At 59.0% G+C, this 85,269-nt stretch carries 78 protein-coding genes and 1 pseudogene; 40 read left to right on the top strand and 39 right to left on the bottom strand.

Going from position 1 to position 85,269, the window contains the following annotated elements; genetic code table 11:
• Nucleotides 1–160 precede the first annotated feature (160 nt).
• The 3 genes and pseudogenes from BSU04_RS31425 to BSU04_RS31435 form a co-directional block, all read right to left on the bottom strand.
• Nucleotides 161–1,162: pseudogene (locus BSU04_RS31425) on the bottom strand (chloride channel protein); the annotation flags it as partial.
• A gap of 200 nt (nt 1,163–1,362) precedes the next feature.
• The gene (locus BSU04_RS31430) at nt 1,363–2,136 is read right to left on the bottom strand and encodes a slipin family protein (RefSeq protein ID WP_089164187.1); all 774 of its coding nucleotides are present in this window, start codon (nt 2,134–2,136) and stop codon (nt 1,363–1,365) included.
• A complete protein-coding gene (locus BSU04_RS31435; RefSeq protein WP_089164188.1) occupies nt 2,136–3,581 on the bottom strand; it encodes an NfeD family protein in 1,446 nt (481 codons plus the stop codon). Before BSU04_RS31435 ends, BSU04_RS31430 begins: the two co-directional genes overlap by 1 nt.
• A gap of 202 nt (nt 3,582–3,783) precedes the next feature.
• Between BSU04_RS31435 and BSU04_RS31440 the strand changes: the two genes are divergently transcribed.
• Complete coding sequence (locus tag BSU04_RS31440) at nt 3,784–4,371, top strand: hypothetical protein (protein ID WP_373452895.1); 588 nt, start codon at nt 3,784–3,786, stop codon at nt 4,369–4,371.
• Between the two features lie 167 nt (nt 4,372–4,538).
• Here BSU04_RS31440 and BSU04_RS31445 read toward each other — a convergent pair whose 3' ends face one another.
• Nucleotides 4,539–5,093 (bottom strand): lysozyme inhibitor LprI family protein, encoded by a 555-nt coding sequence (locus tag BSU04_RS31445; protein WP_089164189.1) that lies wholly within the window; start codon nt 5,091–5,093, stop codon nt 4,539–4,541.
• Between the two features lie 719 nt (nt 5,094–5,812).
• Between BSU04_RS31445 and BSU04_RS31450 the strand changes: the two genes are divergently transcribed.
• Nucleotides 5,813–7,063, top strand: coding sequence for an HD-GYP domain-containing protein (locus BSU04_RS31450; RefSeq protein WP_089164190.1), 1,251 nt, complete (start codon nt 5,813–5,815; stop codon nt 7,061–7,063).
• A gap of 1,428 nt (nt 7,064–8,491) precedes the next feature.
• On the opposite strand, the gene BSU04_RS31465 is transcribed toward BSU04_RS31450, so the two are convergent.
• Nucleotides 8,492–8,752 carry a hypothetical protein gene (locus BSU04_RS31465; protein ID WP_089164193.1) on the bottom strand — a complete coding sequence of 87 codons (261 nt, stop codon included), beginning with the start codon at nt 8,750–8,752 and terminating at the stop codon, nt 8,492–8,494.
• A 478-nt stretch (nt 8,753–9,230) separates the two neighbouring features.
• On the opposite strand from BSU04_RS31465, the gene BSU04_RS31475 reads away from it, so the two are divergent.
• The 4 genes from BSU04_RS31475 (at nt 9,231) to BSU04_RS31490 (ending at nt 11,416) form a co-directional block, all read left to right on the top strand.
• Complete coding sequence (locus tag BSU04_RS31475) at nt 9,231–9,932, top strand: hypothetical protein (protein WP_144021413.1); 702 nt, start codon at nt 9,231–9,233, stop codon at nt 9,930–9,932.
• A 262-nt stretch (nt 9,933–10,194) separates the two neighbouring features.
• Nucleotides 10,195–10,386, top strand: a complete 192-nt coding sequence (locus tag BSU04_RS31480; protein ID WP_089164196.1) for a hypothetical protein — start codon at nt 10,195–10,197, stop codon at nt 10,384–10,386.
• A 19-nt stretch (nt 10,387–10,405) separates the two neighbouring features.
• Nucleotides 10,406–10,603 carry a DUF6726 family protein gene (locus BSU04_RS31485; protein WP_089164197.1) on the top strand — a complete coding sequence of 66 codons (198 nt, stop codon included), beginning with the start codon at nt 10,406–10,408 and terminating at the stop codon, nt 10,601–10,603.
• Nucleotides 10,604–10,744: 141 nt separating this feature from the next.
• Complete coding sequence (locus BSU04_RS31490) at nt 10,745–11,416, top strand: flagellar basal body L-ring protein FlgH (protein WP_089164198.1); 672 nt, start codon at nt 10,745–10,747, stop codon at nt 11,414–11,416.
• 177 nt (nt 11,417–11,593) lie between these two features.
• Here the strand turns inward: BSU04_RS31490 and BSU04_RS31495 are convergent, their stop codons facing one another.
• Nucleotides 11,594–11,974 carry a hypothetical protein gene (locus tag BSU04_RS31495; RefSeq protein WP_089164199.1) on the bottom strand — a complete coding sequence of 127 codons (381 nt, stop codon included), beginning with the start codon at nt 11,972–11,974 and terminating at the stop codon, nt 11,594–11,596.
• 854 nt (nt 11,975–12,828) lie between these two features.
• Between BSU04_RS31495 and flhC the strand changes: the two genes are divergently transcribed.
• A complete protein-coding gene (flhC, locus tag BSU04_RS31500) occupies nt 12,829–13,488 on the top strand; it encodes a flagellar transcriptional regulator FlhC (protein ID WP_089164200.1) in 660 nt (219 codons plus the stop codon).
• Between the two features lie 121 nt (nt 13,489–13,609).
• Here the strand turns inward: flhC and BSU04_RS31505 are convergent, their stop codons facing one another.
• From BSU04_RS31505 to BSU04_RS45860, 4 genes are all read right to left on the bottom strand, one after another.
• Nucleotides 13,610–14,260, bottom strand: a complete 651-nt coding sequence (locus BSU04_RS31505) for a hypothetical protein (protein WP_256983512.1) — start codon at nt 14,258–14,260, stop codon at nt 13,610–13,612.
• A gap of 363 nt (nt 14,261–14,623) precedes the next feature.
• Nucleotides 14,624–15,346, bottom strand: coding sequence for a hypothetical protein (locus BSU04_RS31510; RefSeq protein ID WP_089164201.1), 723 nt, complete (start codon nt 15,344–15,346; stop codon nt 14,624–14,626).
• A 417-nt stretch (nt 15,347–15,763) separates the two neighbouring features.
• Nucleotides 15,764–16,276, bottom strand: coding sequence for a nuclear transport factor 2 family protein (locus BSU04_RS31515; RefSeq protein ID WP_089164202.1), 513 nt, complete (start codon nt 16,274–16,276; stop codon nt 15,764–15,766).
• A 62-nt stretch (nt 16,277–16,338) separates the two neighbouring features.
• Nucleotides 16,339–17,226, bottom strand: coding sequence for a LysR substrate-binding domain-containing protein (locus tag BSU04_RS45860; RefSeq protein ID WP_179258506.1), 888 nt, complete (start codon nt 17,224–17,226; stop codon nt 16,339–16,341).
• A gap of 98 nt (nt 17,227–17,324) precedes the next feature.
• On the opposite strand from BSU04_RS45860, the gene BSU04_RS31530 reads away from it, so the two are divergent.
• From BSU04_RS31530 to BSU04_RS31560, 7 genes are all read left to right on the top strand, one after another.
• Complete coding sequence (locus BSU04_RS31530; protein ID WP_089164203.1) at nt 17,325–18,107, top strand: HpcH/HpaI aldolase family protein; 783 nt, start codon at nt 17,325–17,327, stop codon at nt 18,105–18,107.
• A 52-nt stretch (nt 18,108–18,159) separates the two neighbouring features.
• Nucleotides 18,160–19,038 (top strand): amidohydrolase family protein, encoded by an 879-nt coding sequence (locus BSU04_RS31535; RefSeq protein ID WP_218827372.1) that lies wholly within the window; start codon nt 18,160–18,162, stop codon nt 19,036–19,038.
• A 25-nt stretch (nt 19,039–19,063) separates the two neighbouring features.
• Nucleotides 19,064–20,215 (top strand): DUF5624 domain-containing protein, encoded by a 1,152-nt coding sequence (locus tag BSU04_RS31540; RefSeq protein ID WP_089164204.1) that lies wholly within the window; start codon nt 19,064–19,066, stop codon nt 20,213–20,215.
• A 273-nt stretch (nt 20,216–20,488) separates the two neighbouring features.
• Nucleotides 20,489–21,811 (top strand): MFS transporter, encoded by a 1,323-nt coding sequence (locus tag BSU04_RS31545; protein WP_089164205.1) that lies wholly within the window; start codon nt 20,489–20,491, stop codon nt 21,809–21,811.
• Nucleotides 21,798–22,910: a hypothetical protein gene (locus tag BSU04_RS31550; RefSeq protein WP_089164206.1), complete on the top strand. Its 1,113-nt coding sequence runs from the start codon at nt 21,798–21,800 to the stop codon at nt 22,908–22,910. The genes BSU04_RS31545 and BSU04_RS31550 overlap by 14 nt, the downstream gene beginning before the upstream one ends.
• 224 nt (nt 22,911–23,134) lie before the next feature.
• A complete protein-coding gene (locus BSU04_RS31555) occupies nt 23,135–24,721 on the top strand; it encodes a carboxylesterase/lipase family protein (RefSeq protein ID WP_089164207.1) in 1,587 nt (528 codons plus the stop codon).
• Between the two features lie 373 nt (nt 24,722–25,094).
• Nucleotides 25,095–25,859 carry a DUF4410 domain-containing protein gene (locus tag BSU04_RS31560; RefSeq protein ID WP_089164257.1) on the top strand — a complete coding sequence of 255 codons (765 nt, stop codon included), beginning with the start codon at nt 25,095–25,097 and terminating at the stop codon, nt 25,857–25,859.
• Nucleotides 25,860–25,884: 25 nt separating this feature from the next.
• On the opposite strand, the gene BSU04_RS31565 is transcribed toward BSU04_RS31560, so the two are convergent.
• Together BSU04_RS31565 and BSU04_RS31570 are read right to left on the bottom strand one after the other, a co-directional pair.
• Complete coding sequence (locus BSU04_RS31565) at nt 25,885–26,379, bottom strand: VOC family protein (RefSeq protein ID WP_256983513.1); 495 nt, start codon at nt 26,377–26,379, stop codon at nt 25,885–25,887.
• Nucleotides 26,376–27,284, bottom strand: coding sequence for a LysR family transcriptional regulator (locus BSU04_RS31570; protein WP_089164208.1), 909 nt, complete (start codon nt 27,282–27,284; stop codon nt 26,376–26,378). The genes BSU04_RS31565 and BSU04_RS31570 overlap by 4 nt, the downstream gene beginning before the upstream one ends.
• Nucleotides 27,285–27,948: 664 nt before the next feature.
• Between BSU04_RS31570 and BSU04_RS31575 the strand changes: the two genes are divergently transcribed.
• Complete coding sequence (locus BSU04_RS31575) at nt 27,949–28,959, top strand: urea transporter (protein WP_256983514.1); 1,011 nt, start codon at nt 27,949–27,951, stop codon at nt 28,957–28,959.
• 77 nt (nt 28,960–29,036) lie between these two features.
• On the opposite strand, the gene BSU04_RS31580 is transcribed toward BSU04_RS31575, so the two are convergent.
• The 3 genes from BSU04_RS31580 to BSU04_RS31590 all read right to left on the bottom strand — a co-directional run bounded on the left by BSU04_RS31580 (nt 29,037) and on the right by BSU04_RS31590 (nt 31,708).
• Entirely contained in the window at nt 29,037–29,714 is a 678-nt protein-coding gene (locus BSU04_RS31580) for a ferredoxin reductase (RefSeq protein WP_089164209.1), read from the bottom strand.
• A gap of 186 nt (nt 29,715–29,900) precedes the next feature.
• Nucleotides 29,901–31,232: a type II toxin-antitoxin system HipA family toxin gene (locus tag BSU04_RS31585; protein ID WP_089164210.1), complete on the bottom strand. Its 1,332-nt coding sequence runs from the start codon at nt 31,230–31,232 to the stop codon at nt 29,901–29,903.
• A 2-nt stretch (nt 31,233–31,234) separates the two neighbouring features.
• On the bottom strand, nt 31,235–31,708 hold the full coding sequence (locus tag BSU04_RS31590; protein WP_089164211.1) for a helix-turn-helix transcriptional regulator: 474 nt from the start codon (nt 31,706–31,708) through the stop codon (nt 31,235–31,237).
• Nucleotides 31,709–32,056: 348 nt separating this feature from the next.
• Between BSU04_RS31590 and mdlC the strand changes: the two genes are divergently transcribed.
• From mdlC to BSU04_RS31615, 5 genes are all read left to right on the top strand, one after another.
• Nucleotides 32,057–33,676, top strand: coding sequence for a benzoylformate decarboxylase (mdlC, locus tag BSU04_RS31595; RefSeq protein ID WP_089164212.1), 1,620 nt, complete (start codon nt 32,057–32,059; stop codon nt 33,674–33,676).
• A 50-nt stretch (nt 33,677–33,726) separates the two neighbouring features.
• The gene (locus tag BSU04_RS31600) at nt 33,727–35,178 is read left to right on the top strand and encodes an aldehyde dehydrogenase (protein WP_089164213.1); all 1,452 of its coding nucleotides are present in this window, start codon (nt 33,727–33,729) and stop codon (nt 35,176–35,178) included.
• Nucleotides 35,179–35,487: 309 nt separating this feature from the next.
• Complete coding sequence (locus BSU04_RS31605) at nt 35,488–36,828, top strand: MFS transporter (RefSeq protein ID WP_089164260.1); 1,341 nt, start codon at nt 35,488–35,490, stop codon at nt 36,826–36,828.
• Between the two features lie 266 nt (nt 36,829–37,094).
• Nucleotides 37,095–38,234, top strand: a complete 1,140-nt coding sequence (locus BSU04_RS31610) for a porin (RefSeq protein WP_089164214.1) — start codon at nt 37,095–37,097, stop codon at nt 38,232–38,234.
• 261 nt (nt 38,235–38,495) lie between these two features.
• A complete protein-coding gene (locus tag BSU04_RS31615; protein ID WP_089164215.1) occupies nt 38,496–39,632 on the top strand; it encodes an acyltransferase family protein in 1,137 nt (378 codons plus the stop codon).
• Between the two features lie 50 nt (nt 39,633–39,682).
• Here BSU04_RS31615 and BSU04_RS31620 read toward each other — a convergent pair whose 3' ends face one another.
• The 5 genes from BSU04_RS31620 to BSU04_RS31640 form a co-directional block, all read right to left on the bottom strand.
• Nucleotides 39,683–40,789, bottom strand: coding sequence for a nucleoside hydrolase (locus BSU04_RS31620; protein WP_089164216.1), 1,107 nt, complete (start codon nt 40,787–40,789; stop codon nt 39,683–39,685).
• 181 nt (nt 40,790–40,970) lie between these two features.
• Complete coding sequence (gene rbsK / locus BSU04_RS31625; protein WP_089164217.1) at nt 40,971–41,903, bottom strand: ribokinase; 933 nt, start codon at nt 41,901–41,903, stop codon at nt 40,971–40,973.
• A gap of 214 nt (nt 41,904–42,117) precedes the next feature.
• Nucleotides 42,118–43,119 carry an ABC transporter permease gene (locus BSU04_RS31630; protein WP_089164218.1) on the bottom strand — a complete coding sequence of 334 codons (1,002 nt, stop codon included), beginning with the start codon at nt 43,117–43,119 and terminating at the stop codon, nt 42,118–42,120.
• Entirely contained in the window at nt 43,116–44,729 is a 1,614-nt protein-coding gene (locus tag BSU04_RS31635) for a sugar ABC transporter ATP-binding protein (RefSeq protein ID WP_089164219.1), read from the bottom strand. The genes BSU04_RS31630 and BSU04_RS31635 overlap by 4 nt, the downstream gene beginning before the upstream one ends.
• A 211-nt stretch (nt 44,730–44,940) precedes the next feature.
• Complete coding sequence (locus BSU04_RS31640) at nt 44,941–45,915, bottom strand: sugar ABC transporter substrate-binding protein (RefSeq protein ID WP_089164220.1); 975 nt, start codon at nt 45,913–45,915, stop codon at nt 44,941–44,943.
• A 262-nt stretch (nt 45,916–46,177) separates the two neighbouring features.
• On the opposite strand from BSU04_RS31640, the gene BSU04_RS31645 reads away from it, so the two are divergent.
• Together BSU04_RS31645 and BSU04_RS31650 are read left to right on the top strand one after the other, a co-directional pair.
• Nucleotides 46,178–47,050, top strand: coding sequence for a LysR family transcriptional regulator (locus BSU04_RS31645; RefSeq protein WP_089164221.1), 873 nt, complete (start codon nt 46,178–46,180; stop codon nt 47,048–47,050).
• Between the two features lie 201 nt (nt 47,051–47,251).
• Entirely contained in the window at nt 47,252–47,995 is a 744-nt protein-coding gene (locus tag BSU04_RS31650) for a DUF2968 domain-containing protein (protein ID WP_089164261.1), read from the top strand.
• 121 nt (nt 47,996–48,116) lie between these two features.
• On the opposite strand, the gene BSU04_RS31655 is transcribed toward BSU04_RS31650, so the two are convergent.
• Complete coding sequence (locus BSU04_RS31655; RefSeq protein WP_089164222.1) at nt 48,117–49,271, bottom strand: MFS transporter; 1,155 nt, start codon at nt 49,269–49,271, stop codon at nt 48,117–48,119.
• A complete protein-coding gene (locus tag BSU04_RS31660; RefSeq protein WP_089164223.1) occupies nt 49,268–50,071 on the bottom strand; it encodes a DeoR/GlpR family DNA-binding transcription regulator in 804 nt (267 codons plus the stop codon). Before BSU04_RS31660 ends, BSU04_RS31655 begins: the two co-directional genes overlap by 4 nt.
• Nucleotides 50,072–50,394: 323 nt before the next feature.
• Between BSU04_RS31660 and BSU04_RS31665 the strand changes: the two genes are divergently transcribed.
• On the top strand, nt 50,395–51,315 hold the full coding sequence (locus BSU04_RS31665) for a LysR family transcriptional regulator (RefSeq protein WP_089164262.1): 921 nt from the start codon (nt 50,395–50,397) through the stop codon (nt 51,313–51,315).
• 48 nt (nt 51,316–51,363) lie between these two features.
• On the opposite strand, the gene BSU04_RS31670 is transcribed toward BSU04_RS31665, so the two are convergent.
• The 5 genes from BSU04_RS31670 to BSU04_RS31690 form a co-directional block, all read right to left on the bottom strand.
• On the bottom strand, nt 51,364–52,248 hold the full coding sequence (locus BSU04_RS31670) for an MBL fold metallo-hydrolase (RefSeq protein ID WP_089164224.1): 885 nt from the start codon (nt 52,246–52,248) through the stop codon (nt 51,364–51,366).
• Nucleotides 52,241–53,563: an MFS transporter gene (locus BSU04_RS31675; RefSeq protein ID WP_089164225.1), complete on the bottom strand. Its 1,323-nt coding sequence runs from the start codon at nt 53,561–53,563 to the stop codon at nt 52,241–52,243. The genes BSU04_RS31670 and BSU04_RS31675 overlap by 8 nt, the downstream gene beginning before the upstream one ends.
• A gap of 14 nt (nt 53,564–53,577) precedes the next feature.
• The gene (locus BSU04_RS31680; RefSeq protein WP_089164226.1) at nt 53,578–54,603 is read right to left on the bottom strand and encodes a succinylglutamate desuccinylase/aspartoacylase family protein; all 1,026 of its coding nucleotides are present in this window, start codon (nt 54,601–54,603) and stop codon (nt 53,578–53,580) included.
• Nucleotides 54,604–54,991: 388 nt separating this feature from the next.
• The gene (locus tag BSU04_RS31685) at nt 54,992–55,465 is read right to left on the bottom strand and encodes a VOC family protein (protein ID WP_089164227.1); all 474 of its coding nucleotides are present in this window, start codon (nt 55,463–55,465) and stop codon (nt 54,992–54,994) included.
• A 158-nt stretch (nt 55,466–55,623) separates the two neighbouring features.
• Entirely contained in the window at nt 55,624–57,525 is a 1,902-nt protein-coding gene (locus BSU04_RS31690; RefSeq protein ID WP_089164228.1) for a putative bifunctional diguanylate cyclase/phosphodiesterase, read from the bottom strand.
• A gap of 468 nt (nt 57,526–57,993) precedes the next feature.
• Between BSU04_RS31690 and BSU04_RS46760 the strand changes: the two genes are divergently transcribed.
• Nucleotides 57,994–58,164, top strand: a complete 171-nt coding sequence (locus BSU04_RS46760) for a hypothetical protein (RefSeq protein ID WP_179258507.1) — start codon at nt 57,994–57,996, stop codon at nt 58,162–58,164.
• 244 nt (nt 58,165–58,408) lie between these two features.
• Here BSU04_RS46760 and BSU04_RS31695 read toward each other — a convergent pair whose 3' ends face one another.
• From BSU04_RS31695 to BSU04_RS31740, 10 genes are all read right to left on the bottom strand, one after another.
• Nucleotides 58,409–59,620, bottom strand: coding sequence for a porin (locus BSU04_RS31695; RefSeq protein ID WP_089164229.1), 1,212 nt, complete (start codon nt 59,618–59,620; stop codon nt 58,409–58,411).
• 195 nt (nt 59,621–59,815) lie between these two features.
• Complete coding sequence (locus BSU04_RS31700; RefSeq protein ID WP_089164263.1) at nt 59,816–60,724, bottom strand: SMP-30/gluconolactonase/LRE family protein; 909 nt, start codon at nt 60,722–60,724, stop codon at nt 59,816–59,818.
• Between the two features lie 168 nt (nt 60,725–60,892).
• Nucleotides 60,893–62,188, bottom strand: a complete 1,296-nt coding sequence (locus tag BSU04_RS31705) for an MFS transporter (RefSeq protein WP_089164230.1) — start codon at nt 62,186–62,188, stop codon at nt 60,893–60,895.
• A 482-nt stretch (nt 62,189–62,670) separates the two neighbouring features.
• Nucleotides 62,671–63,462 carry a phytanoyl-CoA dioxygenase family protein gene (locus BSU04_RS31710; protein ID WP_089164231.1) on the bottom strand — a complete coding sequence of 264 codons (792 nt, stop codon included), beginning with the start codon at nt 63,460–63,462 and terminating at the stop codon, nt 62,671–62,673.
• Nucleotides 63,463–63,579: 117 nt separating this feature from the next.
• Nucleotides 63,580–64,407: an ABC transporter permease gene (locus BSU04_RS31715; protein WP_089164232.1), complete on the bottom strand. Its 828-nt coding sequence runs from the start codon at nt 64,405–64,407 to the stop codon at nt 63,580–63,582.
• Nucleotides 64,408–64,419: 12 nt separating this feature from the next.
• Complete coding sequence (locus BSU04_RS31720) at nt 64,420–65,676, bottom strand: ABC transporter permease (RefSeq protein WP_089164264.1); 1,257 nt, start codon at nt 65,674–65,676, stop codon at nt 64,420–64,422.
• A 32-nt stretch (nt 65,677–65,708) separates the two neighbouring features.
• Nucleotides 65,709–66,773, bottom strand: coding sequence for an ABC transporter substrate-binding protein (locus BSU04_RS31725; RefSeq protein WP_089164233.1), 1,065 nt, complete (start codon nt 66,771–66,773; stop codon nt 65,709–65,711).
• A gap of 1 nt (nt 66,774) precedes the next feature.
• Nucleotides 66,775–67,932 carry an ABC transporter ATP-binding protein gene (locus BSU04_RS31730; protein ID WP_089164234.1) on the bottom strand — a complete coding sequence of 386 codons (1,158 nt, stop codon included), beginning with the start codon at nt 67,930–67,932 and terminating at the stop codon, nt 66,775–66,777.
• A gap of 80 nt (nt 67,933–68,012) precedes the next feature.
• Nucleotides 68,013–69,155, bottom strand: a complete 1,143-nt coding sequence (locus BSU04_RS31735; RefSeq protein ID WP_089164265.1) for an SRPBCC family protein — start codon at nt 69,153–69,155, stop codon at nt 68,013–68,015.
• A 203-nt stretch (nt 69,156–69,358) separates the two neighbouring features.
• On the bottom strand, nt 69,359–70,282 hold the full coding sequence (locus BSU04_RS31740; RefSeq protein WP_089164235.1) for a LysR family transcriptional regulator: 924 nt from the start codon (nt 70,280–70,282) through the stop codon (nt 69,359–69,361).
• Nucleotides 70,283–70,439: 157 nt separating this feature from the next.
• Here BSU04_RS31740 and BSU04_RS31745 point away from each other — a divergent pair, with 157 nt between their 5' ends.
• From BSU04_RS31745 to BSU04_RS31795, 11 genes are all read left to right on the top strand, one after another.
• Nucleotides 70,440–71,006: a flavin reductase family protein gene (locus tag BSU04_RS31745; protein ID WP_089164236.1), complete on the top strand. Its 567-nt coding sequence runs from the start codon at nt 70,440–70,442 to the stop codon at nt 71,004–71,006.
• Nucleotides 71,007–71,061: 55 nt separating this feature from the next.
• Nucleotides 71,062–72,546, top strand: a complete 1,485-nt coding sequence (locus tag BSU04_RS31750) for a 4-hydroxyphenylacetate 3-hydroxylase family protein (protein WP_089164237.1) — start codon at nt 71,062–71,064, stop codon at nt 72,544–72,546.
• Nucleotides 72,547–72,553: 7 nt separating this feature from the next.
• Nucleotides 72,554–72,967 (top strand): RidA family protein, encoded by a 414-nt coding sequence (locus BSU04_RS31755; RefSeq protein WP_089164238.1) that lies wholly within the window; start codon nt 72,554–72,556, stop codon nt 72,965–72,967.
• A gap of 13 nt (nt 72,968–72,980) precedes the next feature.
• Nucleotides 72,981–73,652, top strand: coding sequence for a DUF1028 domain-containing protein (locus tag BSU04_RS31760; RefSeq protein ID WP_089164239.1), 672 nt, complete (start codon nt 72,981–72,983; stop codon nt 73,650–73,652).
• Nucleotides 73,653–74,528: 876 nt separating this feature from the next.
• Complete coding sequence (locus BSU04_RS31765; protein WP_089164240.1) at nt 74,529–75,203, top strand: response regulator; 675 nt, start codon at nt 74,529–74,531, stop codon at nt 75,201–75,203.
• 8 nt (nt 75,204–75,211) lie between these two features.
• On the top strand, nt 75,212–75,526 hold the full coding sequence (locus tag BSU04_RS45870) for a hypothetical protein (RefSeq protein WP_144021416.1): 315 nt from the start codon (nt 75,212–75,214) through the stop codon (nt 75,524–75,526).
• On the top strand, nt 75,456–75,827 hold the full coding sequence (locus BSU04_RS48970; RefSeq protein WP_089164241.1) for an ATP-binding protein: 372 nt from the start codon (nt 75,456–75,458) through the stop codon (nt 75,825–75,827). The genes BSU04_RS45870 and BSU04_RS48970 overlap by 71 nt, the downstream gene beginning before the upstream one ends.
• A 125-nt stretch (nt 75,828–75,952) precedes the next feature.
• Nucleotides 75,953–76,474 carry a transposase gene (locus BSU04_RS31775; protein WP_144021417.1) on the top strand — a complete coding sequence of 174 codons (522 nt, stop codon included), beginning with the start codon at nt 75,953–75,955 and terminating at the stop codon, nt 76,472–76,474.
• A gap of 1,261 nt (nt 76,475–77,735) precedes the next feature.
• Complete coding sequence (locus BSU04_RS31785; RefSeq protein WP_144021418.1) at nt 77,736–77,978, top strand: DUF4118 domain-containing protein; 243 nt, start codon at nt 77,736–77,738, stop codon at nt 77,976–77,978.
• A gap of 267 nt (nt 77,979–78,245) precedes the next feature.
• Nucleotides 78,246–78,743, top strand: a complete 498-nt coding sequence (locus BSU04_RS31790) for a hypothetical protein (RefSeq protein ID WP_144021419.1) — start codon at nt 78,246–78,248, stop codon at nt 78,741–78,743.
• Nucleotides 78,744–78,978: 235 nt separating this feature from the next.
• Nucleotides 78,979–80,106 (top strand): VIT1/CCC1 transporter family protein, encoded by a 1,128-nt coding sequence (locus tag BSU04_RS31795; protein WP_089164246.1) that lies wholly within the window; start codon nt 78,979–78,981, stop codon nt 80,104–80,106.
• Between the two features lie 133 nt (nt 80,107–80,239).
• On the opposite strand, the gene BSU04_RS31800 is transcribed toward BSU04_RS31795, so the two are convergent.
• Both BSU04_RS31800 and BSU04_RS31805 read right to left on the bottom strand, forming a co-directional pair.
• On the bottom strand, nt 80,240–80,641 hold the full coding sequence (locus BSU04_RS31800) for an ATP-binding protein (RefSeq protein ID WP_144021420.1): 402 nt from the start codon (nt 80,639–80,641) through the stop codon (nt 80,240–80,242).
• 256 nt (nt 80,642–80,897) lie between these two features.
• Complete coding sequence (locus BSU04_RS31805) at nt 80,898–81,524, bottom strand: pyridoxamine 5'-phosphate oxidase family protein (RefSeq protein WP_089164248.1); 627 nt, start codon at nt 81,522–81,524, stop codon at nt 80,898–80,900.
• A gap of 422 nt (nt 81,525–81,946) precedes the next feature.
• Here BSU04_RS31805 and BSU04_RS31810 point away from each other — a divergent pair, with 422 nt between their 5' ends.
• The 5 genes from BSU04_RS31810 to BSU04_RS31830 all read left to right on the top strand — a co-directional run.
• Complete coding sequence (locus tag BSU04_RS31810; protein ID WP_089164249.1) at nt 81,947–82,915, top strand: MerR family transcriptional regulator; 969 nt, start codon at nt 81,947–81,949, stop codon at nt 82,913–82,915.
• A gap of 10 nt (nt 82,916–82,925) precedes the next feature.
• On the top strand, nt 82,926–83,684 hold the full coding sequence (folE, locus tag BSU04_RS31815) for a GTP cyclohydrolase I (RefSeq protein ID WP_089164250.1): 759 nt from the start codon (nt 82,926–82,928) through the stop codon (nt 83,682–83,684).
• A 48-nt stretch (nt 83,685–83,732) separates the two neighbouring features.
• On the top strand, nt 83,733–84,482 hold the full coding sequence (locus BSU04_RS31820) for an SDR family NAD(P)-dependent oxidoreductase (RefSeq protein ID WP_089164251.1): 750 nt from the start codon (nt 83,733–83,735) through the stop codon (nt 84,480–84,482).
• Nucleotides 84,413–84,910, top strand: a complete 498-nt coding sequence (locus BSU04_RS48975) for a DUF3429 domain-containing protein (RefSeq protein WP_089164252.1) — start codon at nt 84,413–84,415, stop codon at nt 84,908–84,910. The genes BSU04_RS31820 and BSU04_RS48975 overlap by 70 nt, the downstream gene beginning before the upstream one ends.
• Before the next feature lie 78 nt (nt 84,911–84,988).
• Nucleotides 84,989–85,269 (top strand): FAD-dependent oxidoreductase (locus tag BSU04_RS31830; RefSeq protein WP_144021421.1); only part of this gene is annotated, 281 nt, incomplete at its 3' end.

Below are 85,269 nucleotides of genomic sequence, written 5' to 3' on the forward strand. Positions count from 1 at the left end.
GGGTGCGTCTGCACTCGCCCTTCGGGCTCCTTTCGACGCACCCGATACCGCCCATCGATGCCGTCGACAACAAGCACCGAACAGCTCTGCAGAACAGGAATCGTTTCGCATTTCTGATCGACGCCGCCATCTGGTGTCGGATTCTGACCGCCGTTCACACGCCTTGGGCTCCCGCGCGCAAGCTGCTGGTGGTGATGGCTACCTTGATCACAAGCAGCGTTGCAGCAAGGCCGATGGTCAGCTCATTGCTGAAGCCCAACTGCGCAGGGGTCTTGCCGTTGCCGAGGATCTGCGGGAACGACACCGCGAGCAAGCCGATGATCAGGAAGTTGACGAGCGAGAGAAGCGGCAGCGTCCATCCCTTCGGCGCGGCCGCGCGGGCTTTTGTCGTCAACTGGACGAACGCGAACGCGGCGACACCGAATACGGGACCGCTGACAATCGACCACGTCACGAGGTTCGCGCTCAAGCCGAAGTGCGGCACGACGTATTGCGATTCGTCGCCAAGGCCGAGCCACGCGACTACCGCCGCGATGACCGAGGTGACCAGCGCGGGAATCACGACCCGCAGTTCGAACGACCGGAGCAATACTTCAAGAACAAAGATCGCTCCGCCGAACGGAACGTTGTACACGGCGGCGAGCCCGGCGCCTGCCCCGCAAGCCACCATCAAACGGGTTTGCTCGACGGTCAAGCCGGCGTAGTGCGACAGCCATCCCGCAAGCAACGAGCCGATCTCTCGGGGGGCCACCTCGCGGCCTAGCGGCGAACCCAGCGCAACGGTGATGATCTGAAGCAGGGCATGCGCGGTCGTCGTGACGGGAGGCATGCGCGGATCGTCGGATGCAACGGCCTTCTTGATGCTCACCAGCGGCCTGCCATAGCGATAGATGACGAACCAGCCGCAGCCTGCAATGAGACCGCAGAACACGAGCACGGCGACCCGGCGCCCTGCCGATGCGGCCTCCACACCCTCATAGAAACTCTCGTGCCCCACCAGATGCGTGATGCTGTAGCCGTAAGCGACATGCTGAATAAAATGCAGGAGGAGCGCCAGCGTCATACCGCCCAACCCGGCACCAATCCCGGTAAGAACGGTGACCACGGCAAATCTGATCAGTGGGTTGCCGGGAACACCGGGGCGGAATGGTTGAGCGAGCATCGAAGAGTGTCAGCGATATGAAAGGGGCGTTCGATTGAGCATCCTTGCGCTCATCGGTCAAGCGTAATCAAAAAACTGCAATTAGCGTGAACCCGAATCTACCGCTTGGGCAATCAGGCGTCAAATTCATTTATTATTTTCATTAATGTAGTTTGTGCATGATTCCCATGGGGTCCCAGGCGTGAACCTATTGATCGCGATCAGCTTTGCGTCGGCCCCTTGAGCCTTTCAAGAAGCGAACTGATCAGATCGATGGGCATGGGGAAAACAATAGTCGAATTCTTATCGCCGGCTATGGTGGTCAATGTTTGCAGATAGCGCAGTTGCATGGCTTGCGGCGCTTTTGCGAGCATTTGCGCGGCTTGCAGCAGCTTTTCCGACGCCTGCAGTTCGCCCTCCGCGTGGATGATCTTCGCGCGCCGTTCGCGCTCGGCTTCAGCTTGCCGGGCAATGGCGCGCACCATGGTCTCGTTCAGGTCGACGTCCTTGATCTCGACATTCGACACCTTGATGCCCCATGCATCGGTCTGCGCATCGAGCACCTTTTGAATGTCCATGTTGAGTCGCTCGCGTTCCGCCAGCAACTCGTCGAGTTCATGCTTGCCGAGGATCGCGCGCAAGGTCGTCTGCGACAACTGGCTGGTTGCCTCGAAGAAACGGGCGACCTGAATCACAGCCTTCTCCGGATCGACCACGCGAAAGTAGACTACCGCATTCACCTTCACCGACACGTTGTCGCGGGTGATCACGTCTTGCGGCGGCACGTCGAAGACGACGGTGCGCAGGTCCATTCTCACGACTTGCTGTACTGCTGGAATGATGAGGACAAGGCCTGGCCCCTTGACCTTCCAGAATCGGCCGAGCATGAAGACGACACCGCGCTCATATTCGCGAAAGATGCGGATTGATGAGAACAGGATAAGGATGACCAGCGCCAGCAAGACGCCGCTGAAGCCAAACGTAAATCCGACCATCATTTTTCTCCTTGTTTTATTTCGTCCAGTCGCGCCACGCTCAGCATCAGGCCATGACGCCCGAGCACCCGCACTCGCTCCCCGCGCGCAAGCACTGCAGGCGCTTCATCGCAAGACACGCGCCATCGTTCGCCGTGCACGCGAGCCCAGCCGCTGTCGCTTGGCGCCACGTCTTCCAGCATCTCGCCGATGCTGCCGAGCATCGCTTCCGCTCCGCTTACCACGGGCCGTCGACGTGCTCGCAGCGCGATGCTCGACACGACGAACACGAACAGCGCGGTAGCGACAGTCAGGCCAACCACGAGTGCTACCGGAATGCCATAGCCGGGGGTATCGGTACGGAACAGCATGAGCGCGCCCATGGCAAACGCGACAATGCCGCCGAAGCCGAGCGTGCCGAACGTGGGCAGGAAAATCTCGGCAACGAGAAAGGTAATGCCGAGCAGGACCAGGCCCAGACCGGCCAGGTCGATGGGCAGCAACTGCAATGCAAACAGGCCCAGCATCAGGCTGATTGCGCCTGCAACACCGGGTAACGCAAGGCCAGGATTTGCGAACTCGAAGAACAGGCCGTACATGCCGATCGTAATGAGAATGAGCGCTACGCTTGGGTCGGTAATGGTCGCGAGAAAGCGGCTGCGCCAGTCGGGCTGGATCGTCATGACAATCGCGCCGGATGTGGCGAGGACATGATCGCCCGTGATCGTGTGCACATGCCGGCCGTTCAGCTTCGCGAGCAGGTCCGGCAGGTCGGACGCGTTCAGGTCGATCACGTTCTGCGCAAGCGCTTCGTTCGCCGACAGGCTGACCGCTTCGCGTACCGCGCGTTCGGCCCACTGCACATTGCGGCCGCGCAGTTGCGCGAGGCCACGTATATAGGCCGCCGCGTCCTGGACTTGCTTGGTGGTTTCCGTGGATGCCGGGTTCATGCCGGCGGACGCCGACGCATCCGGGGCTGTCTTTGCCTGGCCCGGCTCAGGCTCGGCGGAGGCGCCTGCGCCTATACGAATAGGCGTGGCGGCGCCGAGGTTGGTGCCTGGCGCCATCGCGGCAATGTGGCTTGCATAGACGATGTACGTGCCGGCGCTGGCCGCCCGCGCCCCGCCCGGTGCAATGAACGCTGCAACGGGAACGGGTGAAGCGAGGATGGCCTTGATGATCGAGCGCATCGACTGGTCGAGTCCGCCGGGGGTATCGATCTCGAGAACGGCAAGCTCAGCGTGTTCGTCAGCCGCCCGGGCAAGCGCGCGAACAACGAAGTCGGCGCTCGCCGGACCGACAGCGCCGTTGAGCGGAATGACCACTACAACCGGACTTGCGGCTGCTGCGCTGCAGAGCAGCAGCCCCGCGAAAAAGGCCAACGCTTTGCGCAACAGTAAGCCCGCTGTGCCGGAAAGCGCGCGCACGGCATCCGGATGAAACAAGCGAGACGGATAACGTTCCATCACGATAAGAGCCGCGTTCTGTGGACAGGGTGACGACGGCTCAACTAGGGTTGCCTGATATTAAGCTTATGCCAAATTAAGCACATACCAAATGAGTCCACCCTAAGGATTTCCACGATGAAGCTGCACCAGTCGCTTGAGCGGCAACAGGCGCAGGCAAAGGCTTCGCTTACCCCCACCCGATTGTTCCTGGTTGCGTGCAATGCCGGAATATTTTCACGGCTTCGATCGTTTAATCCCTATACCGCTTGCCATTCGGCACGAGCACGGTGAAATTGCCAGCGACGCCGATGCGTCCGGGTTCATGCAGGAGACGATGATGCGCCAGTTACTTCTGTTGGGAGTGATGCTTGCCGCGATGGGTTGTGCTGCGCCCGCGCTTGCGCAAACATACAACGATGCAGCCGCTACAGATATTGACTCAGGAGCCAATTGCCGTGCCGTAGCGGGGCAAGCGGACGTTGACGGATCGATGCAGCAAGTCGTGGGACGCGCGTGTCTGCAAAGCGATGGAACTTGGCAGATCGTCGAGAGCCCTGACGGCAGCATGCTTGTGTACCCGGTCGCGTACTATCCGTATCCCGATCCGTGGTACTGGGGGCCGCCGCTTTTCATTGGCGCGGGTGTGAGCTTTATTTTCGTCGATCGTTTCCATCACCGTTCGCATCTCGACCATTTTCATCAAATGGGTCATATGCATGTTGGCGCGCCAATGGGTTCCGGCTTTCGTGGCGGAGCATCGCGATTTGGCGGCGGCATGCACTCGTCCTGGGGAACGGGGCGGCACTAAGTCCACGCTCAGTCGACGCTCGGCTTGAGTTGAGTCAAGCAGATGCGTATTGAAATTTTTAAATAACACGTCCGGCGAGAACGCGACATTCGAATCACCCATTGCCTCTTGCCGGGTCAAAAGCTGGACGGCAGTCCGACTCGCTTCCGGCATGTCGATTTGCTCGCTCATTGCAGGGCGACCCCAGGCAATTTCGATTCATCCAGCACGGCGACTCCGCAGAACCAGTCGCCTCCGTGTGCGTCGTATTTCCAATGCATATTGGATTTCATCAGCGACCTGCAATTATCGAGCGAAATCATGCCGGGCTCGGCGACGGTGCATCGACCTATGGCAATCGTGGGCACCGGCAACACAGGCTCAGAGGCTGCGCGACCAGGCGAGGGCTTCGAGATGGATTGCAGGTCGTCGACCACTTGCTGGAGTTCTTCGATACGGCCTGAGTACCAGGTCGTGAGGCACGTTTCATCCGTGCAATGCGTTTCTCGCCAAGTCCATTTGGCATCGCTGTCGGCGCGGAATGAATGTTTATCCGCAACCGCGCGGCGCGCTTTCCAGTACAGCTTTCCAAGTTCATCGTCGAGCTTCGATAAATCCGGGTTGTGGCAAATCAGCTTTTCAGTCGCTGAGTGACCGAGGTTGCAATCGAAGCTGGTAGCGTGAGCCACGAGCGGACTGCCGAACAGAATCGCGGAGATCAGGGTGGTCTTGAAGAGGGTCATCGTTATCGCTGGAAGAATGGGCCTTTTACCCATACTCGGCTGGATTCGATACCGGGAATCCGAAGAATAGAACTGGGGTTCGGTCAGTAATTACCAAATATTTCCCGTAGACCAGACTGTTGTTCAAACAGCATGTGAACGGATGACTAGCGTATTTTTTTACGAGCGGTGTGAGGTACGCTAGGAACCGCAGGCCGGGGTGATAAGCGGGGCGGGTAAGCAGGTAAAGGAGGGCACGACCGGCGCTGGTTGAATACTTTACTGAACGCTTACGGTACTGCATGACCGCTAGCGGTGTGTCAGAAATGTGGGGTCACCACATTGATGTTCGGTAAGTCCGGGTAAGGAGTCCGGAAAATATTGCGGTCATTCTCTAATGATCACGGCGCGATACGCGAGATCATTCGAGATCGAAAGACACGTCTGTTTGGCAAATTATCAAGCATCTGCGGCGAGCGTTGGCGCTAGCGATGCAGCAGGGGTTTGCTGGCGTGGAGCGAGTCGCACAGATTGTCTTTATCATTGAGGGTACGGCGCTCAAGGCCAATGCCCCGGATTGAATCTGACGGCCTGAGCCGCTCGCCCGGGTAGTGGTGCCGGGTGAAAGAAATCAAGGATCTGATCAGTGCATTGGTGGAGCGCGTAAGTGTTGGCTGAAGCCGGCGGTGCTGTGGTTTCCCCCTCGCTAGTTCCAAAACATGGCTCATCGGAGTTGGCTTATGTTGAAAACGGTCGCAGTCTCTTCATTGCGTCCTGGCATGTTCCTGCACAGTGTGGATCGGCGCTGGCTCGATCACCCATTCTGGAAGAACTCGTTTTTGCTCACCGCTGTCGACATCGAGAAGATAGTCGCGGGCGGAATTACGTCCATTGTGATCGATACGGATCGAGGTCTGTCGTGCTCTGAGGACAGCCTGGACGAACCGGTCGACCCGTTCGATGCAGGCAGCTCGGCCGTGCAGGCGGAAGACGGCCAACTACTGGGTACGGCGGTTACGACGCGCGCGCAACTGCCGCGAAGACAAGTAGGTGAAGAAATTGAACACGCAAGGCGCTTGTTCGAATCGGCCTCCAATGAGATGAAAGGGGTGTTTCAGCAAGCCCGCATGGGACGCGCCGTATCAGGCGCCAGCATGATGCCGCTGGTGAAGAGCATTGCCGCGTCCGTCATACGCAACCCGTACGCATTGACCAGCGTGGCGCGCCTGAAGCACCACGACGGTTACACGTATATGCACTCCGTTGCCGTGTGTGCGTTGATGACCGCGCTGGCGCGCGAACTCGAACTTGACGAGCCAGGCGTGCTCGAGGCCGGCGTAGCCGGTTTGCTGCATGACCTCGGCAAGGCGCTCATGCCGCTCGCCGTGCTGAACAAGCCCGGGAAGCTGAGTGTGGAAGAGTTCGAGGTCGCCAAGAAACACTCCTACGACGGCTGGCACATGCTGCAGTCGGCCGATGTCAGTGTAGGGGTGCTGGAGGTCGCGCTACACCACCACGAAAAGATCAATGGCGGCGGGTATCCGCATGGGCTCAAGGACAAAGCCATTCCCCTGCTGGCCCGGATGGGTGCTGTCTGCGACGTGTACGACGCCGTTACATCCGAGCGGCCATACAAATCGTCCTGGCATCCGACTCAGGCACTTCGCAGCATGGCGTCGTGGGATGGGCAGTTCGACAAGACCATTCTCGCGGCCTTCATCAGCACGGTGGGCATCTATCCGGTCGGCTCGCTGGTTCGGCTGGAATCCGGTTTTCTTGCTGTCGTACTCGATCAGGGCAGCGGGTCAATTCTCGCGCCGACCGTCAAGACCTTCTTCTCATGCAAGTCGAATCAACCGGTCTTTCCTCAGATAGTAGACCTGAAGAAAGCAAAAGGTGCCGACCGGATAGTGGCCATTGAAGATCCCAAACAGTGGAATCTTCCGCAACTAAACGACCTTTGGTTGAATCAAACCGGCCCCTTTGCGTAGGCCACGCGGGGTGCGCCGTGGGTCTTTGCATCATCTCACCCGATATACCGGCGGGTGCCCCGGGTTAGCTCAAGCAGACAATTCAGTCGCCGCCGTCTCAGCTTGACTGTGTCCCGTCGACATTTCATTCCCATCAGGCTTTCAATCGCGCACGACAGATTGACCAAGGGTAGCGCGACAAGAGCGCAATCAGCCTTGCTGCGCTCGCACCCCCGTCCAGGTAATGCCCGGTAAGCAGATGTCATCTACCGCCCGTAATTGCCGAAATGCCCCTCTTCAAAGCACTCTAATCTCTCTATGCGTGCATGGAGTCCTCTGCGTTGATTCCTTCAAACGCACATCAGGTCCATGACGGGAAGCTGCGTCAGGGCCCTGGTGTTCAGGCCGGTCCAAATCGCAGCAACGACTGTTGAGGGAGAAAAATCTTGCGGCGCTGCATTTTCATCGCGATGCTCTTTTGCATACTCAATCTTCAGGCTTGCGCCAGTTCGGTAGAAACGTTTGCCTTGGGCGGAATCGTTGGTGCGGTGGCGGGCGTATCTGCCATCGTCTGCGCGGTCGGATGTAAATGACTCGTGCCCCCAAGCGTCCAAGTCTGCGTGACGTACCCCGCCAGAATGCCTCAATCGCGCGGCACAACGACCAACATGCGAGTCAGGTAATGGGGCATGTCACTCGCTTCCTCTCGATACCTGAACCCGCTGACTCGCTGGCGGATCACGGCACCATGCCAGTCATTCGGCAAGCAATGACGGCGGAACTTTCGCATGGGTTGAGCGAACCAATGATCGAGCGGCTTCTTAAGCGCAACGATGTGGTACTGCTAATGGAATGTGATCAAAGGGTATGTCGCATCCCTTATCGTGGCAAGCAACGCAGGGGCGACATATTGCGCTTCCTGAGAATAGCGGGGCCGCAGGTACGGGCGCTTGTCTATAGCCACCAAGCTGAAGAGGGTCCTGTGTGGATCGACGTCATGTCGGGCGAAGTCTCTGCCCGGTAAACAGGGTGCTAAACAGGGTGCCAGCATCTGCGTGCATTTCTTGTGTCTCGTGCCACTAGCGGGTCCGATGGAAAGTAGCGTCGATTGGCGCCGCTTTAACTGCGGTAAGGACACGTTGTTAATGATTCTGTATTTTATGAACCAACGAGACGCCATCAGGTATCTCGTGGAGGTCAGGCGTGACGCCTTAGCCAAGCCGAGCTCGAAAGTCATTGTTAAAACGCATTTGCATGAGAGTCCGGGTGTTGAGGGCGTTGAACGCGTTCTCCTCGACGTGAGGGCCGCCCGTACTGCCTATTTCGTGGAATGCAATTCAGCGGTGGGAGATCGGATCGTGTTTATTACCTGAGTCCCGTGCCCCGCTAGTCGCGGGGAACTCGTTGCGGGGAACTCGTTGCGGGGAAGCCGGCTGTCAGATACGCCCGTCATGCCGCTTCGAATCTCCACTCCTCAAAGCTTTTGAACTCCCCCGTCTGGATGTCGACCCATAACATTTCCCCGTCGGATGTGTGGCTAAAGACCAGCGCACGAACCTCGCGCTGACTATCCAGGAATCCCAACACGGCACGCAACGTGTGTTTCCCGCGATACCGAATTGCGCGGCTCGATACACCTTGACCGCTAACAAGCATGATGGGATTGATGCGCACTTTGCAAGCAATCTCGCCGGTTGTGGAAAAATTCATTTCATCCTCCAAGTACGTTCAATACTCAGTGATAACGTCAGCGGTGCGAACAACCTTAGACTACGAAAGACCCGGTAAGAGAATGAGCTAAACGACGCTACCTGCTTTGGAATACAGGCCATCAATTGGTGGATTGCCTGGTCGAATTGTTCGCCTTCAACCCTCGAAAAGAATATAAAAAATTGCACAGTTCGCAAGGGAACGCCTAAGCAGAAAGTATTGGCTGCATTACTGGATCTTTCATTGTCGCGCCGGTATCGCTTAGTCCATAAGACTGCCGGCATGCTAGCCGGCCTCGGCTTCTTACCCTGCCTTTCCAACACTACAGATTCCTGCTTTCTGGGTCGATATGACGTCTGGGCGAATGAATCCGTGCGCTCGCCATTCAGTCATATGCAGCACTGCGAACCTGCTCCAGGCAGCCGATTCGGCATCACGCAATAACCAACCGAGAGACACCATGGCACTCGATTCCAGCATGTCAATTTCATCTTCGGATTTTCCCAACAGCACGGCCAAGCCATCGTCCAACGTGCCGAGCAGTGCGCTTCCTGAGCGGCCGTCAACGACATCGTCGGGAAGCGGAGATGCCTTGATGGCGGCGCTCAAGCTTACGTTGCAACGTATGGGGCTCGACCCGAGCGGGTTTGCAGCGGCCAGTAACGGATCCACTGACACCGATTCTTCTTCGGGCAACTCGGGCACGACCGCCGAATCTCAAACGCGCGGGGAGGCCAACAAAAGCGCAGGCAAGCAGTTCCTGGTGGCGTTGTATCAGGCACTTGTCTTGCAGCACAGCCTTAATGCGCCCTCTCAGCAAGAGGGCGATGTTGCGCCAACGGACCAGGTGACATCAGCGTATGTCGATCTCGGCTCTTCCATAGAAGAGCTTGCGAAGACTGTCCGGTCGACTTCCGTGGAACCCGATAGTCCAGCCGACACCTGGGACTGGCAGCTCGACGACCCCCTTGGATCCACGTCCAGCGGTGCTGATAGTGCGAATGGCACCGTCACCATTGCTGGAGCTGTCAGCACGCTCGACAACGCATTGCAATCCTATGTAGCGCCTGATGGTAATGCGGGAGAGGTGTCGTTAGCGGATGTTCTGGATGGTTTGAGCGAAGAGACCAAGGGTATTAGATGGAATCCGATCGGACTGGTCGTCGACGTGAAGGTCTAGGTTTCACCATGCCGAATGTTCAGTGGCAACGCAATTTTCGCGCTCCCCTTGCGTTCCCCTTGCGTTCCCGTTAACTACGGCTGAGACAGCACGGTAAGTGCTCGTAAGGAGTCGAGAAAAAGCGGTGATCTTTCATTGATCAAAGCGAGCGGTTAAGCGTGATCATTCATTGTCGAAAGAGCGTTCCAGCGACCTGGCATGTATTCAAATCTGTCTTGAGGCTGCCTCGATCCCTTAACCTTTATTGAAAGCGAGCCTGATCATGAATGTCAACAACTATAGCCCTGCAGAACGTATTGCGCCGACGACCATGCGCCCGACCGGCGGCAGCTCAGGTAACGCAGCAGGCAATGCTGCTAAAACCGATTCGCCATCGCTGCCGATCGAGCAAGCGACTCCTCCAACTCTGCCGTCGAACGGCTTGGTCGGCACACGCATCAACACCAGCGCCTGAAAGGGTAGCGGCCTTATATATGCTCAATCTGCAGTCTTATAAACGCCACGTGCGGCTGGTGACATGCCTGATGACGGGCGTGTTCATATTGCCAATGGAGGGTTGCGCGGTGGCTGCATTGCCGTGCCGCCTGGTGTCGGCCACGCTTAAGATCGTGCCGGCCGTGGGTCATGCGGCCGCCGCCCCGTTCGATACATGCGCCGACGCAATCGATTGACCAAGACCGATTTTCCGCCCGACGTGATGAGCGGGCGAGCACGGCTTAGGACTTAGCCGCAGGTCATCAGCCCAGACGCTGGCCTTTATTTCGCCGTGCCGCGCGTGGCCAAAAACCTTGATCTGGTGAACCATTAAAAACATGAACTCGTTAAAGTTTGTGATTCTGGCTAGCGGTATAGCGTCGCTCGCTGGATGCTCAGGCGGCTCGAATTCTATCGTCGATATGCCGACGTTCGCGCCGGTCGTGGTCTCAAGTCCGTTGAATATTGAAACCGGGGGCGCAATCTACCAGGGTGGCAACACGCTGGCCTTGTACGAAACGCCCCATGCGCAACACGTGGGCGATGTATTGACGATTCGTCTCTCCGAGTCCTACTCGGCTAATAACAGCGGCGATGCGTCAGCTAACCGTGCGAGCGACATCAGCGCGGAAGCTGCCGATAAGTCTAGCGGAGCCGCGGCGCGACTGGCCAAGCTGTTTAACATTGGATCCGCCAGCACGACGTTCAAAGGGCAGGGAGCGGTGACGAACACGACCGGGATGACAGGGACGCTCGCGGTGTCGGTTATTGCCACGCTGCCGACAGGGAATCTTGTGGTTGCAGGGGACAAGATCATTGCGATGAACCAGAACCGCGATCGTCTGCGGTTGTCGGGTATCGTGAATCCCAAGGATATCGAGGTTGGAAACTACGTATCGTCCAGCAAAGTGGCCAATGCGCGTATTGAGCAGGCAGGTGTGGGTATGCTCGCCGACGCAACTACAGTGGGCTGGCTACAGCGAATGTTTCTTAGCGTGCTGACATTCTGATCTCGCGAGGGCAGCGGCCGGGGTCGGCGCCGGTTTGCTGCTATAAAGCGCATCGCCATCATCGCTGACCGTCTTGAGCCAGCGGCTTGCTCCAGAGTATTTCGGATGAAACGCGAGACCGCCGATTACCTTTTACGCTGGCTTAGCATTTTAGCGTGCGCTTCGTGGACGCACGCTTCACGGAGCGGACGGATGTTTCGCCAACGTGCCCAGATCTTCATCCAGGCTTGTGCGAATGGTCGTGATTGCTTGGTCGACATTGGTCGGGCGGAGCAGATTGCGCGCGAGTGCTTCGTATACATATTGGCGGATCGCCGGAACCTGAGTCTTTAGCAGGACGTCGTGGTAGATATCCCTCATCTCGCTTTCCCGGCCGTTCAGGTCATATAGCCTCTGCAAATGCTGTAGATCATTAACCACCGCAAAGCTCGGTCCGAACCCTTCGCGGTCAACGCGGTCGCCATTCGGGTTGGACGGCGAAGTGCTTTGAGCGAATACGCTGCCGGCACCGGTTGCCAGGACGCTTGCGAGAAGGAGAGTTTGGGTAAGTTGTTTCATGATTATCGAGTAGGACTTCCCTAAGCGGAAGTCGGGTAAGAAATACGGAGTACTCAAGCGACCTTCATCGCATCTGCATTGATTCCGACTTCGACACCAGCCGTCGGCCATGTGCAAGATCGATCCTGCGAAGAAAGCACACCGGACGATCCTACTAAGTAGATCTTCTACAGCGTTGTATCCATTGACGAAGAACGGTGCGGAGGATGACTGAGATACGGTCACTCGCCTACATTGATTCGTCAATGCGCAGGGTTATGATTGCGCACTTTCGCGAACGCTGAATCGCCGAGCAACATGCACGTTCGCCAAGTCCTTCCTGAATCTTATAAAAAATTTCATCGCGTTTATTCAAGTGCGGAAAGTAAGCGCATACGCCTCCGAAATGGCAGGCAATTAAAGGAAATATTGCGTAAGCCTTAAGACAAAGTCATGCCTTTTCCACGAAATTTACTTGAGAGAAAAGGAGGATCATTCGATTCAGGGAGGTTCGTTACCCATACAATGCGATGCTTCTCCTGGCGCCTTCGTCAAGCGATCAATTGATCAATTCATCGACGATCTATTTTTTAATTCTGTAAAATTCGCGGAGAGAGCATGTTGCTGATCGGCGGTGCAGTAGGTTTTATGTCCGGGGTTCTGCTTATGTTCTTCCTCCTTGGACTTCGGGTGCCTGAAGATCGGGTAGTCGATGTCACCAGCACGCCGACGACGCACAATCCGGCTAAAGCGCGGACTCGGAGCGCCGAGGCGTTCTTTCGAGTACGCGGTTCCCGCGCTTGAATCCCGCGGTCAGCGAATAGCGCTGGCCGATGCAACAGTCGAGCAGTTTGTATAAGAAGAGGATTACGCCAATGGCGAAGAAAAGCATTACTGAAGACGCTCAGGACGTGATGCGGGCGGCCATCCTGATCGAACTCGGTGCACGTATTCAAGTGCTGGAAAGCGAAGTCAACCTCTCTCGCGACCGCATGATCCGCCTTTATCAGGAAGTGAAGGGCGTGTCTCCGCCGAAGGGCATGTTGCCGTTCTCGGTCGACTGGTTCCTGACATGGGCACCGAATATTCACGCATCGCTCTTCTACAACATCTATAGATTCCTGACGGATCTTGCGGGTTGTTCGCATTTCGATGCATTGACTAAGGGCTATAAGCTTTATCTCGAGCACTGCGAGCGTCACGACAGCTACATCATGTTGAGCTTCACGCGCGCCTGGACGCTCGTGCGTTTCTTCGACGCCGGCATCCTCCAGCTGACCCGGTGCTGCACTTGCACGGGCAAGTTTGTTACGCGCAAGCAAGACGCGGCGCACGGCGCGGTGTGCGGAAGTTGCCAGCCGCCGTCGCGGGCGGGCAAGAGCGCCAAGCCCGTTTCTCGGGTCACGGAAGACGAAGCCGCCGCTGAATGCAGCCCCGGACAGTTCGACGCCATGGAGGAGTTGAATTCGACCCTGTCCAACTGCGCTGACTTGGAGCCGGCTCGGCACGAGGCATCCTGTGGGCAAGCTGCTTAAGCGAGCTACCTCGCGGGCCACATAAGCCACGCTATAGAGTCTCCGAGTCTCGGGTTCGTGTCACCGGAGACTCGTGACCATGTTGCGGCCTTTCTGGCCGCATCGGCGCTTCATTCTCTAATCAATCCGACGTTGCAACCACCATCTTGTCGATAAGCGCCGTGACCTTGGTCGCCGTGCTCGCGAAGCGATCGAGCTTGGCGCCGCTTGTAGCGTAGCTGGCAGCGATCACGATCTTCCCGTGCTGGATCAAGGTGAGGTTGATGGCAGAAATGTACTGGGTGTACCCGTCGGTGAATGTGCGATGGCCCCAATCGGTGGCCGCGCTGTACACGAGCGTCGCTTCGCAACTGGGCGATGAGGTCCCGGGCGCATACACAGTCGACTCCACCCCGCGTTTATGCAATGCGTACTGCAATGCCGGGACAAAGTCGCCAACCGGGACCATGGAATTCCACTCGATGCAAACAGTATGAAGGGACGCCTGATCACCATTGATGACGGTGGGTGAAGAGTGGTTCGATGCAATGCTCAATCCGGCTTGTACGACGGAGCCGGCTGCATCGACAGCGGATATCACGGTCAGTGCGCAGCCCGATAACAAGCATGGGCTGAGCGCGGCGCAGATGAGCGAAGCATTGCGCAGGGATCTTTTAATCCGGCGCGCGAGGAGCCCCACTGGTTCGGCGATGTCGGTCATGCCGGGGCGAATGGCGGGTTCGACAATGGCCGAGCCGTATCCTTCGGTCGTGCATTCGATCAAGCTATCCATGACGCCGCCACCCCTGGTTTGCGATCTTCAGCGAGTAGCGAGCGGATGCAATTCGTGTGAACCTTGCACGCTTGCAGTAAGACTGACTCGACCAGACACGCTCTTGACGATGAAATGACCGCGAAGACGACGGGTGATATTCCTGTTGACTTGCATGACTGATTTCCGAGGATGAACAGGGCGTTGGTTGTGATCCAACTAGTGGAAAGCAATGGATCGTCTGGCCGCAATTCGATAGTCGCGTACATCGGCAAGAGGTGAAGCGGCAAGCAACAGACAGCTCCCGCAAGGCCTTTCTCAACCTTTCCGCGTCGGCACGAAAAGTCATGCAGTTCGCAAGGGAGCGCCACTCGCCAACTTTCGCTAGCTCGCGTCAACGCTACTGGTCTTCCATTGCTGCACAACGGACTTCACCCAGGCGTCGGGCGCTTTGAGCAAATAAACAAGCGTGGCATTACGCGTAGCCGGCAAGAAACGCAAGGTGATCGAACTCACCGCGTTTTCCCATTCGTAGACCGGTAGCGCATTGCTTGCAGAGGTGGAGGCAGATGCATGCGCGCCAGCGCGCGGCACGCCATAGCGGTCCGCAAGAGCGTGGCGCAGATCGGCCGCCGTGCCTTCGTCTATGACGAACGACATTTCATACAACCTGAAGGTGGTTTGTCCGCTGACCCGTGCGAAGCGCAGCATGTGGTCCTGCGCCGGCGCGCCGTCGACCACTGCGCGCGATATCGCCCAGCCATTGGCTTGTTGATGCGCCCAGCGGCAAGCAACCGTCAGGCTTTCGCGCGTCTTAAGACTCATGCCCAGGGAGCCGGCGATCACATCGGTCTCGCACACCGGCACACTGTCGATCGGGGTCGCCCTGACGGTCGCGCCTGCCTGGAATGCGTCGAGGGTTATACCGAGAGGAATTCCGCGAAATTCGAAGGGCGTATCTTGAGGGTGCCTTTTCTGATCAGCGGCTTTGCTCTTGGAGCCACCCGCGTCGTGCGCGACCGGGTCCGCGTGAACGGTGACGAACGGAGTAAGCGACAGCACTCCGGTAACTAGCGCAAGTGCGCAGGCAAACAGGGTGGGTTTCATGGCTCAGTTGATCGCTAACGCACGCATGTCGAATACCATGCTTGCGGTTTGCTCCACGAACCTGACCCTGTGCAGCATCGCCGAAGGCCATTGACCGCATTGGGCCGTTGTTGTGGGAACATAAAGCCGGTTCGAGAAGCCAGAAAGTTCTGGTTTGCCGTGATGGGTCATGATGAGCCTCGCGTAGCGCATTGATTCCGAGCATCTATTCGACGCCACGCATCGAGGCACCAGGCTTGCGGGTGATCGATGCGCGGCAAAGCGTATTACGTGTCGAATCATCGCACCGGGTTTGGGCGTGCGATGTGAGAAGGAGTGCACGGTTTCCTGCAGTGCTTACGAGCTGTTTCCGCTGCTTACCATTTTTTAGCCGGAGATTCTTCGGGCTTAAGCAATCGGGAAAGGGGCGAGCCTGACTTAGAACATCGTGTTGTCGTTAGCCGCGTGCTCGGGCACTGGTTGGATCACATCCCAATGTTCGGCAATCTTGCCTTGATCGACGCGGAAGATATCGACGATAGCGTTGCCGCGGTCCTGCGGGTCGCGGGTCGAATGAACATGAAGAAACACGAGATCGCCATCGGCCGCGCTGCGCACGATCATGGAGCGTGCCTCGGGGTTTGCTTTGAAGCGTTCCGTAAAGAAGCTGATAAACGGCGCCGACCCGCTTGGCACGCGCGGATTGTGCTGAATGTAATTCGGCGCGAGCACCGTGCTTGCGATACTGAGGTCGTGTCGATTGAATACCGTGTCATAGAAGCGTACGACCAGCGCACGATTGCTTTCTTCCTGGGCGAGATTGCGCGTTGCCGTAGCGGCCGGCATGGCGCTATCTTGCGCGCAGGCGGCACGGCTCGCGACGACGGCAAGCAGTGCAGTAGCGGCGAGCGCACGGCGAAGGAGGGGTGTCTTGGGCAGCTTGATGATCATATGAAATCCGTTGGTTGGTCCGTTGCCAGTACTGCTTCAGTCATGATGTCCAGGCTTGGTCGTTATCTCAGCGCCAGCGCCAGTTCCACGAACTGCTGAACGCGTGAGTTCACATCGCCGTGGCGATGAGCAATATAAAGCGTCGTCTTGGTATCGTCGTCGTCGAGTTGCCTGAATACGACACCCGGTATGGCGATGGCCTTCAGCGTGGCCGGCACCAGCGCGATCCCCAGGCCGGTTGCTGTAAGGCCGATCAGCGTGGACGCCTGCTGTGCTTCCTGGACAACATAAGGCTCGAAGCCGCGCTTCGCGCATAACGCGACCGTTTGCTCGTGTACGGCGACACCCGCTTGCCGTGGATAGGCAATAAACGGTTCGTCGCGCAGGTCTGCGAGCTTGATGGACGCGGCCTTGGCGAGCGGATGGCTCGCATGTATCGCGAGCAGCAGCGGCTCTTCGAGCAACGGTGTAAATACCAGGTTCGACGGCGGCGTGGAGAGCGGCAGGCGCAAGAGTCCGACATCGAGTTCCCGGGCGTCGAGCTGTTCAATCTGCTGCGACGAAGACAACTCATGCAGGCCTATCTGCACGTTCGGCCGTTGTGTGCGGTACGCGTGGATCAACCGCGGAAAGAGTGGCGATAACGATGACGCATTCGTAAAGCCCAGCCGCAAACGCCCGACCTGACCGCTAACCGTTTGCCAGACATTTTCTTTAGCGAGGTCGATGCGCGCGAGGATGTGCTTCGCATCGTTCATCAGGGAAAACCCGGCCTCGGTCAATGCCACCGATCGACTCGTCCTATGAAAGAGCCGCGCGCCAAGCTCGGTTTCAAGCGCCTGGATCGCCAGGCTCAACGGGGCTTGTGTAATACCCAGCCGCTCAGCGCTGCGCCGGAAATGCAGTTCCTCGGCGAGCACAACGAAATATTCCAAATGCCTGACGTGCATTGATTGTCTCTGTGAATCAATAAGATTTTCTGAAGAATAAATCAGAATGGATTCTGAGGCGATACTTGTTCCGAAGCCAAATAACAGAGGGAGACAACATGAACGGTATCGAACTGACTGAGCGCTTGCGGGCGGGCCTTCCCGTCTACGCGCTCGGTATCCGCGCGTCGCGAACCACGGACGTGGTGCGTTGGGCGAAAGCGACTGGCTACGACACCATATGGATCGACATGGAACACAGCACGCTGCCCGTCGATACGGTTGCGCAGTTGTGCTCATGTGCGGTCGATCTTGGCTTGACTCCGTGGGTCCGGGTCCCTGAACGTGACTACGGAACAATCAATCGCGTGCTCGACGGCGGGGCGCTCGGCATCATCGTCGCGCGGGTGGAAACGGCGGCGCAGGCTAGAGACGTGGTCACGGCAACGCGTTTCCCACCGCTTGGCCAGCGCTCCCAACTCGCGACGCTGCCCTACGTGAACTTTGAAAAGCTGCACGCCCGCCAACTCAATCAAACGCTCAATGACGCCACCGCGATCAAGGTGCTGATCGAGAGCCGCGCGGGCGTGGAAGCGGCCGATGCGATTGCGGCCGTCGAGGGCATCGACATTCTGGCAGTCGGCTGCAACGACTTGAGCGCCGATCTGGGACACACCGGCGAGTCGACGCATCCCGAGGTGGTGCAAGCGTGCCGGAGTGTGATTGCCGCCGCCCGGCGTTGCGGCAAGGTCGCGATCGTCGGAGGGATGCCGGATAGCGATGCATTGACGAGCCTTAGGGAAGAAGGGGCTGCGCCCTTCATTTTTGCGGGTATAGACACGGACCTGTTCCTGAATGCGCTGCGGCAACGAATAGAGAGCAGCCGCGCGGCATTTCTCTAAGCTGCACAAGCCCTCCAAGTCCAAACAACCTGATCATTCACGACCTATTTTCATGGCTGAAATTCCGCTGATATCCACCCCGATGCGTGCGTTCGACACGCTGTCACGCCCCGCTTTCGAGATGCCCGTTCATGCTTGCGACGCGCACATGCACGCATTCGGCCCGGAGGTGCTGTATCCCCACGTGGAGCATCCGCATTACACCTTGCCGGACGGCAAGCTCCACGCTTACTTGCAGTTGATGCACGTGCTTCAACTCGAACGGTTCGTGATCGTGCAGCCGAGTTTCTACGGCACCGACAACCGCTGCTTGATCGACACCTTGAATGCTGCCGGACCGATTGCGCGAGGCGTGGTGATGCTCGATGAGCATACCGACGCAGCCACGCTTGATCGCTATCATCGGGCGGGCGTTCGTGCCGTGCGGCTTGACCTGTTCGCGCGCTCGGCGTTGCCCACCGAAGAGATTCAGCAGTACATCACACGCATGTCACAACTGTGCACGAGCCTCGGCTGGCATGTGCAGTTCTACGCGCCGGGCTGGGTCGTGCGCAACCTCATTCCATTCCTGGCGGATGTGCAATCGGACTTCGTGATCGATCACATGGGGTACATGCTCGAAGAGGACGGTCTCACGGAGGCGGATTTCGAGCGCTTGCTGAACCTGCTCAAGGAAGGGAACTGCTGGCTCAAGCTCAGCGCGCCGTATCGGATCGCCAGACATCGTGGGTACGACGCCGTTGCGCCAATGGCGCAGAAGATAATTGACGCGGCGCCGCACAAGGTGATCTGGGGTTCCGACTGGCCGCACATCCCCGATTCGACTCGCGACACCGGTGAACTGCTCAATCTGCTCGGCGCGTGGACGCAAGACCCCAAGGTTTGCCAGATGATTCTCTCCGACAACCCCGCACGGCTGTTCGATTACTGACCATGCATCATGGAGTCTTCAGGCGATGACTTATCAACCGCATCCCGCCTTTGCCGCGCTGTTCCGTGCGTTTACATCGGATCCGGCCAGCATTGGCAACCAGTTGACGCAACAGATGACGCGGCGCGAGGCGGACGCGCCGCTCCTGGTATCGACCGGCTCTGACATCGTGCTGTTTCCGGGCGGCGGACGGCCCGCATCTATCGAGAGCTTTCGCAAATCGACACGGGGCTTCATTGAACTGACCGCCGTGTCGCACCTGCCGCTTGCCATTGCCTACCTCGCACGGATGCGCGAACTTGGCACCCGTGACAACGCCTGGCAGCACGAGGCCGCGAAATTGATGGTTCATGCGCGCACTACGCGCGAGGCCAATTCACCGGCGCTATGGCGCGACGAGATCGCTGTCAAGAGTCTGGCAGGCTTCGATCTCAAGCTCGCGAACCTGGTCGACTATACGTGCGCCACCACAATCGATTTGCTTGAGCGCGTAGCAGACGAACCCGCGTTGATGAGCTTCGACTCGTTGCGTGACAATTATTTCGCACCGCTTGATTCCGAGGCGGTCCCGGTGCCCATGAACGACGTGATGTTCGCGACCTTCGGTCTCGCGTTCCTCGATATTGTGTATCGGATCGGCAACTGGCTGCGAGCACAGGAACTCGACTGGGCTCGCCTGATGGTGCTGGTCAGCGGCAGGTCGGGCCGTCCGACGGCCGGTGCGACTTGGGCGACCAACAACATGTGCCATCTTATCTGGCGTGTCTCCGGTGGGGCGTTGCCGCCGGAACGCGTGTTCGTTGCACCGTTTGCACCATCGTTCTCGGTGGCCGAGTTACCCGACGCCACGGGTCTGATTGCGCTCGAAAATACTTATAGGATGCTATGGCAGAACACGCGTGCAAGCATTGATGTGGCGCGTGAGTTGTTTCCGGATCATCCGGGGTATCGCTTTGAACCGACAGCTGCCGAGTCCATGCCGCCGATCACGTCGGTGAACGACCGGGATGCCATTACCGCGCGTCTCAGACGCATCATGGAAGACCCGTCGCAACTCTTGTCGAACTGCGTAGCCGACTATATTGTCGATCAGTTGCAGGCCAACGGAAACCATCCGGAGCGCGTGGAGATTCCAGGCTTCACGAACGTAACGTATCCCGGGCCATCGACGAGTTAGTCACGCAGCAGGAACCGCAGGTCACAAGACAATGGCATCGCAGGGCGGTGGTGCCGATTTTATAGAAAGCCCGCATACAACAATCTGCATGGGACCAGAGTAAGGCATGGGGCCGGAGTAAGCGCTAAAGCGCCAACTCCGGCCGACACGCCAAATCTGGTCGACCGCAACCATGTTGCATGGGACCAGAGTAAGGCATGGGGCCGGAGTAAGCGCTAAAGCGCCAACTCCGGCCGACATGCCAACTCTGGTCGACACAGGAGACGTTACACCATGAATCATCTTGAGGTTGCACCCTCCGCAGGCCGGGCCGTCCGCTCGGTCATCAGCATCACGCTCGTCTGCTTCGCGGTCTCCATGATCGATGGATTCGACACGCTGATGCTGTCATTCGTCGCGCCGCTGCTGGCGAAATCATTGCAGATCGATCACGCGTCGCTCGGGCGTGTGTTCGGCGCAGGGTTTGTTGGCACGGTGCTGGGCTCGCTGATCATTGGCCCGCTTGCCGATCGTTTCGGTCGCAGGAAAATGCTGGTACTCGCGTTGGTCGTGACCGGGGGCTTCACGCTGGCCTGCGCATTCGCCAGTTCGGCGGGTACGCTCGCTGCATTGCGCTTTCTCGGCGGCCTCGGCATGGGCGGCGCGATTCCACCTATCGCCGCGATCACGGCCGAAAGCGCTTCGTCGGAACGCCGCTCGTCCCTGGTCATCCTGATGTTCATCGGCTTCCCGCTTGGTGCGGTCGTAGGCGGCGCGATCACGGCCGCATTGATGATGAAATTCGGCTGGCCGCTCGTGTTCCTGATGGGCGGATCATGCGCGCTGGCTGCAATCATCCCGGTACTGCTGATCATTCCGGCAGCGACGCCGGCCGAGGCAACGATCAAACCAGCTCTCCAGGATAACAACGGTTTAGCGGGCAGCCTCCTGGCCCGGTTCGTGGGCAACCTGTTCGCCGAAGGACGTCTCGCCGCGACATTCGCACTCTGGTTCGGCGTGCTTGCCAGCATGATCCTGTCAGGCTTCCTGGTCAGCTTCATGCCAACCATCCTCAACCTGAACGGCGTGGCCCCCGACCGGGCTGCGCTGGGCGCGGTCGTGATCAACGTGGGTGCGATCGTCGGAGCGTTGCTGATCTCGCTGATCGTGAGGCGGGGAGCGCCGTTCGTCGCGGTGGCCGTTTCGTTTGTTGCCGGCGCCGTGATGGTCTTCACGCTCGGCCGGGTGATCGGCGCGGGCAACGCCGCGTTCGGCTTGCTGTTCGTGGTCGGCGCTTGCATTGTCGGCGGCCAACTGACCTTTCCGGCCATTGCGAGCTGCCTCTTTCCCACCGGCGTGCGCGCGGCGGGGGTGGGCTGGACGCTGGCCATCGGGCGCACCGGGTCGATCATCGGGCCCGTTGTCGGCGGCATTCTGCTGGGGCAGAACTGGTCCCTCGGTCATCTATTCCTGGCAGCCGCGCTGCTGGCATTGTTTGCGGCGCTTGGCATTACGCTGGCCAATTTATGGCGCCCGCGCGGCGACGGCACGCTGCGCCACAAGCCGTTTGCAAAGTTCATGATGACGGGGCGGGAGGTAAGCAATGGCAAACACTGAGACCTTTAAATCTATCCTGACGCCGGTGCAAAGACTGGTGACCAGTGGTGCGCGCGCAGTCGAAGTATTCAACATCGACGGACGTCTCTTCGCTGTCATTCCTCAGTTGGCGCGTGACATTCCCGGGCAGGCGCCTGGAATGAACGTGGGCGACAGCGACGTCGATGCGTTGATCTATACCTGGGAAGCGGGGCGGCTCGTCGAGCACGACGCACTTGCGGTACCCGGCGGAGAGGACGCGGAATACTTCGAGATTGGTGACCGGCGTTTTCTCGCGACCGTAGGCGTGCGCTCCGGCAGCGGCCCTTATACGCTGGACAGCGAGGCGATCCTGTACGAACGCAACGACGATCAATGGACACCGTTTCAGCGCTTCCCGACGTTCGCCGGCAAACAGTGGCACTTTTTCTCTATCGGCAGCCGGCATTTCCTGGCGCTGGCTCAGGGTGTCACGGTCGACGGTGTGACGCCAAATAATCCGCGCGAATCCTGCATTTTCGAATGGGATGGAAAACAATTCGGATTGCTACAGAAGCTAGATGGACACTGGGGATACAACTGGGCGTTTATCACGTTCGGAGGCCAGCACTACCTGGCCTACGCGGATCATGTCAGCGGCTCTTCAATTTATCGCTGGCGGGGCGAGGGTTTTGATGTAGTTCAACGCTTCGACGAACCGGGCGGACGCGCATTCAGTTTCTTTATCGAACAGGATACGTTGTGGATGGTGCACGCGAACCTGATGGGAGAGACGCGTTTGTTCCAGTTCAATGAGGCGCGGATTCAGTTCGATCCGGTCCAGTCATTGGGCGCGGCAGGCGGGCGCGAACTGTGCCTTGTCGACGGCGCACACGGCCGCTATCTCGTGCGTGTGTGTTTCATTACCGGCACCCCCCACGCGCCGCACACGCAGCAGCAATCACAAATATTCCTGTGGAGACAGGGCCGCTTTGAACTCGTCGATGAGATCCCCACTTCGGGCGGCACTGACGCCGCAGCCTTCATGGCGCAAGGCCAGCGCTATCTGCTCGTCAGCAACAGTCTGGCCGAGGACGTGCGCTTTCGTGCAGATAGTGTGCTTTATCGATTCGATGGCTAGGTCATTCCCGGCATACCCCGGATACCCTGCACCCGACGCGCAACGCTGTCGGGCAACCGTGTAGCCAGCCCCTTCTCGCGCTAAGCGAAATCAATGACCTTTGGTCAAGCGCTCCCGTATGGAGGGGCGGGACGTTGCTTTGCCTAAAAAAACAACGCCATAAGGCGGCGTAGCAGAAATGAGTCAGGGCGCATGCGCTTTGAATCGAAAATCAGGAGACGACCATGAAGAAGTATCCGCAAAATGCCGTTGGATGGACCCTTGCCGCGACCCTGCCGCTGATAGTGGCTAGTTGTGGCGGCAGTGACAGCAGTACCGTTGGTGATCCGAATCTGATTCAGACTGCTCAGGGTCAGGCAAAGGGCGTCACCGTCAACGGTGTGCGCGAGTATCTCGGTTTGCCGTATGCGGCGCCGCCTGTCGGCGCGCTCCGCTGGAAGGCGCCTGCAGCCGCGGCCGCCTACTCGGGCGTCTATGATGCGTCGCATGCTGGCTCGGAATGTTTGCAGGGCACGCCCGCCGCTATCGCGGGTAGCGAGGACTGCCTGTACATGAATGTCTATGTGCCGGGACCGACAACGGTAACGACCCCTTTGCCCGTGCTGTTCTGGATTCACGGCGGCGGGTTTATCAACGGATCCGGCATTGCCACCGACGGTTCGGCGTTGGCGGTCAAATCAAACGCAATTGTGGTGACGATCAACTACCGTCTCAATGCGCTGGGTTTTCTCGCGCATCCCGCGCTTGCAGCCGAGGACCCGAACGGGGCCGCGGGCAACTATGGAATCATGGACCAGGCTGCTGCGCTGGAATGGGTGCAGAAGAATATTGCTGCGTTCGGCGGGGACTCGAAGAACGTCACTATCTTCGGCGATTCGGCGGGCGGACATTCCGTCTATGTTCAACTTGCATCGCCCGGATCGGCGGGACTGTTTGCGAAAGCGGTCGCACAAAGCGGTGATTTCAGCCAGGTTCAAGCGACGCTGACCCAAGCCGAAACCAGCGGTGCAGCACTCGCGAGTGGCTGGGGCTGCGGCGCTACACCAAGCGCGGATTGCCTGCGTCAGCTTCCCGCTTCAGCCACATTGCAAGGCAATCCCAATGCCTGGTACGCGATCGTGGACGGCAAGGTGCTGCCCACATCGACGTCTCAGGCATTTGCCGCGGGGACATTCAATCGCGTACCGTTGATATCCGGTTTTACACAGAACGAAGGCACGTTTTTCGTAGCGGCCGCGTTCGATGCCCAGGGCAATCCGGTCCAGGCGGCAAACTATACGAACACCATCACGGGATACCTTGGTGTCCCAGGTGCCAGCACGGCCGCGCTTTATCCGCTTGGTCAGTATTCGTCGCCGAGTCAGGCGCTGGCAGCGGCACTTGGCGATTACCGGTTCGTTTGCACGGCCCTTCAGGATAGCGACAATCTAGCCAAGTATTCACCAGCGGTGTACATGTACCGCTTTTCCGACTTGGCGCCGTATAACGTGGGTGGCCTGACTTCCATTCTTCCTCCGACCACGCTGAACTACGGCGCTTTTCATTCGTCCGATCTTGACTACTGGTGGCAATTGATTCCGACTCCCACCGCCAATCAGGCAACACTGTCGGATGCGATGACGGCGGCGCTGTCGGCGTTCGCCCACTCGGGCAATCCGAATACCGGAGGTACTGTTGCAAACTGGCCGGCTTATACCGCTGCGACGCGTCAGATTCTAGATTTTGGTTATCCTGTTTCGAACACCTATGACGCGTATACCGCCCACAATTGCAGCTATTGGTTTGGGCAACCGCCATCGCAACACTTGTGAAGCGATCGTGACACGCTCCGAGTTATCACCTGCATTTAAATTTGAGGTGATAACTCCGCTAACACCGAGAGGCGCGCGGCGAGCGAAACCAACCTGACCGTCCCGATTTGGATTGGCTCCCAATCATCTGACGAAACAGACGTAACGTCGCCTCGTGACATCCCGCGACATAATTGCTGAATAGAGATTGCGCGGTCATTCATTCATACTCGACTTCGTTGCAGGAACGCCAGAACGCGTAGATCCAACGCAGATTCACCCAGGCGTTTTCCGCAGACATAGAGCGCCGATGATCAGCTATCCATACGTGTTTGTCTCATCGGACGATGTGTTTGAATAATCGAGACACGATGGTGTCGATGACAGGATGAACATGCTGAATATTCTTAAGATGTTAGCCGGACGAAGCGCGTTTCGTGCACTGTCCGCCTTGGCCTTTTGTGCCGTTCTGCTGACCGGCTGCGCTGGCGGCGTCACCAACGTGAGTGCATTTCCAGCGGCGGCTCAGGTGAGGCCGGAGACCATTTATGTCTATGCGTTTGAAAGCACGCCCGACCAGGTGAAACTCGACGGTGGTTTGCTTCAAAAGGTGAAGACGCAATTCGACGGGGCGTCGACCACGAAGAAGCAAGCCGACGATGCGCTCGAAGTGCGCGAGCAGGTGGCCGATGAAATCGTCAAGCAACTACAGTCGATGGGCCTGCATGCAGTGCGTGCAGATTCGCCTGCGCCCACGGACCGGAACGTCCTGATCGTACAGGGCAGCTTCGAGACGATCGACGCTGGGAATCGCCGCCGTCGAATGCTGGTCGGTCTGGGCGCGGGGAAAAGCCAGGTCGGCACGTCGGTGCAGGTCGTGTATCAACCGGCGGGCGAAATGCCGAGGCTTGTGCAGAGTTTCGATGCCAAGGCGGACAGCGGCAAGGCGCCTGGCGTGGTGGAAACAGCAGGTATTGGTGCTGCTGCCGGACATGTTGGGACATCGGCTGCGGCAGGCGTGGGTCTGCATGCTATGTCCGAGACCAAACATGCCGGGGTGTCGGCAGATGCGAAGCGCCTGGCCGATTCCGTCGCGAAGCAGGTTGCGCAGATCGGCGTGGGCGAGGGCTGGATGACGCCTGACCGAATCAAGGGTTAATGATCTGGGATCAAACCCTGCGGGTTCAGAACGGTACTTCAGCCACGTGCCAAAGCACGCCGGAAGGATCGAAGATGAACCCGACTTTCATGCCCCAGCTTTGCAGCGCCGGCTCGCGAGGGGCATTGACAGAAAACTGTTGGACAAGCTCGCCGGGGTTCGTTTTCTGCCACCACGAATCCACATCCCGGACGAGAAGTTGAATCATGCAGTTCTCGGCAAATTCCTTCACGTAGAAATTCTGGAGAATGAAGCTGAAACTGCCCAGCTTTAATATCGCAATGCTTTCGTCCTCGTGGGTCAGCGTAAATCCTAACGCCTGGTAGAAACGCTTCGAAGCGTCGAAGTCTTTCGCAGGTACGAAAGGTCGAATAGCGAGGATCTGATCCATGATGATTCGTCCCTCCCCAAGATGATGTTGCTGCCGTTGTTGGCGAAACCGTGTGGAAATTTTATCAAGTTGCGGGGTGCCGGGGAACACGAACCAACCTGTGGCATCCAGCACGATTGCAGCGCTCATGCAGCGGTCGCGGTCAACTGCCGCAGTTGCTCCAGCAGCATGAGGGCAGGTCGCGGCAGAATGCCCTGGCGGCGTCGGAAGGCCGTTAGCGTGCGACGCGCGACGAGCCCTGGAATGGGCAGGGTATCGAACACGCCGGCCGCGCTTTCGGTGTCGTACATCGGTGCGGCCATCCAGCTCAAAAATCCCGCACGCGTGACAAGACTCTTCAGAACGGTGATTGAGCGCGTCTCGACCGCAATCTCCGGCATAGGGAGTGCATGTTCGGCGAACACCCGTTGCATGTGCTCGAACGGGCCTGTGCCGCGCGGCGGGACGCACCACTGCTGATCAAGCGTATCGGCCAGGCATAGCGCCGTTTTGGCACGCAGCGGATGATCGAGCGCAGCAACCACGTAGCTCGTATCCTCCCAGCAACAATCGGATATGGCTGTAATCTCGTCCGTATCGGGCACTGCCATGCTGAGCGCGAGGTCGATCTCCTGCTTGAGCAAGCTGTCGGCGAGCCGGTCCCACACGCCCTCAATGATCTGCACGCGCAAGTTCGGCCAACGAGCGAGCACGCCGCTGACCGCCAAGGGCAGCACGAGGGTTGCAATGCTCGCCACTGCCCCTACCCGGATCGTGCCTTTCGCGAGGCCGCGGATCGCGTCGATCTCCTCGCGTGCATTGTCGGCTTCATGCAGCAGCAGGGTTGCGTGCGGCAACAGGGCCTCGCCGATCGCGGTCAGTTGCATTCCTTTTGAATGGCGTTCGAACAGAGGGGCGCCGAGTTCTTCCTCCAGTCGCTTGATCGTCCGGCTCAGAGCCGGCTGCGTCACATGGAGGACCTCTGCCGCGCGACCGAGGCTGCTGCTTTCGACAATTGTCGTGAACGCATGAAGTTGCTGAAGACTAAAGGTCATGATTGCTCGGGAGCGGGTGGCGAAAAGGAAAGCAAATCAATGCGATGTCGCTTAACAATAAAGCTCAAACGGAAATGTGTGCCGGTGAGCGAGGTCTACCGGTGACACGGAGCGCGATGCAATAGCCGGCATTCCGCCCGATCTCTCATTGTTAGCGAAAATCGACTGAAAACGCATCGATTTGACATTGTGCTAGATGTTCGTCGGAAAATCGAAAGGTACGTATCGTGATCTCTTGGGAAGATCGACGGTGCCAATTGAGCAGACATACGCTAAAGGTCGTGCGGATCTGTGGATATTGCGGCGACGACGATTGTCACGTTCATGACAACGTGAGGTGACCAGGCGCGGCAGCGTTGCGGTCGAATACGGTTCATCGACGCCGGCCGTATACCTGTGTGCGTTTGATCTGCAAGCACCGAGGAACTGTTTTGCCTACCCGTGACTAAGCGCTTGATCACCGCAACGAGCGTGACTTATCGCCGCGACCATATATCGTGCATGCCTTTCTCGCTATGGATTGGAAATATTGACGATGATACGTTTCGAACCGTCACAGCAGCCTTGTTCGGACCGGCGCGCAAAAGTCGCGAAAGTCGCAAAAGTCGCGAAAGCCTCGGAAGCGGCGGTGTAAGCCGGCAAAAACCAACGCGAGCACCGAGACATGAGCCGGCCCATCCGCTTCTATCACCGCCAGCTGTCTGCGCTCACTATGCCAATTGCAATCAGAGTCGATACCGAAGCTACGATGCAGATCCGCAGCTTCGCGCGAAGCATGGGCCAAATCGTGCTGCAGAGAAACGCCGCGACCGGGTGGATCCTCGTCCTTGCTTTGTTGTGCTTCAACCCCCGTCTTGCATGCGCCTTGCTCATAGGGACGCTGACGGGCAATGTGCTCGCGCACATCTTCGATGACCATGGTTCGCCGGCAACGCGCAATGACTTGCATGGCTTCAATGGCGGGCTCGCGGCACTTGCTGCGTTTACTTTCATCCATGACGACTCGCGTGCGACGGCTGTCGCAATCCTCGCAGCGGTGTTGGCCACCGGTTTGTCGGGCAGGCTCACGCGGGCGCTCAGCCGTTGGAATCTCGCGGCCTATTCGAGTCCCGCGGTGCTTGTGACATGGGCTTGGCTACCAATATTTGCCGACCAATCCTTCACAACTGCTGCAGCGAGAGGTAATGCCGCGGCAAGCGCGGATAGCGGTGTTGGTTTGCTTTTTAGCGTGGCTCCCGCATACCTTCGGCCCTGCCTCGAAGGGATTGTCGCGGGCCTGGCACCAATCACTTTTGCTGCGGGGCCTGCCGCGGGGGCTTTGATTCTCGTCGGCCTCCTGGTGGCCAAGCCATCGCGCGCTGCATGGGCCCTTGGTGGTAGCGCGCTCGGACTTGCTCTATGTACAGCTTTCGGCGCATCCGCTAGCGTGCTGCAGAGCGGTGCATGCGGCTTTAATCCGGCACTAGCGGCGCTTGCGACTTGCCGGTTCGGTGTCAAAGCGGCGCTTTCAGCCATTGTTTTGACCTTGCTAATCGAGCTTGCTGCGTCCGCAGCCGGCATACCGGCGTTGACCGCGCCTTTCGTATTGGCTTCGTGGTTTGTGCAGTTGCTCGAGCAGCGCTTCAATGCGCGCGCCAACCACGGCGACGCTCATGTCGCTCACCCACAAAACTGATCGCCGCATCAGAGCTGCTTTTTGGGCAACGAATTCCGAACGTCGCGCGGACGCGACGTTGCCGGGGCCGGGGCCGGCTAGAAATACTCTAAATGGATGTTGCCAGGGTATATCCATTGTCGCGCGTGGGCGACGACAACATCCATAAAGGCCGTCGGCCCGCAACAGTAGGCGTGGGTATTCGATGGAACCGCTTCGACGGCATAGCCGACCGCACGTTCGGTTGCCTCAGGCGTGAGCCCATAGTGATAGTGGACGTTTCCGCTGTGTTCCATGTTGCTCAAGCGATCCTGAAACGCAGCAAACTCCGTCGATCGCGCGAAATAATGCAAATCAAAAGGGCGCTGATTGAATGCCAGCTCTTGAGCCATCGCGAGCAACGGCGTGATTCCAATACCGGCCGCGAACAGGAGCGCCTTCTGCGAAGAGTCGGACAATTGAAAATTGTTGCGAGGCTGCCCTATGAAAAGTTTGTCTCCTTCAAGAACGTCTCGATGAATACTGGCTGACCCTCCGCGAGATCGGCTATCTTCCTTGATGCCCAATACGTAGGCATCCCTGTCTGTTGGACCGTTGCAAAGCGAATACTGACGAACGACGCTTTGAGCATATTTGGGCTGAGGGATGTGCACGTCAATGTAAGCGCCTGCCGTGAATGCGGGGAGCTTGGCTCGAGTCTCAGCGACTAATTCCAGGCCGACAACGTCTGGTGCTACAGCCCATTTCCTCCGAACAACCACACAAAGCGTATCCATTTCGTCATCCTAATCGGTAAATACTAAAATAACCGTTAACGATCGCGGTGTCCGTCAAAATGTAGCGGTTTGTGATGATCAGGGATACGTACTCGCGACGAATTGCAGGTATACCGAAATGCCGTCTTGACCTTGGCGGAGGTGCCCGACTAGGATATTGTTCGGCGAACCTGTCCTTCAACCGGTCTACTGGGCGGCGAGCTTTGCGCTTTGTCGCCTCATACCCTCGAAGATCTTGTCTGACACGTCCTTCGGAAACGCGGCCGGCAACAGCGCCTCAACCTCCGCGACGATACCCTCGGTCATGCCGATCAAGGTAGTGATCATTTCCTCGACGTCAGCTGGGGCAAGCGTCACTTGTTGTCCCTGCGCAATCCAGTGGCGACGCCGGATATCATTGATCAGGTAGTGCGTGTTCTTACCGCGCACCGCCATTGCTAATCTCACCCGACGCGCAGAAAACAGGTTTTTCCCGTTTCCAATGATCGGGTGCGCCGAGAGAACATCATAGATCGGAGTGGCCTCGTAGCGGTTGGACTTCAGGTGTGCGATGCTGAAATTCTTTGCATGCCCATCAGTGGCCGCGAGCAACCAGAAGACGATCTGCGTCATAAAGAAATTGCGCTGATCGATAGTGGACCGTTCTGAACCGGCGAGCACGTCCATGACTTCCTGGATTCCCGGTCCACCATCTGACTCATATTTGGCCGAAGCGGGCGTCCCGGTTGCCTGGCACATATCCTCCTGAGGAAGCCGGAGGATCCACGAACCGTTGCTCGCGTACCTGCGATCGAATCGCTCAACGACGAGTACTTTCTGTTCCTCGAAAGTTGCAATAGTGCAGCCTGCGATGGGCAAACCATACGCTGCGACGATTTGCGAGCACAGCCATTCGTTCTCTACCGACGTGCGCATGTCGGCGCGCATGTTTCCGACCAGCCCGAGAGGTAGCTTCATGATATGCGTGGTCGGAGTGCTGCCTTCAGGGATGACCCACTGGTCGTCGTGCCACAGAAGCGCGGTCTTCTCCTGCGCGCCGGCGATGGACAGACGTAGGTCGTCGAAGGGCTCATGCTGGCCCAACACAGGCGGGGCCGTTATTTCCCGCAATAGCTGCGCGATTTCGGCCTCGTCGAGGGGACGGCCGTTGATCTGCTCGAGATCTACCGGAATTTCGTCCGGCGGCAGCATCTGGATGGCGCCTACGCAGTCTCGCCCCAGCTTGGTCAGCAACTCGAAAGGCGACGTGCCGCCGGTTTTGTAGCGGCCCGCGATACGTTCGCGGATAGTCTTGCTGTCTGGCAACAGGTTATCGAAATAGTCCGAGACTACTTTACCCCGATAGGGCTGGTTGCCGGCCGTAAAAGGCAGCGAGAGCGAAAGGGGACGTCCCTGTTCGTCGGCTAGCCATTCTTCGAAGTAGGTGAGCTTCTCTCCATCCCGGGTGGTCTCCCAAGTACCGACTGGCAACCCATTCATCCAGAGGTTCAGACTTTTTGCATGTGCGCGGCGGCCCATTGTTACCAGTCCTCCCGCTTCTTGACGGCAGCACCCATTGGCGCCACTCGCTTCCGTGTGACCGGCTTCGGCGCTCCTTGCGCGCTCCCGCTTGCCGGTTTGACGACGGCGGCCTTCCGAGTGACCGCCGTCTTCGATGCCGCGGTAGTCGCGCGCTTTTTTGTCGGGCTCTGCTTCGCCGGGACCGGCGACTCCACGGTTCGCACGGTTCGCACGGTTCGTATACGTCCGGGTATGCGGACCTTGAGATTGGCCGAGCTCGACGTCTGGGTCAGGACGATATCGACCTTGAGCACCTTCAAAACGTGGAATAGCCGATCCATGCTCGCGGATTCGGGCTTTGCCTCGAGTTGGGCGTAGGTCTGCTGGGTGACCCCCAAATGGCTCGCGATCTGGGCTTGCGTGAGCCCGGCGGCCTTGCGGAAACCGACAAGGAGCGGTCGCAGTTGAAGGGTGGTTTTGACGGGATAGTCCACGGGTGAGCTCCGGTGAGCTGGACAGGATGTAGGTTGTAAATGACAAAAACAGTATATATGCTGTATTAAGCAAATACAATTAAATCACTGTAAATGACGAATACAGTAAATAACCTGTTATCCCGGCTTGCTCGAAGTCTGGGTCTACCCCATAGCATCGCGCTGCTTGCGTCGCCCATGTCGGTTCGCTGCCCCGTTGGCTTTGGGGCGCCATGGGAATGATGTTTCAAAGTCATGCGCAAAAGTAATGCCTTTATCTTAAAAAGGCAATATTCATGATGTGCGCTGGCTTGGATAATCATGTAACCGATAAAGCGCTCACTCGCTGGGTTTTCAGGAGGCAATTGCATGACAGGCAGCACCCCGCAGCAGGCTATTTCAGGTCGCGATCAACCCGCGCGCATCACGGTCCGCGACGCTGTGATCGATTTCATGCGACGCGTGGGTATGACGTCGGTATTCGCAAATCCGGGGTCAACCGAGTTGCCGATGTTCCGCGATTTCCCCGCCGATTTCCGCTACATTCTCGGGCTTCAGGAAGCCGTCGTGGTCGGAATGGCCGACGGTTATGCGCAGGCAACGGGTAACGCCTCGCTGGTGAACCTGCACTCGGCAGCGGGTGTCGGCAACGCGATGGGCAACATTTTCACCGCATTTCGTAACCGCACGCCGATTGTCGTGACCGCTGGACAACAAGCCCGTTCGATCCTTCCATTCGACCCGTTCCTCGCGTCGACGCACGCCACCGAGTTGCCCAAGCCTTACGTGAAATGGAGCATTGAACCAGCGCGCGCGGCAGATGTACCGCTGGCAATTGCGCGCGCCTATCACATAGCCATGCAGGAGCCGCGCGGGCCCGTGTTCGTCTCCATTCCTGCTGACGATTGGGATCAGCCGGCGGACTATGTGCCGGTGAGCGACGTCAGCACGGTGACGCGGCCCGATCCGGTCATGCTGGCGCGCATGGGTGACGCGCTCGATCTATGCGCGCGGCCTGCGTTTGTCGTTGGTGGCGGCGTGGACCGCGCGGGCGCTGTCGACGAAGTGGTGCGCTTGGCAGAACGTCATCAGGCACGCGTTTTCGTCGCGCCCATGTCGGGACGCTGCAGCTTTCCGGAGGATCACCGGCTGTTCGCCGGTTTCCTTCCCGCCATGCGCGAGAAGATCGTCGAGATACTGGGCGGCCATGATCTCATCTTTGTGCTCGGTGCTCCCGCTTTCACTTACCACGTGGAAGGTAGCGGTCCGCACGTTCCCCCGGGCGCGCGGTTATTCCAGCTTATCGATGACCCCGCCGTGGCCGCCTGGACCCCAACCGGCACGGCAACGGTCGGGAACATCGGGCTGGGCGTCGCGGACTTGCTGGCGCGCTCCGCGCCCACGACGCGTCCACTGCCGGCCGCTCGCCACGCGCCTCCGCGCGCCGAGGCTTCATCGCTGATGTCGGTGGCGTTCGTGCTGCAAACGCTTGCCGAAATACGCAACCCGGCTGACGTGGTGGTTGAAGAAGCGCCGAGCGCCCGGCCGGTCATGCAGGAATACTTGCCGTTCACCCGTAGCGGTACGTTCCTGACCATGGAGAGCGGCGGCCTTGGATACGGCATGCCCGCAGCAGTGGGCGTCGCGCTCGCCAAGCCGGGCACCCGGGTAATCGCGCTAATTGGCGATGGTTCCAGCATGTACTCGATTCAGGCTATATGGAGCGCTGTACAGCTCAATCTGCCTATTACATTCGCCATCCTTAACAACTCCCGATATGCGGCATTGCAGGACTTCGCGCCGGTGTTTGGTTTCGGACCGGCCGATCCCGTGCAGGGAACCGACCTTCCGGGTCTGGATTTCGTGACGCTTGCTGCCGGCATGGGTTGTCGTGGCGTTGCGGTCAGGGAGGCCGCCCGCTTGAAAGACGTACTGAACGAAGCTTTCCACACCGCCGGGCCGATGCTGGTAGAAACCATCGTGGCTTAGCGCGTGGCGCATTGAGCATCGCTCACATAAAAATCATCAGGAGACAGACGATGAAAACCATTGCCATGTTGATCAACGGCGAGGCAGTACAAGCGGCCAGCGGCGCGACCTTCGAGCGCAGGAATCCATTGGACGGCGAGGTCGCCACGCGTGCACCGGCCGCATCGGTGGCTGACGCGATCGCCGCAGTGGATGCCGCAGCCAGCGCGTTTCCCGCGTGGTCTGCTACGGGGCCGGGCGAGCGACGCTCACTGTTGATGCGTGCCGCGCAAGTCCTCGAAGACAAGCACGCCACCTTTGTATCCGCCATGGCGGCGGAGACCGGGGCGTCGGCGATCTGGGCCGGTTTCAACGTGCATCTGGCGGCCTCCGGACTCATGGAGGCAGCGGCGCTCACCACGCAGATCGCTGGCGAAGTGATTCCATCCGATGTACCCGGCAGCCTGGCAATGGGCATACGGCAACCGGCGGGTGTCGTGCTCGGGATCGCGCCGTGGAACGCGCCGGTGATCCTTGCGGTTCGTGCTATCGCACTGCCGCTCGCGTGCGGCAACACGGTCGTCCTGAAAGGCTCTGAGATATGTCCGGCAACGCACGGCCTGATCATTGACGCCTTGCAGGAGGCAGGGTTACCCCCAGGCGTAGTGAACTTCGTGACGAATGCACCAGCGGATGCGGGCCCGATTGTCGAAGCGATGATTGCTCATCCCAAGGTGCGGCGCGTCAACTTCACGGGTTCGACCCGGGTCGGCAAGGTCATTGCTGCAAGCTGTGCGAAGTACCTCAAGCCAGCGGTCCTGGAGCTTGGCGGCAAGGCGCCGCTGCTCGTTCTGGACGATGCAGATCTTGACGCCGCAGTCGATGCAGCAGTGTTCGGTGCGTTCGCCAACTCGGGGCAAATTTGCATGTCGACGGAGCGCATCGTGGTGGATCGCAAGGTAGCCGACGCGTTCGTCACGCGGTTCGCCGCCCGGGCGGTCGAACTGCCGCTGGGCGATCCGCGCAACGGACCGGTCGTGCTCGGCTCGGTTGTCGACATGAGTACCGTCGCGCGATGCAATGCGTTGATCGACGATGCACTCGCGAAAGGCGCAACGCTCGCGTGCGGCGGCAAGGCCGACAGCACGCTGATGCCGGCCACGTTGTTGGACAACGTCAGCGCGGACATGCGTATTTACCACGACGAATCGTTTGGACCGGTCAAAGGAATCGTGCGCGTGGACGGCGACGAAGAGGCCATTGCCTGCGCCAACGACAACGAATTTGGTTTGTCTTCAGCGGTGTTCAGCCGGGACATCGCGCGCGCAATGAATGTTGCCAGGCGCATTGAATCGGGCATCTGCCACATCAACGGCCCGACGGTACACGACGAGGCGCAGATGCCTTTTGGTGGTGTCAAGGGCAGCGGATTCGGTCACTTTGGCGGCAGGGCAGGCATCGCGGAATTTACGGATTTGCGCTGGATCACCGTGCAGACTACGCCTCGTCATTATCCGTTCTGATGGAGAGACGCCTAGCGCGCCGGTGCGTCGACCGGAACAGTCAAGAGTATTAAGCTTTCCTCACAAAAACTCTTGCACAGAAAGCGGTTGCGGATGCCGTGAAAGCAGCAGGTCGAGAAGGTCATGCAGAAAGGTCATGACTTTTACGCCAATTGGCAATATTAAAAGGGCGAAGCTCGCTCACATAATTCGCTCAAGAAAATAAAGATGTGTGGGTAGTACCCGCGCAAAACAGGAGACAGTCCCATGCCCAGCTACGTACCTCCCGCTGTGTTCACCGGGTCCGCGCAGACGGAACATGATCAGACGATGGAACTGCAGGACACGAGCAAGACCGTGGACATTGGAAGCGTGCTCGATGACGGCCCATTCAGCACATTCCAGAAGCTCATTGTCCTGCTGGCAGCGCTGTCGATCATTGTCGATGGTTTTGACAGCCAGTTGATCGGCTTCGCCATTCCCGTGCTGATCAAGGAGTGGGATATAGCCCGCAATGCATTTGCCCCGGTAGTTGCGGCGGGACTGATCGGCATGGGAATAGGCAGCGCCTGCGCCGGTTTGTTCGCGGATCGTTTCGGCCGGCGCTGGGCGGTGATCGGCAGTGTGCTGGTATTCGGCGCGGCGACCTGCGCGATCAGCCTTGCCCCGAACCTTGCGGTGATTGCTGGACTGCGGTTCATCGCCGGGCTGGGAATAGGCGGGGCGTTGCCGACCTCCACCACGTTGACGGCGGAATATACGCCCGCGCGCTTGCGCACCGTGGCGGTCACTGTCACGATTCTTTGCGTGCCTCTGGGTGGCATGGTGGCCGGACTGTTCGCCAGCGTGATCCTGCCGGCTTATGGCTGGCGCGCGTTATTTCTCACGGGCGGCGTGCTGCCGCTGGTGTTGGCGGTGTTACTGCTGTTCGCGCTGCCTGAGTCTCCACGCTTCCTTTCACGTCGTCCGCACCGTTGGGGCGAATTGGTGGCGCTGCTGGGCCGCATGTCGCGCCCTGTCGCGAAAGATGCAAGCTTCACCGACATTCGGGAGCGCGATTCCGAGAAGCACGTAGGCTTTACCGCGCTTTTCAAGGACGGCCGCGCGTTGGACACCGTGGCAATCTGGTGCGCGTTCTTCATGTGCTTGCTGGCTGTCTACGCTGCGTTTAGCTGGTTGCCGACCATGCTGACCAACGAAGGGTTGTCGGTGCAGTTTGCCGGCTACGGGCTGACGGCCTACAACCTGGGTGGTGCGATCGGGGCGTTGGCATGTGCGGTCACCATCGCACGATTCGGTTCGCGCTGGCCGTTGATCATTTGTTGCTCAGGAGCGGCTGCCAGCGCATGGCTACTGCTGACAGTCGATGTTTCCCGGCATGTGAGCGTGCTGATGTTCGGGCTTTTCACACACGGCCTGTTCGTCAATGCAGTGCAGTCCACCATGTATGCGCTTTGCGCCTATGTCTACCCGACGGGAGTGCGTGCGACCGGAACGGCGTCGGCGCTGGCATTCGGGCGGATAGGCGCAATTGTCAGCGCGTTCGCCGGTGCTGCGGTCATTACGGCAGGCGGTGCATCGTCGTACCTGCTGATGCTGGGCGCGGCAATGACAGTTGTGATGATCGCGCTTGCGCTTGTGCGTCGACATATACCGAGCGCGATCCGATAGAACGCGGGACGTACTTGCATCGGATCTTCTAATGCGGGGCTGAGCGATCCTCATCCCCACACGCTTCTGGCTTAACCAGGTCACTCAAGCGGGATTCGAATTCAATTAAATATTAGTAATTTAGCATACCTATCAAATAATAAGAGTGAGTTTAAAAGCGGATCGATTGAAACCAGGAGGGTCGAGCGCGCAACACGCTTGACTGCTGTCGGAACAAGAAATTTTCAACCTGCATTTCAAAGTGCAGGTCAGGGGACTCGGAGACCATGAAATACAAAATCGCATTATTGGGAGCGTTGCTCGGCATCAGCGCGGCGCCGTCGTTTGCGCAAAGCAATGTGACGCTTTACGGGATTATCGACACAGGCGTCGAGTATGTAACGCATGCCGATGCATCGGGCAACAGCGTGGTACGGATGCCGGGCGTGACAGGTGAACTGCCATCGCGGTGGGGCATACGCGGCACCGAGGATCTCGGCGGCGGCTGGTCGACCATCTTCACGTTGGAAAGCGGTTTCAATACCAAAGCCGGGACGCTGAACCAGGGTGGCCGCCTTTTCGGGCGGCAAGCATACGTTGGTTTGAAGGGACCGTATGGCAGCCTGACGTTCGGCCGTCAGTACACCATGACGTACTGGGCCATCCTCGACTCTGATCTGCTTGGCCCGGACATCTACGGCGGCACGGGTTCCTTCGATCAGTATCTGCCCAGCGCCCGCAGCGACAACACGGTTGCGTATAAGGGAACCTTCGGCGGCTTGACGGCGGGCGCAACCTATTCCTTCGGCCGTGATTCGGCCGGCACCGGGAACTCACCGGGGCAGGGCACGTGCGTTGGTCCGGTCCCGGGCAGTCCTCAAACCTGCCGCGAGTGGTCGGCCATGCTTCGTTATGACTGGAGTGGTTTCGGCGCTGCGGCAGCCTACGACGAACAACGCGGTGGCCCGGGCGCATCGGCGAACCTGTTCGACGGCACGCCTACGTTTGCGTTGACCAACCCAGGCGACAAAGATATCCGCATGCAGTTGAACGGCTACGGCGCGATCGGGAAATTGAAGATCGGGGGCGGCTGGCTTGGGCGAAGGGTGGAGACCGTTTCGGCTGCCTCGCCCGACGTGAGGTCGGATCAGTTTTACCTGACGGCCGCGTATCCGGTTACGCCCGCGTTCCTGGTGGATGGCGGTATCTACCGGATCGTCAACCGGCAGGACGACACGCGGGGCACGATCGAAGTGCTGCGCACGACCTATTTCTTGTCGAAGAGCACGGCTGTGTATTTGCAGGGAGCGTATCTGGCGAACAGCGCGAAAGCGGCCTACACGGTGAGTCAGGGTGGCGGTGGTACGACGCCTGCAGCGGGCGCTGGGCAACTCGGTGTCATGGCCGGATTGCGGCACAGTTTCTAGCGGTCGGAGACTTGCTCGCTACCCGGTCAACGTCTGAGCGGGTAAGCGTGCCTGACGACAAAGACAGCACGTCATGGGTCCGGTTTAGTCTCCGGCCCTCTTTACATGAGCGCTAATCGCGATGCTCCGACGCAACCCGCGCTATCCATGAGAACGCTTTATTTTCCCGAATATCCGCCATTCCGCATTAATTTTCCATTTTTTTAACGTGCACCATAAGGTCGCCAGGCGAGCTGGGGCACGCGGCGAACCCAATGATCGATGACAATAGTTGCAAGAAGGCCAGTCATTCCCGCGTTAACCGGCGTTCGCTTCCTTGCAGCGTTGAGTGTTGCGCTGTATCACCTTTCGCCTGATGTCGCGGCGTCGTTAGGGATGTCGCCGTTTTATTTCTATGAAAATTCGGGCGATCCCGTTGAATTGTTCTTCATTCTTTCCGGATTTATCCTCACCTACACGCATCCGGAAATGAACAGGGCAGAGGCGCCTGCCGTACGACAGTTCTATTTTTCCCGGTTCGCGAAAATCTACCCGATCTATTTATTGGGCTGGATTGTGTTTGCACCGCTGGTCTATTCAAACCTTGCTGCCTTGCACGGACACTCGGCCGGTCTTTATGCGCGGCTTGCGTTTTACGGAGTGATTTCGCTAGTGCTGTTGCAAGCCTGGACGCCCGCCACCGCGAACGCCTGGAATACGCCCGGATGGTCGCTCTCCGCGGAAGCGGTCTTCTATGCGTCGTTTCCCTTCCTGTTTGCCTTCCTGAAAAATCGCAGCGTTGGCGTGCTGTTGAGTTTGATCGGGGCGTGCTGGTTATTTTCCGTTATCCCGACGTTGACGCTTTCGTTGCTGCCATCATCATTGGGACAGGCGTATTGGCTGCGAGAACTGGTCAACTTTGTGCCGGTGCTTCGGATAGGCGAGTTTACCGCCGGGATATGCATGGCGCGTCTTTATCTGAGCGAGGGTATGGCCAAGTCTTTGATCTTCGACCTGGCCGCTTTCGCGGCTTTGACTGCAGCAGTTGTGGTCATCGTGCTGGCAAATCACGTGCTGGCCAAGGCGTTGCTGTTCCCCGCCTTTATCGTGCTTCTCTATTGCCTGGCACGCGCTAGAGGGGCGCTTAGCGGCTGGCTTGGAAGCAAGCCTATGGTGTTGCTTGGCGAGGCGAGTTTCGCGTTCTACATCCTGCATGTGCCGCTTTTCAGATATGCAAAGATGCTGTTCCCGAGCGTCGCCACCGCTCCCGCGCCATTCTTGGGGTTTTTGCTGGTGCTAACGGCCGTGTCGATCTTCAGTTTCCTGTCGATTGAAAAGCCGTTGTGCGCGTACCTTCGCAAAGCCTATAAGACCTCGCGCTCACCGCGTGCGATCCGGCAGCCCGAACACGCGCACTAGGTCCCGGTCGCCTTGGCCTGTCGCTAGCATTGCGCGCGGCTGAGTTTGGATTAAGGCAGGGTCACGGGAACCGGTCGCGTCAACAGATCGATATACAGACTGAAGAACCGGTTGTTATCGAACTGAGTGACATAGGTGATTTTCTTCGGCGAAGCACCGGCGGCCGGTTGATCCGGATAGACCATCACATGACCCTGATCTTCGCCGCTGGTCGTGTCGATATCCAGGTACGCGCTCTTTGTCTGCGTCGCGTAGGTCGGATCGAGAAAATAGGCGATGGTCAGCGTGTCGTAGATGTCCGTGTTGGTGCTGAAGGCATTGGCATTGGTCGTCGCATAAATCTTGGTGACGGCGGTCTGCTTGCTCGGATTGTTGGCGATCTGGTCGTAGACGCTTTCCGTCAGCGGCACGGTGTTAGTGACATCCAGCGGAATCACGGTTTGAGGAATCGTGGTTTGCAGCACCGTACGCACGGCTAGCGGATCAAACCACCAGTTCAGCTCGCCCACGGCATTTGCATTGCCCGGCACGGCCATCGCGCCGCCCATATAAACAATCTGCTTGATAAGCGGCGCGATTTCCGGCGCTTTTTGCAGCGCGAGCGCGAGATTCGTCGGCGGCCCGACTTCCAGAATAGTGACCTGATTCGGATAACGCTTGATCGTGTCGATCATGAAATCGGACGCGTTTTCCGCTTGCAGTTTCGTGCTTGTGGCAAAGCCGTCCGGCGGGGCGATGAGTTGCGAAGCCTGCGTGGGTTCAGGGCGGCTCCATGCGCCGAAATAACCGTTAGGGTTGGCGGCTTGCTGGGCGCGGATACTCGCGACATCATATTGCAGCGGGTAATCCGCGCCGGCGTAGACGCCTACGGTGTTCTGCACGCCCATCCGTTCCACCGCTTTCAGCGCGTCCGATTGTTCCTGCAATAGCCAGTCATTGCCGGTTACTACGGTCAGGCCGAGTAAATTGACTTTCCCTTGCGCCATTAATTGCGTGGTCATTGCAAAAAGCTGGCCATCATCGCCCATCGTATTAAAGTCCGAATCCATGATGACCTTTGGCGCATTCGCCAAAGGCCCGGAGTTCGAATTTCCGTTTCCACCGCAAGCCGTCAAAAACACGGAAGCCACCAGGACAAACGCGGATCTTGAGTTCATTGCTTTTCCCATTCGAGTTTGGTTGGATGATGAAAAACAACTGCCACAGGAAACCATGCAGCAGCTTGACGATGACGTGACCGGCCCCTGCAACGGGGCAGCACGGTTTCGACGCTTTAATCTAAATCGAGTAACTAAATCGAGAACCCGGGACGCTCGAGGCGCCCCGGAACAGCGAGGGCTAGGGCGCGCTGTCGACTTCCTGGCGAGTCGGGATGGAGGGTTGTGCGCCGGCGCGTGTAACGGAAATGGCGGCGGCTCTCTGCGCAAGGCTGATCGCAGCTTCTATGGGTTGGCGCGCGGCCAACTGTGCGGCGAAGACGCCGATGAAGGTATCGCCGGCAGCAGTCGTGTCCACCGCGTCCACCTTGGGTGCGGGGAAGTGCGTGCCTTCTCCTGCTTCGGGCAGCAGATAGGCGCCTTGCGATCCAAGCGTCACGATCACGTTACGCGCTCCTGCTCGCTGAAGTTCTTTCGCCGCCCGGCGCGCACCGCTTTGAGATTCGACCGGCAACCCGGCAAGGATTGCGGCCTCGACTTCGTTCGGAACCAGATAGTCGACCAACGGCAGCCACTCGGGCGGCAGCGGACCGGTAGCCGGCGCTGGATTCAATACGGTCAGCTTGCCGAATCTCCGAGCGGTGACAAGCGTGGCATAGACCGAATCCCAAGGGGTCTCGAGTTGACACACCACCACGTCGGCGGCTTTGATCACCGCCTCATGGCGCTTGACCATCTCGGGGGTAACCTGGCCGTTGCTGCCGGCTACCACCACGATCGTGTTCTGGCCGTCGTCCGCTACGGTGACGATCGCCACGCCGGTCGGCACTGACGGATCGGTTTCGACCGCGCTGCAATCAATCCCTTCCACTTCCAGATCTGCCAGCCGCAATGAGCCGTTGGCGTCGCCGCCCACGCATCCGGCCATGGCCACCCGGCCCCCGATACGTGCAGCGGCAACCGCCTGGTTGGCGCCCTTGCCGCCGGAGACCTGCGAGAACTCATGGCCGCTGATCGTTTCGCCCGGACGGGGCAGGTGCGGCGAGCGTGCGACCAGATCGGTATTGATACTCCCCATGATGAGGACGGAGCCTTGCTTCGTTTCTTTGGACATTTCAATTTCTCCTGCTGGCGAACGGGTCGATCACCGGGCTTGAGCTTTGTTAAGCACCTGAAATGAATGTGCTAAGCCAGACCGGGGCGCGACGGACGCCGCCGATAATAGGGACGCGTCTTCTTTCAGCCACCCGCGATTCGCGCCTGCTCAGCGCGAATCAACTATCCACAACGCCGCTGCACGAGCGCTGCGGACCAGGCGCTGCCAACGCTTACATGATGCGCCGTTTGCTGCGGTACGTATCCAGCACGACCGCCACCACAATCACCGCACCGGTGATGATCCGCTTGGTCGGCTCGTTCGCGCCGATCTGCGCGAGACCTGCTGCCAGCACCGAAATGATCAGGACGCCGAAGAACGTGCTGATGACCGAGCCGCGTCCACCCATCAGGCTTGTGCCGCCGATCACAACCGCTGCAATCACCTGCAGTTCGATTCCCGACCCTGCGTTGGGGTCCGCTGCCTCGAGCCGGGAAATCTGGAACAGGGCTGCAAGACCCGAAAGCAGGCCCATCAACGCAAACACGATGACCTTGTACGGCCGTGGGTTGACCCCGGCCAGCCGCACGGCCTCCTCGTTAGTGCCGATGCCAATCAGGTAGCGGCCGAATACCGTTCGGGTGAGTACGAGCTGCGCCACGACCATTACGGCGATAGCAATCAGGAATGAAGGGGAAATACCGAACGCGATGGGATTCGAGAGAAAGTCGAAGGCGTCGCCAATGTACGCCGTGCGCGAGTTCGTCATCTGGTAGGCAAGACCGCGTGCCGCTTCCAGCACACCCAGCGAGACGATGAAAGAAGGGATGCGCCAACCTACCGTCACGGCCCCCGTCACGCAGCCGGTGAGCGCCGCACCGGCCATGCCGAGCAACGCGGCCGGCAGCGCCCCCCAGTGCCATTGCAGTGCGGCGACGCTTGTCACTGCCGCGCCCAATGCGAGCACCGAACCCACCGACAGATCGATACCCGCAATAATCAGCACGAACGTCATGCCGACCGACATCACCACCAGATCGGGAATCTGGTTCGCGATCGTGCTGAAGGTGTCGTAGCTCAGGAAGTGCGAGCTCAGCACGGAGAACAGCGCGATCATGGCGATCAGTGCGCCCATCAGGCCCAGGTAGTTCGAGAAACCCAGCCGGGTGCCGATCGGCTTCGCGCTCTTGGGCGGCTCCGTCTGCGATTTCGGCGTCGTTGTTTGTACAGTCATGACAGGTGCTCCGTGATAGGGGTATCCGGCGTCTCGGCGCCCGGTTCAATAGATTCGCTGAGGATTTTATCGCGGCCCGCATAGCCCGCGAACGCCGCGGCCAGCAACGCGTCCTGTGACCAGTTATCGCGTTCGAAGACACCGGTCATGCGTCCCGCCGACATCACGCCGATGCGGTCGCAGATCAGCATCAGCTCGCGCAGGTCGCTGGACACCACCACTAGCGCGCGGCCTTCGCGCGCCTGGGCGCCCATCAGTGCATAGATGTCGAACTTGGCGCCAACGTCGATACCGCGCGTGGGTTCGTCGAAGAGCAGGACGGTGCAATCGCGGGCGAGCCAGCGGCCGATCACCACCTTCTGCTGATTGCCGCCCGAGAGTTCGGACACCGGTTGCGCGGCGCTCGACGTGCGAATCCGCATGGCGTCGATCTGTTTCTGCGCGAGTGCGGTTTCGCGGCGGGCATCGATAAAACCGTGCTTCGATACCGCGCCGATATTGCCAAGCGAAATGTTCGCGGCAATCGGTTGCGGCAGCAACAAACCTTCGCCCTTGCGGTCTTCGGTAATGAGCGCAATACCCTGGCTCACTGCGTCGGAGGGCGACTTGATGCTGACAGTCTTGAGCGCCGCACCCCGGTGCGCGATCGAGATGTTGCCGCTATCCGCCCGATCCGCACCATAGATCAGCCGCATGAGTTCGGTCCGGCCTGCGCCAATCAGTCCGCTGATGCCGAAGATCTCCCCGGCTTTTACTTCAAACGATACGTCGCGCACGGCGTGGCCGCGCGTCATGCCTTGCACCTTGAATGCTGTCGTGCCGATCCGGCGTTCGCCGAGGTCGATACGTTCGCCAATATCACGTCCGACCATCAGCGTGACGAGCTTGTCGCTGGTGAGGTTGCGCATCGCATCGACGTGGACCAGCCGGCCGTCACGCAACACGGCCGCGCGTTCGGCGATCCGCGCCAGTTCTTCCAGCCGATGCGAGATATACACCAGCGCAACGCCGCGCGATTTCAGGCGGGCGACTTGCTCGAACAGCAGGTCCACTTCGCGAGCCGTGAGCATGGCGGTGGGTTCGTCGAGGATCAGTACGCGGCAATCGCCGATGAGGTTGCGCGCAATCTCGACCATCTGCTGATGGCCAATACCGAGTTCACCCACGAGCGTATCCGGGTCGATGGCATCGAGCCCGACCTGGGCCATCGCCTGACGCGCATCTTCGCGCAGCGTCGTGCGGTCGATCCAGCCCAGCCCGCGTTTTGGCAGGCGATTCAGAAAGAGGTTTTCAGCAACCGACAGCGTGGGCAAGAGGTTCAGTTCCTGCATCACCATGCGCACGCCGAGCGCTTCGGCGTCGTTGCGGCTTGCCGGCGCGTACGATACACCGCCGAGTTCCATTGAACCGGTGGTAGGCGTCACAAGACCGCCTACGATCTTTGAGAGCGTGCTCTTGCCGGCGCCGTTTTCGCCTGTCAGCGCGAGCACTTCACCGGGACGCAAATGGAGCGAGATGTCCGCGAGCACCGGTTCGACGTAGGTCTTGCCGATCCCGTGAATGGTCAGCACCGGCGCTATGTCGGCGGAAGGGACGATTGAACTTGGCATCGCTTATGAGAGGCTGGAGCAGGTACTTGAATGCGAGTTCCGCCCCGGCCATGAAGAGCCGGGGTGCACTATGCGTTTGAACACTTGAAGCTGAAGCCGGGTACGCGTCGAGATACTCTGGCCGCTTGCAGCATTCAGGCATGCATCCGTCACCGTGGCGTAGTGCGACTCGCCGCGATGACGCATGCCCGTTGGCTCGGGGCCAGCAGGCTTACTTGGTGACCAGGTTGACCGGCGTTTCCACCACGCTCGACAGTTGCGACTGTTTCTGGTGCTCGGAGAGCGCCTTCAACGCGGTATCGATACCGAACACAGCCTGCTTCGCGGCGTATTGATCCGCAGTGGCAAGGACCCGGCCGTCGGCGAGCATCGGCTTGATGGCGTTGATGTTGTCGTAGCCGACGACCTGCACCTTGCCCGCCTTGCCGGCCGCCCGCACTGCAGCAACCGCGCCAAGGGCCATGTTGTCGTTGCCGCACAGCAGCGCCTTGATGTTGGGGTTCGCGTTCAGGATCTGCGATGCCACTGCATTACCCTTGTCGATTTCCCAGTCGCCGGATTGCAGCGCAACAACCTTCATGCCGCCTGCTTGCATCGCTTGCTTGAAGCCGGCCGTGCGCTGCTGCGCGTTGGTCGTGGTCGACACGCCTTCGATAATGCCGACTTCATCGCCAGCCTTCAGTTTCTTGGCCAGGTAGTCGCCCACCAGTTTGGCGCCCTTCGCGTTGTCCGGACCGACGAACGGTACGTTCAGGTCCTTCGACTTGAGCACGTCCGGGTCCAGCTGGTTGTCGATGTTCACCACGATGATCCCCGCATCCACGGCCTTCTTGATGACCGGAACGAGGGCTTTTGAATCAGCGGGGGCAATCACGAGCGCGTCGACCTTCGAGACGATCATCTGCTCGACAATGCGGATCTGGTTCGCGGTATCGGTTTCGTCCTTGATGCCGTTCGAGATGAGCGTGAACTTGCTCGCGTTATGCGCCTGATAGTCCTTGGCGCCCGTTTCCATGGTGAGGAAGAACTCGTTGGCGAGTGACTTCATCACGAGGGCGACAACGGGTTTTTTCGCCGTTTGAGCGAACGCCGACGAGACAGGCAACAGCGAGAATGCGGCTGCTACTGCGGTTGCAGCGGTTGCAGCGAGTACGCGGCGCCGTGCTAAGTTGGCCTTGCGGGTCATAGAGTCTCCGTTAGTTAGTTCGCTCTTCGGTCTACTGAGGGAATAGCCGTCGAGTCGTTTGAGCAGTTAGTCGATTGGTGGACTGGTCTGTAAATCAATGTGAGTGACATGCTTGTTGCCGCATCGCTTTAACACTAGTAAGTGAAAACCCGATGCATGAGCCGTGGCGTAAATCAAGCGGCAATCCAGCCCATCCGGGTCTAATGCTATCCTCGCGATTCGCGATATGCTACGTCTAAAATCGAAAGCGAGCGTTTCAAAAATGGAACACGTTGACTGGGACGACCTGCGGCTTTTGCTCGCTATCGCCCGTGAAGGAACCATGAGATCGGCCGCTGCGGCGTGTGATCTTAGCGCGGCGACGCTATCGCGTCGCTTGACGGAGCTTGAAAGAAGATTGGGTGAACCCCTGATTGACCGCGTGCCTTCCGGCTGCGCAGTCACGGCGTTCGGACAGCGGGTGCTTGCATGGGCCGAGCAGATGGAGGCACTGGCGCACCAGATTGAGCGGGCGGGGGACGTCACGGGCTCTCATGGACTGGAGGGCACGGTCAGGATCAATGCGGTCGAGTGGATGTCCTACATCCTGATGAAGCTTCTCGGCTCATTCCAGGAAAGGTTTCCCGGACTGGCCATCGAAGTGCTGACCTCGCAGCAGCCGTACAATCTTGCCCGGCGCGAAGCGGATATCGCCATCTGGTCGGAATGCCCGGACGAGGGTGACCTGTACGTGCGCCGGATCGGCAAGGTCCGCTTTGGTTTATATGCGTCGCGGGACTATTACCTTCGTCACAAGGTGGCCATCAAGAAGAAGGAATGGAGCAAGCTGTCCTTCGTCGGCTATGACGAGCGCCGGGGGGACCATCCTGCGGCCCGCTGGCTCAAGACACTGCCGGGCGCGCCCGCGCCGAGCCTTCGCAGCAGTTACGTGCTGGGCGTGTTCGACGGCGTGCTGGGCGGCTCGGGACTGGGCGTGCTCGCTCAACTGGCGGGCGACACGACCAGCGACCTGGTCTGCATCGAACCGCATATCAGGGAACTGGATCAGGATGTCTGGATGGTCCTGCACCCGGCGCTTCGCGGCAGCGAGCGCATACGGGCGGTCTCGAACCTGGTCGCCGATATTTTCAGGTGACTTGAGGCGTGCGACGCAGGTATTGCGTTGAGCCTCGCGGCCTTTTGCACACGCCGCAGCGGCTCATTGGGCATGGAGATTATCCGGCGCTTCGATTTCCATTTAACGAACGCGGTTTTTGAATCTGCCCAATCAATATCCGGGCATTCTATCTGCCATAATTCGGTCGGTTTCGCTTTGTTCAAAGAACTCGGAAATTCCATGAAATCCAATAATAAATGGCGGTACGGGGTAGTTCTCTGGGCAAGCGCGGTGGTCTGCACGGCCGCTTGCGCCGGTACAACAGCATTAGCGGCAGCGCCCGCTGCGCAGGATTCGTCGTCAGCATCGGGAAATGCGCTCGGCGACGCGAGCGCGCGGCGTGGCTTGCTGACTAACGGCGCGGCTGACGAACCGCAGGCGCCGGGGAATGGAAGCGACGCAAGTAACGGCAGCAACGGCAGCATTACCGAGTTGCAGCAGATGATCCGCGACGGCAAGGTAATAGAAATGCGCACGACCTATAACGGCAGTTATGGCGCGAGCATGTTGTTTTATCCGGACCAGATGACGTATTACATCGCGCTGTTCCAGCAAAAGAAGTTTTGGCGCGTGATCAAGACGCAGACCGATACGCGTGCCGAAGCGGTGTATGCGGAATTCGCGAAGAACACCGCCCAGCTTGCCGATTCGGAAATCCGTCGCGAGAAGCTCCAGGCTGAAAACGCCTTCGCGGATCGGCTGATTGCTTTGCAGCAGAACCGGGCGAACCGTCTGCAAGCGGATGTCGATGTGGCGCGCGCGCAGCAAAGCCAGGTGGTTGATCGTCAGGCGCAACAGCAGGCAGCCATTGCCACGTTGCGGGCGCAGCAGGACGCGGCTCAAGCCGAATTGCGTGCCTTGCAAACCAAGGTGCAGGATCTTCAGCGTCAGGCGGATGGCGACCTGACACTGGCGCCGCAGTGATTCTCTCAAGGCGTAAGGGTTGATGGCATTCGCGTATTCCGCCAGCAACCCCTCCCAACAAAACCCTGAATCCGTGAGCCGGAGCCAAGCGAAAACCCACTGCGCAACAGCTTCATTGCGTTTAAACCGCCTGTTCGACGCCAGCCCGGCTCACGGCCTTGCCTCCCACCAGACAGACAATCAAGGCGGCTAGCAAAAGCGCACATAACGCGAGCCGCAAACCCAGGAAACCTGCGCCCAGCCCGATCAAGGGCGGCCCCACCAGAAAGCCGGCATAACCCGCCGTGGCAGCCATGGAAACGCCGACGGCCGGTGTTGTCGTCGAACGGCCCGCGGCACTAAAGATCACAGGCACGATGTTAGCCAGGCCGATTCCCACCAGCGCAAACCCCACGCAAGCGGTGACCACGTTTGGATAACCCAGCACCAGCGCTAAGCCCAGGGCTGCAATCAGCCCTCCGCTAGCGACCACTACGCCCGCGCCTAAGCGTCTGACCGATACATCGCCGACCACGCGGCATGCTGCCATCGCGAAGGCAAACGACGAATAGCCGAGCGCCGCCGCGCTTGCTTGCGTGTCGAGTGCGGAGCGCAGGAATACCGCGCTCCAGTCCGCCACCGCGCCTTCGACCAGCATGCAGAGAAAGGCGAGGGCGGCGAGTTTCGTGACGCCCGCGCTAGGCAATGTAAAACCGCTAGCCGAGGTCACTGCCCTTGGTCCGATATCCCGTAGCGCAAATACAGCGCTGGTCAGAATGAGTGCGCCAATAACGACGTCAGGCAGCAACAATCCGCCCATCGTGCCGATGCCGTTGGCCTGAAGCGCCGCGCCCGCGGCCGCCCCCAACAGACCGCCCATGCTCCAGGCCGCATGAAAGGACGACATGATCGGCGCCTGCCATTCGCCTTCGATAGCGCTGGCATGTCCGTTCATCGATACATCCAGTGCGCCGTTCGCCGCGCCCAACGCAAAAAGCACGGCGCATAACAAAGCGAAGTCCGGAACCAGCGCGGGCAAGGGCAGTGCGAGAACAAATGCAACGCCCAGGAACGCGGTGACGCGGCCGCTTCCGAAGCGCGCCGCCAGGCGCCCCGCGAGCGGCATGGCGACAATCGCGCCCAACGCGAAACAAAACAGCGCGACCCCGAGCGATGTATCGCTTAGCGACAAAGCTTCCTTGATCCGCGGAACTTCGACAGCCCACGCGCCAATGCCCAGCCCGTTAGCGAGAAACACCGCCGTGGTGGCAATACGTTCAGCGACAGGTTTCATCATTGAGCCCCCGCATGAGCCACGATCACGTTGGCGCAGATTTTTTCGAACTCGCCCAGCCGCTGCGCGCAGACATCCGCCTCCACGATCAGATGCTCGATGCCGGACGCCGCCACCACAAAGAAGGGCGCCACTGTCATCAGCTTCTCGGACGTCATCGCGATGGCGACCTGACCGCTCGATTTGACCATCGCGCGTTTAAGCTCGGCTTCCTCAGCCTCGAATGCAGCCACGCCCTCGGCCGGGTCGATGGCGCAAGCGCCGAGGAAACACAGGTCGGCCTTGATCTGCTGGACCTGCAAAAGGGCAGTGGATCCGAGAGACCCCGCTCCACGCGCGCTCACCCGGCCACCGATCAGGATGACATCGAAGCCAGGACGATCGAGCAAACGCGAGCAGGCGTCGGGGGAATTGGTCACGACCGTGAGGTCCGCGTTGTCCGGAAGCGCCGCCGCAATCGCGACGTTGGTCGACCCGGCATCGAGCAGGATGATTTGCCGCGGCCGGACGATGGATGCTGCTGCAATGGCTAGTTGGGCTTTTCGGTCCACCGCTTCGCGCAGGCGCGTGGACCCGGCCGGCGCAGAGGGCGCGATCAGGAGCGCACCGCCGTACACGCGCTTGCAATGACCCGCTTCTGCCAGATCGCGCAGATGGCGGCGAACCGTGTGTTCGGAGGTGTTGAATTCGAGCGCGAGTTCGGTCGCCAACACGCGGCCGTGCGTTCGTAGCCGGTCGAGAATCAGCTTTGCGCGTTCGTCGGGAAGCAACCCGTCTACGGCATCACGCCGGGTTCTTTGCATATCGTCGGTCTCAGTCTGGACATGTTCGTTCGTCGTTAATCGAGTATAAGCGATCATAATCGAGCATAATTTATCGTAAACGAGCGAGCGCAGGCAACTATTTTTGATGTCCGTATTTTGTGGCTGACGTCCGCGTACCGATTGCGCCTCAGCAGACTGCCAGTGAATGGGCGCTTTCGAAGACCAACGCTCACTCGTGCGTCCCATCGCGGATAGCATCGACATCACGCGCTATCCTGAGCTGCCGTCGCAAACGGTGAAGGCATAAGCGACCAAGACGTGCGATGGACATTGCGGATGGCGCGACAAGAAAGGGAAGAAACGTGGAACTACGACACTTGAGGTATTTCACCGCGGTCGCCGAGAATCGGAGCTTCCGGCTGGCCGCCGAGCGCATTAATGTCACGCAGCCAGCGATTACTCGCCAGATACAGGATCTTGAACAGATGCTGGGCGCGCGGCTTTTCGATCGCACCCCGCAGGGAGTCAAGCTTACTGTCGCGGGCGAACTGTTCCTGCGTGAAGTTCGCAAGTCGCTCGGCATTCTTGAGTCGGCTACGCGCGCGGTGAGATTGGTTGCATCGGGGCTCCAGGGCGCGTTACGCCTTGGCGTGGTCGAAAACGCAAGTTGGGATGGCCTGGTCCCTGATGCATTCAACAGCTTCCAGCGTGAAGCACCCGAGGTGAGCATTCATCTGGCGCCTATGAACACGCCCGAGCAAGTCGCCGAGATCCTGGCGGGAACGCTTGATGGCGGGTTTATCTATACCTACGGCGAGCTTGCGCGCGCGCTGCGTGTGTTACCTCTCGCCATTGACGATGTGGTGGCTGCAGTACCGCGAAGCTGGAACTTTCCGCAAGATCAACCGATTTCTGCCCGTGAGCTGAATGGCCGGCCAATGGTGTGTTTTCCGCGGCAAACATACCCGGCGTATTACGACATGCTGGTCAGCGCGTGCAGCGAAGCTGGATTGACGCTGGACGTAGTGCAGGAAGTGCCGACCGAGGCGGCAATCCTTTCGCTCGTCTCGGCCGGCATGGGGGCCGCGATCGTGAATGCCGCGAATCTCGGGCGGCCACCGGCGCGCGCGCAGTTCCTGCGCTTCACGGACTTGTCAGTCAAGATGCCGCTGGCGTTCGCTTATCTGGAGACCAATCCCAACACGGCATTGCAGCGATTGCTTCGCGTTCTCGACACGATGCTGCAGCCCGACGTGAGCGATGGGGAGCGCAGCGGCTGTTAAACAGCGGTAGATGCATCCGCGGACGAGCCGACTATCGGTTGAATGTCTTCACAAGAAGCGCCATACGAAGCCGCCTTCGCGTTGGGCCAAGGCACTCACCACGCCCGCCGATGTTCCGGCAAAGTGCGGCGTGAACACCGTCGCGTCCGTTTCGATCGCCCGCTCGAGTACCCATCGTCGCGAGACAGTCGCGCGATGCTTGTCGGCACAGAACACCGAACTCCACGCGGGACGATAAACCTGGATCGGGTGATGCCACACATCGCCGCTAAAGAGCGCGTGCGCCCCCGCTGACTCGATTTCGATCGACATGTGTCCGGCACTGTGCCCCGGCGTCGGATGAAAGCGGATGCCCGGCAGATAGTCGCCGCCCTCCGGACCGACTTCGTCGGCCAGTCCTGCGTCGATCACCGGCAACACGCTGTCATCGAAAACCATGCGTCGGCTCTCGCCAGCCGGCGTGTCGAAGAACTCCCGCTCGACGCGAGGGAACACGTAACGCGCGTTGGGAAAAGTGGGCACCCAGCGGCCGTTTTCGAGCTGGGTATTCCAGCCTGCATGGTCCACATGCAGGTGCGTAAGCAGCACGAAATCGACCTCTTCCGGCTTCACCCCCGCGCGCTCCAGTCGCTCGAGGTAGGGTGTATTGAGTTGGTGGAACAGGGCGCTGAATGGCCGGTCCTTATGATTGCCGCTTGCGGTGTCTACGAGAATGACCTTTCCGCCGACTCGCAGCACCCAGGTATTGACGTTCAGGACGAAGTTGTCGGCGGCCGCGTCGACTTGCCCATCAGCGAGCCATGCGTGGTGCTCCTGAATCACGGCGGGGTCGAAGTCGGCGAACAGCTTGTCGGTCTTCAACTGAAACTGTTGTTCAGTCACGCGGGTGATCAACGCGTCGCCGACGCGGTAGGTGGTCGGTTGTTCATCCATGAGGGATCTCCGCTGGCGATTCAATAGGATTCAGGAGCATCGCGACCGCGCCGGCGAGCGCGATGGCGACGATCGTCAACATGCCGGCCTGCATATCGCCGGTCAGGGTCTTCACGACACCGATGATGATCGGACTCGCGAAGCCGCCAAGCGCGCCGCAAATGTTGATGAAGGCAATCCCGCCCGCTGCCGCCGCCGTGCCCAGGTACCCCGCAGGCAGCGCCCATAGAACAGTGTACGACGCCCAAAGCATGGCGGTGGATAGAGCGATAGCAGGCAACGCGATGCCGAGATTACTTGGGTATAGTCCGGCGATGGCCAGCGCGATGGCACCCGCGATGCTCGCGAGCGCACTATGGCGACGGCGCTCGTTGCGCCGGTCGGAGCTGCGGCAGAGCCAACCCATCGCGGCAATGGCTGCAACGTAAGGCACGGACGACCAAAAACCGATCGCCATCGTGCCGGCAACACCGGCGGTCTTCAGGATGGTGGGCAGCCAGAAACTCACCGTATAAATCCCCGCGATCACGCAAAAATTGCTGAACGCGAGCGTCAGCACCCGTGGGTCGGAGACAACGGTTCTCAATGAGCGGTGCCGCGCTTCGCTCGCCGCACGGTTCAAGCGTTGCGCATCGAGGTCCGCAGCAAGCAACGCCTTCTCGTCATCGGAGAGCCAGTTTGCCTGCTGCGGACGATCATCGAGGAAAAAGAATGCGATCACACCCAGCACGCAGCACGGCACGCCTTCGACGATGAACATCCACTGCCAGCCTTCGAGTCCATGCGTGCCTGCCAGCGTGGTCATTGCCCAGCTTGACAACGGTCCGCCGATAACACCGCCGATCGGTCCGGCCCACATTACGACTGCCATCGCGCGAGCGGTGCGGGATGGCGCGTACCAGTAGGTCAGGTACAGCACCATTCCCGGCGCGAAGCCCGCTTCGAACACACCGAGTAGAAAGCGCAGGGCGTAGAACGCGTGGATGTCCCGGACGAACAGCATTGACGCGGAAGTGATCCCCCACAGCACCATGATGCGTGACAGTGTTTTTCGGGCACCGATCCTTGGCAGGAGCAGATTGCTGGGAATCTCGAACAGCACGTAGCCGACAAAGAAGATGCCCGCAGCGACGCCATAGGCCGCGTCGGAGAACGAGAGCTGGCTCTGCATCTGGAGCTTCGCGAAACCGATGTTGATGCGGTCGAGGTACGCGAGCATGTAGCAGAGCGTCAGGAACGGCAGTAAGCGCCACGTGATCTTTCGGTACAGCGCATCGCGCGCGTCGATGCCTTCTGTCAAGGGGATTGCGGACATGGTCGTCTCCGGGTTCACTGCGCGTGCGGGTGGGGATCGGAATGGGCTGCCACGAGCGCAACGCAATCGCCCGGCTCGACGCTCGCGAACGAACGCACGATAACGACCACGCCCGCGCTGCGAAACTTCAACTCGACGGGCTTGGCCCACGGCGCGTGCGGATCGAATACGCGCCCGGCCAGGTCACCGGCGCTCACGCGGTCGCCGAGCTTGAACACCGGCTCGAAGAGCCCGCGCGTGGCCGCAAAGACGTAATGCCGCTCTCCGTCAACGTGCAGCCATCGCGTGTCGTAACGCGGTGCCGGCAGTGCTTCGCTCGAGCAGATACCGAGTGCCGCGAGTACTCGCTGCAAGCCTTCCTCCACGATCGCCAGGCCGTGCGGATTACACGTCGCGTAGCCGCCGAATTCTCCGCAGAGAAAGAGCTTTCCACGTCGCTCGATAGCGGCGCCATACGTGCGGTCCTCGCCGAGCAGGTCCATCACCATCGCGTTCGGTGCGGCAAACGCATCGACGATCCGCCTATATTCATGGCGTCGGTCAGCGTCGAGCGGTGGTGCGACCAGCAGCGTCGGCAGATGGTCGAACGACGCACCTCCCGCGTGGATATCGAAGACGAAATCGGCGCGGGGAAACAACTCGGTGTCCACGTAGTGCGCAATCATCTCCGTGATGGAGCCATCGCGATGACCCGGGAAGATCCGGTTCATGTTGGCGCCGTCAATAGGCGAGGTCCGCCGCCCCGCGAGAAGCGCGGGAAAGTTGAGACCGGGTACGACGATCAGGCGACCGCTGATTTGCATCGACGGCATGCGTTGCAGCAGTTTCATCAGCGCAATCGGGCCTTCGTATTCGTCGCCGTGATTGCCGCCGGTGAGGAGCGCCGTTGGACCGTCACCGCGCTTGAGCACGGCGATCGGGATCGGGATATGCCCGTATGCGGAACGGTCCACGGAATGCGGCACGCGCAATGTGCCAGTCTGAAAGCCTTCTTGCTCGAAATCGATATCTGTCGAGATGCGAGAGCGGTCGGTGGCCATGATTCGTCTCCTGACTGTTGGCATAGAGTGCGGCGGCGAATGCAAACGACGCAGCGATGCCCGTACTATCGGAAATCGAAGTGATTTATGCCAATGCCGATTGATGGCCAGCGTGATGTCTTGGAGGCATCACGCGCCAGCGAGGGAGTGATACAAGCCTTCGACGGAATTGAATGACGCCCCGCCAGATGGCGGATGTCTCCTTGCATGAGGGCAAAGTGCGGGTGTAGTGCGGGTGTAGTGCGATATCGGGTATGGGCTAACCGCGACTTCAGGTTCGGCGAGTGTGCGAGTCAGGGTTCCTAAAACGTGTGAGATAAGCGTCGGCTGGCAAACCGTGCAAAGCTGACCGACGCTCCATGGCTTACAAGATGTACTGGGCCTTCTGTTAATCCGTCGTCCCCGAATAGGCGGCTCTCAGCGCGGCGACGTCAAACTTCACCATTTTCATCATGGCGCCGGCAACGCGCGTGGCCTTTGCTTGATCGGGGTCAGCCATCATCTCGATGAGATCGGATGGAAGGATCTGCCATGAGACGCCGAAGCGGTCTTTCAGCCAGCCGCATGCCTCGGGCGAACCGCCGCCCTCGAGAAAAGCGTTCCAATAACCGTCAAGCTCTTCCTGATCGTGACAATTGACCATAAGCGATATCGCGTGGTTGAACGGGTCGGGTCCGCCGGAACTCATGGCAATGAAGGGTTGCCCAAAGAGAACAAACTCGACGACCTTCGTGGAACCGGCGCTCGGCACCGCGGTTACTCGAGTGACACGCGAGTCTGGAAAGATACCTGCATAGAAAGCCGCGGCCTCCTCAGCCTCGTTGGAGTACCAAAGAAAAGGCGTGATCTTTTGAATCGTCATGGCAAATCTCCTTTGAGTGTTGGCTAAATGCGCAGGCAAGCCGCATGCCGTCATTGGGACGACGAACGAGAACCATCAAAATCGACATGCCAGGCAGAAAAATGTCACTTTTTTATACCAGCTTCGGCCGTCCAGGGAATGACCGGCATTCCGGCTGCTCAGATTTGCGAAATGCTCTCCGCGCGTTCCGAGCGGCCTAGAAAGAAACCTTGCGCGCTGGTACATCCGGAGGCTCGTACAAAGCTCAGTTGCTCGTGCGTTTCGATGCCTTCCGCCGTGGTGGGAATCCCTAGTTCGTGGGCGAGGGCCACGATGCCGCGAACCACCGCCGCCGACTCCCGCCGATGAACGGATTCACGCACAAACGAACTGTCGATCTTCAGGGTGTCGAACGAAAAGCGGCATAGATTCGACAGCGTGGAAAAGCCAGTTCCGAAATCGTCGAGCGCGAGACCGATACCCATCGCGCGAAGTTTCTCAACGTTGCGCCGGGTCGGGACATCGTCACTCATGAGTACGGTTTCGGTGACCTCGATGTTCAGTCGTGAAGGCGGCAACCCTGAATCCTGCATGACCGAGGCAACCAGGTCCGCGAACGACTCTTCGCGTAGTTGCACAGGCGACACGTTCACCGCCACGACCACCGGCTCGCGCCAACGGGCCGCTTCCGCGCAGGAACGCCGGAGCACCCATTCCCCGAGCGGCAGGATCAGCCCCGTTCGCTCTGCAATGGGAATGAAGGTCGTGGGCGGCAACTCGCCTCTCGTGGGATGGGTCCAGCGGACCAGTGCTTCCCGTCCGGTGACAACCCCGCTAGCCAGATTGACGATCGGTTGATATTCCATGCGCAAGCCGCTGCCAAATGATTGAAGTGCGCCTTCCAGGTCGCTTCGCAGGAGGCTCAAGCTGTCGTCGGAGGCGTGCGCCTTGGCATCGAAAACGGCAAAGGCGCTTTTGCCGCTGCGCTTGACCGCGTACAACGCCCGGTCGGCGCATATCAGGAGTTGCGGTCCTGTTTCCCCGTGCTCGGGATATTGCGAAATTCCGACACTGGCGCCAATCCGCACCAGCGCCTCGTTAAGTACGAATGGACGCGCAAGGGTTTTCACAATCTGATCCGCCAGCAGCCGGACTTCTTCGCTGATGGCGGCGTCGCTGGAAATGGCGACAAATTCATCGCCCGCCAGTCGGCCGACAACGTCCCCCTGCCGCAAGACGGCTCGCAGGCGCTTGGCGGATTCCTGAAGCACCAGGTCGCCGGCCGCGTGCCCGAGGCTGTCGTTGATTGCCTTGAAACCGTCAAGATCGATCAGGAGCACCGCGAACGATCCGGGCTTGAGCGCCGGCTCGGCATCGGTACGGTTCAGCAAGAGTTCGCTGATGCGCGCGCGGTTTGGCAGGCCCGTGAGGCTGTCGTGACGGGCAAGGCGGTTGCTGGTTTCCTGCGCGAGCAGCAGCGCGACCGTGTCCTTGTTGCTGCGGATAGCAACGGTAAAGAAGCCGGCTGCGCAAAACGGTGCCTGGAACAGCAAGACGATTTTTCCAGAAGACGGAGACAGCGCGGCGCCGATTCCGAGCAACGTAAAGATGACTGAGATCTGGATCAGGACAAGCCGGGGTATGCCTGCGTTACGGCCGGCCAGCCCGCCTACCACACCAACGGCGCACACGTTCCCCAGCAGGAAAAGTGTCTGATCTCCGCTGATGTTGCATAAGAGGGCGCCGAGTCCGAGCAGCGCGCTCCACAAGATGCTGGCAAGCAGGAACAGTGATGTCGGCGTGGGCTCGTTGCGAGCGCTGCGCTTGCAACAGACGTAGATCAGGGACAGGCGCACGATCAGGAGTGCGATCACGGCGAGCGTCCATAACGCGTAGCCGACGCTCGGATAAAGATAAAAAGCGGTGGCGCAAACGCTGATCTCGCAAACTGACGCCATCGCGATGGACGCCGTCCTGGTGAACAGGTTTGACAGCAATATCTGTCGATTATCAGCGCTCAGGTCTTGAGCGGATCCTACTAGCCATTTGAAAAACGGCAACCTCGGTTCACTAAACGCCATGGCATGCGCAATATAGGTAGGTACTTGGTTATCGGCGCGACTGGTTTTTTCTGACCTCGATTATCCCGGTAAATGTGTCCGTTGCTCTAATAATATGATGTGACGCCGGCGTGACTCAGGCGGGCAACAGGACTATCTGAGAGCGCAACAATGCGGGTTTTGCGACCAGGGCTCTCGCCAGGCCGTTGCCGGACAAGGGCGAGAGGGGGAGGGCTTGTGGATGACCTGGTTCAGGAGGCGCAATTTTGCCTACGGAAAATAATACAGATTGCCGGCTGTTTTGCTCCGCAGCATGACGAGCGGGGACCTGCAGAGGGTAGGCTGCCGACGTCGTGCTGTCAGGGGCGCCTTGGCGCCGAAGTTAAAATGCAGGGAGTGATGCGGCGGATTAGTCTTGTCTCGGAGTGAGTGCGCGAGCGAACTCGGATCGAGCATCATGCTGCGCGGTCTTTTGCTTGGAGGACAAAAATGAAGCGTGGTATTTGCCCATTCGTTGCGTTGATGGTTGCGGCGCCGGGTCTCGTGATGGCGTTCAACGAAGACGCGTCATACAACCAATGCGTGATGCAATCGCTGAAAGGGGTGAGGAGCAGACAGGCGACCGAACTGATTACATCAGTCGTGTCGAAAGCTTTATAGGGAAAGCGCTTTCATGAATAACAACGAGAAGAACTATCGCATCTGTCTTGTGCAGAACCGGCAAGGAATAGAGAACGACTACGCTGCGCACCGAGTGGCGGCAGCCTGTCGCCGCGCGAATAGCCGCTAAGCTGGCCACGCCTGGGCACTTGCCGAGCATGCCCGATGAGTGATTGTCAGAGCCGTGAGTGATGACTCCAACGCGGCGCACTGCCTAAGCAGCGCACCGCGTTAGCGCACCCAATCAGAACCGATGGATGATGCCTACGCCCGCAGCAAACTGGCTGGGAGATGACGACGGCGCGGATTGGAAACCGTCGCCAACCGTTGCGGTCGCGTTGATGATGTTGCCCGCACCACTCGTGCCGAGCGTTTTGCCGTTCGCGCGCTGATAGGCCTGCAATGCATAGAGTCCGGTGCGTTTAGAGAGCGAATAGTACTCGGACAGGTTGAACTGCTGGTACTGCGCGGAACTGGTAATGCCGTTGGCTTTCGTCGCACGCGTATAGCTGTAGCCGGCCGCCAGGTCGACGAGCGGCAATGCCTTCCAGTGCAGCACGGCGCCGCCCGTATTGAAGATCTCCGTGGTCTTGAAGCTCGAGTTGATACCCGGGATGTATTGCACGTTCGAGTACGAGAAGGAGATATCCAGCGTCTGCGTGAACGTATAACCGCCGGTCACGGCAATACGCTGCTGCGCCTGAGCGGTCTGATAACCGTTCGTGATCGCCGATACACCTGACTGGCCCGCGGAGTTGGTGGTCGAGTCCGCGCCAAACGCGCCGCCGCCCGAGGTCGAGTTGTTGATCCGGGTGATACCCGCGGCAAGCCCGAACGGACCGTTGAGGTACTGGACCGCGCCGCTCCATGTCGAGCCCTGGTTCACGCTGCCTGGGACGCCGGCAAACGAATACGAACCGCTGGCAGTGAATCCGAACATCTTCGGTGACGTGTACACGAGCGAATTATTGGCGCGATAAATCGTGTCCATTTCGTCGAGATCGCCCGGATGTGCGCCGAAGGCACCGGTAAGCCAGGTCGTCGGGCTGTAGGGCGAAAGCAGCGTGTAGTAGGACGTGTACTGGCGGCCTGCGGTGAACGTACCGTAGACCGGGTTGGTCAAGCCTACCCATGCCTGCCGGCCGAACATCGCGTTCGTGTATTGCTGACCACCCGACGCCGCGTTAAAACCCGACTCCAACTGGAAGATGGTCTTGGTGCCGCCGCCCAGGTCTTCCGAGCCCTTGAGGCCGAAGCGGCTGCCCGCCCAGATTCCAGAAAGCATCTTTATGTTGGAGCGCCCACCCTTGTTTGAACCCAGCGACGTCTGGCTGCTCTGGTACGAAATAGAGTCGTCGACAATACCGTACAGCGTCACGCTGTTTTGAGCGAAGACCGGTGAGGCGAGGGTAGCGAGGCTGATTAATACTGCTTTTTTGGCGTGGCGTGACTGCATGTTTTATCTCCTCTTGTTGTATCAATGATTGCGACGTGGCCAGCAACGTCGCGGGCTTTTCCTGCTTGCTCATTTAACGAAATTACTCAGCGAAAAGTCGGGTGATGGATTTCCTGAGCTTCGCGCCTTGTGTCCGGACCGCAAAAACATTTCAGGCGATGTCTCCCGAATCGCCTGAAAAATAATCGGTAATCCTTATAGAACCCCCGCGTAATTGGACTCCGGAGCGCCTCGCACGCCTGGACGCACCGCAAGCAAATGACCGTCGTGTTCGTTCGCGCCGTTAGCGGGACGAATCGATGTAACAAAGAGCGTGTCAAGTTCGCGGCCGCCGAACGTGCACATCGACGGTTTCGTGACCGGCAGCGCAATGCTTCGGTCCAGCCGGCCGTCAGGCGTGAAACGCAGCAGCAGACCCGCGTCGTTTGCGCAGGTCCAGTAGCAGCCGTCGGTGTCGACAGCCGCGCCGTCCGGGCGCCCCGCAAACTGGTTCAGGTCGGCAAAGATGCGGCGGTTACGTGGCTCGCCGGTTTCGACGTCGTAGTCGAAAGCCCAGACAAGCCTGCGCGCCGGATGCGAATCGGAGAGATACATCGTCGTGCCGTGCGGCGACCAGGCGAGTCCGTTCTGCACGATCAGCCCGTCGACAATGGGCGCTGACAGCGTGCCGTCGGCGTCGTATCGAAATAGCGAGCCCGACGGGTTGGCGGCAGCCATGTCCTGCACCATCGTGCCGGCCCAAAAGCGGCCTTGACGATCGCAACGGCCGTCGTTGAAGCGCATGTTGGGCAGCGGAAAAACCGGCGCGGCGAGCTTGCGCACACTCGCCTCAAGCGCAGTAGAGAGCGTCACGGCGAAGAGTCCGGTCTCGCATCCGGCGAGAACGGTGCCGTGACGGTCGAAGGTGATGCAGGCCACTTTTTCGGGCAAGCGCCACTCGGTGCGCTTGGCCGTGCCCGCATCCAGACGAGCGATCGTGCGCGCGGGGATATCGACCCAATACAACGCCTGTTCCGGTTCCCGCCAGACCGGGCTTTCTCCCACTTCGCAAGGTGCCTGACCCGCGGCTTCGAAGCGTTCGACGGCCAGTGTTTCGGGCTGCATAGTGTTCATGACGAGGGTCTCAGCGTCCAACGCAGCCAGCTCATTTCTACGCGCAGTTTCGCGCGAACGCGGCCAAGCGTGACGCTCAAGGCGGGCGTCGCGCCGTAGTGGAGGGGCGCCGGTGCGATGCGCTTCGATTCGCGCATGACAACGTATCGTGACCGCGCGCTAAGCACCGGCAGGACTCGGAAGGTTGGCGTCCGTGCGGCGATTGATCAGGGACGGCCGCACCAGTGTCCAGAGCAGCGCCACACCGACCAGGTCGCCGAAGCCAAGCGCGACGAAGAACGGTGCATAACCGATAGTCGCGACCAGCCCGCCAATCACGAGCGTGAAAATCAGGTTGCCGAGCCCCGCTGACAGTCCCGCGAAGCCCGTGACAGTTGCCACTTCACGACGCGGGAACAGGTCGGCGGACATCGAAATGACGGCGACGGAAAGCGTCTGGTGCGCGAAGCCCCCGAGGCACAGCAGAAAGATTGCCGTGCCCGGGTCCTTCACGTAACCCACGCCTGCCATGGCGGTCATGATCACCGCGCCGATCGTGAAGACGATGCGCTTGCCGTTGATCACGGCAATGTTGAAGCGCTTGTTGAGGTAAAGCGAAATCGATCCGCCCATCAGGCAGCCCACGTCCGCCGCCACGAACGGCAGCCATGCCGTCATGGCAATCGCCTTGAGGTCGAAGCCGCGTGCCTGATGCAGGTAGAGGGGCATCCAGAACACGAGGGTGGTCCACACCGGATCGGCGAAAAAGCGCGGCAGGGCGATGCCCCAGAAGTTGCGTTGCTTGAAGATCGCGCGCAGGTTGGGTTTGGCGCCGTTGTCGGAGAGTTCGGCGTGTTCGCCTTCGACGATATAAGCCGCTTCCGTTGCAGTGAGTGCCTTGTGCTCGCTCGGGTGCCGGTAGAAGACGATCCACAGCACGGCCCATACGAGGCCAAGACACCCTGCGATGACGAAGGCCATCTCCCAGTTGTACTTGAGGATCGACCACGCGATCAACGGCGGCGCGGCGATGGCGCCAATCGATGTGCCGATGTTGAAGATGCCTGCCGCCAAGCCGCGCTCACGCGCCGGAAACCAGAACGCGGCCATGCGCATGCCGGCCGGGATAAACGAGGCTTCGGCGAGCCCGAGCAATCCACGCAGCACGAAGAGGCCGACCCAGCCGCTTGCAAAGCCGTGGGCAATGCACACCACCGACCACGCGACGCCGCAGATCAGGAAGCCGAAGCGCAGGCCGATACGGTCCATCAGGTAGCCCGTCACCGGGCCGCCAAGCGGGTACATCACGAAGAACGCGCCGGTGATCCAGCCGTACTGGGCGGTGCTGATATGCAGGTCCTGCATGACCGTGGGGGCGGCGACGCTCAGCGAGCTGCGCGCCAGGTAGTTCATGACCGTGCCGAGTGTCAGCAGGCTGATCATCCACCAGCGCAGCCCTCTCAGTTTGATTGCCATGTCGGTTTGTCTCCGTTTGTTGTTTTGTCAGCCGCTCGGTCGGCTGCATCACTGCGTGGACGTTCAGCATTCTTCATTCGACCGATACGGATCGAGATGACGACGCGGAAGATGCGCAGCAGTAAGGTATGTTAGTAATGTGAACGCATCGTATGTCAGATGACTTATCTCGCGCAATACGCGAGGCATCAGCGTTTACACCAGTAATATTTTCTGCAAGCTTTTAATTTGACGGATTAACCCGCTTTTGTGCGGACAAGAACCGCTGCGGAGGCAGGCGTGACATGGCGGATCATCGGTTTCCTGTTAAATGACGTCAGACAACAAAGGGCTTGTGCTGAGGCTTTCAAACGGGTGTCTCCGGCAAATGCAGCCTGAGAATCAGTCTCCCAGGACGCCGGCAGAACCCGTTTATGAAGTCTCTATCTTTAAAGAAACACCGTGCGACATACCGCTTGATACCCAGACCCAAGCCCTGGAACCTAGACGATGAAAGGAAACTCCACTTCGGGCAGCGGATCGCCGGAAGCAAGCCGGCCAGCCAGCTCAGGATAGGGCGGTGAGGTCTCGCCACCGCGGTCCACGTAGTGCGCGCCATCGCCGAGCCATCGGAACGACACTACCCGCCGCGATTGCTGACCGGCCGCGTTACCCGGTGCGCCGTGTACCGTATGAAAGTTGAACGCTATGGCATCGCCCGGCTCCAGATCCCAACCGAGGATTTGATACGCGTCCCGGTTCGCATCGATATCCGGCAACTCTTCCAGCCGATCCGACTTGTGGTCATACGCCACGCCGCTGAACTTGCGCGGACGGAACAGCTTTCCCCACTTGTGTGACCCGGCCACGAATTCGACACACGTTTCCCGAGGCACCGGATCGAGTGGAATCCATAGACTGACGGCTTGCTCGGCGCTGACGCAGTAGTAGGGCTCATCGTGATGCCACGGCGTGAGCTTTGCCGCGCCCGCTTCTTTTACCAGCACATGTTCGTGAAAGATGCGGGCGCGCTGCGAGCCCATCAAAGCCTGAGCCACCGCCGCAGCCGGACTGTGTTCCACGAACTCCCTGAACGGTTCAATGCGCTGCCAGTTGCAGTAGTCGCCGAAAAAGCGCCCGGTTGTTTTTTCGGGCGTGTAGTTCCTGAACGAGGGTCCCGGGTGAGTGGCGTTGTATTCCACGCCATCACGCAAAAGTTCGACCCAGTCCTTAAACACCCCGCGCAGGACGGCGGCGCCGTCGCGCTCGAACGCTTCCCGTTCTATGGCCAGCATGCTGTTCTCCTTTAACGAATGATCAAGCGGCAGCGCGCGTCTGCTCTCGTATAAACGCGATTGCCACTAGCGAAGGAACCGAGCCGGCAAAGACCAACGCCGGCTCCCTTAAAGCGTTTAGCTTCCCGGCAACGCTGCTGCCGCGCTGCGTCCGCGGAGCCAGTTGATGCTGGTGAACAGCGCCACCGCGAACAGGATCAGCATGGTGGCCACCGCGAGTATCGATGGATCGATCGAATCACGAATGCCGCTCCACATCTGCCGCGGTACGGTCCGCTGATCCGGTCCGCCTATAAAGAGAATCACGATGACTTCATCGAACGAGGTAGCGAACGCAAAGACGCTGCCCGTCGCCACGGCCGGTGCGATCAACGGCAACGTGACGCGCCGAAAGGCGATCCATGGCGTGGCCCCAAGCCCCGACGCCGCGCGAATGAGGCTCTGGTCAAACGAGAGCAGGGACGCCGTCACGGTGATCACCACGAAGGGCGTGCCGAGCGCCGCATGCGCGAGCACCACGCCAACGTAGGAATTCACAAGACCGAGCGGCGCGAAGACCAGATAGAACCCGGCAGCAACGACCACGATGGGGATGATCATCGGCGAGATGAGCAGCGGCATGATGACCGCGCGAAACGGAAAGTTCGCCCGGCTCAGGCCCAGCGCCGCGAGCGTGCCGAGGCAGGTGGCAAGCACCGTGGACGCTGTGCCAATGCCGATGCTGTTGAGGAACGCACGTTGCCAGTCGCTGCTGCCGAGTGCCTTTGCATACCAATGCAGCGAGAAGCCTTGCATCGGATAAGAAAAGTACGAGCCGGTATTGAACGACAGCGGCACGATGGCCAGGATGGGTGCGATCAGGAAGAACAGGATGAGCGCGCAATGCACGCGCAACCACTTCGACGCAATGCGTTCGGAGAGCACGAGATGGCGCTGGCTTTGCATGAGTCCCGCCCCCTAGCCGAAGCGCAGCCGGTCGATGCCGACGAGCCGGTTGAACACGAAATAGAACACCGCCGTGAAGATCACGAGATACGCCGACAACGCTCCGGCCAGCCCCCAGTTGAGCTGTTCGTTGGTTTGCGCCGCAATCAACTGGCTGATCATTTCGTCACCGGCGCCGCCCAGCAATGCAGGCGTGATGTAGTAACCCAGCGCGAGCACGAATACGAGGAAGCAGCCTGCACCCACACCCGGCAAGGTCTGTGGAACGTAGATGCGGATGAACGCCGTAACCGGGTGCGCGCCAAGCGATTGCGCCGCGCGCATGTACACCGGCGACACGCTCTTCATGACTGAGTAGATCGCGAGGATCATGTAGGGCAGGAGGATATGCGTCATGCCGATCAGCACGCCGGTGCGGTTGAACAAGAGCGGCAAGGGGTGGCTGACGAGACCCATGCCCATGAGCAGGCTGTTGATGACCCCGCCCGGTTGCAGGAGCACGTACCACGCGGTCGTGCGCACGAGCAGTGAGGTCCAGAACGGCACGATCACGAGTAGCATCAGGCGATTGCTCTTGGCTGCCGGCAGGGTGGCGAGCAAGTACGCGACTGGATAACCGAGCACGAGGCACAGCAACGTGACCGACGCACTGATCCATACGGTGCGCGCAAACGCGTTGATGAACACGGAACTGTCGGCGGGCAGGGAGGCGATCGAACCGTCAGGCGTGACGATGGCGTCGACGGCAGCTAACAAATAGTCGGGCGTGGGCGAAACGGCAGAGCGCTTCAGGATGCGCCAGATGTCGTGCGTGCCCCAGCGCGGATCGAGTTCGATCAGCGCCGGTTTCCAGGCAGGCGGCGCAGTCTCTGGCAATTGGCGCGCGGTCCGCATCAGCAAGCTGCGAAACTCCGGCAGATAGAAATTCAGCCGCCGTGCCACAGTTCCCAAGTGCCCTTCGTCGGACGCACGGCGCATATCCGCCGCGAGGATGGCAAAGGTGTGCTCGTCGGGCACGCCTTCGCCGTTCCATGCCTTGAGCGCCTGTGACAACGCCGGCAGGTTCACCGGCACCTCGCGATTCTCGACGCTGCGAGACAGCAGGATCGCGATGGGCGCAATGAAGGTGGCGAGCAGGAACAACAGCAGCGGCAGCGCGAGCAGGAGCGCCTGGGCCGACGCCCGGCGTCGGGTTCTCGCGTATGCCGCACGGCCGTCGGCCCCGAAGCCAGAACCGGCGGTCGGGTCACGCTCAGCCGGTTCCCGCAGATTGCTGGTCACTGTCGCGGTCACGGGTTGCCTTACTGAGTCAGCCAAACCTGGAAGCGCTTGTTGATCTGGTCGGCGTTATCCGCCCAGAAGCTCGCGTTGATCTGCAGTGCGTGCTTGAAGTTGGCGGGAGCCGTCGGCAGGTCGTTCAGGCGATCCTTCGCGATCAAGGGAATCGCATCCTTGCGCGGCGGCGCGTAAGCAATATATTTCGTCAGGTCTGCGTAGCTTTGTGCGCTTGAGGCCGAAACAATGAACTTGGCTGCGGCATCGCCGTTCTTTGCGCCCATCGGAATGCCCCACCATTCGAAGTCATAGACCTGGCCGTCCCACACCGACTCGAACGGTTTGTGGTCCTTGTGCACCGCATCGTCAATGCGGCCGTTGTAGGCCTGCGTCATGACTACGGCGCCGTCGGAGAGCAACTGGGGCGGTTGCGCGCCGGCTTCCCACCAGACGATGCTCGGCTTGATCGTGTCGAGTTTCTTGAACGCGCGGTCGACGCCGGCGGGCGTGCCGAGGACCTTGTACACATCGGCGGATTTCACGCCGTCGGCGAGCAATGCCCATTCAAGCGTCACCTTCGGCGACTTGCGCAAGCCGCGTTTTCCAGGGTATTTCTTCAGGTCGAAGAAGTCGTTGATCGTGGTCGGCGGGGTCTTGAGTTTGGTTGTGTCGTAGGCGTACACGGTCGACCAGACCATGGCGGCTACCGCGCAATCCATGATCGAACCGGGGATGAAGGCGCTGGTGTTGCCGAGCGACTTGCGGTCGATCTTGCGCAACAGCCCTTCGTCGCACCCGGTGATGGCGTCGTTGGATTCAAGGTCGATCAAGTCCCACGTCGGGTTCTTGGCCTGTTCCATGGCCGATAGCTTGGCGAGGCCGCCATCGTACGATTCAGTCGAGAAGCCGATGCCGGTGGCCGCCGTGAACGGTTCGAAGAACGCTTTCTTTGCCGCGGCCTCGTATGCGCCGCCGAAGGTCACGACCGAGATGGTATCGGCAGCATGGGCGGTGGCGGCGAACAGGCTGGCCGCTGCAAGGGTGAGTCCGGCGATGCCCGTCAGACTGGTTCGAACGAGTGTTGCTTTCATGTCAGTGGACTCCTGCGGTGAAGGGCTGAGCAGGGCCGCGGGTAACGGTAGCGGCCGTTGCGAGGATCTTGCAATCGTCATGGCGCCATGCCACGGCGGTTGCACTGCCGAGTGACGGAAGATCGTGGTGCTGCGTATTCGGGACTTTGACAATGAGGTTGTCGCCATGACCAAGCTCCCCGAGTTTCAGGTGAACGCGGTGGTGATCGCCGCAATACACGAGTTCTTCCACGCGCGCGCTCACCACGTTGGTGTCCGCGGCGTTCTGGGCAGCGTCAGCAGACGCGATATGTGCGCGCTCGGGACGCAACGCGAGCATCGCTTCCTCGCCGTTGCGCAGACCCCGCCCGCAGCGGCCGCGAATGACCGCGCCGCCCGGCAATTCCAGCGTCGCCCAGCTTGTGTCCTGTTCGAGCACCCGACCCGTCAAGCCGTTGTTCTCGCCAACAAAATTCGCCACGAACGCGTTGTGCGCGTTTTCATAGAGTTCGGTAGGGGTCGCGGCCTGCTGGATGCGTCCATCGGAGAACACGGCGACCCGGTCCGACATAGTCAACGCTTCCGCCTGGTCATGCGTCACATACACCACCGTCAATCCCAACTCGCGATGCAGTCGCATGATTTCGTATTGCATGGTTTCGCGCAGCCGCTTGTCCAGTGCGCCCAGCGGTTCGTCCATCAGCACTACGCTCGGCTCGAACACAAGCGCGCGGGCCAGGGCGACACGCTGCTGCTGTCCGCCGGACAACTGCGACGGCCGGCGGGAAGCCAGTTGCGGCAACTCGACCATCTCCAGCGCTCGCTTCACGCGGGCCTTTTGTTCTGCTTTGCCAATGCCTCTCACCGACAACGGAAATGCAACGTTCTGCTCGATCGTCAGGTGCGGGAAGAGCGCGTAGTTCTGAAACACCATGCCGATGTCGCGCTGATGCGGCGGTTTATCGTCGAGGCGTTTCCCATTCAGGCGGATCTCTCCCTGTGTCGCCGATTCGAAACCGGCAAGCATCATCAGCGTGGTCGTCTTTCCAGAACCGGATGGTCCGAGCAGCGAGACGAATTCGCCTTTCGCTACATCGAGATCGAGTCCTTCCACGACGTAATGAACGCCGTCATACGTCTTGCTCACGCCCGCGAAGGAGATGAAGGAGTGGGTTGACATCGTGTCTCGTGGGCTCCGGGTTTCAGATCGGCGTTGCGTTGCGTGTCTTGCGGCGAGCGTCGCGCATGGTGCGTCGTGCATCAGGCAAGCTGCTGCGCGAGATACCGCGCGAAGTCGTAGTTCGGCCGTTCGAGGTGACTGAGATGGCCGGGTTTCGCAAGCGGCGCCTGGACACCACGGAACACGGCCTGCACGCCTCGCCGGTCTTCCTCGTTGACTGCATCCAGCAACGCTTTCAGCGACGCCATGTATTGCACGGCCTTTGGGTCCGCGATGAATTCAGGCGCCAACCCGCCGCCGAAACGGATATGGACGCGGCTCGTGCCCAACGGCTGCAGCACGAGGTACCAGAAATAACCCGGTGTCAGCGTGACGAGATGAGTCGGGTAGATCGCGAGCAGCGCGGTCGTCTTGCGCCAGTGCCCTTGAAGGCGCTGGTTATCCGGATGCGCCTGGCCGATAGGCAGTGACGCTTCCTTGGTGATCCAGTGGTAGTTGAACGCGTCGTGGCCGGCGGGGCATTCCATCTCGTCAAGGCGCGAATGCGGCCCGACGGTCGCCCGATGCAGCATGGGCAGGTGGTAACTCTCCATGAAGTTTTCGGCCAGGATTTTCCAGTTCGTATCCCAGACGTGCTCTTCGTAGAATGTTTCCTTGTAATCGGTCATGCCGTAGTCGGCGATCAGATCGGTGAGGCCGGCAAGTTCCTCCGCGACCGGCCGCGCATCGGGGTCGAGTGTGACGTAGATCCAGCCTTGCCAGGCTTCGCATCGCGCCGTGGGTAATCGATAGTCTTCCTTACAAAATCCGCTTTGCCGCTCCATCATGGGGGCACCGTGGAGCTTGCCATCGAGCGTGTAGTTCCACGCGTGATAAGGGCATACGATGCGCCGGGTGTTGCCGCGGCCTTCGAGCAACACTGACATCCTATGCAAGCACACGTTTGAAAACGCTTTCAACTCCAGTTGCTCGTCGCGCAGGACGACGATCGGCTGACCATCGATATCCGCCGTGAGATAGTCGCCCGCTGCGCCAAGCGCACTCACACGGCCGACACACAACCATTCGCGACGAAAAATGCGTTCTTGTTCCAGCGCCAGGAAATCAGGCGAGGTGTAGACCGTGGGCGGCATTGAGCGTGCATCGCTGAACGGGCGTTCGCAGTTGGCCTGCAACTGGCGGACGATCTCCAGGCCGGCGCTGGTTGCTGTCGACGTTGCCATCGAAGATGCCGTTGCAGAACCCATCGCGCCTCCTTTCCCATTCAGTGAATGTGGCAACCCGTTCAATCTTTGCTACGGGTTGCTCTCGCTGCATGGACATCAATCTATCAAGTCAAATTACCAGCCAAAATATTGTTTTTGCATGTAGAACCAAGCTTTTTCCTATCTAGCGGGGAGTCATCGGTCTGCGTGTTGCCGTGTGTTCAGCCGCCGTGCTGGCGCCTGATTTCCGCTTCGCAGAACGCGGCGAAATGCTGGACGACTTGCCGGGGTTTCATGCTCCTGGATTGCGCGATACCCAGCGTAGTCGCGTTCACCTCGTCCTTGAACTGCTTGATGACAAAGTCTTCGCCGTCAACGGTACGGCTTGATTTGAGCGGGAAGTTCAGGATGCTGTAGCCCAGGCCGTTCGCCACCATGCCGCGTACAACTTCGGGCTGTGACGACTTGAATGCGGCAATCGGCCGGCCACCGACCGCGTCGAAGAGTCCGGCGAAGTATTCGCGGCTGTGCGGCAGGTCGAGCATGACGTAAGGCTCGTCGCGCAGGTCGGCGAGTGCGACGGCGCGCGCGCGTGCCAGCCGGTGGGTCCTGGGCAGGATCACATAGGGCGGCAGCGTGAGCAGTGGCGTGAAGGCGATGTCGTCGGTCAGGTCGAGGTTGTAAGTGAGCGCTATATCCAGCGAACCGTCGTGCAGGCCCCGCAGCAGGTCTTCCTGATGCGCCTCGAGCGTGCGGAACGCAATGCCCGCATGGTCGGCGAGAAAGCGGCTCATCATCGCGGGCATGAGCGGCGGCGCGAGCGAGACAAGGCAGCCGAGCGTGATGGCGCCGGACATGCCGCCATCCATTTCCTTGGCGGCCGTCTGCAGGTCCTCTGCGTTCTTGAGCAGGTCGCGTGCACGCCCGAGCATGTCCCGGCCCGCTTGCGTCAGGGATAACCCGCTCGCGTGATGGCGAATAAAAAGCTGGACGCCGAACGACACCTCCAGGTCTGCCAGCGCGGTGGAGATGGACGGCTGCGAGATATGCAGCAGCTTGGCTGCGGCCGTGAACGACAAGACTTCCGCTGTGACGACGAAGTACCTCAACTGACGCAGCGAATAGCGTAGTTGCGCTGGTTCCATGGTCCACCCCGTGGTCTTTTCTAGCGCTTATTGTGCTTGGACATAAATAGGTTTGCATAGGCAAAAGCGATGATTTGCATTTTTGAAATATGTTTTTCGGATGCGTCGCCCGAGCGTAGATTTTGCGAAAGGCTAGCGCAAACGCGAGGAGGTCGGCATGCAACGAGACAGCGGTTCAACGGAATGCACAGTGGAAGGTGTAGGCAAGACGGCCGGTGGAGCAGATGCCTTGCTTACATTGCGCGCTGCGTTCCTGGATTCCATGGCATCGAACTCCACCTCGGTTCATGTTGTGACGACCGGCAGCGGCGACCAGCGCTTCGGCGTGACAGTCAGTGCCTGCAGTTCAGTGTGTGCGGACCCGCCCACGTTGCTGGTCTGCATCAACACACGCAGTCCGGCTAATTTGGCGGTAGCCGGAAACGGTGTGTTCGCAGTGAATTTGCTGAACGTGGCGCAGCGCGGTATAGCGGACACGTTCGCCGGGCGCTCGGCAACCGCCAAGCCCTTCGACTTTTCCTGTTGCACGATTACGGCCGGCACGCTGGGCGTACCGCTTATCGACGGCGCAGTGGCCGCGCTTGAATGCCGGGTCGTGGCGCAGCAAGTCATTGGCACGCACACGGTGTTTTTCGGCGAAGTGGCGGCCGTCACCCGCGCGCCTGTGACGCACATGCCCTTGCTTTATTGCAAGCGCGACTATGGCCAGTTCCTGGCTTTCTAGACGCAGGCATGACTTCATTTCCGAACGACATTCCCAACGGACCGAGGCACAGTAAATGATCAGAACCGGCGAGCAGTATCGCGATTCCATTCGTGACGGACGGCAAGTCTGGATCAACGGCGAACGCGTGAATGACGTGACCACGCACCCCATGTTCAAGCCTATCGTCGACATCCGCGCGCGTATCTACGACATGGCGCACGAGAACGCGACGCAGGGCATCATGAGCTACGTGGATGAAAAGACCGGTGAGCGCAACGCCATCGGCTTGAAGCTGCCGTACACGCAGCAGGACTGGCACGACAAGCGGTTGGCGGTGGATACCGTGCTGGACGACGTGGGTGGAATTGCCACGCGGGTGGGCGATGAAACCATCGGCGAGATGTGGTCGCTGTATGACGGGAAAGACGTGCTCAACGAGGTGGACCCGCGTTTTGCGGAGAATATCGAACGCCACATTCATCGCACCTTGCACGAAGACCCGTTCCATGTGTCCGCCAATACGGACCCAAAGGGCGATCGCTCGAAGCCGCCTCAGGAGCAGGACCCGGACATGCTGCTGCATGTGGTGAAAGAAACCGATGCCGGCATTGTGGTGCGTGGCGCCAAGTATGAGACGGCCGCCGCGTATGCGAACCAGGCGTTCGTCAAGCCGACTATCGCCAACTGGGGAGATGCGAAACTCTCCGACTATGCAGTCGGGTTCATCGTTAACATGTCGGCGCCGGGGCTCAAGTTCATCTGCCGCACGGGCTTCGCCGGCCGGGCCAGTCCGGATGACTATCCGCTCTCCAACCGCTGCGATGAAATCGACACGCTGCTGATCTTCGACAACGTCCTGATCCCATGGGAGGACGTGCTGTTCTATCAGCACACGAAGGCCGCTACATTTATTCGCGCCACGCTGCATCGCTATAGCGCGTTCGCGTTCGTTCAGCGCAACCTGCGTCTAGCCGACCTGATGATTGGTGCAGCATTGTTCAACGCGCGTCAGACGGGGCTCGAGAAGCAGCAGGCCGTGCAGGAAAAATTGTCCACGCTCGCGGTGTACAGGGAGACCATCAATGCGCATTTGACAGCATCTATTGCATGCGGTGAGCGTAGTCCAGCGGGGTTGATGATGCCCAACCAGTCGCTGCTTTATACCGGCCGTGTGCAAGCGTGTTCGCGGCTCCACGAGATGATGCACCTTGCCCGCGAGTTATGCGGCGGCCAGATTTGCGTGACGCCGGATGCCGCGTCGTTTGCGAATCCCGAGATCAGCGACTGGCTCGACAAGTACTACACCGTCAATGAAAACTGGGTCTCCGACGACCGCCGCAAGCTGCTTGCCTTCGCCCGTGACTTATTGAATTCCGACTACGCCGGACATCGGCTGACGTTCCAGTTGTTTGCCCAATCGCCGCCGTTCGCGCATCTGGGCGCCGTGTTCCGCAACTTCGATTTCGACAGTACGCTGGGTTACGTAAAGAAGGCCGCGAACCTGTCGGACCGTGTTGTTCAATCCAGCGCAGAGCCGCGGCTCAAGCGCGTAGTGTGAGGTGTCCATGAGTCATACCCGCATCCGCAAATTCAATACTCGCGAGACCTACCCCGAGCAGAAACTGGATAATGACCTTTGTCAGGCGGTGGTAGCAAACGGCACGGTGTACTTGCGCGGCCAGATTGGCCAGGATCTGGATACGCGCGAATCGGTGGGTGTAGGCGACATCGCCGCCCAGACCGAAAAAGCCATGGCGAACATCGCAATGCTGCTGGACGAAGCCGGCAGCAAGCTCGAGGATATCTGCAAGATCACGGTCTATCTCGTCGATGTCCGTTATCGCGAGGCAGTCTATACGGTGGTGGGCAAGTGGTTGAAGGGCGTGTATCCGGTTTCCACCGGGCTCGTGATCTCAGCGCTCGCGCGGCCCGAGTGGCTGGTTGAGATCGACGTGATCGCCGTCATTCCAAATAGTTGAACGGAGTCTTCTTATGACCTTTTCACTGGCTGGCCGATGCGAGCGTACAGGTATGATCGGCGGCATCGTGTGCAGTTCGAGCATCGCGGTCCCCAGCCGTTGCTTGTGGGCCAGTCCGCATGGCGTGGTGCTGAGTCAGAACGTCACCGATCCGCGTCTTGGCGTGCTTGGCCTGAATTTGCTGGCGCAGGGGTTCGGTGCGCAGAGTACCTTGCGGCAGTTGCAGGACGCGCGGCCCTACGCCGAGTGGCGACAGCTTGCGGTACTCGACGCCGACGGTTCGCGGGACGCGGTGACCGGCGCGAAGGGGCTTGGCACCATCGCGACGAAGGCGGGGCGCGACTGCGTCGCGGCAGGCAATCTGCTTGCGCACGATGGTATCCCGGCCGCCATGGCCGAAGCCTTCGAAGCGTCTCACGCAAGCTCGCTTGCCGAGCGCCTGATCTTCTCGCTGGAAGCAGGCGCGGCGGCCGGCGGTGAGGCGGGACCAATACACTCGGCGGGTTTTTGCGTCTACGGGCGGGATGTCTGGCCGCTTGCTGAATTGCGGGTGGACTGGTCCGATGAACCCATCGCCGACTTGCGCGCGCTCTGGCAACGCTACGAACCGCAAATGAACGACTATGCAACGCGTGCAAAACGCCCCGAGCAGGCGCCGTCGTATGGGGTGCCTGGAGACCTCTAGCTCATGACGCGTGTCCGCTTAACAGAACTCTGCATCTGCTGGGTTCACTGGTCGCGTCCATCGCCTCCCGCTACCGGCGAGCGCTGATTCTGCGCCTTGTCTGCGCCTTGTCTGCGCACTGAAAGGCGCGACCAATTCATGTCCAAGCATGACGGAATAGGCTTTGCGACTGCAGCTATTTCCAGCGGACCTACAACTACTCTCAGATCGAACATGCAATTCGGCTAGTCGATCAGATCGAGCCAGTTTCATCGACACGACATGCGGACGATGCCGTTGTCGACACCCGGCGTGACCTGCGCACGTTTTTCTCGTTTCTCCACGGCGCGGCGTCCGATTCCGGGATTGTCAGGCGGTACCGGAGGGAGGGATCGCGAGCCTGGCGACATCGTACGGCAATGTGGCACATACCCGCTCCGCCATCAAAACCGTCGAACGAAGGTGCTTGAAGGGACAGTGTTTTCATGGGTACTCCAGCAGGACGCGATGTGGGTAAATGCAGGGACCGGTCGCACGGAACCGACAGAACCGCGGTGTAGAGAAAGGCTTGCCCATTTCGGACAGAGGCGGATGTCTCGCGCACGGCGCGGTGAGCACCGGTATTGCGCGAAGGGAGGGACAATTGTCTTTCAAATAGAAATGAAAGTTAGCCGGTTGCCTTTAGTGATTTTTAACGGGTCGCGCTCTTGACGAAAAGCGCACAAACCCCTCACGCTTGGCGAACAAGCCGACAGCGTGACTGATAGGAAAAATGTTGATCCCAAGTACGCAAAAAGTGTCATGGTAGGGACCGTAGAAGTAAAATAGGCCGACATACTTAGCCGATAGTTAGGCAACCTGAATCGTTTGTAATCTTGCCCGACGGAAGACACTCGCATGCGCATTCTGGTGGTAGAGGACGACGAGCTGATCGGTACTGCGATTGCTCGAGCACTGCACGATGCGGCCTACGTCGCGGACTGGGTCGTAGATGCGCCCTCGGCAAGGGGCGCGTTGCTCGGGCGCGAGCACGACGCCGTGCTGCTCGACCTGAATCTCCCTCATGGAGACGGTTTGAGCATCCTGCGCGATCTTCGCAAGCGTGACGCGGATATACCGGTCCTCATCATGACTGCGCGCGACGGCGTGGATGATCGTATCGAAGGGCTTGATAGCGGAGCGGACGATTACCTGGTCAAGCCATTTAACCTGGACGAAATGCTGGCGCGGCTGCGTGCTGCAACACGCAAGCTCGGTCACCATCCCGACGCCACGCTTTCAAGCGGCAAGCTGTCGCTCGATCCCCGTACGCTGGTCGCGGTGTATAACAATGTCGAGTGCCGTTTGTCGGGTCGAGAGTTCGCGGTGCTGAGGGCGCTCCTCTCGCGTCCCGGCACCATTCTGTCCAGGAGTGAACTCGAGAACCGGGTCTACGGCTGGAACGAGCAGGTCGACAGCAACGCTGTCGAATACCTGATCCATACAATTCGCAAGAAGATCGGGCATAGCGCGATTCGCAACATACGAGGTGTGGGATGGATGGTCGACCGGGACGAAAGCCACGTTCGCTGACAAGACAATTGACGTGGTCGATCATCGGCATCATCGTGGTGTTTGCGTTGATGGGCGGTGCTCTGTCATTCGCCGGTGGTTACCGGGAGGCGAGCCGGCTGCAGGACAGCCACTTGCACGACATCGGCGTTTTGATCAAAAGCGGCAAGCTGATGCTCGCGGCCCCCACTGTGACGTGGCCCGATGCGCATGGCAACGGTATGTCGATGATCATTTCACGCGTGAGTCCGGGTGCGCCCGAAACCGGTATCAATGTGCCTCTGCCGCCCCTCGAAACCCTTGCTGACGGGTTCCAGAACGTTGATTTCGAAGGCAGGCGCTGACCAGGTTGACGTTGCTGTCGTGAACCGAGAAGGCTATCTCGTTTGCAGCGTCAAGGACTCGGGACGAGGCGTTCCCGATGACCAGCTTGTCCGCGTGACCGAGCGGTTTTATCGCGTGCCGGGGACGGTGTCCAGCGGAAGCGGGCTCGGTCTTTCGATCGTGTCCGAGATCTCGCCGCAACGGCGGACGCTTGGAGCTGCAGAACGCCAGCGATGGTTTTCATGCGATTTATTATCATTTGCTTTAGCGGGTGATGTCGCCGTTGGCAGCGCAAGGGAGCCCGGGGCCGGCGCTGCCTAAGTCTGCGCTAAGTTTTTTGTTCTATTGATAAGCCGTGCAGGTCCTGCCCGCTCTCGCGGGCCTCACCGTATGCGAACGGCGGTCGCGGTTATCAACCAAGTGTCGCCCAATAAAACGGTGCCTTGGTGACGACGATAACTAAGCGTTCTGTTGAGTCGCTCAAATCAGAATCGATACATAGAGAGACGGAGTTCTTGATTTTTTCCGGGGAAACCATGCTTGAAGGTCCGATAGACGACGACTTCTGGGCGCTTATTGAACCATTGATCCCTACGCGATCGTTGCCCGCACGCCGCAATGCCGGGCGTCCCCGAGCACCAGACCGTGCGGTATTTTCCGGCATTGTATTTGTGCTGCGATCGGGTATCTCGTGGACCCAGCTTCCTCGGAATCTCGGCTACGGTGCTGGTCAAGTGTGCAGCCGGCGACTGGCCGAGTGGCAGGAGCAAGGAGTGTGGCCAAGTCTACAAAACGTGCTCGTGAATGAATTGCAGCGTCGTGGCAATGCTGATGCGGCAAACGCGATCATTGACAGTTTGTCGGTTCGTGCAGTGTTGTCGGGAGATAAATCTGCAGGAAGCTTACGAGCTAGCAAGCTTGTCGGCAAAGCCAACGGCGACAGAAAGTGGGCGATCCTCCGAGCCTGAATAGCAATTAACAGGCCGACCTTCTTTCGTCACAGAGCCAGACTTGCGTATCTCGAGTGCTGAGCCGAAAACAACTTTACGTTTTGCGCGCGCTCGTGCGTGCGTGCGCACTGACAAGCAGGATAAATAGATAGGATGATTGGGGCCCTCCACGATCGGCATGGAGAACAAATCAAAGCTTCAATCTTCTTTCTTTCATGCCGGCACCGGTGCGTAGCGCTAAGAAAAGAGTGCGCTCATTGCGAACCACTAACGCGGAAATGACCGGATTCCTTGGGACATCCAGGCCCTCAGCCTTCAGCCGCAAAGTGTCTTATCGCGACCCGATGCTTCCGTCGATTATTGTATGCCCGGAAATATCGGTGCCTTCACCAGCAATGTCTGGATCGTCGATTCGACGCATCTTTCGAGGATTTCGCATAACCTGAACGCGTCGAACGCCAAATATGTTGCTTGGGATGTCAGATCCCGTGCGATAAGAACGCTGACGTACACAAGTTGAAAATCTATCGACACAACGACTTGCAATTACGAAGGCGGTTTCAGAGCCGTGAGATACGCGATCCGGTCTGCAGTAACAAACTGCCGGGCCTCCACCCTTGGACGAAAGATTGTCTCGAACAATTCCCGTTCTTCAGTGGAGAAGCGTTCCGCGAGAATTCGACTTAGTGGCGGTGCCCAGGGGTGAGGTGATCGAACCAGAAACTCGTGAGGATCCAGACACGCAATAAGCAAGTAGACGATAAGGTCCATTTCTTAGCTGACGCTTAGGGTGGTGCGGTCTACCAGCCCGACTTTGCGGATTTATGTCCGTCCGGCTGGCTGCTATCCGGTCAGGAGTAGCGCATCCAAATGCTGCGTCGCGAGGCTAGAAACTGGTGCGCACCGGCGCAGCAATAGCAACTCGTGTACTGCGCCAGAACCATACGACGCTAGTTTTGCCACTTTTGGAGCACTGGAATTTCTTGATGCTCTTGCATTAGCACCATTGGGACACGAGCCTTATTTAACCGATCCCTATATAGGTCGGCGGCCTCCTCGAAAAAGTAGTGTGTCTCGCGAGCGACTCTGCCAGGAGCCCAGAAGTTTGAGCGTGATCGCACCTTGTGCTCAGCGGCGCAACGAGGTCGCGCCATCGACAACGGCTGCCTGATGAAAACTGATTTATCGCGAGTATAAGGGAAGCCTAAGTCTTAGTGGTCTAGTCTATGGTCGCATCGTTCGCCGGGACCGATGTTTATTGAGGGTCAACGGAGTACGAATGCTAAATAACGCAAGGAGTTGGGCACCGCGCGGCCCGTGGCGCTACGCTGTGGCGCTTGTCGCCGCACTCGCCGCTTTTGGCGCGCGGGAATTGATGCATCCCGTCCTGGAAGCGCACATGCCCGCGCTCTTTTTTACAATTGCGGCCGTCTTGGTAGGATTTTTCATGGGTATCGGTCCGGCGATACTGGTGGTGGCTATCGGGGTGCCAGTCGCGGACTACTTTTTTGTGCCACCGTAAGTTTGACGCGTTAGCCTGCATGTCAGCGAAGAATAAACGTCCGGCAGAAGGTGCGATTTTATTTAGCGTCGAGACTCGATTCGACAATGCTAAAGCGATCCTAAATATCAACGCGGCATTCAACTGACAGACTATGCGGGTCTCTATATGAAACTAAGCATCAGGCCGCCTCATGCGACCACAGCTTCGTTCCGTGTCGCTTGCTGCCCGCATCTGCACTTCGCGAAAACCCTGTTTCGCCAATTTCGTTACCACTGGTGCTTGTAGATGGGAATGGGCGCTTCCTTGTATAGAGCGATTGGCGCAATTATCGGCGTAGGAACCGGCTTATCGATACTGGCGTTGGAGGCGGTTCGAGTCAGACGCGCCTTCAACCTGATGGCACTTTCTCGACTGCGCGAAATATTAGATGTTGAGAATGTCAGCCGCGATCTAGCCGATGAGGCAAACGCAGCAATCTGTGGTATCCAAGGGCCCAAGATCTATTTTGAACAGGTTTGCAACTGGTCGAAAATCGAGCATGCGCTTCGCAATATCGAAGAGTTCGAGCTAGGCTTAACGTCGAAGCGAACACACTGCGCGGTCGTTGAAGCACGGCGTCACGTGTTAGCCTTCTTCTCACTGCTACGTGTCGCGGCCTCTGAATTTCGACAAACTCAGGAAATATCGGCGTGTGTTGTCAACAGGCTCTCAACTTCCTTCCACGATCTCCTAAATAGCGTCGATTACGTTGAAAATGAGTGTCAGCGCCAGGAGCGAAAATAAGGCGCATGGCGATGCATAGGAACACCAAATGAGACGCGATTTCATTACCACTTCTACCTTAGGCGTGCGCTTCGCGTCTAATGTTCTTTCGTTTTGTTCTTCGTAAAACGCTTCGAAAACTAGGTGAGAACGGTTGGTATTCGTGCTTACTCTAATCTTTGTGGGATTAAGCCAATTCTTGACTGTGCGCGGTAATCTCGAAAACTAATCAATGCCCGCACAGAGGAGTCATGCAATGGCGTCACATCAAGAACTAAAGCGCTTCCGGGCAAACCTTGCGGACGAACTTCACAGTGCGGCGCTCTACGAGACCTTAACGAAGGTTGAAAAGGACAGCACCAGGAAAGAAGTGTTTGCTGAGCTCGCTGCATCAGAACGCGAACACGCCAAGATATGGGCTGCCAAGCTGAAGGCGAATGGGGCTCGCGTTTCGTCGGCAAGCTTGAGCATTAAAACTCGCATCATGCGAGGTGCAATTCATCTGTTCGGCGTGTCCTTCGTTCTTCCCACTCTTGCTGCAGCAGAGTACGCGGATCGCGACAAATATTCCGGTCAACCGGATGCCGGTCAGATGTCGGCCGATGAACATCGTCACGCGAGTGTCGTTCAGGCAATGGCCCATGGAGACGATGCCAAAACGTCGAAGGGAGCGCAGATCGCAGAGGCCGAATCCTGGCACAAAGGCGTTTCGTCTGGTAACGACTTACGCGCTGCGGTTCTCGGTGCAAATGATGGACTGGTCTCGAATTTTTGTCTGATCATGGGTGTGGCGGGCGCTGGCACAGGCAACAAGGCCATTCTTTTGACCGCCTTTGCCGGGCTGGTCGCGGGAGCTTGTTCGATGGCGCTTGGCGAATGGCTGTCCGTGACCAATGCGAGGGAATTGGCGACTACCCAGATTGCCAGGGAAGCCGACGAACTCGAGCATTCTCCCGAATCGGAAGAGCACGAACTGTCACTCATATACCGATCGAAGGGACTTGATGCAGACGAAGCGAAAAGAGTTGCTTCGCAGATGATGCGCGACAAGGACAAGGCGCTTGATACGTTGACACGTGAAGAACTTGGTCTGGACCCGGCCGAACTGGGCGGAAACCCGTGGTCGGCGGCGGGCGTGTCTTTTTGCCTGTTTTCGCTCGGCGCCATCTTTCCGGCGATGCCTTTCTTGTGGGCGCATGGCGTCAGCGGAGTGGTTCAGTGCGTAGTGGCCAGCGCGATTGGGCTTGCCGCTATCGGCATTTTCACGTCGGTATTCAACGGACGAAGCGCCATGTTTTCGGCAACACGCCAAGTCGGAATCGGACTAGTCGCCGCAGCTTTCACATTCGGTGTTGGTCATGTTCTGGGCGTGTCGCTTTCCTGAACGATCGAAGGCTCCGTGAGCTATTTTCGGACTCGCACTCGTCGATCCGACGCCAATCGCCGCGCGACCATTCAAAAGGTCACAGTTACACGCAGGCCGGTTTGACCGGCGGTGGCCAGTGCTATTCTCGCGCCTACTTTCGTTGCGATCGATTGCACGATTGACAAACCAAGGCCAGATCCGCTTTGATCGGTACCAACACACGATAAAACCGGTCGAACACGCGCCCTCGTTCGCTTTCCGGTATGCCAGGCCCTGTATCCTCGACCTGAATCGCCGTCGCGCCTCGATCCGTTATAACCATCAAATCTACCTGTCCGCCGGATGGTGTGTATCGGATCGCGTTATTCACAAGATTCCTGACCAACGTCACCAGGTCCATCTCGTCGACTGAAACGAAGGCATCGCGATCTCCCGCTACGCCGAGATCCACCCCCTTTTGCTCAGCCAGTGGCAACAAGTCTTCAATAACCGACACGAACGGGATCGCGTATACGGTGTGGTGAATGCCCCCACGGCATACCGCGTCGGCCACGACAGACGCGGCTAGACACGCGAGCAACGCATCATAGCGCCGGCGACTGTTCGCAAAGATCCGGTGGCGTTCTGACAAGGCACGACCCCGCCAATGCGCAGCTTGCCAACCAAGTCATCGCATAGGCGCATTCATCCCTACCGTTTGGTTACAAGCCATTAAGACTGGCGCAGACAAGACAGTTATTTAGCTACGCAAACTACTCTTGAGCGCCTCACGCAGTGTCGAGTCGCCAACTTGAAAAGCAGATCCCGCTTCAGGGCGCTATCCACTGCCCGGTCCATTCATCCCCTGTGCGAGAGTAACGTGCACGCTTGTGGGCAGCGGGCACTGACAAGTCCAACATCTCGAGTGTTTTCAAGCTGACCCGAACAATGCAGAAATTTTGATAGCCAGCCACGTCGGTACCGTGCCCATCAGCTTGCGCGGGGTACGCATCATCAGGGCAGTCGATAGACGTGCCGGGAGAAAGTGGGGTTCGGTAGAGAACAAGACTGTGCAGACGGCTCGCGTCCCACGCCCGCTTTTTATCCGCCCCTTGGGTTACCAAGGATGCAACGCCTTCCAGACGAAGCTGCACCATACCCTCCGGGTCATATCCAACGAGGGCTATGCGCGGGTCGGCGCGCACTTCAGCAGTCTTCTCAGATCGGACGTCCGTATAGAAGTCAATAAGGTGCTCCGCCTCGAAAACGTGGCGCAAAACAACGGCCCTGACCGACGGAGCACCGCGCCTGCCAATCGTCGCTGCCTGCATGACCGTGAATGGCGCCCTCCCGTTGCTGGCCCCCGCACGAAGATAGTCCCATGCCCGCCGCTGAAGCTGTAGTAGCGACACGTTCTGCTCCTTCTTCAAAAGATTCACATTGGACACCATCAGCATGCGACCGGGCAAACTTCAAAGCCGATTATCAAGCGCCAGAAGGCGCGTAACAACCATTGATCTTCGCGTCGTGATGTAGAAAAAGGCTTTTCATAGGCGACTGGCAGTAGTTCTATGGCTCGATCTTTCTCCAAAAGCCGGTCGGATTTTGGAGAAAGCTTCGTGAAGCGATGCCGCGCCGCGAAGCGCACCCCGAATTGTTTTGGGTAAAGCCGGACGCGGTAGATGTCGCTTCAGTGCGAAATATTGCCGGATTGGTCCGGAGCCCGACAGGGACGCCCGTGCGTCCGGGATCACGAAAACTACGCATGCGGCGCCCCCGACAACCCTCTGTTAGATTGAAACGATATTGAAACGATAATATCGATTCGTCTGGATCAAATTTAGCTATAGAATCGTTTCACTTGCCGGAGAGATGAGAGATGAATCAAGCAGACGAATCGGGAGCGCCGCGATTTCGAAGTGGAGCTGTGGCAAGAAGAGCGAATATGCCGGTCGCAACACTTCGCATATGGGAACGCCGCTACGAAGTTGTGCCGTCGGCTAAGACCGATACAGGCCACCGACTCTATTCTGAAGACGATGTAAAGCGCATCGTGTTGCTGAAGGCACTTGTCAACTTAGGTCATGCAATCGGATCCATCGCCAAGCTGCACATCGATCAGCTCAAGGAAATCGCCGGCCACGCTGAAGCTGAGATGCGCAGCTCTCCCGGACTCCGGAAGTGGAACTTGATCGTCATTGGCGGCGTGCCCGTAGGACGTTTGAACGGAAACGGATTGAACAATCCATCTATCGTGATTTACGACACACTGGAGGAAGCCCGATCCCGCACCAGTTTGGAAGCCGAAGCGTTGCTGGTGCACATAGCATCGCTGCAGGAGGAAACCTCACAAGCGATCCTGCATCTTGCTAAATCACTCAACGTTGATGCAGTCACCGTTGCATACGGATTTGGAACGACCATAGCGATTGAAGCACTTCGTTTTGCGGGCGTCCGGCTGCATCGTGAATCGTTAGGAATGTTGGATATTCCCCAGATAGTCGACGACTTGTTTCAGCGTCTACCCACTGCAGATTTCCAATGGACAAGGGCGCCGCGTCGTTTCTCCGATCGCTCCTTGCTCGCGATCGCCAGCTTATCGCCCACCATAGCCTGTGAATGTCCGCGCCATCTCGCTGAACTCGTGATGAAACTGTCAGATTTCGAAACCTACAGCGACGAGTGCGTCTCCAGATCACCGGCCGATGCCGCGCTGCACCGCCATCTTGCCGATGTCGCCAATAGAGCGCGTTCAATGATCGAGACCGCGCTTGAGCGCGTGTCCCGCGCAGAAGGACTCGAAATCGGCGACGAGCCGCAAACAAGGCAGCCAAACAAACAGGTCTGAAATTAATAACATGGATCAACTCGTGCACGATCTTTCCGATACTCTACTCGATGAGAATCCTGAGAACCCGGCGCCGGCCTACCCGGATGAGGGCGTACCGCTTTCGCAGCGAATCAGGAGCCGGTTGACCGACGCCGGCGTGCGTTATCACGCAAACGACAACATCGCGCCCTATCTCAGAGAGGGCGAGCTCGACCTTCTTCAGCAAGAAGTAGCGAGCAAGATGAAGGATGTGTTGCGCTCGTTGGTCATAGATCTTGAGGCAGATCACAATTCGCGTGACACCGCCCAGCGAGTCGCAAAAATGTTTATTCGAGAAGTCTTCGCGGGCCGTTACGAGGCTACGCCGCCACTGACGGAATTCCCCAACGTCGAACATCTAAATGAATTGCTGATCGTAGGTCCGCTTCGGGTGAGGAGTGCGTGTTCCCATCATCTCTGCCCGATCATGGGCCGGATCTGGATTGGTGTGATGCCAAACGAAAATTCGAATCTAATCGGCTTATCAAAGTACGCGAGGTTGATCGACTGGGTGATGAAGCGACCGCAAATCCAGGAGGAAGCCGTTTCGCAAATTGCCGACCTTCTTGAACAAAAGCTGAAGCCGGACGGACTCGCGGTCGTTCTTGAAGCAGACCACTTCTGCATGCATTGGCGTGGGGTCAAGGATGATCAATCGAAAATGGTTAATAGCATCATGCGCGGCTCCTTTCGTCGAGACCCGGCGCTAAGGAACGAATTTCTGACTTTGCTTCCCCAGCGCGACTAGGCCCTGGCGTCGCAGTGCAGATTGTCGATATGGAACCAGGAGCAGTTAATGGAAACGGTCTGGATCACGGGCGCGACAGGGGCAATAGGGTCGGCGCTAGCGCGTCGTCTTGATGCGCGGGGCATCAACGTGGTGCTGAGCGCACGCGATTCAGGCAAGCTCGAAGCGCTTGCCGCTGAACTTAGCCCCGGGGCACTCAGCGTAGTCGCAGATGCGACCGATGCCTCTTCATCCCCGAACGTTCTCAAGATCGCAGAAGAACGTTTTGGACCCGTAACAGGGCTCGCGCACTGCGTGGGTTCGATCCTGATCAAGCCGCTTCATCTCACCACTGCTGAAGAGCTCGACACTACAACGACCCAGAACTATTTGAGCGCGTGGCATGTGCTACGCGCGTTCGTCATCGCACAATTGAAACATCGCGAACACGCGAGTGCAGTCCTTGTTGGTACGGTGGCGACGAGATCCGGATTTGCCAATCACGAGGCTATTGCAGGCGCAAAAGCAGCAGTTGCGGCGCTCGCGGCAACCGCAGCAGCGACGTATGCCGAACGAAACATCCGCATTAATTGCGTGCACCCTAGTCTCACCGCGTCTGCCATGTCGGCGAAATTCACGCGGTCGACGGAGGCGGCTGAGCGCATGGCAAAGCTGAATCCGATGGGACGCCTGGGCACCGGTGACGACACGGCGGCGCTTATAGAATTCCTGCTCAGTAAAGACGCGGGATGGATCACTGGTCAACAGATTGGTGTCGACGGTGGACACGGAGCGCTTCAACATACGGTGAAAGCGTGACCCCTTTACCGACCGCCCCTACCACACTCCCAAGATCACTGGGCTATGCCGGGCTCATTCCGTTCGTTGGCTTGGCGCTGCTCCTGCATACGTCTGGTTCACATCAGGATTTTCTCAGGCACGCATTACTAGCCTACGGGGCGTGCATTGTTTCTTTTGTTGGCGCTGTGCACTGGGGAATCGGGATTTCGACGTTAAACAAGAGCCACCTTGGCCTTGGATGGAGCGTTGTGCCTTCGATAGCAGCGTGGGTCGCACTGAGCATCGACAAATCGGGATCGCTTGTCGCGATGGCAGCCATACTCGTTGGGTGTCTCGCGGCAGACTTGAAGTTTTACAAGGCGGGCGAGCTACCACGTTGGTATTTTCGAATGCGCATCGCACTCACCACAATCGGTGCACTCTCCTTAATCGCCGGAATGTTATGAGGCGGACTTGGATAGTGAGGTTGCTCGCTGGTCGGTTGTATCGGCTACGCGGCACAGATTCTCTGGAGAGTGTAAAGAATGGCTGCAATTAAAACGTCCCTGCCGCGTCGCCGTTTCGACGTAGTTATCGTGGGTGCAGGTGGTTCGGGCATGCGCGCGTCGCTGCAACTCGCCCGTGCGGGTCTGTCGGTCGCAGTGCTCTCGAAGGTGTTCCCGACGCGTTCGCATACCGTCGCGGCCCAAGGCGGTATTGGTGCGTCGCTCGGCAACATGAGCGAAGACAACTGGCATTATCACTTCTACGACACCATCAAGGGCTCCGACTGGCTCGGCGACCAGGATGCGATCGAATTCATGTG

Source organism: Caballeronia sordidicola (assembly GCF_002220365.1).
GTDB classification, from domain to species: domain Bacteria; phylum Pseudomonadota; class Gammaproteobacteria; order Burkholderiales; family Burkholderiaceae; genus Caballeronia; species Caballeronia sordidicola_C.

Bases quoted from the DNA above. Each gene is read 5' to 3' on its own strand.
- BSU04_RS31795 (WP_089164246.1), top strand. From the start codon at position 78,979: ATGGCGTCACATCAAGAACTAAAGCGCTTCCGGGCAAACCTTGCGGAC.
- BSU04_RS31730 (WP_089164234.1), bottom strand. From the start codon at position 67,932: ATGTCAACCCACTCCTTCATCTCCTTCGCGGGCGTGAGCAAGACGTAT.
- BSU04_RS31510 (WP_089164201.1), bottom strand. From the start codon at position 15,346: ATGAAACCCACCCTGTTTGCCTGCGCACTTGCGCTAGTTACCGGAGTG.
- BSU04_RS31670 (WP_089164224.1), bottom strand. From the start codon at position 52,248: ATGGATGAACAACCGACCACCTACCGCGTCGGCGACGCGTTGATCACC.
- BSU04_RS31530 (WP_089164203.1), top strand. From the start codon at position 17,325: ATGAACGGTATCGAACTGACTGAGCGCTTGCGGGCGGGCCTTCCCGTC.
- BSU04_RS31605 (WP_089164260.1), top strand. From the start codon at position 35,488: ATGGAACTGCAGGACACGAGCAAGACCGTGGACATTGGAAGCGTGCTC.
- BSU04_RS31820 (WP_089164251.1), top strand. From the start codon at position 83,733: ATGGAAACGGTCTGGATCACGGGCGCGACAGGGGCAATAGGGTCGGCG.
- BSU04_RS31685 (WP_089164227.1), bottom strand. From the start codon at position 55,465: ATGACGATTCAAAAGATCACGCCTTTTCTTTGGTACTCCAACGAGGCT.
- BSU04_RS31535 (WP_218827372.1), top strand. From the start codon at position 18,160: ATGGCTGAAATTCCGCTGATATCCACCCCGATGCGTGCGTTCGACACG.
- BSU04_RS31675 (WP_089164225.1), bottom strand. From the start codon at position 53,563: ATGTCCGCAATCCCCTTGACAGAAGGCATCGACGCGCGCGATGCGCTG.
- BSU04_RS31540 (WP_089164204.1), top strand. From the start codon at position 19,064: ATGACTTATCAACCGCATCCCGCCTTTGCCGCGCTGTTCCGTGCGTTT.
- BSU04_RS31555 (WP_089164207.1), top strand. From the start codon at position 23,135: ATGAAGAAGTATCCGCAAAATGCCGTTGGATGGACCCTTGCCGCGACC.
- BSU04_RS31465 (WP_089164193.1), bottom strand. From the start codon at position 8,752: ATGAATTTTTCCACAACCGGCGAGATTGCTTGCAAAGTGCGCATCAAT.
- BSU04_RS31495 (WP_089164199.1), bottom strand. From the start codon at position 11,974: ATGAAACAACTTACCCAAACTCTCCTTCTCGCAAGCGTCCTGGCAACC.
- BSU04_RS31750 (WP_089164237.1), top strand. From the start codon at position 71,062: ATGATCAGAACCGGCGAGCAGTATCGCGATTCCATTCGTGACGGACGG.
- BSU04_RS31515 (WP_089164202.1), bottom strand. From the start codon at position 16,276: ATGATCATCAAGCTGCCCAAGACACCCCTCCTTCGCCGTGCGCTCGCC.
- BSU04_RS31645 (WP_089164221.1), top strand. From the start codon at position 46,178: ATGGAACACGTTGACTGGGACGACCTGCGGCTTTTGCTCGCTATCGCC.
- BSU04_RS31635 (WP_089164219.1), bottom strand. From the start codon at position 44,729: ATGCCAAGTTCAATCGTCCCTTCCGCCGACATAGCGCCGGTGCTGACC.
- BSU04_RS31785 (WP_144021418.1), top strand. From the start codon at position 77,736: ATGCTAAATAACGCAAGGAGTTGGGCACCGCGCGGCCCGTGGCGCTAC.
- BSU04_RS31565 (WP_256983513.1), bottom strand. From the start codon at position 26,379: ATGAGCGCTGCAATCGTGCTGGATGCCACAGGTTGGTTCGTGTTCCCC.
- BSU04_RS31620 (WP_089164216.1), bottom strand. From the start codon at position 40,789: ATGAACTCAAGATCCGCGTTTGTCCTGGTGGCTTCCGTGTTTTTGACG.
- BSU04_RS31600 (WP_089164213.1), top strand. From the start codon at position 33,727: ATGAAAACCATTGCCATGTTGATCAACGGCGAGGCAGTACAAGCGGCC.
- BSU04_RS31435 (WP_089164188.1), bottom strand. From the start codon at position 3,581: ATGGAACGTTATCCGTCTCGCTTGTTTCATCCGGATGCCGTGCGCGCG.
- BSU04_RS48970 (WP_089164241.1), top strand. From the start codon at position 75,456: ATGTGCCTCTGCCGCCCCTCGAAACCCTTGCTGACGGGTTCCAGAACG.
- BSU04_RS31445 (WP_089164189.1), bottom strand. From the start codon at position 5,093: ATGACCCTCTTCAAGACCACCCTGATCTCCGCGATTCTGTTCGGCAGT.
- BSU04_RS31745 (WP_089164236.1), top strand. From the start codon at position 70,440: ATGCAACGAGACAGCGGTTCAACGGAATGCACAGTGGAAGGTGTAGGC.
- BSU04_RS31690 (WP_089164228.1), bottom strand. From the start codon at position 57,525: ATGGCGTTTAGTGAACCGAGGTTGCCGTTTTTCAAATGGCTAGTAGGA.
- BSU04_RS31490 (WP_089164198.1), top strand. From the start codon at position 10,745: ATGAACTCGTTAAAGTTTGTGATTCTGGCTAGCGGTATAGCGTCGCTC.
- BSU04_RS31805 (WP_089164248.1), bottom strand. From the start codon at position 81,524: ATGCTGATGGTGTCCAATGTGAATCTTTTGAAGAAGGAGCAGAACGTG.
- BSU04_RS45860 (WP_179258506.1), bottom strand. From the start codon at position 17,226: ATGCACGTCAGGCATTTGGAATATTTCGTTGTGCTCGCCGAGGAACTG.
- BSU04_RS31760 (WP_089164239.1), top strand. From the start codon at position 72,981: ATGACCTTTTCACTGGCTGGCCGATGCGAGCGTACAGGTATGATCGGC.
- BSU04_RS31660 (WP_089164223.1), bottom strand. From the start codon at position 50,071: ATGCAAAGAACCCGGCGTGATGCCGTAGACGGGTTGCTTCCCGACGAA.
- BSU04_RS31580 (WP_089164209.1), bottom strand. From the start codon at position 29,714: ATGGATACGCTTTGTGTGGTTGTTCGGAGGAAATGGGCTGTAGCACCA.
- BSU04_RS31740 (WP_089164235.1), bottom strand. From the start codon at position 70,282: ATGGAACCAGCGCAACTACGCTATTCGCTGCGTCAGTTGAGGTACTTC.
- BSU04_RS31650 (WP_089164261.1), top strand. From the start codon at position 47,252: ATGAAATCCAATAATAAATGGCGGTACGGGGTAGTTCTCTGGGCAAGC.
- rbsK (WP_089164217.1), bottom strand. From the start codon at position 41,903: ATGTCCAAAGAAACGAAGCAAGGCTCCGTCCTCATCATGGGGAGTATC.
- BSU04_RS31545 (WP_089164205.1), top strand. From the start codon at position 20,489: ATGAATCATCTTGAGGTTGCACCCTCCGCAGGCCGGGCCGTCCGCTCG.
- BSU04_RS31585 (WP_089164210.1), bottom strand. From the start codon at position 31,232: ATGGGCCGCCGCGCACATGCAAAAAGTCTGAACCTCTGGATGAATGGG.
- BSU04_RS31735 (WP_089164265.1), bottom strand. From the start codon at position 69,155: ATGGCAACGTCGACAGCAACCAGCGCCGGCCTGGAGATCGTCCGCCAG.
- folE (WP_089164250.1), top strand. From the start codon at position 82,926: ATGGATCAACTCGTGCACGATCTTTCCGATACTCTACTCGATGAGAAT.
- BSU04_RS31560 (WP_089164257.1), top strand. From the start codon at position 25,095: ATGCTGAATATTCTTAAGATGTTAGCCGGACGAAGCGCGTTTCGTGCA.
- BSU04_RS31550 (WP_089164206.1), top strand. From the start codon at position 21,798: ATGGCAAACACTGAGACCTTTAAATCTATCCTGACGCCGGTGCAAAGA.
- BSU04_RS31755 (WP_089164238.1), top strand. From the start codon at position 72,554: ATGAGTCATACCCGCATCCGCAAATTCAATACTCGCGAGACCTACCCC.
- BSU04_RS31430 (WP_089164187.1), bottom strand. From the start codon at position 2,136: ATGGTCGGATTTACGTTTGGCTTCAGCGGCGTCTTGCTGGCGCTGGTC.
- BSU04_RS31610 (WP_089164214.1), top strand. From the start codon at position 37,095: ATGAAATACAAAATCGCATTATTGGGAGCGTTGCTCGGCATCAGCGCG.
- BSU04_RS31765 (WP_089164240.1), top strand. From the start codon at position 74,529: ATGCGCATTCTGGTGGTAGAGGACGACGAGCTGATCGGTACTGCGATT.
- BSU04_RS31655 (WP_089164222.1), bottom strand. From the start codon at position 49,271: ATGATGAAACCTGTCGCTGAACGTATTGCCACCACGGCGGTGTTTCTC.
- BSU04_RS31485 (WP_089164197.1), top strand. From the start codon at position 10,406: ATGCTCAATCTGCAGTCTTATAAACGCCACGTGCGGCTGGTGACATGC.
- BSU04_RS31710 (WP_089164231.1), bottom strand. From the start codon at position 63,462: ATGCTGGCCATAGAACGGGAAGCGTTCGAGCGCGACGGCGCCGCCGTC.
- BSU04_RS31475 (WP_144021413.1), top strand. From the start codon at position 9,231: ATGTCAATTTCATCTTCGGATTTTCCCAACAGCACGGCCAAGCCATCG.
- BSU04_RS31680 (WP_089164226.1), bottom strand. From the start codon at position 54,603: ATGGCCACCGACCGCTCTCGCATCTCGACAGATATCGATTTCGAGCAA.
- BSU04_RS31480 (WP_089164196.1), top strand. From the start codon at position 10,195: ATGAATGTCAACAACTATAGCCCTGCAGAACGTATTGCGCCGACGACC.
- BSU04_RS31575 (WP_256983514.1), top strand. From the start codon at position 27,949: ATGAGCCGGCCCATCCGCTTCTATCACCGCCAGCTGTCTGCGCTCACT.
- BSU04_RS31570 (WP_089164208.1), bottom strand. From the start codon at position 27,284: ATGACCTTTAGTCTTCAGCAACTTCATGCGTTCACGACAATTGTCGAA.
- BSU04_RS31630 (WP_089164218.1), bottom strand. From the start codon at position 43,119: ATGACTGTACAAACAACGACGCCGAAATCGCAGACGGAGCCGCCCAAG.
- flhC (WP_089164200.1), top strand. From the start codon at position 12,829: ATGGCGAAGAAAAGCATTACTGAAGACGCTCAGGACGTGATGCGGGCG.
- BSU04_RS48975 (WP_089164252.1), top strand. From the start codon at position 84,413: ATGGATCACTGGTCAACAGATTGGTGTCGACGGTGGACACGGAGCGCT.
- BSU04_RS31440 (WP_373452895.1), top strand. From the start codon at position 3,784: ATGCCGGAATATTTTCACGGCTTCGATCGTTTAATCCCTATACCGCTT.
- BSU04_RS31505 (WP_256983512.1), bottom strand. From the start codon at position 14,260: ATGGATAGCTTGATCGAATGCACGACCGAAGGATACGGCTCGGCCATT.
- BSU04_RS31725 (WP_089164233.1), bottom strand. From the start codon at position 66,773: ATGAAAGCAACACTCGTTCGAACCAGTCTGACGGGCATCGCCGGACTC.
- BSU04_RS31695 (WP_089164229.1), bottom strand. From the start codon at position 59,620: ATGCAGTCACGCCACGCCAAAAAAGCAGTATTAATCAGCCTCGCTACC.
- mdlC (WP_089164212.1), top strand. From the start codon at position 32,057: ATGACAGGCAGCACCCCGCAGCAGGCTATTTCAGGTCGCGATCAACCC.
- BSU04_RS31705 (WP_089164230.1), bottom strand. From the start codon at position 62,188: ATGGCAATCAAACTGAGAGGGCTGCGCTGGTGGATGATCAGCCTGCTG.
- BSU04_RS31715 (WP_089164232.1), bottom strand. From the start codon at position 64,407: ATGCAAAGCCAGCGCCATCTCGTGCTCTCCGAACGCATTGCGTCGAAG.
- BSU04_RS31450 (WP_089164190.1), top strand. From the start codon at position 5,813: ATGTTGAAAACGGTCGCAGTCTCTTCATTGCGTCCTGGCATGTTCCTG.
- BSU04_RS46760 (WP_179258507.1), top strand. From the start codon at position 57,994: ATGAAGCGTGGTATTTGCCCATTCGTTGCGTTGATGGTTGCGGCGCCG.
- BSU04_RS31810 (WP_089164249.1), top strand. From the start codon at position 81,947: ATGAATCAAGCAGACGAATCGGGAGCGCCGCGATTTCGAAGTGGAGCT.
- BSU04_RS31615 (WP_089164215.1), top strand. From the start codon at position 38,496: ATGACAATAGTTGCAAGAAGGCCAGTCATTCCCGCGTTAACCGGCGTT.
- BSU04_RS31700 (WP_089164263.1), bottom strand. From the start codon at position 60,724: ATGCAGCCCGAAACACTGGCCGTCGAACGCTTCGAAGCCGCGGGTCAG.
- BSU04_RS31640 (WP_089164220.1), bottom strand. From the start codon at position 45,915: ATGACCCGCAAGGCCAACTTAGCACGGCGCCGCGTACTCGCTGCAACC.
- BSU04_RS31790 (WP_144021419.1), top strand. From the start codon at position 78,246: ATGGGAATGGGCGCTTCCTTGTATAGAGCGATTGGCGCAATTATCGGC.